Genomic DNA, 115,343 nt, shown 5'->3' on the forward strand with positions numbered 1-115,343 from the left:
CTTCCTGAACGACGTCCCGGGTGTCACAACCGGGATGATCGAAGGGTCGAGGCGGTACACGCTGAACGGCGTCGTACCGATTCTTGCGGTGATCTCGCTGGTGTATGCGATCCAGCTCATGGTGCGCAGTGTGCAGCGCCGGCGGCGGGAGCGGGTCGAGGCGGATCGCCTGCAGCGTGAGCAGGAGGCCGTGCAGGCGGAGCAAGAGGCGGACGCCGCGGCGGTGTACCCGGTTGCCGGGAGCACCTATCCGGCGTACGGCGAGTCGTTCGGCAACAGGAGCCGGTTCGACGACCTGTTCGACGACGAGCAGGAGCCGGTCCAGCCGCGTAACCAGGCGGAGGAGCAGACGGACCAGTACCCGACCGCTGGGGCTGAGCACACCGCGCAGTTCCGCGGCGCAGGGCCGGAAGACGATGCCTCAGGCAACTATCCGGGTGATGACACGGTCCTCGTCCCCACCGACCGCGACGAGACCGTCCAGGTCCCGGCCCAGCCGGAAGCAGCACCCGAGGCGCAGCAGCCCGAGGGTCGCGAGCGGACCGCAGGGGCGGCGCCGGCCGCAGCCGCTGGGGCGGCCGCAGTCGCTGGGGCGGCCGCGGTCGCTGGGGCGGCGGTGGCGCACGAATCGCAGCAGGAGAAGGCGGTCACTCCCGACGACGAGCCCACGGCGGTAGCCCAGCAGCAGCCGCCGGTGGCGGCGTCCAAGGTGGCGCCCGAGCAGCCTGCCGCCGCACCCGCAGTGAAGCAGCCGCAAGCGGAGCAAGCGCCCGCGCCGGACGCCGACGACGCGACACAAGTAGCTCCCAGCGCGGAGCCGCAGGGCGCGCAGGCTCCCGCTGTCGCGGGCGCGGCTGCGGCAGGGGTGCCGGTGCCGGACGCCGGTGGGGACGCGACGCAGGAGGCTCCCCGAGTCGAGCCGCAGGCGGTACAGACGCCTCCGGCACAAGCGCCAGTGGCGGACGCGGACGCGACGCAGGAGGCTCCCCGGGTAGAGCCGCAGGCGGCGCAGGCTCCCCCGGCGAAGGCGGAGGAAGCGCCGGCGCCGGTGGCGCCGCGGCCGGACACCGCCGACGACGCGACGCAGGAAGCTCCCAGGGTGGAGTCGCAGATCGCGCCTGCTCCCCCGGCCAAGGCGGAGCAGGCGCCGGTCGCGGACGAGGATGCGACGCGGGAGGCTCCCAAGGTAGAGCCGCAGGCGGCGCAGGCTCCCCCGGCGAAAGCGGAAGAAGCACCCGCGCCGGTGGCGCCGCGGCCGGACACCGCCGACGACGCGACGCAGGAAGCTCCCAGGGTGGAGTCGCAGGCCGTGCAGGCTCCCCCGGTCAAGGCGGAGCGCTCGCCGGCGAACGCCGATGAGGATGCGACGCAGGTGGCTCCTCGGGTGGAGCCGCCGACTGCTCGGCGTCAAGCGGAGCAGGTTCCTGGTCAGGAGCAGCAGGCTCCTCTGGGCAACGCGCCGCAGCAGGCTCCGGCGGGCAAGGCGGAGCAGATGGTGCAGGCTCCGGTGGGTAAGGCTGGGCAGGTGTCGCAGGGTGCTTCGGGCAGGCAGGAGCGGGTGGCTGGGGTGGTGCCGACTGTTCGGGAGCAGGTGGGGTCTCAGTATCGGGAGCGGATGGAGGATCCGGAGGACACCGGGGAGTTCCACATGACCGCGTTCGAGAACCCCGTGGTCAGGCCCGCGGGAGCTTGAGGGTTCAGGCGACGTGCATGCGTTGGTGCTGGTCGCGGCGGGCGTGTTCGGTGATGGCTTCGTCGTAGGCGGCGCTGGCCATGGCGAGCACGTCGCCGGCCATCTGTGCGCGCGGTGACTCGGTGCTCCAGGCAAGGACCAGCTTGCGGTGGATCGGGTCGCCGACCAGGGTGCGGGTGGTGACGTCGGACGAGAGCATCCGGTACGACGTCGGTGAGACCAGCGCGACGCCCTGACCACTCGTCACGAACCCCATCAGCACCGACGTGTCCACCGAGTGGTGCTCGACCTTCGGCTGGAACCCGGCCTGCTCGCACGCCGCCCGGAACAGCACGTGGAACCCGCTGTCATCCGGCGGCTCGCCGATCCACTCCTCCCCCGACAGCGTCGACAGCTCGATCTCCCCACGCGCCCGAGTCGCCACGGCCAACGGGTGGTCCGCGGCCATCACGACGTACGCCGATTCCGACTCGACGACCGTGGTCGACTCGACCCCGCTCGACAGCCGCAGCTCGAAGCCGGGGAACTCCCGTAGCAGCGCGAAGTCGAGCCGCCCGCTCTCCAGTTGCTGAAGCAGCACGCTGGTCGACCACTCGACCTCGATGCTGACCTGTTCGATCTCGCCGTGGTGGCGCAGCCGCGACGCGATCCCCGACATCGGAGCCGTCGGGAACCCGCCCAGCCGAACGGCCGAGGACTCCACCGCCGTCATCGCGGACACGGTCGCCGACAGGTGGTCGACGTCGACCAGGATCGCCCGGGCGCGATCGACGGCGTACCGGCCCAAGGGAGTGGGGGTCACGCCGGTGCGGGAGCGCTCGAACAGCTCACCGCCGAACGCCGCCTCGATCCGCTTGAGCTGCGCGGTCAGGCTCGGCTGGCTGACCTTGAGCCAGCGGGCGGCCCGTCCGACGGACCCCGCTTCTGCTACCAGGACGACCACCCGCAGGTGGCGCAGCTCGACGTTCATGCGTTGAGACCGTAGTCCAGGTGGAGGCACAGCACACAGGTACCCAACATTGCGGTTTCGTCACAGCCCACACAATTGCTGTAACGCCGGTCACCTCCCGGACGATAAGGTCACCCAGCCTTGAGCGCCATCGCCTCGCGGTAGCCGAGTCGGCGGCCGGTCTGCAGCAGCGTCCGCTCGTACAGGCGGGCGCCGAGGCGGACGATCAGCACGGTCGCGGCGAGCAGGATCGCGATCGCCAGCAGCGGCTGCCAGACCGGCACGTCCTCCGTCAGCATCCGCCCCGGCATCGCCATCGACGACGCGATCGGCACGAACGACGCGACCGTCTTGGCCGACGACCCGGCGAACACCGAGAAGAAGAACGGGATCATCAGGATCATCTGCCCCGGCAGCGTGGTCGACCCGAGGTCCTCCTGCCGGGTGGCCAGCGATCCGGCCACTGCCCACAGCCCGGCCAGCGCGACGAACCCGAGGACGAAGAATACCACGAACCAGCCTGCCACCGGCGCGACCACCTCGAGGATGTCCGCCTGGTCGGTAAGCAGCAGCCCGATCAGCGAAGCCCCCGCGATGACAACGATCTGCCCGAGTGCCAGCGCGGTGTTGCCGAGCACCTTGCCCCACAGCAGCGACCGGATCGGCACCGCGGCGGCGAGGATCTCGACGACCCGGCTCTCCTTCTCCTGGACGACGCTCTGCGCGATCATCATGCCGAACCCGAGCGCGGTCATGTAGAACACCAGCGCCAGCCCGATGTTGACGAAGTCGGACACGATGTCGGGCAGCGGACCGGGCTTCAGCAACACCAGATCGACCTTTGTCCCGGCGCGCAGTTCGGTGGGAGTGAGACCGGCCTGGGCCGCGTTCCGCTCCATTCCGACGCTGGACGCCGCCTCGCGCAGCGCGCTCTCCAGCCCCGAGTCGACCCGGTCCTTGCCGATGACGGCGTACCCGTCGGCGACCGGTACCAGCGCCGCCTTCACATCGCCGCTCGTGACGAGTTGCTTGGCCGCCGGCCGGTCCGCGGCCCGCGTCACCTCGAAACCGTCGCCGCCCTTGGTCGTCGACGCCTGCTGCACGACCTTGGCGCCGACGTCGTCGATCACGGCGATCTTGTCGGCGCTGCCGCGGCCGGCCAGGATCGCCGGGATGATCACCGCGGCGAGCACGATCAGCAGCATCACCGCGGTCGACCCGATGAAGGTCTTGTCCCGCAGCTTCGTGCTCACCTCACGTTGAGCGATCAGCATCCAGGGCCGATCGAGAGTACGGTCGTTCATCGGGTCGCCTCCCGGAAGACGTCGCTCAGTGCCACCCGCTCGGGTCCGAACTCGAGGACCGGCCCGCGGGAGACCGACTGCTGCAGGACCTGTTGCGCCACACCGTCGTCCTCCACGTCGAAGAGCGCCGTACCCCCGGCGACATCGCGCACCTGGATGCCGCGGACGTCGCGCAGCCAGCCCGCGTCGCCGTCCACCACCAGCCTGTAGGTCAGGGAAGGCCCGGCGGCCAGGTCCGCAACGGGGCCGGCGGCAACGACTTTGCCGCGGGAGAGTACGACGAGGTCGTCGCACAACCGCTCGACCAGGTCGAGCTGGTGGCTGGAGAACAGCACCGGCACCTCCGGCGTGACCTCTTCGCGGAGCAGATCCACCATCGCGTCGACGGCGAGCGGGTCGAGACCGCTGAACGGCTCGTCCAGCACCAGCGCGATCGGCTCGTGCACCAGCGCGGCCGCGATCTGCACCCGTTGCTGGTTGCCCAGCGACAGCGTCTCGAGTACGTCGGTCGCCCGCTCGGCCAGCCCGAGTCGTTCGAGCAGCTTGTCGGTCCGCTCGGCGGCGCGGTCCGGGTCGAGCCCGTGCAGCCGGCCGAAGAACACGAGCTGGTCGCGGATCTTCATCTTCGGGTACAGCCCACGCTCCTCGGGCATGTACCCGAAGTCACGCCGTACCTCGTGGGTCAGCAGCTCACCCTTCCACAGCACCTCGCCGGCCGTCGCGGCCAGCACGCCGAGGATGATCCGCATCGCGGTCGTCTTCCCGGCCCCGTTGGCCCCGACGAATCCGGTCATCCGGCCCGGTGCGACGTCGAAGTGGACGTCGTCCAGCGCCACCTGTTCCCCGAACCGCCGAGTGAGCCCAGCCACCCTCAGCATCCGTCACCGTTCCCCATCAGCTCAGCCCCCGGCCGGGTCCATCCCCGGCACCCTCAAAGCTAGTCAGGACAAGCGCCCCCGCACGTCGGCCGCCAGGGTGATCACCCGGGTCATCCGCGGGGTGGACGAATCAGGACGTGGGGTCGTCGCCGGGGGTGACGAGGCCGCATTCGTAGGCGAAGACGACGGCTTGGACGCGGTCGCGGAGGCCGAGTTTGAGCAGGACGCGGGAGACGTGGGTCTTGACGGTGGCCTCTCCGACGTAGAGCTGGTTCGCGATCTCGGTGTTGGTGAGGCCGCGGGCGATCAGGCCGAGGACCTCGCGCTCGCGGTCGGTCAGGTCGGCCAGCAGATCGGGGCGGTAGACGCGTTCGCCGCCGCCGGTGAACCGTTTGATCACCCGCCGGGTCACCTCGGGCGCGAGCAGAGCGTGGCCGGAGTGGACCACCTGGATGGCGTCGACCAGGTCCTCCGGCGCGGTGTTCTTCAGCAGGAACCCGCTGGCCCCGGCCCCGAGCGACTCGAACAGGTAGTCGTCGCGGTCGAACGTGGTCAGGATGACGACCTTGCCGGCGTCCGCCGCGACGATCTGCTGGGTCGCGGAGATCCCGTCCATGCCGGGCATCTGCACATCCATCAGTACGACGTCCGGCCGCAGAGCCAGCGCGAGTTCGATCGCCTTCTCGCCGTCGGCGGCCTCGCCGACCACCTGGATGTCCGGCTCGACCGACAGGATCATCCGGAACCCGGCCCGGACCAGGTCCTGGTCGTCCACCAGCAGCACCCGCATCGGCGCGGTGTCAGTCATCGTCGTCTCCGGTCAAGGGGCGGTTCTGCGGGTCGAGCGGGATCCGGACCCGGACCCGGAAGCCGCCGACCGGGCGCGGCCCGATCTCGCTCTCGCCGCCGAGCAGACCGACCCTCTCACGGATCCCGACGTGCCCGAGCCGGCTCCCGACCGGAGCGTGTTTCGGCCGGCCGTCGTCGATCACCTCGAGCTCGACCGAGTCGCCGAGGTAACGCAGGGTGATGTGCGCACTGCGGGCGGTCGAGTGACGGCGTACGTTGGTCAGCGCCTCCTGGGCGATCCGGTACACCGAGACCGAGACGGTCTTGGGCAGCTGGACCGGTGGGCCGATCTGGTGGAAACCGACCGACAGACCCTCGCCGTTCACGTCCGCGATCAGCGCAGGCAGCCGGTCGGCGCCGGCCTGCGGCTGCTTGACGGCCGGTGCTTCGAGGTCCAGATCCGGGTCGGCCGCGCGCAGCATGCCGAGCAGCTGGCGCATCTCGTTCACCGCGCTGCGGCTGGAGTTCTCGATCACGCTAAGGGCGCTCTTGGCGGCGTCCGGGTCGGTGTCCATCACGCGGCGAGCCCCGCCGGCCTGGACGCCGATGCTGCTGATGTGGTGCGCGACGACGTCATGCAACTCACGGGAGATCCGCAGTCGCTCGTCGATCACCGCGCGCTTGGCGTTGGACTCCTGCTGGGCGGCGAGCTCGGTGGCCTGCTGCTCGAGCTCGTGCCGCTGCCGCGCGATCCCCCATGCGGTCCGGCCCCAGAAGTAGGCGCCGAAGAAGTAGAGGGCGTTCAGCGCCAGGGTCAGGACGACGCTGGAGACGTACGGCGAGAGCAGCGCGTGGTTCGGCCCTTCGATCTCGTTGTTACGCAACGCCCTGACGAAGTTGATCGTGAGCCAGCCGAACATCGCGATGAAGACCAACGCCACCGAGGCCTTCATCAGCCGCCGGTCCCGCGCCCAGGCGACCGCGGCGTAGACCGCCATGAACATGGTCGCCTGGGTGATCAGGTTCCCGGCGAAGGCGAAGGTGGCCCGCTCGCCGTTGACCACGAACAACACCGCGACCGCCAGCAGCACGGTGATCGGGTACCGGCGGCGGAAGCACAGCGGCAGGGCGACCGCCGCACTCAGCACGTACGCCTCGACCCCGCCGATCCCCAGGTCGACGTGCGTCGGGGCGGCGCCGCGGGCCAGCTCGGTCCCGATCACCGCGGCGAGCGCCATCCCGAGACCCAGCAACACGTCCGTACGACGCTCCCGCGCGGTCGGACCGGGTCGCACCCACCCGCGCACCGTGGTCCCGGTAGCCGGTGGTGTCCCCGGTTCAGCGCCCGCGGGCGTCGTACCGAGCTCAAGCGTCGACATGGCTCATCAGCCTAGGGCCTGATGACGCCTGACTTGGGCCGCGTACCCTGGAGGGCGTGACGATCGCCCCAGAAGGACGGAAACTGCTCAGGCTCGAGGTGCGCAACGCGGAGACCCCGATCGAGCGCAAACCCGAGTGGATCAAGACCCGCGCCAAGATGGGCCCGGAGTACCAGGCGCTGCAGAAGCTTGTGAAGTCCGAGCAGCTGCACACGGTGTGCCAGGAAGCCGGCTGCCCGAACATCTTCGAGTGCTGGGAGGACCGCGAGGCCACCTTCCTCATCGGTGGCGACCAATGCACCCGGCGCTGCGACTTCTGCCAGATCGACACCGGCAAGCCGGAGGCGCTGGACCGCGACGAGCCGCGCCGTGTCGCCGAGTCGGTCCGGACCATGGGCCTGCGCTACGCGACCGTGACCGGCGTCGCCCGCGACGACCTGGACGACGGTGGCGCCTGGCTGTACGCCGAGACGATCCGCCAGATCCACGAGCTCAACCCGGGCACCGGCGTCGAGATGCTCGCGCCGGACTTCAACGCCGTACCGGAGCAGCTGGCCGAGGTGTTCTCGTCCCGGCCCGAGGTGTTCGCGCACAACGTCGAGACGGTGCCGCGGATCTTCCGCCGGATCCGCCCCGGGTTCCGCTACGAGCGGTCCCTGGACGTCATCACCCAGGCCCGCGACTACGGCTTGGTGACCAAGTCGAACCTGATCCTAGGCATGGGCGAGACCCGCGAGGAGGTCGGCCAGGCGCTGCGCGACCTGCACGCGGCCGGCTGCGAGATCATCACCATCACCCAGTACCTGCGCCCGTCGGTGCGGCACCACCCGGTCGAGCGGTGGGTCCGGCCGGAGGAGTTCGTCGAACTGCAGGCCGAAGCGGAGCAGATCGGCTTCGTCGGCGTCATGTCCGGTCCGCTCGTACGTTCGTCGTACCGGGCCGGTCGGCTGTACCGTCAGGCTGTGGAGTCGCGGATGACCGCCGCGACGCAGGACGCATAGAGATCACGGACAAAGGTAGAGATGGCCAAGAACGACGCGCCCGAAGAGAAGACCAGCCGGCTCAAGCAGATCCGGTCGGCGTACCAGCTGACCAAGAAGTCCGACCCGAAGATCGGTCTGGTACTCGCCGGGATCTTCCTCGGCATCGTCGCGGTGTTCGTCGTCGTCGGCCTGCTGGTCGGGCCGCTGCTGGTGTGGATCCCGCTGGGTGTCGCGCTCGGGTTCCTGGCCGCCACCATCATCTTCGGCCGCCGGGTCGAGAAGGCGGCGTACAGCCAGATCGAGGGCCAGACCGGTGCGGCCGCCTCCGCGCTGCAGACGCTGCGCCGCGGGTGGAACGTGACGCCCGCCGTCGCCGTCACCAAGAACGCCGACATCGTGCACCGCGTGGTCGGCCGGCCGGGCATCGTGCTGGTCGGCGAGGGGCAGCCGAGCCGGGTGAAGAACCTGCTCGCCGCCGAGGGCAAGAAGCACACCCGGGTGGCCGGTGGCGCGCCGGTGATCCAGATCGTCGCGGGCAAGGGCGAGGACGAGATCGACATCCGCAAGCTCACCAAGCACGTGATGAAGCTGCCGGCGGCGCTGCAGCCGTCCGAGATCACCGACCTGCTGCAGCGGCTGAAGGCGCTGGACGCCGTCCGCCCCCAGGTGCCGATGCCGAAGGGCCCGGTGCCGACGAGCCTCAAGGGCGCCCGGCAGGCCATGAAGGGGCGCTGAGGGGCGCTGAGCGTTCTCTCTGAGTGAGATGCCGGTAACCCGGCAGCCGCTCAGCAGTTGATCTGTCGTGACGTGGCACGAGAGTGCCTCCGTGTCGCGCTGTGGGGTGGCTGGTTGGCCTTAAGGTGCGACCAGGACGGATCGAAACAGGGGTGTAGATGACGGATCTGATGCCGAGGGTGCACCAGCCGGCGGCCGAGACCTGGCCGACGCTGGCGCGTCCCCGGTCCAACCCGGTACGCCGGGCCGGCGCGCTCGCCGCGATCCGTCTGATCGCCAGGGACCTCCCGGCGACGATCCACCTGGACAACAGGTCCTACGGACTGGGCGGCCCGACAATGCGGGTGCATCGCAGCTTGCCCTTCCTGGATCGGCTCGGGCACGACGCCGGGTCTGGCTTCGGCGACGCCTATCTGGCCGGTGACTGGGATCCGGAGCCGGGCACCGATCTGGCCGACCTGCTCGTTCCGTTCGCCGAGCGCTTCAGCAACGAGGAGACCCGGCATCTGCTGCCGAAGTGGGCCCAGTCGCTGCGCTGGTTGGTGACCCGGACGCAGCCCGGTGAGCAGGAGAACGACCGGGCCGGCGCCCGGGAGAACGTCAGCCGGCACTACGACCTCAGCAACGCGATGTTCTCCGAGTTCCTCGACCCGACGCTGACGTACTCGGCGGCCTACTTCGGTGGCGATCCCGTGGCCGGCCTCGCGACCGCGTCGTACGACGAACTCACGCAGGCGCAGCTGAACAAGCTGGACTCGATCCTCGACGCGGCCGGGATCGTGTCGGGGTCACGCGTCCTCGACATCGGCTGTGGCTGGGCGAGTCTGGCGATTCGCGCCGCCCAGCGTGGCGCCTGGGTCACCGCGATCACGATCGCCTCGCAGCAGGCGCTGCTTGCTCAGCGCCGGATCGCGGACGCGGGCGTGAGCGACCGGGTGCAGGTGGCGCTGCGCGACTACCGCGATCAGATCGGCGAGTTCGACGCCGTACTGAGTGTGGAGATGATCGAGGCGGTCGGCGAGAAGTACTGGCCGGTCTACTTCGATGCGATCGAGCGGCGGCTGGCCCCGGGCGGGGTGGGCGTCGTGCAGGCGATCGTGATGCCGCACGCGCGGATGCTGGCGACCCGGAACACGTTCACCTGGGTGCAGAAGTACATCTTCCCCGGCGGCCTGATCCCGTCGATCAAGGTGATCGACGACATCACCGCCCAGCACACCGGACTGCGCGCCGAGGTGATCCGCCACCTCGGCGCGGACTACGCCCGGACGCTGCGGATCTGGCGCAACCGCTTCATCGACCGGTGGCCGGCCATCGCCGACCTCGGCTTCGACCACACCTTCCGCCGCATGTGGGAGTTCTACCTGGCCTACTCCGAGGCCGGCTTCCGCACCGGCTACCTGGACGACGTCCAACTCCGCCTGACCCGCCGCTGACCACAAGGGGCGGATGCCGGAGATCGGTCGGTCGCTGTTGATGCGTCGGACGGCGGATCCTCGGCTGGGTTAGCGGCGTACGACGACTGTGTTGGCCGCGCGGTCGTGGAGGCCGCGGCGGTCGCGGTCGTAGACGACGGCGGGGATCAGGAGGCAGATCAGGAGGGCCCGGATGACGCCGCCGAGGAGGCCGACCTGGGCGGCGTAGCCGGTCTGGCCGCGGCCGTTGAGGTTGAGGACGCGGAGGCCGAGGACGCGGTGGCCGATCGTGCCGCCGGCCAGCCCGGTCAGGATCGCGGTCATGGCGAAGAAGGTGATCAGCTGCGCGGTGTTGAAGTCGTTCCCACCGGCCCAGATCGGTTTCGACGTGACCGCGGACGCGATCAGGCCGGCGATGAGCCAGTCCAGCAGCAGTGCGAGGATCCGCCGGCCCCAGCTCGCGACCGAGCCCGGTCCGTGCTCCGGCAGGCCGAGCCGGTTCCCCGGAAAGCGGAATTCTTCGGAGGGTCCTGTGCCCGGCCGTGCCGATGATGCCATGATGGCTAGCCTACGGAAGCTGCCACGCCCCGCTCACAGCGGACCTGGAGATCTCAGGGCGTAGCCGACGTACACCAGTGGGTCAGCGCGGACACGCTGGGCGTAACATCCGCGAAACACCAGGGTCACGACCGAGTAATCCCGAGGCCCTACGTTCAGATCAATCTCTGAGCCACCCTAGGAGTACGTATGTTTTCCAGCGCTGAGGAGCTGCTCGCCTACGTCAAGGACGAGGGCATCGAGATCATCGATGTCCGGTTCTCCGACCTGCCGGGCATCATGCAGCACTTCACCGTCCCGGTGTCGTCGTTCGGGCCCGAGGTCTTCGAAGAGGGCCTGATGTTCGACGGTTCGTCGGTCCGCGGGTTCCAGCAGATCCACGAATCGGACATGAAGCTGCTGCCCGACCCGACCACGGCCTTCCTCGACACGTTCCGCGGGACGAAGACGCTGGCCATCAACTTCTTCGTTCACGACCCGCTGACCGGCGAGGCCTACAGCCGCGACCCGCGCAACATCGCCCGGAAGGCGCAGGAGTACCTGAAGTCGACCGGCATCGCGGACACCGCGTTCTTCGCGCCGGAGGCCGAGTTCTACGTCTTCGACGACGTCCGGTTCGAGACCAAGCAGAACTCCGGCTACTACTCGATCGACTCGGTCGCCGGCGCCTGGAACACCGGTCGGGTCGAGGACGGCGGCAACCGTGGGTACAAGGTCCGCTACAAGGGCGGCTACTTCCCGGTCGCGCCGACCGACCACTTCGGCGACCTGCGGGACCAGATCACGCTGAACCTGGAGAAGTCCGGGCTGGTCGTCGAGCGCGCCCACCACGAGGTCGGCACCGCGGGCCAGGCGGAGATCAACTTCCGCTTCGACGAGCTGCTGAAGACCGCGGACAACCTGCAGAAGTTCAAGTACATCGTCAAGAACACCGCCTGGGCGGCCGGCAAGACCGCGACCTTCATGCCGAAGCCGATCTTCGGTGACAACGGTTCGGGTATGCACGTGCACCAGTCGCTGTTCTCCGGCGGCGACGCGCTGTTCTACGACGAGTCCGGGTACGGCGGCCTGTCCGACATCGCCCGTTGGTACATCGGCGGCCTGCTCAAGCACGCCCCTTCGCTGCTGGCCTTCACCAACCCGACGGTGAACTCCTACCACCGCCTGGTGCCGGGCTTCGAGGCGCCGGTCAACCTGGTCTACTCGCAGCGCAACCGCTCCGCCTGCATCCGGATCCCGATCACCGGCTCGAACCCGAAGGCGAAGCGGATCGAGTTCCGCTGCCCGGACCCGTCCGCCAACCCGTACCTGGCCTTCTCGGCCCAGCTGCTGGCCGGCCTGGACGGCATCCGCAACAAGATCGAGCCGGCCGACCCGGTCGACAAGGACCTCTACGAGCTGCCGCCGGAGGAGCACGCGGGCATCCCGCAGGTTCCCACCTCGCTGCCGGCCGTGATCGACTCGCTCGAGGCCGACCACGCCTTCCTGCTCGAGGGCGACGTCTTCACCTCCGACCTGATCGAGACCTGGGTCGACCTCAAGCGCGAGCAGGAGATCGCCCCGATCCAGCTCCGCCCCCACCCCCACGAGTTCGAGCTGTACTACGACGTGTGAGCCTGCTCACCTGATCGAGGCCCCCATCCGCTCCGGCGGGTGGGGGCCTCGGTCGTCAGGCGGGGTACACCTCCGGGAAGCCGAACAGCTCGACCAGTGCGGGCTGGTGGTGGAACGCGACCACTCGTGAGACGCCGGTGGCCGTGGTGGCCAGCACGACGGCACCGTTTGCCCGGAGCACGCCGTCGGCGGCGCGGTAGTACACGACGGCCGCGGGCTGGCCGTTGGCGGTGGTCGGGAGCATCCGCCAGTCGCCCGGGGTGCCCAGCACGTAGGCGTCGAGCACGTGGATGCACATCGCGCGGCCTGCTTGCCAGTCGCGGAACGGCGTCGCCTCCAGCGTGGCGTCCGTCCGCAGCACCTTTTCGAGCAGGGCAGCGTCGGACCGCTCGAAGGCGGCGATGTACCCGTCCAGTAGCGCGCGGGCCCGCTGGTCGGTCGGTTCGAGCAGTTCCGCGGGCTCCGGCTCCAGTTCGTTGAGCCGGGCACGGGCGCGCTGCAGGCCGCTCTTCACCGCGGCCGTGGTGGTGTCGAGGACTTCCGCGGTCTCGGCCGCGGAGAACGCCAGCACCTCGCGCAGGATGAGGATCGCGCGCTGACGGGCGGGCAGGTGCTGCAAGCTCGCGATGAGCGCCAGCCGCAGCGACTCCCGCGCGACCACCACCGCGGCCGGATCGTCGTGGGGCGGGGCGATCCACGCGTCCGGCAACGGTTCCAGCCATGAGACCTCGCCCGGCGCATCAGGACTCGGCACGCGGTCGGGTTCGTCGCACGGGCCGGCCAGTCCCGACGGCAGGACCCGGATCCGGCGCGGCTCCAAGGCTGTCAGACAGACGTTGGTGGCGATCTTGTAGAGCCAGGATCGGATCGACGCGCGGCCCTCGAATCCGGCGTACGACCGCCACGCCCGCAGGTAGGTCTCCTGCACCAGGTCTTCGGCGTCGTACGCCGAGCCCACCATGCGATAGCAGTGCGCCAGCAACTCCCGCCGGAACCGCTCGGTCTCGGCAGAGAACCGATCCTGATCCGGTGTCGCCCGCAACCGCGCCGTCATGCGGCGAGCTTAGGCCGACGACCTGCCGGCCGCTCGATGGCCCGAGTCACGGCAGTAAGGCCAGCTTGCCGATGGTGGCTCTGGCCTCCAGTTCCGCAAGCACCTTCGGGCCATCGGCCAAGTCGTACGTCGTGGGCCGGCCGGGCGTGAGCACGCCGGCCGCGATGAGCGCGGACAACTCGGCCATGAGCTCACCGAAGACCTGCGGTGCCGCCTGGATCAGTACGCCGATGTTGAGGCCGATGACGTGGATCTGATGTCTGTACACCAGTTCCCAGTTGGTGATGGTGGCTTCGCCGCCCGCCAGGCCGTAGACGATGACCCGCCCGGTCACCCGTTTGGCCGCGGCCAGGCTGGCCTCGAAGGTTGTGCCGCCTGCCGACTCCAGCACCAGATCGGCACCGGCGCCGCTGGTCAGCCGCAGGACCTCGGCGACGAGGTCGCCGCCGACGGAGTCGAGCACGTGGTCGGCACCCAGCGCGAGTACGGTTTCGTGCTTGCCCGCGGATGCGGTGGCGATGACCGTTGCGCCATAGTGCTTGGCCATTCTCACCGCAGCCTGACCCGTCGCGCCCGCCGCGGCGTGGATCAGCACTGTCTGCCCGGCAGCGATGCCGCCCAGAGGCTTGAGTGCGGCCAGTGCGGTCGGCCAGTTCACGACCAGGCCCAGCGTCTCCTGCTCTGTCCAGCCCGCGGGCACCGGCACCGCCGCGGCCACGGGCAACACCATGTACTCGGCGAAGGCACCGTCCCCTACGCCGATGACGCGAGTCCCTGGGCATGGGCCGGTCACCTCCTCGCCCACCGCGACGACCTCGCCGGCGCCCTCGAAACCGGCCAGGTACGGCGGCCTGGGGCCATCCCGGAATGTGCCGTGGGCCTTCGAGATGTCGGCGAAGTTGATCCCGGCGGCAGCGACCCGGATCAGAACCTCCCCGCGGCCAGGGACCGGCACCGGCGCGTCGGTGATCAGACGCATGTCCTGCAGACCCTCGAGGGACGTCTGCTGCAGGGCGCGCATAGTGGCGGGGATGCTCATGGCGATCACCGTTCCTTTTCCCGGCATGATCGAGACCGGTCCGTCCAGCGGGCCGGCCCTTCTACCAGGTAGACCCTCGCCACCGAGCAAAGGAATCGGCTGCCCCGGCTCGACCGCCGGGACAGCCGCACGTCCGACTGAGCTATTGCCGGGTGAGGATCGTTCTGACCTCGGCGAGTTGGTCGGCGGTGAGCGGGCCGTGCGCCAGGGCGCCGGCGTTCTCCTCGACCTGGGCGACGGTTTTGAAGCCGGGGATCGGGATGAAGGCTTCGCTGCGGGCCCAGAGCCACGCGAGGGCACCTTGGGCCAGGGTGCGGCCGTCGGACGTCAGTACGTCGCGGACGGCGTCGAGGCGACGGAGTGACTCGGCCTGGTCGCCGGTGCGGAAGTTCCAGCCGTGCCGTACGTCGTCCGCCGGGAGACTGCTGTCCTGGTCGAACTTCCCGGTCAGCAACCCCATCCCGAGCGGACCGCGGACGATGCTCGCGAGTCCGTTGCGTTCACACAGATCCAGCACCTCGTCGTTGCCGCCGAACACGTTGAAGTGCTGCTGGATCGCCTTGCAGTGCTCACTCTTCGCGAACACCGCCGCCCGCTCCGGGCTGTCCGTGCTCCACCCGATCGCCCGAACCTTGCCTGCGGCAACGAGTTTCTCGAGCACCGCGAGGACGTCGTCCGCCTTCGCCAGGTCGTAGCCGCCGAGGTGGAACTGGTACAGGTCGACGTGATCCGTCCCGAGCCGCCGTAGCGACTCGTCACACGCCCACCGGATGTAGTCGGGGTCGCCGTTCTCCCCCGGCGCCTCCCGTGTCTCCTCGACGTACGTGTAACCCGCCTTGGAGGCGATCACGATCTCGTCCCGGACGTCACCGAGCGCGGCCGCGATCAGCTTCTCGCTGTGCCCGCAACCGTAGACGTCGGCGGTGTCGAAGAACGTGACCCCGAGGTCCCACGCGCGCCGCAGCGCCCGCTTCGACTCCGTGTCGTCGATCACCCCCCAGCCGACCGGACTCCCCTGCCGCGCATGCGGGCCGCCGATCGCCCAGCACCCCATCCCGAGCGCGCTGACCACCGGTCCACCGTCGCCGAGCGAACGTTGTGCTGCCTTCGTCATCCGGTCCTCCGAACCGTAGCGGGAACGTTTCCAGCATCCTCATCACGATTCCCTGTGTCCGTCCAACACGGAAACAAACTGACCTTCACAACTCGCATAACTGAGTCAGACGCCGGGCTGGGCTTTCACGCGCCCGGTGGTGACGGCGTCGGCGAGGGCGGCGTGATCGCGGTCGTTCTGGCTGGCGTAGGTCTTGGCGAACTCGGCGACGGCACGGTCGAAGCGGTCGGACTTGCCCAGGTACGCCGCGATCGCGAAGCGGTCGCCGGAACGGGCGTGGGCGCGAGCCAGCGTGTAGCCGCAGAGCTGGGCGTAGAGCCGCATACCGTCGGGGTTCAGGTTGTCGATGTCGACGGAGAGCTTCCAGTCGCGGAGTTGCCGCACGTAGTAGTCCTGCGGCCCGTCGGCCGCCTCGGCGTGCAGCCAGCCGAGGAAGATGTCGCTCGCCGCCTGCATCAGGCGCTGGCCGACCACGACGCGCTCTCCCTGGTTCACGTACTCCGAGTGGCCGGCGTACTCGCTGAGCACCGAGGGGCCGGCCTGCTTGGCCTGCAGAAGGAGGGCATCGTCCTGGACGGTCGACTCCATCAGCAGGATCCACGCCCGGGTGCCGACGCTGCCGACACCGACCACCTTGTGCGCGACGTTCGTGAGGCGGAAGTGGTCGATCAGGTGCCGCCGATCCTGCGGCAGCGTGTCGCGATAGCTCGTGACGAGCTCCTGCAACTGACCGAGCACGGCGTCGGTGTCGACGCCCGCGAGGTCCTCGAGCGGCACGACCAAAGGCGGGTCGGAGACGATCCGCCGTTGGCCGTAGACCACGGTGGTCAGCTTGCCGATCGCCTGCAGATTGTCGCGGGTGTATGCCTTCGCGAGTGTCCGGTCGGCGGCCTTGAGCCCGGCCTTCCGCCGCTTGCGCTCGGCCGACGACAGCGTGGCCTTGTACTGCTTGGCCGCCTCCTCGACGTCGAGGCGCGCGTACCACACCGTGAGGATCGACTGCCCCGCGAACTCGCGCATGGTTTCGCGGTAGCTCCGTACGGCGGTCAGCGCGAGCTCGTTGCATTCCTTCGCACTGAACCCGTTGTCCCGGCCGGCCACCACGAAGCTCGCCGCCATCCGCTTGACGTCCCACTCGAACGGTCCCGGTAGTGTCTCGTCGAAGTCGTTGATGTCGAACACCAGTCGCCGCTCCGGCGAGGCGTAGGCACCGAAGTTCGACAGGTGCGCGTCGCCGCACAGCTGGACGGTCAGCCCGGTCGCGGTCGTCTGAGCCAGGTCGGCCGCCATGACCAGCGCCGCACCGCGATAGAAGGTGAACGGTGAGGCCAGCATCCGGCCGTGCCGGATCGGCATCAGCTCCGGGACCCGCCCTTCGGCCTGGGTGAGCAACAGCCCGATCGGGTCCCGCTCGTCGCCCGCCCGGAACTCGGCGTGCGACTCGAGCGGCACGTCCTTGCGCACTGCCTTCCCCCGCGCCGCCCGCTCGTCGGCGCTCAGGTCCGCCGTCATGACCCCAGCCTGGCCCACTGCGTCCGCCGTGACCAGACCGCGAGACGATCGAAAGTCGACTAATCAGGTAAACATAAACTGCTTTGCATGACTTTCCTCTGGTACATCCCGAACCAGGTCGCTCCCGGCCACCGCGGGGACGACACCGTCCAGGGACACAACAGCCTCGAGCGGTTGACCGAGCTGGCCCGGCTCGCCGAGGACCACGGCTGGGCCGGTGCGCTCCTCGGCACCGGGTGGGGCCGGCCGGACACGTTCACGGTCGCCACCGCGTTGGCCGCGCGTACGACGACCTTCCAGCCGCTGGTCGCGATCCGGCCTGGCTACTGGCAGCCCGCGCACTTCGCGTCGGCGGCGGGGACGCTCGACCAGCTGAGCGGCGGGCGGCTGCTGATCAACATCGTGTCCGGTCAGGACAATCTGGCCGCGTACGGCGACTCCGAGGGCGACCAGGCCCAGCGGTACGCGCGGACCCGTGAGTTCCTGCAGTTGGTACGGCGCTTGTGGACCGAGGAGGACGTCACGTTCACCGGCGACCACTTCTCGGTCACCGGGTCCACGGTCGCGACGCGTCCCGTCGTACGCGAAGGCAGGCCGCATCCGCGGCTGTACTTCGGCGGTGCGTCGGAGGCAGCGCAGCGGGTCGCAGCAACGGACGCCGACGTGCAGCTGTTCTGGGGCGAGCCGCTGGACGGGATCGCCGAGCGGATCAGTCGGCTGCGGGCGCTGGAGTCCGAGCTCGGTCGCGAACACCCACCGCTCGAGTTCGGGCTGCGGATCACCACGCTCGTCCGCGACACCACCGAGGAGGCCTGGGCGGACGCTGAGGTCAAGGTCGCGAAGATGGCCGAGGCCCAGGGTTCTCGCGATCGCCGGTGGTTCAAGGCGGTCGGCCAGCAGCGGCTGCTCGAACTCGCCGAGCGCGGCGAGGTCCTCGACGACAACCTCTACACCGCTCCCGGCAAGTACGGCGGAGGCGGCGCCGGTACGACGTGGCTCGTGGGGTCGGCCGACGACGTCGCCAAGTCCCTCCGCAAGTACCAGGACCTCGGACTCACCCACTTCATCCTGTCCGACACGCCGTACGCCGAGGAGACCGTCCGCGTCGGCGACCAGCTCCTGCCACTGCTGAAGAACGCCTAGACGGTATGAAGTGACCGCTCGGGGTTGCTGAGTGGTTGCGGGCCGGGGGCCTCACTCGCACAGATTCGTGGGTTGCCGAGTAGGGGCTGCCTGCTCGGCCTGTCCGACATGTGTGGGAGGCCCCGGTGTTTTCCGAGCGTACGAGTGTTGGGCTTGATGTGCACGCACGGTCGGTCGCGGCGGCGGCGATCGATGGTGTGACGGGCGAGCTGGTGCAGGCCAGGCTGAGTCCGTCGCACGATGAGATCGGGTCGTGGATCCGGGGCCTTGCGGGTCCGGTGGCGGTGACGTATGAGGCTGGTCCGACCGGGTTCGGGTTGTCGCGTGCGTTGAACGCGGCGGGGGTTCGGTGTGTGGTCGCGGCGCCGAGCAAGCTGCAACGTCCGGCGGGTGATCGGGTCAAGACCGACGCGAAGGACGCGATTCACCTGGCCCGGCTGCTGCGCCTGGACGAGGTCACGCCGGTGGTGGTGCCCACGGTCGAGCAGGAGACGGCGCGAGATCTGGTCCGGGCCCGCGAAGACTGCCGGGGTGACTTGATGCGCGCCAGGCACCGGCTGTCGAAACTGCTGCTGCGCCAGGGCATCGTCTACTCCGGCGGGCAGGCCTGGACCGGCGCGCACGATGCCTGGCTGCGTCGCCAGTCGTTCGGCTCCGCCCCGCTGCGGTTGGCGTTCGAGTCCGACTACGAGGCCATGGTGATGGTCAAGGCACGCCGGGTCCGGCTCGACGCCGCGATCGAACAACTGGCCGCCGGCAGCGAGTTCACCCCGATCGTGCGGCGACTGGGGTGCCTGCGCGGTGTCTCCACCTTGACCGGGTTCGCGCTGGCGGTCGAGATCGGCGACTGGCACCGGTTCACCGGCAACACCATCGCAGCGTTCGTCGGTCTGGTGCCCAGCGAGTACTCATCCGGGGCATCCCGCGTGCAAGGCTCGATCACCAAGACCGGCAACACCCACGCCCGAAGGCTGCTGGTCGAGGCTGCCTGGCACCACCGCGCCCGCTACCGGCCAGGCAAGACCATGCACGACCGGTGGGAGCTGACCGGACCCGCCGCCAGAGCTCGCGGTGACGCCGGCAACCGGCGGCTGCATGCCCGCTGGATCCGGTTCACCGAACGACGCAAACGCCCCGTCGTCGCAAACGTCGCCGTGGCCCGTGAACTGGCCGGCTGGTGCTGGTCCCTGGCCACCCTGCAGGAGTAACAACCCACCCCGACCCGGCTTCGTCGACCCCACCGGCACAAGCAGCGCGTGGAGCGACCCGCGAAACAGCTATGAGCAACCCGGCCACGGCACCAGGCAACGCTCGACCCTAGACACGCGAACCGCTCCTGCCGAACACCCCGTACTGCGGTAACCAACCCGCGCATATCAGCCTGACCGCGCGTCGCCAACGACACGCTCACCACCGGCCGGCCAACGAAGCCAACGAGGCGCCCGCCCCGAACAACCAGGACGGGCGCCTCACCCTGCCACTTGACAGGACGTCACTACATATCAGCTGTAGGCGGCGCTCACGTGGTAGACGCGGCCGCCCCAGCCGTCGGTCGGGAAGGAATCGGCGACTCGGATGTAGGCGGCCTTGTCCGGGCCGAGGTAGGGGGTCAGGTCGATGGTCTGGTCCGCCTTGTTCTCGCCGTCGTGGAGCTGGCGGGTCTCGGTCAGGACAGTGGTCCAGTTCTGACCGTCACCGCTGACCTGAACGACGTACTCGTTGTCGATCGTCAGCACCGCGTGCGCCGCGGCGGTGTCGGCCGGGAACGGGAAGCGGTAGACGAAGTAGGAGTTGCCGTCGGCGAACCGGTTCTGGACGCCGTTGCTCTGTGAGCCGTCGGCGTCCCACAACCAGGGCGTCTCGGCCGCCGTACCGGTGTCGAAGTCGACGGTGCGCGCGACCAGCATGTCGGCCTGCGCACTGAACGCCAGCCGGCTGCCGGACGTCGCCGTCGCGGTCACCGCGTAGTGCCCGTCGGTCGTGCCGGCGGGAATCGTCACGTCCAGCTGGACACTCGATCGTGCGGGTACGGCGTTCCCGTGCGGATGGAGCGTGGTCGTCGCACGCGCCGGCGTCACGGCCCATCCCGCGGGCGCTGCCGCCTTCACCTCGACCTTGAGCGCACCAGCCGGCGCAGTGGCCTGTAGATCGACCTTGAGCTTGACGTGGGTCGGACCACCGCTCGCCGGCATCACCACCGGCTGGGCCGGACTCAGCGTCGCGGACAGCGATTGATCAGGAGTCTGCTTCGGTACGGCGGCGATCAGGGCACTCAGCGCACTGGCCTGCGTGCGCCAGTCGAAGGCGTTCGGGTGATCGGCATTGGTCAGACCCGACCAGCGCTCACCCAGTCGTCCGGACGCATCGCGGTCGTGGTCCCACACACTATTGGCCTGCTGCTGGACGAAGGCGACGTACGTCGCGTCGTGGGTGGTGTCGGCGAGATCCATCCAGTACCGCTGGAAGATGCCCTTGAACTGCTTGCCATTGTCATCGCACTGCCGATCCGGAGCATCGCAGTACTCGGTCAGTACGCCGTCCGTCACCAGTCCGCCGGATCCGATCGATGCGTCGGCCAGCCGCCGTACGGTGGTCAGCAACCCTGGGTCCCGGGTCGCCCGCCGCAGCTCCAGGCCGGCGCCGATCGCCAGCCCCTGGTTGTAGCTCCACACCGTGCCGCCGTTGTTCTCGCAGCTGCTGTTCAGGCCGTCGTTGACCAGACCGTCGGAGTTGATCATGCCGCTGCTGTTGAGCCAGTTCCAGCCGTCCTGCGCCCGGCCGAGCCAGCGGTGGTCACCAGGCAGCCGGTTGTGCAACTCGGCCGTGAGCCGGATCCAGAGTCCATTGGTGACGGCGTTCTTGTACGTCCGCTCCCCGTCCCACCAGACGCCACCACCGCACGTGCTGGGATCCCAGTACCCCTCGACGTACTCAGCGATCGTGACCGCCATGTCGAGGTACTTGCGGTTCTTGGTGAGGTCGTAGGCCTGTATCCAGGTCAGACCCCACCACTCGGAATCGTCGATCGCGCGGCTGGTGAAGTTGCCGAGCAACGGATCGCCCGAGAGGTATCCGGCCGGGAACGCTCCCTTGTCCTTCTCGAACGTGTTGTCCAGCTGGGACAGATAGCGCCGGTCGCCGGTGCGCTGCATGTAGTCGCCGATCGTCTGCAGCGCGACCGCCGAGTTCCACCAGCTCGACGGGAACCACGCCTTCACCGGCTCGTACGAACTCATCAGCACGTCGGCCGCGACCCGGGCCCGCGCGACGGCGGTCGCGTCCTCGGTGTCCCGGCCCGGATCGGCTCCGGCCGGCTGTGCCGAGACCATCCCGAGGCCCAGCGCGACGGCTCCGGCCAGGACGGCGCGCAGGGCGCGCGCCGGACGATTCACGACCATGATCGATCTCCTCGAGTACCTCGGGCGGCGAGATTTGGAAACGTTTCACTGATTCCTGCGCGGAAGCTCATCAAGCCCGGACAACGATGTCAAGACCTCGACGCCACGCGCTCGACCAACTACCGCACCCCCGCACTGAAAGGATGGCGTCACCGCTTGACGACCGCGCGCCCAGTGTGATCGGTTGATTACCGAGCGCCAGCGTTGGGTATGCGGTGCCGTGAGGCATGTGAGGAGCACAGATGGTCGTATATCTGCCCCGGTCCGCCTGGAACGCGCGGCCGCCGAACGACGGTCCGGGCAACCTGACCGTGTCCCGGGTCGAGGGCGCGGTCATCCACTGGCCGGGCACCGGGTCGACGAGCGTCATCCATAGCAAGGCGGCGGTCGCGTCCGCGTTGCGCGGGTGGCAGGACTACCACATGGACACCCGTGGCTGGTCGGACATCGCGTACCAGGTCGCGGTCGACCAGGCCGGCCGGGCCTGGACGCTGCGCGGGTTGCGTACCCAGTCCGGCGCCAACGGCAACAACGATCTGAACGAGCGGTACGGCGCGATCCTGCTGGTGCTCGTCACCGGCGAGCAGCCGAGCGCCGCCCTCAAGGCGACCACCCGCGCGGTGATCGCCGACTTCCGCAAGCTCTACCCGCGCGGTACGGCGATCCGGCCGCACTCCGCGGTCCGGCCGGGCGGCACCGACTGCCCCGGGCCGGCAGCCCGGGCGGCGCTCGCCCGCGGTGAGTTCACCCCAGGCCAAGTGGAGGACGATTTGCCGTACACACAAGCTCAGCTCAGGGCCATGATGCAGGCCGAGATCGAGGAGTACATGAAGCGGTTCTGGGCTGCCCCCACCGGCACCGGCACCGCGCTCCGGCAACAGCTGAATCGCATCGAGGCCGCCGTCACCCGCGCGGCGATCAGCGAGGACGCCGGTCTCGACCAGCCCGTCGTCCCCGACGCTCCACCGACGCCCGATCCGGAGGAGGAGCCGGCACCCCAGCAATAGGCGGCCCAGCGCCCTGCGGCCCGCAGCATCCGCAGGGCGCCGACGACTGTCGGTGGGACGTGGTTGGGTGCTCGCGTGGATCTCACGGAGCTGTCCGAGCGGTTGGAGAAACTGTCGGTCCGGACTACCCCACGAGATCAACCAGACATGGCTAGCCCGCGAGGTCTGAGTCGCCGCGACCGGCGCGGGCATTGACGGACCGGCGTACGGGGCTCCGGCTTGTCGCCGGAGCCCCATCCGCCGTACGTCAGTTCTTCGCCGACGGTTCGAGCTCCCGGGCGTCGGAGTCGGCGGCCTCCGCGTCCGCGGTCGCCTTGCGGTCCTGGTGGCCCGGCCACCAGGCCGCACGCCCGATCAGCGCCGTCAGGCTCGGCGTGAAGAACATCGCCATCACGAACGCGGCGACGACGATGCCGAACGAGACGGCGAATCCCATCTCGGTCAGCAGCGAGTTGCCCGCCATCATCAAGGTGGCGAAGGTGGCCGCCAGGATGAACCCGGCCGCGGCCACGGTCGGACCGGCGTGCCGCACCGCCATACTGGCGGCCTCGCGTGGATCGCGGCCCTCCCGCGCCTCCTCACGCAGCCGGGAGATCATCAGGATGTTGTAGTCCGTGCCGATGGCGACCACGAACAGGTACATGATCACCGGGAGCATGAACATCAGCCCCGAGTGTCCCTGACCCTTCTGGAAGATGAGCACCGTCGCGCCGAGCGTGGCGCCGAAGCCCAGCCCCACCGAGGCCATCAGGTACCAGGGCGCCACCACGCTGCGCAGCAGCAGGCCGAGGATGATCATGATCAGCAGCGCGGCGAGCGGGAACACCGTGCGGTAGTCGTGGTTCACCGCGGCGTTGACGTCCTTGTAGATCGACGACATACCGCCGACGAGCGCCTTCGTGCCGGACGGTGCGTCGGCGTGTGCGACGTCGCGGACGTCGCCGACCGCGCTGATCGCCTGGTCGGTCGCCGACCCGTACTTCAGCGTGACCGTGATGTTGGCGGTCCGGCCGTCCTTGCTGATCGCGGCGGGCTGGACGTCGGCGACACCCGCGACCGTGCTGAGCTTGCGCTCGTACGCGGGCAGCGCAGCCGGGTCGAGCCGGCCGTCGCCGGTCGAGGTGACCAGGACCGAGGTCGGTTCGGCGGCACCTGCCGAATAGGCGTTCTGCATCTCGGTCTGGACGACCATCGATTCCTGGGTCTTCGGCATCGACCCGGACGCCAGGTCGAACGTGGCCTTGAAACCGAGCGTGCCCAGCGCCAGCGCGATCATCACCACGCCCGAGACGACCGCGAACAGGGCCGGGCGGCGCTGTACGCCGCGGCCGAGGGCCGCGAAGCGCGCGTTCGAGGGCTCCTTGCGCCACGCCTTCGACGGCCAGAACAGGACGCGCGGCGGGATCAGCGAGCAGATCGCCGGGAACAGCGTCAGCGCGGCCAGCAGCGTCACCGCGACGGTGATGGCCAGCGCCGGGCCCATCTGCTTGAGGAAGCCGAGCGTCGACAGGAGGAGCGCGAGGAACGAGATCATCACCGCACCGGCCGCCGAGGCGATCGCCTCACCGACCCTGCCGACGGCGTTGACCATCGCCGCCTTCGGCTCGTCGCCGGCCCGCAACCGTTCGCGATAGCGGAACGTCAAGAACAGGTAGTAGTCGGTGCCGACCCCGAGCAGTACGACGATCAGCAGCGCCGAGATCGAACTGTTCGCCTGCAGCCCGAAGAGCTTGGTGGCGTCGGCGATGAGCGAGTTGGCCGTGGCCGACACCAGTGTCATCAGGACGAGCAGCGGCAGCACCGCGAGGATCGGTGAGCGGAAGATGATCAGCAGCGTGATCAGGATGATCGCGAAGGTGCCGGCCAACGCCAGCGCGTTGGCACGGGTGGAGGAGTCCTGCTGGTCGAGCCCCTGCGCCGCCGAACCACCGAGCTTGGCGTCGAGTTGCGTGCCCTTGGTGAGCTCCTTGGCGTCCGCGCGCAGCGCCTTCGCGGCGTCCAGCTGTGTCGGCTGACCGGCGCTCTTGGTGTCCATCGAGACCAGACCAAGCACGTACCGGCCGTCCTTCGACGGCGGCCCGGGAACGACCTGCTGGACCTGGTCGATCTTCTTCGCGCCCAACTCGCCGGTGATCCGCGCCGCGTCCTTCAGATCGTCCGTCGTCAGCTTGCCGCCGTCCGAACGCTGGTACAGCACGATCGCGGACGGCGTGAAGGCACTCGGGAACGCACTCTGCTGCAGATCCGCAGCCTGGATCGACTCGTAACTCTTGGGCAAGAAGCTGGTCTCGTCGCTACTCGACGGGAGGCTCGGTGCGGTGGCGACAATGGCGACCGCGGCAACGATCCACGCCACGATCGTCCACACGGAATGACGGACGACAACGCGCCCGATGCGGTGAAACATCTCGATCTGCCTCCGGGCAGTGATTGGTAGAAGGTCAACCGCCACGCTGACCCACTCCCCTGACGCCGCCCAGTCACCCCCCTGACACCACCCCTGACACCAGGGGCGGTGGCCTTTCGGTTGTTACTCGGTTTTGGGGCGGACGGCGAACATGATCATCAGCACGATGGAGGGGATGATCAGGACCCAGGTCGAGCTGATTCCCAGGAGGACCGGGGCCAGACAGACCAGCAGCAGGTCGAAGCCGCGCATCGGTTGGGAGAAGAGACCCGGCGGGATGGCACCCATGGGCGAGGCGACCAGAGGTCCGGAGTACGACGGGGGCCGGGCAGAGGCCTGACGTACGGCGCCGGCGAGCATGCCGGCCGCAACCGCGAACGTGGCCGGCCCGTTCCCGATCGCCGGCGACGCCAGCAGGGACCACAGCGCCGCGAAGCCGGCCGGGACCACCGCCATGATGACGCGGAGATCGCGCAGGTCCATCCCCAACGCGCGCACCAACCCGGTCGACCGGCACACCGACCGCAACCCGTCCATCAACGGACGGACGGCGACAAACCCGGCAAACCCCGCAGCGATAGGCACGAGTACGTCGAAGCCCGCGCCCGAAACCGCATACGGTACGACGAGCAGTGCGAAGCCGATCACGAGTCGCCGCGGCCACCTGAGGATCCGCAAGAACTCCCGCTGTATCAGCGCCGACCCTCGCGACCCACGACCGCGCCGCGAATGCACCCGCCCCTTCAACCGCCAGTGCCGACCGGACACCACGTCGGCCAGCATGCTGATATCCAGACTGCTCGCCGCTCCGGCGAGACCGGCCAGCAACTCCCCGCCCGCGATCACACTCGTCCGGCTGAGCTTGTCGAGCGTCTGCGAGGTGACGACGACGAGCGCCACACACAGCACCAGCGCGACCGCACAGATCACCAGCAGCCACGTCTGAGCCGAGCCGAGCAACAGCGCCGGCCCGGAGGACGTATAGCTGGAACCGGTGAAGGTCGAGACGATGACGAGGTTCTCGAAGGTGTCCTGTTGTGAGCGAGGTTGGAGCGCGAGCAACACCGCCGGAACCACCGCAGCGACGAGCAACAGATCCGCAATCCGCAGCGCCCAGCGTGACCGCGGGGCCGTCTGCTGCGCCCAGACCGTCACCGTCCCGACGCAGACGAGCAGGGCCGCCATCAGCACCGACACCTCGGTCACATCGGCCAACCTCGACCCCAGCAGCGCCCAGATGATCGCCGACGCAACGAACCCAACCACCGCCACAACGCCCATCACCAGCCGGTACGTCGGCCGCAGCAAAGACGCCCGATTCACGGGAGTGGCAAGCAGCCAGAAGCCGGTCGCCTGCGACGCGGACACGGGACCCACGCTCAGCAGCACCCGGAGCGTGGTTGCCAGGAGCAACGGCACCACGATCCACGGCGTCCAGTGCGACAACTCACCACAGGTGAACGACCGGCAACTGGCGGCGTTGGAGTTGAGGTGGTGGACCACGTTGCCGCCGGTCGCACCGAGCATAGCCAGGGTGAAGATGACCAGGTAGGCGTCTTCGAACACCTGCCAGAACGACCGGTCCGCGTGCCGCCGCCGGGTGGTGCGCATCCATTGGCGCAGTGCGCGGGACGTCGGGATCGCGCCGAAGTCGTTCGGGTCGAAGACGACCGGGCCTTCTGCTGAGCTCATGGCAGCGGGGTGAGGGTGACGACGGAGTCGGCGACGGCCTCCACCAGGGCCGGGTCGTGGCTGGCGAACAGGATCGAGGTGCCGGACTTCTTCTCCTCGATCAGGCGGTCCGACAGCCACTGGACGCCGTCGGTGTCGAGGCGCGCCTCGGGCTCGTCGAGGACCATCAGCTTCCGGGGGCGGACCAGCGCCGTCGCCAAGGCGAGGCGGCGGCGCTGACCGGAGGACAACGAGCCGGGCAGCTGGTCGGCGGCGGGGAGCAGGCCGATGTCGTCGAGGAGCGTGTCGACCAGGTCTTCCGGCTCCGGGTTGCCGTGCGCGCGGGCGAGCAGGTCCAGGTGTTCGGCCGCGGTCAGGTCCGGGAAGAAGTCCAGGTCGTCGAGCAGCGTGGCGACATCACGCCGTACCGTCTCGGCTCGTTCGTCGATCGGCAGGCCGTCGAGCAGGATCTTGCCGGCCGCGGGCTCGGCCGAGCCGACGATGCACTTGAGCACGGTCGTCTTGCCCGCGCCGTTCGGCCCGACCAGCGCGATCGCCTGGCCCGCGGACAGGGTGAACGTGAGTCCCTCGATCACCGGACGGTCGCCGTACTTGTGCTGCAGGTCCGTCACTGCCAGTCGCGCCGCGGCCCTGCTCCCCGCCTTGCTCACTTCTTGCGGACCAGGGTGAGTCCGTCGCCGATGCCGAGCATGACCACGTCGACCCGGTCGTCCGCGGCGATGTGCGCGTTGAACTCCTTGCGGTCCGCCGGGCCGTCCGGGTCGGCCACCCGGCCACCGGCCAGCGTGTTGTCGAACAGCAGCAACCCGTTCGGCCGGACCAGCGGCAGCACGGCCTCGAAGTACTGGATGTACCAGTCCTTGTCGGCGTCCACGAAGGCCAGGTCGAACTCGCCGTCCAGCTTGGTGACCGACTCGTGCGCGTCACCGATGCGCAGGTCGATCTTGTCCGCCACGCCGGCCCGCTCCCAGTACCTGCGGCCGATCGCGGTCCAGTCCGCGTCCACGTCCAGGCAGATCAGCTCGCCGTCGGCCGGCAGACCGCGCGAGATCGCGAGCGCGGAGAAACCGGTGAAGGTCCCGATCTCGACCGCCCGGCGGGCCGAGATCAGCCGCGTCAGCGTGGTCAGGAGCGCGGCCTGGTCAGGGGTGGTCAGCATCCGGGCGGGGCCGCCGAGCGCCTCGGTCTCGGCCACGAGTTCGGTCGCGATCTCGTCCAGCGGCATCCCGTGCGCGACCATGTAGTCGTGCAGTTCCTCGGTCACAGGTACCTGATGGCCCATGAATTCCCGCCTCCCATGTATTAGATCGGTCGCCTGTAGTCTCTATGGGTTGTCCGCACGTCGCACACCCACCCCACCTGAGGGAGCACCCCGTATGCGCATCGCCGTCGCCGGATCGATCGCGACCGATATCCTGATGACGTTCCCGGGCCGGTTCAAGGACCAGTTCCTCGAGGAACAGATGCACAAGGTCTCCCTGTCGTTCCTGGTCGACGAGCTGGTCGTCCACCGCGGCGGCGTCGCGGCGAACATCTGCTACGGGATGGCCCAGCTCGGGCAGCCGTCGCTGCTGGTCGGGTCGGTCGGTGCCGACTTCGCCGAGTACGGCGCGGCGCTGACGACCGCCGGCGTGGACGTGTCGCACGTGCGCGTCTGTGAGAACGTACACACGGCCCGGTTCACCTGTACGACGGACCTCGACGCCAACCAGATCGCCTCGTTCTACACCGGCGCGATGGCGCAGGCGCGGGAGCTCGACCTGGGCGCGATCCACGCGAAGTCCGGCGGGATCGACCTGGTGCTGATCGGTGCGGACGACCCCGACGGCATGCTCAAGCACACCGAACTGGCCAAGCAGCACGGGATCGCGGTGGCGGCGGACCCGTCGCAGCAGATGGCGCGGATGGACGGCGCCGATATCCGCACGCTCATCGACGGGGCGGCGTACCTGTTCAGCAACGAGTACGAAGCCGGCCTGATGGTGCAGAAGACCGGCTGGAGCCACGGCGAGATCCTGGAGCGCGTGGGCGTCCGGATCACCACCCACGGCGGCGACGGCGTCGTGATCGAGGACGCCAGCGGGATCCTGGCCAAGGTTCCGGCCGTCCCGGCGCCGGGTCTGGTGGACCCGACCGGCGGCGGCGACGCCTTCCGGGCCGGCTACCTGACCGGCCGCGCGGCCGGCCTCGACCACGAGGCGTCCGCCCACCTCGGCTGCACGCTGGCGACCACGGTCCTGGAGACGGTCGGCACCCAGGAGTACACGCTCGACCACCCCACCTTCCTGGATCGCCTGACCGCCACCTACGGCTCCCCCGCCGCCGCCACCGCCGCCGGAGCGCTTACGACGACGTAAGGCGGGCAAGCCCACCCGTCTGGGCGAGCAGGGCGAACCGGTCCGGACTGCCCCAGTGCTCGACGATGCGACCGTCGACGACGCGCGCCAGCTCGAAGATGGCGATGTCGATCGGCGCGTTGCTGGGCGGCCCGAAAAATCCGCCCGTCGCGGTGCCGCGTGCTCGTCCGCGCGCCCAGACCAGGTCGCCGACGACGACCGAGTCCTCCAGCGTGTAGACGATGTCCGGCATCATCGCGTGCACGTCCCGGATCGCCGCCCTCACCTGCTCGCGCGCCTGCTCACCGGTCCCCGCCAGCCCGAACTGATGCTCGACCAGGTCCGGCGCGCACAGCTCGTCCACAATGCCGTCGTCCCCCGTCGCGAACCCCTCGTGCAGGATCCGCTCCAGCACCGCGAGCGGCCCGGCCTTCGTCGTACCGGCCGGCGTTTCGGAAGTAGCCATGGTCCATCCCCCTCAGATAATGCATTAGCAGTGCACTCGATGCAGTGTCACTGCACTGAACACAGTGATAGTGTGCCCACATGCCCGAGGCTGTCAAGTCCTATCGCCAGGTCCAGGCGGAGGAGACCCGGATCCGGATCGCGCAGGCCGGTCGCCGGCTCTTCGCCGCGCAGGGGTACGGCGCGACCAGCATCGACGCGATCGCGAAGGACGCCGGCGTGGCCACCCGGACCGTCTACTCGGCCTTCGGCACCAAACGGGAAATCCTGTCGCTGATCTGCGACCTGTGGTTGACCGAGGCCGGGGCGATCGAGCGGGCGCAGCAGGTGCTCGCGATCGAGGACCCGGTCGAGCGGCTGCACGGCGCCGCGGCCTGGCTGACGAACCTGTACTCGGCGGGCTTCGACGTCGTGCTGATCTTCGAGGCCGCCACCGACGAGAGCGCCGAGACCAAGGCGTTGCTGCGCTCCAAACTCCAAGGCCGCAACGAGGTGATGGACGCGATCATCGCGTCACTCGAGACCGGGCTACGCATCCCGCTGAAGCAGGCGCAGGCCGTCTACCGCGCGCTGGCCGCGCCCGGTGTCTACCAGGAACTGGTCGACGAGTCGGGCTGGACGCCGGCGGAGTTCGAGCAGTTCGTTGCCGACTCGCTCCGGCGTCAGCTGCTTTGAGACCCCGCCCACAGGCCCCGGACGTGGCCGATGTGGCGGCGCATCAACTGCTCGGCGCCGTCGCCGTCGCGCGCCTCGACCAGGTCCATCAGCTCGTGGTGCTCGGCCGCCGACTGTCCCAGCCGCCCGCTCTCGACCAGCGGTGTGAGCCCGAGCAGCCGCGTCTGCGACCGCAGGTCCGACACCAGGTCGACCAGCCTCTGGTTGCCGGAGTACGTGAGCAGCGTGACGTGGAAGACCCGGTCCGCCTCGATGTACGCGATCAGGTCACCCGCCTCCGCCGCCACCACGATGTCCTCCGCCAGCGCCCGCAGCCGCGGGAAGTCCGCGGCGGGAATCGCCGGTACGACGACCCGGATCGTCGGCGGCTCGATCAGCTGCCGCAGCGAGGCCAGGTCGTCCAGGTCCGCATCGGACACCTCGGTGACCCGGAAGCCCTTGTTCCGCAGCGAGATCACCAGGCCCTCGCGGACCAGGTCGAGCATCGCCTCCCGCACCGGGGTCGCGGACACCCCGAACCGAGCGCCCAGCATCGGCGCCGAGTACACCTCCCCCGGCTCCAGCTCGCCGGAGATCACCGCCGCCCGCAGCGCGTTGGCGACGCTGTCGCGCAGGTTCTCCCGCTGCTTCAGCCGCCGCACGCTCGGCAGCGGCCCGGTCGAGCCGTCTACGGCGTGATGAGCCGCCGAAGTCCCCTGAACCATCCGTTCACCTCCCTGGTCACCGCTCGCCGCCCATTGTGATGCACTCCACCCCTCAACTCGCGGGTACGCCACCCCCGACGGCTCGCACCAGCTCGGTCAGCCGGGCGAACACCCGCTCCACGCCGAGCCCATCGTGCTCGTACTCGTTCGTCACCCACGCCTGTAGGTTGCCGACCCGGCTCGCGGTGTCCAGCTGCAGCCCGGAGTCGACGTACATGTCGTCGTAGTAGACCGCGGCGGCCACCGGTACGTCGTTCGCCGCGAGCCGCTCGAGGTCGTACAGCTCCGACCACCGCGGCCGGCCGGCCAGCACCTCGACGGCTCCCCGGAACGGGCGCAGTCCGCGGATCTCCTCGAACATCCAGGGGTACATCATCTCGCCGGTGAACAGCAGCGGCCGCGCCTCCTCGGCGAACTCCGGCCGCAGCTTCCGCTCCGCCTCGGCCGCCCAGCCCGTGGCGCCCTCGCCGGACCCGTAGATGCTCTCCTGCAGCGCCGCGAACAACGGGTTCGAGCTGTACGACGACGACGCCATCGCCTGATCGAGGAACGTGTCCGACAACGAGTCGCCGTCGAAGGCCTCGTCGAGCAGCCAATGGATCCGCTCGTACCCGGGTTTCATCCCGAAGTCGATCCCGAGCGACTGGAACCGCCGTACCGTCAGCCGATCACCATCCGGCAGCCGTACGTCGGAATCCGCCAGCCGGTCTGCTATCCCGCCGACCCGCTCCACGTTGTGGGGATACCGCTGGTAGAACTCACGGTTCTTCGCCGCCACCCGCGGATACGTCCGTCGATAGACCTCGGCCGCCGACGGATCGATCGAGGCCAGCCCGCCAGTCACGTAGCAGGCCGTCAGTCCGTCCGGGGCCTTCGACAGGTAGGTGAGCGTGAGGAATCCGCCGTAGCTCTGGCCCAGCGTCGACCACTTGCGCCCGCCGAAGACCGTCGTCCGCAGGTGCTCGGCATCGGCGATGATCGAGTCCGCCCGGAAGCAGGCGAGGTAGTCGGCCCCTTCCTCGGCGGACAGCGACTCCATCCGCCGCCCGGAGATCGGCGTACTGCGACCGGTCCCCCGCTGGTCGAACAGGATCACGCGGTAGCTGTTCAGGGCCTGGTCGATCCACCCCGTCCGCCCGGGCGGCCGCGGCGCCTTTCCGCCTGGACCGCCCTGCAGGAACAGCAGGCACGGCAGGTCCTCGTCCTTACGCACCGGGTCGACGAGCTCCCGGGCGAAGACCGTGATGGTCTCCGAAGGATTCGCCCAGTCCAGCGGCACCTCGACGGTGTGCTCCCGAACATGCATTCCAGGAATCGTGTAGCTGGTCATGAAGCCTCCTTCGCCCGGCGTCTGGCATCCCACTCCGGATTGATCCGCGGTACGGCGGCCAGCAGCGTCCTCGTGTAATCGTCCTGGGGATCCCCGAACACCTGGTCGCGTGACCCCAGCTCCACGATTCTGCCCTGGTTCATCACCGCGACCCGCTGCGAGATCTGCCGGACCACGGCCAGGTCGTGCGCGATGAAGATGTAGCTGAACCCGCTCTCCCGCTGCAATCGCATCAACAGCTCCAGCACCTGCGCCTGGATCGACACGTCGAGCGCGGACACCGCCTCGTCGCAGATCACCAGCTTCGGGTTCACCGCGAGGGCCCGGGCGATGCCGATCCGCTGCGCCTGCCCGCCGGAGAACTGCGCCGGATACCGCTGGCAGTGGTCCGGGTTCAGCCCGACCCGTGCCATCAGCTCCTGCGCGAACGCGCGCCGCCCACCGGCCGGCGTGATCCCTTGATAGGTCAGCGGCGCGGTGACGATCCGCTCGACCGTGTACCGCGGGTTCAGCGACGAGAACGGATCCTGGAACACCACCTGCACGTTGTTCCGGAACGACGCCAACTCGTTCCCGGTCGCCCGCGTCACGTCCTGCCCATCGAACTCGACCGACCCGCTCGTCGGCTCCAGCAACCGCGCGGCGATCCGCGCAGTCGTCGACTTCCCGCTGCCCGACTCCCCCACGATCGCCAGCGTCTCACCGAGCTCAACCTCGAAGCTGACGTCGTCGACCGCGGTGAACGTGGACTTCCGGGCCATCGCGCCTTCGCCGCGGGTGAGGAATTGCTTCGTCACCCCACGCACCTTCAGCAACGTCATGACGCCACCACCTCGTCATCGATGCGCGGTACGGCGTCCAGCAGCGTGCGGGTGTACTCGTGCCGAGGATCCGAGAACACCTGCTCGGCCGTGCCGTACTCGACCGGCTCACCCGCACACATCACCAGCACCCGTTGAGCGATCGAGCTGATCACCGCCAGGTCGTGGGTGATGAAGACCATCCCGGTCCCGGTGGTCGACTGCAGCTCGGCCATCAGCTCCAGGATCTGCGCCTGCACGGTGACGTCGAGCGCGGTCGTCGGCTCGTCCGCGATCAGCAGCGCCGGTGAGCAGCACAACGCCATCGCGATCATGACTCGTTGCCGCTGGCCACCGGAGAACTGATGCGGATAGTGGTCGACCCGCCGGCCCGGATCGGGGATCCCGACCTGGTCCAGCGCCTCGATCGCCACCTGCCGGGCCGCCCGCCGCGACCCACCACGGTGTGCCCGGTACATCTCCTCGATCTGCAAACCCACGGTGTAGTAGGGATTCAGCGACGACAACGGATCCTGGAACACCATCGAGATCGCGTTCCCGCGCACCGACTGCAGCTCCCGCTCCGACCGGCCGAGCAACTCGGCGCCATCCAGCCGGATGCTCCCTTTCGTTTCCGCACCGCGTGGCAGCAGCCCGAGTACGGCGAGAGCCGTCATCGACTTGCCCGATCCGGACTCGCCGACGATCCCGAGCGTGTCGTCGCGGCCGACGGTGAACGACACGTTCTTCACCACATCCACCGGACCACGACTAGTCGGCAACGTGACAGTCAGGTCCTCCACCACGAACAGTTCATCCGTCATGCCGACGTCACTCTCACTCGAGGATCCAGCGCGGTGTAGACAAGGTCCACCACGACGTTGCCGATGACAACGAAGAACGCGGCGAGCAGGGTGACCGCCATGATCACCGGCTGGTCGTTCTTCGCGATCGAGTCGGCCGCCATCTTGCCGATCCCGTTCAGCCCGAACACGGTCTCGGTGATCAGCGCGCCGCCGAGCAGGCCGGCGAAGTCCATCCCGAAGATCGTGGTGATCGGGGTCAACGCCGGTCGCAGTGCGTGCCGGCGCAGGATCAGCGGGCGACTCAGTCCCTTGGCCCGCGCGGTCCGGAAGTAGTTCTCCGACAACGTGTCGATCACGTTGCTCCGGGTCAACCGCGCGTACAGACAGGCGTAGCCGACGGCCAGCACGGTCCACGGCATCAAGTACGACTCGAACCACAGCACCGGGTCGTCCGCGAAGGCCGGCGCCGACGGGAACGGCAGCACCTGCAGCTTCACGACCAGGACGAATTGCAGCACGAGCGCGAGGACGTAGTTCGGCACGCTCACGCCGCCGAGGGCGAGTGCCATCGCCGTACGGTCCCACCATGTTCCTTGCTTGATCGCGCTGATCAGACCACCGATCACACCGGCGAGCAGCCACAGTACGGCGGCGCCGACCGCAACCGTCACGCTGACCGGGAGCCGGGTGGTGATCATGCTCCACACCGACTCGTTGGTCTGGAAGCTGTACCCCAGACACGGCGCCGGGCAGTGCACCGAGCCGTAGTCGCGGCCGGCGAAGATGCCCCGGAGGAACTCCCAGAACTGGGTGAAGAGCGGCTGGTTCAGCCCCAGCACGTCGCGGATCGAGTTGATCCGGTCCGGCGTACAGGTCTTGCCGCAGATCATCACCGCGGGATCCGGCGACAGCTTGAAGAAGATCAGATAGGTGAACAGGCAAACGGCCAGCAAGATCACCACGACCCCGCCCAGGCGCCCGAGCACGTAGCGGGTCATGTCGCTTCTCCCTGGTCGATGACCGAGCGGATCTTGTCGCCCAGGACTGTCAAGGACAGCACGGTGAGGAACAGGAAGGCGCCCGGGATCGCGAAGAACATCGGGTCCACCGAGTACCAACTGACCGAGCTCGCGATCATCTGGCCCCAGGACGCGGTCGGCGGCGAGACGCCGACGCCGAGGAACGACAGGCCGGCCTCGGTGCCGATGTAGCCCGGGATCGCCAGCGTCGTCATCACGATGATCGAGCCGCGCAGGTTCGGCAGGATCTCCCGGAACACGACCTGCACGTCCTTCGCCCCGGACGCCCGCGCCGCCTCGACGAACTCACGGTTGGCCAGCGTCATCGTCTGACCGCGGATCACCCGGGCCAGGTACGGCCAGCCGAACGCGCTGATCACCACGACCAGCAGGACCGGGCGGTTCCCGGCCGGCAGCGAGGACAGGATCGCGATCATGAAGATCAGCGCCGGGAACGCCATCAGGAAGTCCATCAGTCGCGAGATCACCTGGTCGACCCAGCCGCGGTAGAACCCGGCCAGCATGCCGAGGACGACGCCGAGGATCCCGGTCAGCAGCGTCGCCGACAACGAGATCGTGATCGACACCCGCGCGCCGTACACGATCCGGGCGAACAGGTCGCGGCCGTTCTGCGGCTCGACGCCGAACCAGTGCTCGCGGCTGATCCCGCCGAGCGCGCCGTTCGGTACGCCGCCCAGCGCGGAGTTGATCGCCGCCGAGTCGAACTCGTACGGCCCCCAGCCGCTGAGCTTGGTGATCAGCGGCGCGGCCACCGCCATCAGGACCACGATCGCCAGGAACATCACGCACAGTACGGCGCCCTTGTCCCTGGCCAGCGTGGTGAGGATCCGCCGGGTCGAGGTCGGGGGACCCTCGGCCGGTGCCTGGGTCCCCACCTCCTCGACCTCGATCAGTGCCGGGGTCGTTGTCATCGGCTACTTCCCGGCGTCGGCGAGGCCGACCGAGACCAGGTCGATCCCACCGGAGAACCCGTCGTGCAGGTACGCGCCGGCGATGTTGCTGCCGACCAGCATCAGCACCTTCTCGTACAGCAGCGGGACGACCGGCGCGAGTTCCATGATCTGCTTGTCGAGGTCGCCGTACGCCGCGTTCGCCGCGGTGACGTCGGTCAGCTTGGCGATCTCGTCGATCTTCGCGTTCACGCCCGGGTCGTTCAGCTGGGCCAGGTTCGAGTTGCCCTTGGTGGTGATGTTGCGGCCGTCGAACAGCGGCGGCAGGAAGGTCGCACCGGACGGCCAGTCCGGGCACCAGCCGGTGATCGCGGCGTCGTGCTGCTGCGACGTCGTCCCGATCACCTCGTAGTACGTCGCGGTGTCGATGGTGTTGATCTTCACGGTGATCTTCAGCGGCTCCAGCGCCTGCTGGATCGCGACCGCCATCGCCTGCATCTTCGGTTGCGCCCGGGTGTCGAGCGTCATCGTGAAGCCGTTCGCCAGACCTGCCTCCGTCAGTAGCTTGCGGGCCGCCTCGACGTCACCCTTGTGGTCCGCGCTCGGGTACGGGTCGTAGTCCACCCGGCCGGCTACCGTCGGCGGCTGGATGCTGGTCGCGATGTCGGCGAGCGCCGATCCGCCGTCCGCGTCCCGCACGGTCTGCTTGTTCACCGCGAGGTTGATCGCCTGCCGGACCTTGACGTCGTTCAGTGGCTTCTTCGTCGTGTTCAGGCCCATGTACGTCGTACAGCCGCCGAGGCCGGTCATCGTGCGCTGCTTGAGCTGCGGGGTCTGGATCCGGGCCACGGAGGCGGCCTGGACCGTGCCGGCGATCGCGTCGGCATCGGCGCCCTGGCCGGCGATCATCCGCTCGTCGATGGTCGCGCCGTCGAGCCCGAACGTCCACTGGAACGCGTCCGGGTTCGCCGTCCGGACGTCGTCGCTCTTCTTGTCCCACTTGTCGTTGCGGACCAGCTTGAGCGCGGCGCCGGGCTTGTACTCGGACACCTTGTACGGGCCGGACGAGATCGGCTTGCTGTCCAGCTGGTTGCCCGCTCCCTGGCCCTTCGGCACCGGGGTGAAGGTGTTCTGCGCGACCACGCTGCCGAAGTCGGCGTACGGCTTCTTCAGGTGGAACACGATCGTCTTCGCATCCGGCGTGGCGATTGTCGGCAGGTCACCCGACTTGTACGGGCCCTGGTACGACGCCGGCGCCTCGATCAACTGCTTCGCGTACGGCGAGCCGATGCCGATCTCGGGATCCCACGCCCGGGACACGCCCCACTTCACGTCCGCGCTGGTGATCGGCGCACCGGTCTCGAAGAACAGGCCGTCCTTCAGCGTGAAGGTCCAGGTCTTCCCGCCGTCGGAGGGCTTGCCGGTGTCGGTCGCCAGGTCGGGGAGGATCTTGGTGCCTTCGGCACCGGGCGCGGCGCCCTGAGTCGTGAGCGTTCGGTAGATCAGCCGGTAGAAGTTGTTGACACCACCGTCGAAACCGCGGGCCGGATCGAGGTGGGAGTAGGCCGCGTTCTGGAGCACCTGCAGCGTGCCGCCCTGCACCGCCTTGCCGCCGGGCCCGCCCGACTCACCCTTGGCTCCGGTCGTGCCACCGCCGCAAGCGCTCACCGCCAGCACCCCGGACAGCACGAGCCCCACCAGCATTGTTCTCTTCATCTGTTCTACTTTCGGTTCGCGGCGCGGAGCCATACACGCATGGCCAGGGCCTGACGGTTTCCCCAGAGGAAGTACGGGACGAACGTCGCCGGCACCTCGCTGATGGCGGTCTGGGGCTGTTGATCGGTGATCACCGGATAGAGCTCTTCGGCCGGTGTTCGGGCGACACCCGCGGTCAGCTCGAGCACGACGCCGTCGTCCTGTCGGCGCGCTGCCGCCGACGCGACTGCGGCTGGCGTCAGCAACAGGTCGTCCACGGACGCTTCGACATCCTGTTGCTCAACGCAATAGACAAGCGGGCCCCGGGCAACGGCAAGGGCGTCCCGAGTCGCATCGAGATACGGATGCGATCCGTGGGCGCGCGGGGACATCGGCAGGTTCAGCCGAACGATGTCGCCGGCAACAAACCGCCGCCGCACCACGACCCACCCGTCGTCCGCCACCGCCGGGCTTTCCACTCCACCGGGTGCGGTGAGCTTGGCGTTGGCGGCCCACGACGGGATGCGCAGGGCGAGCGCTTGCTCCTCGTCAGGTGCGCGCTCCACCGTGATCGTCACCTCGCCGTCCCACGGGTAGTCGGTGGTGATCGTCAGGGCGAGGTCGCCGGTGCTGATGTGGGCGTCGGCGTACAGGCCGACGTAGAGGGTGTCGTCGCGGACGGTGGCGACATGGTCCTGGAGTTCGGACATCCAGCGGATGATGTTCGGCGGGCAGCACGGGCAGCCGAACCACGGACGACGCAGCGGATCGCCACCGGCCTCCGCGCCGGAGCGCTGCTCGTGATCCGGCCGCCGCTGCAACGGATTGTCGTAGAAGAACGCCGTTCCGTCGGCCGAAAGCCCAACAGCGTAAGCGTTGTAGAGCACCGTCTCGAACACATCGACGTACGACGATTTGCCGGTGGCAAGGAACATCCGCCACGCCCACTGCATCACCGCGATCGCCGCACACGTCTCGGCGTACGCGCGCTCGGACGGCAACTCGTACCGGTCGCCGATCGCCTCGTCCGAGTGCCGGCTGCCCAGTCCACCGGTGAGGTAGAGCTTCGTCGCGACCATGTCGTCCCACAGCCGCTCCAACGCCTCCAGCAGCGTCGGATCGCCGGTCTCCATGTGCACATCCGCGGCCCCGGCCGCGGAGTACGCCATCCGTACGGCGTGTCCGGTGACGGACGGCAGCTCCCGGAACGGCGCGTTGTCCTGGAAGTACTCGGCCGGGAAGATCGTGTGCTTCAGCTTCCCCTGCCCACGGCGGTCGACGAACAGCCGTGCCTGCGCCAGATAGTCCGCGTTCCCGGTTTCTCGATAAAGCTCGACCAGCGCCATCTCCACCTCGGGATGCCCGTCGACGACCTCCTCGCCGTCCACCCCGAACTTCCGGACGACGAGATCCGCGAACCGGCAGGCGATGGTCAACAATCGACCGTCGTCCAGCCGGCGGTTCGCGGCGACGGCGGCCTGGATCAGGTGGCCGAGGTTGTAGAGCTCATGCCCCCAGCCGAGGTCCGACCACGGCTGCTTGGGCTGATCCGGGTCCTGGAAGTACGAGTTCAGGTAGCCGTCCCCGGCCTGCGCCTGCTCGAGCAGTCCGACGACCTCGTCGAAGAACTCCCGTGCCCCGGCCGGCGCATCCTCCCGGCCGACCTCGTACGCGAGCCCTTCGAGCGTCTTGTACAGATCCGTGTCGAGGAACGGGTACCGCCCGCGGTACGGCCCGACCGAAGGATCCGCCAGCCGGCGCAGGTTCTCCAGGTTGCCGGCCTTCCGCAGCTCGCCGATCGAGTGCGGGATCGTCGCCACCCGATTGCGCCGCTGCCAGGCAAGCAGCAGGCCTCCGGTCAGCTCCACCTCCCCCACCGGAACCACCGCTCCGGCGCTCGTCCGCACCGCTCCACTCATCCGTGCACTCCAGTACCGTGTGACATTGCACTGACCCTAAGGTGCTCCCCCACGCCTTGCCAAGCGATTCCGAAAGACGTTTACCTACCGGAGACAACTCGGCCTGGCAGTCGGCGTCCGCCGCCTGTGGGGACTGGTCGCGTCAGAGCCGTGGATCGACGGGCTCCGACTCGAGTGCGAGGACTGCGAAGACGCACTCGTGGATGCGCCACAGCGGTTCGCCGCGGGCGGCGCGCTCGAGCGACTCCAGGCCGAGGGCGTACTCGCGGAGGGCCAAGGATCGCTTGTGACCGAGGTTCCGGTCGCGGAGCCGCTCGAAGTTGGCCGGCTCGGTGTAGTCGGGACCGTAGATCAGGCGCAGGTACTCTTGCCCGCGCACCTTAAGCCCCGGCTGGGCGAGTCCCTTCGCCGTCCGCGTCAGGTTGGCGGCCGGCTTCACCACCATGCCCTCGCCGCCGGCACCCGTGAGCTCTTGCCACCAAGAGATCCCGGCGTCCCAATTGTCGGCGTCGACGAACAGCCGCCGGGTCGGCGTGATCAGTTCCGCCCCTGCCGCAACCATCCGGTCCGCGATCCCGAGATGCCAGGCGTGCGGCCTGTCCTGGTACGTCGCGCCCTCCGAGGCCAGCACCTGGAACGGCGCGATCCGGACCCCGTCGAGCCCATCCGTCGGCCAGCAGTACCGCCGGTACGCCTCCGTGAACTTCGCGGCGTTCGCCGTACGCCGTTCCGTCGCGGCCAGCAGCCCACCCACGTCGAGACCGGCCGCGACGGCCGACCGCAGCGCTTCGGTTGCCGCTGGCAACGACGTACGCGCGGCCGCGCCGACGGCGGCGTACTGGTTGCGCAGCAGGTCCTCGGCCTTCGCGCTCCACGGCAGCAGTTCCGCGTCGAGCAGCAGCCACGACGTGTCCAGCTCCGCGAAGACGCCGGCCTCCTCGGCGACGGCGCGAAGACGGAGCAGCAGCTCGTCGGTCAGCGCGGCGTCGAAGAAGGACCGCCCGGTGCGGGTGTGGATCGCGCCGCGACCAGCCAGGCCGAAGCGTTTCTCGGCCACATCGTCGTCGCGGGTCAGCAGGACGATGGCGCGCGAGCCCATGTGCTTCTCCTCGCAGACCACCTCGGTCACGCCCTGCGCCCGATACGTCTCGAAGGCCTGCCGCGGGTGCTCCAGCAAGCCTGGCTCCGGAGAGGTCGCCACCGGGCTCATCGTCGGCGGCAGGTACAGCAGGAAGCGCGGGTCGATCGCGAACCGGCTCATCACCTCGAGCGCCGCACCGGCCTGCTCGGCCCGGATGCTGAGCCGGCCGTGGGTCGACGTCTCGATCACCCGGCGACCGGTCACGTCGGTCAGCTCGAGTACGTCGGGCTCGCGCGCCGGTGCGGTTGCCACATGCAACGGCTTCGCGGGCGCGTAGTACTCCTGGGCGGCCTGGACCGCGACCAGCTCCCGCTCCGGGTAGCGCAGCGAGGTGAGTGCGCCGCCGAACACGCAGCCGGTGTCGAGGCAGATCGTGTTGTTGATCCACTCCGGTTCGGGGGTCGGGGTGTGGCCGTAGACGACCGTCGCGCGACCGCGGTACTCGTTCGCCCACGGATAGCGGACCGGGAGGCCGAACTCGTCGGTCTCGCCGGTCGTCTCGCCGTACAGGCAGAAAGACCGGACGCGGCCGGACGCGCGGCCGTGCATCCGCTCGACCAGGCCGGCGTGCGAGACCACCAGCTTGCCACCGTCGAAGACGTAGTGCGAGATCAGGCCGTCGATGAACCGCTCCACGGCGTCGCGGAACTCGGGCGGCTCCGCGGCGAGCTGCTCCAAGGTGGTTTCGAGACCGTGGCTGATCTTCACGTTGCGGCCTCTGAGTGCCTTGAGCAACTTGTCCTCATGGTTGCCGGGGACACAGAAAGCGTGGCCGTTGGCAACCATTCCCATGACGAGGCGCAGCACGCCGGGCGTATCCGGGCCGCGGTCGACCAGGTCACCGACGAAGACGGCCCGACGGTCCGGGTGTACGGCGTCGACCGGGCGGCCGGCGTCGTCGCGAGTCACCGTGTAGCCGAGGTCGGTGAGCAGCCGCTCGAGCTCGGCCCGGCAGCCGTGCACGTCGCCGACGATGTCGAACGGGCCGGTCTGATCGGTCAGGTCGTTGAACAGCTTCGTGCGTTCGATGCTGACGGCATCGATCTCGTCGACGGAGGTCAGCACGTGAACGGTCCGGAAGCCTTCACGTTTGAGGCTCCGCAGCCCACGCTTCAGCTGCGAGCGCTGCCGGGCGATCACCTTCGCCCCGAACTGCCGATCAGCTCGCTGCTCGTTGCGCTCGACACACACCCGCTCCGGCGGGTCCAGCACGATCGCCACGGGCAGGACGTCGTACTCCCGCGCGAGGTTCACCAATTCCTTCCGCGCCTCCGGCTGCACGTTGGTCGCGTCGATCACCGTCAACCGTCCCGCGGCCAGGCGCTTCCCGGCAATGAAGTTCAGTACGTCGAACGCGTCTTTGGTGGCCGCCTGATCATTCTCGTCATCAGAAACCAGCCCTCGGCAGAAGTCGCTCGAAATCACCTCGGTCCCGAGAAAATGCCGCCGGACGAACGTCGACTTCCCCGACCCACTGGCCCCCACCAGAACCACCAAACACAGCGCTGGTACGTCGATGGTCGTCATCGAGCGCTCACCTCCTCACGCACGCGGAAGAGGGCGAGCTGGGTCGGCGACCCTACGTCCGGATCGTCGGGGCCGACGGGCCGAAACTCCACGGTGTAGCCGTGCAGGTCCGCGACGTGTGCCGACCACGTCTGGAACTCCGCGCGGGTCCACTCGAAGCGGTGGTCGGGGTGGCGGTAGCGGCCTGCTGAGAGGGCGGGGTAGCGGATGTTGTACTCGCTGTTGGGGGTGGTGACGATGACGGCTCCGGGGTGTGCGGTGTGGAAGACGGAGTGGGCGAGGGCGGGCAGGCGGGGCGGGTCGACGTGCTCGATGACCTCCATCAGGACAACGGCATCCAGGCCGGCCAGGCGCTGGTCGGCGTACGTCACCGACGACTGCAGGAAACGGAGACGTTCGCGTTGACGGTCCGGGAGGTCCTTGTAATGAAGGCGTCGTTCGGCGGCGGTGAGGGCGCGCGCGGACACGTCCGTCGCGATCAGCTCGCCGATCATCGGGTCCTTGAGGAGTTCGCCGACGAGCGCGCCCTCACCACAGCCGAGGTCGGCGATCCGCCGCGCCCCGAGCTCCCGCAGTACGCCGGCAACCGCCGTACGACGCTCGACCGCGAGTGAGACCGAGCCTTCGTCGGAGTTCTCCTCGACGAGATCCACACCGTCGGCCTCGGCCAGCCGCTCCAGTGCGTCGTCGGCGAGGTAGCGGCGGTGGGCCAGGTAGCGATGGGAGATCAGGTCCTTCTCGGGGTGCGCGCCGAGCCAGCCCTCGCCGGCGCGGACCAGTTTGTCGACCTCGTCCGAGCCGACCCAGTAGTGCTTGGCGTCGTCCAGCACGGGCAGCATCACGTACAGGTGATTGAGTGCGTCCGCCAGCCGCAGTACGCCGCTCAGCCGCAGGTCGACGTACCGCGACGAACCCCACGCCGGGATCTCGGGATCGAGCGGTACCGGGCGGGCGTCGACGGTCCAGCCGAGTGGGCCGAACAGGCGCTCGGCCAGCTCGGCGCCGCCGCTGCACGGCAGCGCAGGAACGTGGACGTCGAGTGGGATCGGGCGGGCCGCCAGTTCGGGGCGGGCGTCGCAGCGGCCGTTCATCGCGGTCCGGAACAGCTTGCCGATCGCAACCGCAAGCAGGCTGGAGGCGGCGTACGGGCGGTCGTTCACGTACTGCCCGAGGGTGAATCCTTCGGCCGCCCTGCCCCGCCCGGAGCGGACCAGCCCGATCGGGTCGATCTCGAGCAGGACGGCGGCCGTACAGCGCTCGTCCGTCGCCTCCGGATAGAAGACGTGGGCCGAGCCGCCGGTGACCTCGATCGCCTGCGGTCGCGACGGATTCTTGTGCAGCAGGAACCCGAAATCGCTCGCGGGTGCGTCGATTCCGGCCAGGTCGGTGCCAAACGTGAGGAACACCGCTGTATTCGATCACGCCCCGCGGCCGGATCGGCACTGGATTTGCCGCGGTTTGTCAGGAGTTTCAGGCTCAAGAGGAGTCCAGGAATGAGACACGCTGCGGGAGCTCTGGCGCGTCAGGCCATTTTGGATCTAGCTTGTCTTGAGAAGAAGAGTCGCTACAGACCGTCCTTCCCCGCTGACAGTCGGTAATGTCCCCGGTTTGTGGCGAGCGCCCAACCACGCCGACTATGGGGAAAGGACCATGGCAGCTCTCACAGGCCACACCGGCCACGACGACCCGATAAGACCCGGCGAGGTCCGCCGGTGAAACCCCAGACCTTCGAACTAGTGCGCTACTCCGACATCAGCGGAGTCTCCGGGACCGGCGTCGTCGCCGAAGGGTGTGTCTTCACCGACGGCTCGGTCGCGCTCCGCTGGCACGGCGCCAACCCGTCCACGGCCGTCTGGCCGGACCTCGACTCCATCCTCGCCGTCCACGGCCACGGCGGCGCGACCGTCGTCCGCTGGCTCGACGTCTCCGAGATGGAGCCGGTTCCCGGCACCGACCTGCTCCCCGGCGAGGTGGCCCACATCCTGGCCACCGGCCGGCACACCCATCGCCGACCGTCGGCGGCGGTCGCCTCGGCCTAGCCGGTCACGCTTCGCCTGACCGCCGTACCTACGGGGTGAGGCCGGTCAGGGCGAAGAACTCCTGGCGGGAGCTCTGGTTGTCGCGGAGGATGCCCTGCAGCGACGACGTGACCGTCCGGGAGCCCACCGCGCGGACGCCGCGCAACGACATGCACTGGTGCTCGGCCTCGATCACCACGCCGACGCCCTTCGGGTCGAGGTGGTCCTGGAGCCAGTCGGCGACCTGCTTGGTCAGCCGCTCCTGCACCTGGAAGTCGCGGGCGAACAACTCGACCACGCGGGCCAGCTTCGACAGCCCGAGGATCCGCCGGCCCGGCAGGTACCCGACGTGGGCGACACCCTGGAACGGCAGCAGATGGTGCTCACACAGCGACTGCACCGGGATGTCCTTGGCCAGGACGAGTTCGTCGTACCCCTCGTCGTTCGGGAACGTGGTCAGCTCGAACTCGCGGGGCGTGAGCATCTCCGCGTACGCGTGCGCGACCCGGCGCGGGGTGTCCGCGAGATGCGCGCTGTGTGGATCCCGTCCGAGCGCGGTCAGCAGATCCGCGACAGCGCGCTGGGCGGCGGGCAGATCGATCTCCGCGCGGCCGGCGACGATGTGAAGGGGGACGGACTCGAGGTCGGCCGAGATCGCCATCTGCACACTCCCTGAGAGTTCAACGAACTGCCATCATAGCTGTTACATCAACCGATGTTGTCGATAGAATCATTCCGTGGACACTTCCTGGGACGCGCGCGTGCAGGCGGTCGCCGCTCTGGAGGAACCGACCCGGCGCCGCCTCTACGAGTACGTCGTCGGCCGGCCGGAGCCGGTGAGTCGTGACGACGCGGCCAACGCGCTGGGGCTCCCGCGCACGACCGCGGCGTTCCACCTGGACAAGCTGACCGACGAAGGCTTGCTCGCGACGTGCTACGAGCGCCGGACCGGCCGCACCGGCCCCGGCGCCGGACGGCCCGCCAAGCTCTACCACCGCTCCGACCGCGAGATCGAGATCTCCCTGCCCGAACGCCAGTACGCCGTCGCGGGTCGCCTGCTGGCCGCTGCGGTCGAGGACGCCGAGACAACCGGCAGCTCGCCGCGTGACGCGGTCAACCGCCGGGCCCGCGAGTACGGCGAGGCCCTCGGCCACGAGGCGGGCGGCGCTCCCCTGACCGAGATCCTGGCCGCGCACGGCTTCGAGCCCCGCCCGGACAAGGACGGCATCGCGCTGGCGAACTGCCCGTTCCAGCGCATCGCCCAGGAGCAGCCTCACCTCGTCTGCGGCATGAACCTGCACCTTCTCGCGGGCCTCGTCAGCACCCTCGACATCCCGTACGAAGCCCGCCTCGTCCCGACTCCCGGCCACTGCTGCGTCCGGCTCGTCCCGGCCGGATTAAGCTCGGCTGGTGGCTAAGGGCAAGCAGAGTCAGGGAACGCCGGCGACGGTGGCGTTGACGAAGGCGAAGGTCGCGTTCACGACGCATGCGTACGAACACGACGCGGCGGCGAAGTCCTACGGGCTGGAGGCGGCCGAGGCGTTGGGGCTCGCGCCGGAGCAGGTGTTCAAGACGTTGCTGGTCGAGGTCGACGGCAAGCTCGCGGTCGGCGTCGTACCGGTGGACAAGCAGCTCGACCTGAAGGCGATCGCGGCCGCGGCCGGCGGGAAGAAGGCGGTGATGGCCGACCCGGCCGCCGCCGAACGCACGACCGGGTACGTCGTCGGCGGGATCAGCCCGATCGGCCAGAAGCGCGCCCTGCCCACGGTCGTCGACAGCACCGCCAGCGACCACCCGACGGTCTATGTCTCGGGCGGTCGCCGCGGCCTCGACATCGGCCTGTCCCCCGCCGACCTGATCACCGTCACCAACGCACGTACGGCGGCCATCGCCCGCTGACCGCCGTACGCGTCGAAGCTGCTGTCAGCCGGTGATGCTCGGCTTGCCGGTTTCCAGGTGGCCGGTCAGGCGGCGCCGGTACGACGTGTCGTCGACTGTGGTGACCTCGACGTCGTACCAGCCGTGGTCGGTCGGCCAGGACAACGAGCGGGTCTGCTTGCCGCGCAGCTCGATCGTCACCGTCTTGCTGCCGTACCCGAGGGCGTTCACCTTGACGGTCAGCGGCTTGCGCGACGTGTTCACCAACTCCAGCTCCAGGGAGTCGCCGTGCCGGTCGGCGCGAGCGTCGAGTCCGGCGGCCGCGCCGTCGACCGAGCCGGCCAGCTCGACCCAGAACCGGTTCGGCCCCTGCACGGCCACCTCGAACGGCCCGTCCACCGCGATCTTCTCGACGTGGGACCGCTTGACGTCGACATGCGCCGGCGCCGGCAGCTCACCGCCGTACGGATAGATCGCGAAGTGTGCGGGCTCGGCGCCATCGTTGCCGAGGGCCAACATCAGCTTGCCATCAGCAACCAGGCCGGAAGCCGACGGCTGGTAAGGGATCGCACGGGCCGGACGGCGGCCGGGCTCCTGCTGCGGCACCGCCTGGTCGGCCGGCGGCGTCGGCTTCCAGCGCGCGATCGGCGCCGGCACCGGGCCGGGCTTGTCGACCGACGGCTGCCGATAGGAGCGGTCGAAGTCGAACGCCGTCGTGAGGTCGCCACACGCGGTCCGCCGCCAGTTGCTGATGTTCGGCTCCCGTACGCCGGTCCACAGCTCGAGGAAACGGATCACCGAGGTGTGGTCGAACACCTGCGAGTCCACGTGCCCGCCGACCGACCACGGCGACACCACCGTCATCGGTACTCGCGGGCCGAGCCCGATCGGCTGACCGGCGTACCAGTCGTCGCCCTCGCCCGTGGCAGGCCGCGGCGCGACCGGCGGCGGGACGTGGTCGAAGTACCCGTCGTTCTCGTCGAAGTTGATCAGCAGCACGGTCTTCGACCAGGTCTCCGGGTCGGACGCGATCGCGTCGAGCAGGTCGTAGACGAGGTTCGCGCTGCCCACCGGCGTGGACGACCCGGGGTGCTCGGAGTCGACCGCGGACGGCACCAGCCAGCTGACCTGCGGCAGCGTCCCGGCCTTGATGTCGGCCCGGAGCCGCGGAATCAGCGACTCCGGCTCGGTCCGGTACATCGCCTTGCGGAACAGCTTCTGGTCTTTGATCGGCAGCTTCTCGACCGCCGCCGTCAACTGCTGCAGCGCCTCGGCCCGCTCGGCCGGCGTCTTCGCGAAGAGCTTGTCGTAGAACTCCTCGGTGGTCCGGTAACCACCCGGCACTCCTGCCAGGATCCGGTGCCCGAGCTCCTTGAAGGTCTTGAAGTACTCGACCGCGTTGTCGGTGAAGTTGTCCCACTCCTGGTAGATCTGCCAGGAGACCCCGGCCTTCTCCAGCCGTTCCGGGTACGACGTCCAGTCGTAGCCGGCGTGGTCGTAGGAGTACGCCGCGTTCGTGACCGCGCGCTGCGTCGTACCGGGCTCGTAGCCGGTGGTGCCGGACCACAGGTAGTTGCGGTTCGGGTTCGTCGAGCCGTTGACGGAGCAGTGGTAGGCGTCGCAGATCGTGAAGGTCTCGGCGAGCTCGTACTGCAACGGGATGTCGCGGCGCTCGTAGTGGGTCATCGTGGCCGGCGTCTTGGCCTGGACCCAGTCGTCGTGCCAGCCGTTGGCCCAGGCCTGGGTGGCGTCGCTGTAGCCGTGGGCCAGCGCGCCCAGGTACTGGATGTCGTCGGGGTTGCGGCCCGCGTCCGCGGCGGCCTTGCGGATCGAGAACGGCAGCACCTCGCCGCCACCGGTCACCGGCTGGTGGAACACGCTCTTGCCGTCGCGCAGTCGCAGTGGCTGCCGGTCGCCGTACCCGCGGACTCCGCGGAGCGTCCCGTAGTAGTGGTCGAACGAGCGGTTCTCCTGCATCAGCACGATGACGTGCTCGATCGCGCGCAGACCACCGCGCCGCACAGGTTGCGCCATCGCGGTGTGCAGCGAGGGTGGGAGCAGCGAGACCGCTGCCCCACCCACCGCCGAACCGAGCACCAGGCGCCGGGAGATCTCAGTCATGGTCCGGACCCTAGGGTCGTCCTGTAGCCGCTGTGAGACCTCCAGATGAACAGCTATCCCCGCCGGGCGACCGCCGCGTCGCGCAACTTCTCGAGCACGGACCCGGTGGTTTCCCAGCCCATGCAGGCGTCGGTGATCGACTGCCCGTAGGTCAGTTCGCGGGTCGGGTCGAGGTCTTGCCGGCCCTCTTGGAGGAACGACTCCAGCATCACGCCGACGATCGCGCGGTTGCCCGCCGCGACCTGCGCGCCGATCTCCTCGGCTACCACCGGCTGCCGGCGGTGGTCCTTGCGGCTGTTGCCATGGCTCGCGTCGATGACCACCCGCTCCGGCAGACCGGCCGTGCGGAGGAGTTCCTGCGCACCCGCGACGGAGTCCGCGTCGTAGTTCGGTCCACTGTCCGATCCGCGCAGTACCAGGTGGCAGTCCGGGTTGCCGCGGGTGTGCAGGATGGCCGGCGCGCCGTCATGGTCGATACCGGTGAAGACGTGCGGTACGGCGGCGGCCTTGATCGCGTCGACCGCCGTGGCGATCGAGCCGTCGGGGCGGTTCTTCATCCCGATCGGCATCGACAGGCCGGACGACAACTGGCGGTGCACCTGGCTCTCGACGGTCCGCGCGCCGATCGCACCCCATCCGACGGTGTCGGCGATGTACTGCGGCGTGATCGGGTCGAGGAACTCACAGCCGACCGGGAGGCCGAGCTCGAGCACCTGCACGAGCAGCTGACGAGCGGTCCGCAGACCACGGTTCACGTCGCCGGAGCCGTCCAGGCCCGGGTCGTTGATCAGCCCCTTCCAGCCCAGGGTCGAGCGCGGCTTCTCGAAGTACACGCGCATCACCACGAGCAGACCGTCGGAGAGGCGCTCGGCGACCGGTCGGAGGCGTTCGGCGTACTCGTGGGCCGCCTTCGCGTCGTGCACCGAGCACGGACCGACGACGACCAGCAGGCGGTCGTCGACGCCGTTCAGTACGTCGGCGACCGCCTGGCGACCGTCGACCACGGTGCGGACCAGTGCGTCGCTCAGGGGCAGTTCGTCGTGCAGCGCCTGCGGCGTGATCAGCGGGACAGTCTTCTCGATCCGTCGATCGACGACCGCCGCCTGATCGGCCTGCTGCGGGAGGGTGTTCATGAGTGGGGACCTTTCCGCCGGATGACCGCGGAAGGTCGCAGGCAGCCGGCTGGGAACGAGAAAAGGCAAGGACGGATGTCCTTGCCTTCGGGCCGGCTCTGGTGTCTGCGGTTGGGCGTCAGCGATCGGCTGAGTCGCCCGGCACCAAGGCCGGCCACTCAAAAAATCGCCAATAGCTGCGCTTCACGTGACAGAGGTTACCACTGCCGGAAACTCCGTGGCGTCCGCTCCTCGGTCGTGGTTGTCTCGTCCGGTGACCATCCGTTCCGCGCGCCAGGACGAGCTCGAGCTCCTGCGCACCCTGGAGTCCGCCGCCGGCGTGCTCTTCCGCGGCATCGGGATGACCGACATCGCCGAGCACCCGCCGCCACCGCTCCAGCTCTTCGAGCAGGCCCGTCAGGCTGGCCGCCTCTGGGTGTCGGTCGACGCCGACGATCACCCGACCGGCTTCGTCCTCGTCACGCTCGTGGACGGCGCGGCGCACATCGAGCAGATCAGCGTCCACCCGGATCACCAGGGTCAGGGACTCGGCCGGCGGATGATCGGCCACGTCGACGCCTGGGCTGCCGAGCAGGGGTTGCCGGCCCTCACCCTCAGCACATTCCGCAGCGTGCCGTGGAACGGGCCGTACTACGCCCGCCTCGGCTTCCAGGAGCTGTCGCCGCAGGATCTCACCTCCGGACTGTCCGACCTGCTGGCGGCGGAGACGGCGTTCGGACTCGACCCCGCACAGCGGATCTTCATGCGTCGTCCGGTCGCCGGTCAGTAACCGCGAGCGGTGTGGACTCGTTGAGGGCTGCAAGACGGGTCGAGACAACGGGGAGTGCAGCAGGTGGTGAGGCCACGGACCTTCGAGCTGGTGCGGTACCGGGATCCAAGTGGGGTGTCAGGCACGGGTGTGGTCGCCGAGGGCTGTGAGTTCACCGACGGCTCGGTGGCGCTGCGCTGGCGGGGTGAGAACCCCGCGACGGCGGTCTGGCCGGACCTCGACTCGGTTCTCGCGGTGCACGGACATCAGGGTGCGACCGAGGTCCGCTGGATCGAGTCGCCGGCCGAGCCGGCCGGCCTCGACCACCTCTTCGACGAGCTGCACCAGGTTCGGCCACCCGCCGCGCTGACCGATCCGGTCCAGCCCGGCCACGCCCGGGGATGGGCAGGCGCCCGCCATCTCAGGTAGAACATGCCCGTGACGCAGATCTACCTGGTCCGGCACGGTGAGCCGGACTACGCGCCGATCGATTCCCGGGGCTGGCCCGGGATGGCGGCCGACTCCGCCCCGCTCACCGCCCTCGGCGTCAAGCAGGCCGAGGAGCTCGCCGACCTGCTCAGCGGCATCCAGGCGACGTACCTGGTCAGCTCCCCGTTCACGCGGGCGCTGCACAGCGCCGCGATCATCGGTCACCGGCTGGCTCTCGGCGTCCGGGTCGACTACGACCTGCGCGACTGGCTCCCGGACCACACCGGGTCCTGGCGCGGTGTGGCCGACGTACGGGCGGCCCACGCCGAGTTCGAGGCGTACGACGGCGAGTGGCCGGAAGGCCTCCAGCGACCCTGGGAGCCACTCTCCCGGGTCCGGGAGCGAGCCCGGGCGGCACTGGCCCGTCACACGGCCAGCACGGACGGACCGGTGCTCGCGATCACGCACACGATGGTGATCCGTGCGCTGACCGGCGAGACGGGTACGCCGTACGGCGGGCACGAGTACTACCGGTACGACCCGGCCGACGACGGCCCGCTCTGAACTTGCTTGAAGCAACCGAGTGACCCATGTCACACCCGGTGATGACGTGAACACCGGCTCCGCGTGAAAACCCCTGATCACGGCCCGCGACGGCCTCGCGCGGCCACTTCGCGATAACAAATGGACCGAAGTTCGAGACAACGAGGGTTGAACTCGGTGTGAGTTGAGCATAGTTTTCACCGAGCGCCCGTCCGCGCTCACGGTGAGTCAAGGAGGTTGCCATGTCGAGAGGGATGCCTCGCCTACCCCGCCCGCTCATGGATCTGTGGGACTGGCAGTCGCAGGCCGCGTGCCGCGATGTCAACCCAGAGCTGTTCTTCTCGCCCGAATCGGAGCGTGGCGTCCGCAAACGTGCCCGCGAGATGGTGGCCAAGTCGCTCTGCGGCACCTGCCCGGTCCAGCCCGAATGCCGTCAGCACGCGCTCTCCGTCGGGGAGCCGTACGGCGTCTGGGGCGGCACCACGGAGTCCGAACGCGACAACACCCTCCTGCCCGAACACCGAAAGTCCGCGTAACCCGCGGGAGCTGCTTCTCCACCACCCACAGCCGCAGATCGTCCGGCCAGGTGAGGCCTGCGCGAAAGCTCAGGCCTTACCGTCGTCGGGCTCTGCCGTGGTCTCCTCCGGCGCGGCCGGCGGCTTCTTGTCCTTGGGTCTCTTCTTGTCCTCGGGCTTGTCCTGCTTCGGCAGCTTGTCCTGCTTCGGCGGCTCGGGCGGCTTGGTGTCCTCCGGCGGCTTCACCGTCGTCCGCGGGTCCCGGTAGCGATCCAGTGACTTGAGGAAGTCCGGATCGTCATCGGGCGCGACCGGGCGCCGGCCCGGCTTCGACGGCCGGACGCCGGCATCGCGACGGCCGGTCGCGGTGCGCGACATGAGCAGCCAGACGATCGGCCCGACGAACGGGACGAACACGATCAGGACGATCCACACCAGCTTGGGCAGATGCGGCACGTCCTCATCGGGTGTCTGGATGCAGGAGAACAGCGCGTAGACGCTGAGCACCAGGCTGATCAGGAACGGCAGAAATCGGACCACGGTCCAACAGTACGGCGATTGGGGCAACACGCCCGCGCCACGACGGCCAAGTCGCCAACCCGTAACCCAGCCGGGCCGCGAAGCTCAACGGGCCGAGGCGGTCAGCCCCCGCGCGCGCAGCACCGAGTTCTCCAGCGGCCGGAACACCAGCAGCTCGATGCCGACCCCGACCACGAAGATCAGCAGGATGCCGGCGAACACCATCGAGATGTCCGACAGCGACATCCCGTTGTGCAGGAACTGCCCCAGGCCTTCGCCGAGCTCGGGCGAGGCGGCGATCAGTTCGGCCGCCATCAGCGACCGCCAGGAGAACGCCCAGCCCTGCTTGAGTCCGCCGAGGAACCCGGGCAACGCGGCCGGCAGCAGGATGTACCGGATCCCGCCCAGCCGCCCGGCGCCGAGCGCCTTGCCGACCCGCGGCAGGATCGGCGGCACCTGGTCGAGCCCGGACACCAGCCCGTTCGCGATCGACGGCACCGCGCCGAGCAGCACGACCCAGTAGATGGCCCGGTCGTTCAACCCGAACCACAGGATCGCGGCCGGCACCCAGGCCACCGACGGCAGGCTCTGCAACCCCGAGACGAGTGGCCCGATCCCCCGCCGTACGACGGTGATGTTGGCGATCGCCAGCCCGAGCGGTACGGCGATCAGCAGCGACAGCGCGAAGCCGATCACGGCCCGGTGGACCGACACCCAGAACAGCTCGACGATCTTGCCGGTCGTCACCAACTGCCAGATCTGACTCCAGACATCGGCCGGCGCGGGCAGCTTGAACTCGGGCCAGAACGCGGCCGCCCACAACACCTGCCACACCACGACCAGCACCACGATCGCACCTACCGGCGGCAGCACCCGGGCCGCGATCCGCCGGGCGCGCGAGCCCTCCGGCGCGTTGACCGGTGTGGTCAGCGCATCCAGGCCGGCTTCGACCGACCCCGCTTCCAGAAGCTCAGGCTGCGGCATGGCTACTGATCACCTTGCGCAGCGCGGCGTTGATCTCGTCCACCGCGTCAGCCTCGGGCAGATTGCCGGCGTCCCATTCGCGGACGACGCGACCCGGCCGCGACGACAGCAGGACGACACGCTGACCGAGCCGGACGGCTTCGCGGACGTCGTGCGTCACGAACAGGATCGCCGTACCGGTCGCGCGCCAGATCCGCAGCAGCTCGCCCTGCAGGACGTCACGCGTGATCGCGTCGAGCGCCGAGAACGGCTCGTCCATCAGCAGCAGCGACGGCTTGCCCGCGCCGCTACCGGTGTTGTCCGTCGTCGAGGCCAGAGCGCGCGCCAACGCGACGCGCTGCCGCATGCCACCTGACAGCTCATGCGGCCGCTTGTCACCCAGTCCGGCCAGCCTGACCAGCTCCAGCAGTTCGGCGGCCTTCGCGCGCCGCTGCGACTTCGGTACGCCGGCCATCCGCAGCGGGAGCTCGACATTCCCGGCGGCCGTCAGCCACGGCATCAGCGCGGCCTCCTGGAACACGACAGCCGGCCGCGACGAGTTGAGTTCGATCCGCCCGCTGGTCGGCTCGTCCAGGCCGGCGACCAGGTTGAGCAGCGTGGTCTTCCCGCAGCCCGAGGCGCCGAGCAGGCAGACGAACTCACCCGCCCCGACCTCGAGATCCACGCCGTCCAGCGCCACGACCGCCTTCCGGCCGGTCCCGAACGCCTTGCCGACCTGGTGGAACCGCACCGGACTGATCACGCTGTCCGACACGGTCTGATCGAGCTCGACTGTCGCAGTCATGGCTGTGCCTCCTACTTGGTGTCGAGACCGGCGGCGTCGACGGCCGGCTTGCCTGCCTTGCTCAGTACGTCGTTCAGCGGGCCGAGGTCGGCGAACCCGGCCACCGCCGGTGCCGTCTTGGCGATCCCCGCGGTGACCTGGTCCTTGGCCAGCTGCGGGAACGTGGACGCAATCGGGTCCGCGGTGATCTCGATGTGCTCGAACGCCCGGTCGATGACGGCCGGCTTCAGCGCCTTGCCGGTCGCCTCCTTCAACTGCTCGTTCACCACAGTCTTGGCGGCCGCCTTGTCGGTGTTCGCGAAGTCGATCGACGCGACCAGGCCGGTGAGCAGTGCCTTCACCGTCTCCGGGTGCTCCTGCAGGAACTGGGTCCGGACGATCAGCACGGTGGTCGGGAACTTGCCGTCCGGCCACAGCGACGCCTCGTCCAGCAACACCTTCGCGCCGGCATCGAGGACGAGCCGCGACGACCAGGGTTCCGGCAGCCAGGCGGCGTCGATGTCACCCTTCTTGAACGAGTCCAGGGTCTGGGCGTTCTCCAGGTTGGTCACCTTGACCTTGCCGGTCAGATTCTTCTCGGCCAGCCACTTCTTCAGCGAGACGTCCTGGGTGTTGCCGAGCTGCGGGGTGACGACGGTCTTGCCGACCAGGTCCTCCGGCTTGGTGATCGTCGACCGGACCACGAGCTGTGCGCCGCCGGACGTCGTACCGGCGATCAGGCGGACCGCCTCGCCGTTGGACTTCGCGTAGGCGTTGATCGCGGGGCCGGAGCCGATGAAGGACGCGTCCAGCGAGCCGCCGAGCAGCGCGCCGACGGCCTCCGGGCCGGCGTTGAACTTGGTCGGCACCAGCTTGGTGCTGCCGAGCTCCTTGGTGAACAGGCCCTTGCCCACGCCGACCAGCGCGGCGGCGTGGGTGACGTTCGGGAAGTAGCCGAGCCGGAGCTCGGTGGCCGGGCCCTTGTCGGACGAGGCGGCCGGGGCGGCGTCGCGGTCGGGCCGCGAGCAACCGGCGGCGGCGATCGTGAGGGCCAGGGCGGCGGCGAGCAGACGGACAGGACGGATGGCGGAGATACTCACAGGAAAGACCTTCTGGTGTGTGCGGAGGAAGGCGTTGATCAGGAGGCGGGCTCGAGCTCACGCTCGTCGAGAAGCCGCTCGGCTTCTGTCACCGCGCGGCGTCCGGCGATACGGACGCCGTACGCGACGATCGCGGCCCAGCCGAGGACGAGTGCGGCGTACACGGCGTAGCGCGGGCCTGCGGCTACGTCCAGGCCGTTCAGCAACGTGCGGGCGTTGGTCAGGATCAGCACCAGGCCGACACCGACACCGAGCCACCGCGTCGCCAGCCGGGACACCAGCCAGGCGGCCAGCGGCGCGACCAGTACGCCGCCGATGAGCAGCGCGGCGACGATGCCGAGCGGCAGGTTCTGCCGGCCGAGCCCGAACAGGAATCCGATGCTGGCCGCGACCGAGACCAGGAACTCGGCGGCGTTCACCGAGCCGACCGCGCGCCGCGGTGCCAGCTTGCCGCTGCTCAGCAGCGCCGAGTTGGCGACCGGGCCCCAGCCACCGCCGCCGGTGGCGTCGATGAAGCCGGCCACCAGACCGAGCGGGCCGAGGAACCTGCCGGCCGGACGCCCCTCGATCACGGCCCGCACCCTCCCGGTGCCGAAGCGGACCAGGATGTAGACACCGAGCAGGAGCAGCAGCGCGGCGACCCACACCGAGGCCGACTCGGTCGACAGGCTGGACAGGAAGGTCGCGCCGGCGAACGCGCCGACAGCACCCGGCACGCCGATCAGCGCGACCACGCGCCAGTCGACGTTGCCGAACCGCCAGTGCGACAGACCCGAGGCGAGGGTAGTGCCGACCTCGGCGAGATGGACGGAGGCAGAGGCGACGGCCGGGGTGATCCCGGTGATCAGCAGGGCTGTGCTGGCGGTGACGCCGTAGGCCATGCCGAGGGTGCCGTCGACGAGCTGGGCGATCGAGCCCAGCAACGCGATCAGGATGAGACGACGCACGGAACTGCTCCTACGGTCGGGAGGAGACGCGGACGGACGGCGGGAAGAACTACGCCGAAGGTCGACAACCCGAGGAGTTCACGCGCAGCAGGTCGACGTGCCGGCGGCGCGTCAGCGCATCGCCGGGAGCGTTCGAGGTGACCTGCATGAGTCCATGAAAGCGGACAAAGTCGAGTAACATGCTCAGGTTTCGCGATGTGAGACGACAAATCGCGAAGTGAGACAAACGATCATTTTCGATCACCCACGGCCGGATCTGGTCACAGTGTTGAAAGCTCGCCGCCCGGCCGCCTACGGTCCTCGAGGTGCCTAGCCGAGCCTGAGGAGCCGCCTGATGCCAGATCTGCCGGACGGTTGGACGCCTGGTGGGCCACTGACCGCCCGATCCCTCAAGACCGAGTACGCCGTCCGGCCGCTGGGGACCGAGGTGACCAGGCCGCGGCTGAGCTGGATCGCGACCGCTCCCGGGTACGGCGCGACCCAGACGGCGTACCAGATCCTCGTCGCCACCGCGCCGGAGCTGTTGACACCGGAGAGCGCCGACGTCTGGGACTCGGGCAAGGTGAGCTCGGCGCGGACCTTCGGCGTCGAGCACGAGGGCCCGGTGGCGCCGCGCACGCGCTATCACTGGACCGTGCGCCTGTGGGACGGACTCGACCGGGCCGGCGAGTGGGCCGCGCCCGAGTGGTTCGAGACCGCTCTCCTCGACGAGGGGTTCGCCGCCGCGCGCTGGATCGGTGGCGAGGTGGACAGCGCTCCGCTCCTGCGCCGGGGCTTTGCGGTCGACGGGACCGTACGCCGAGCGCGGCTGTATGCGAGCGGCCTCGGGTACGCCGATCTCCGGCTCAACGGTCAAGCGGTGAGTGACGCCGTCCTCGACCCCGGCTTCACGGCGTACGACCACACCGTCCTCTATGTGACCCACGACGTCACCGACCTCCTGCAGTCCGGTGACAACGTGGTCGGCGCGGAGCTCGGCCGTGGGTTCTTCGGTCTCACCAGCCCGAACGTCTGGCGCTGGCACCAGACACCATGGACCGCCGAGCCACGCCTGATCGCGCGCCTGGTGATCGAGTACGACGACGGCCGCGCGACCGAGGTGGTCACGGACGAGTCGTGGCGCATCACCGGCGGCCCGACCCTTTCCGACTCCCTCTACACCGGCGAGACGTACGACGCCCGCCGCGCGCTGCCGGGCTGGGACGCGCCCGGCTTCGACGACTCGACCTGGTCGACCGCCGCGCAGGTGGACGCACCGAAGGGACAGGTGCGAGCCCAGGAGCACGAGCCGATCCGCGTCATCGAGACCGTCCCCCCGACGGACGTGACCGAGACCCGGCCCGGTGTGTGGATCGTCGACTTCGGCCGGACCGCGGCCGGCTGGACCAAGCTCCGGGTCACCGCCGATGCCGGCACCACCATCAGCCTCACCCATGGCGAGACGGTTGCTGACGGCAACGTGGTGGCGGTCAACGGGCATGTCGAGGGCGACCGCATCCAGCGCGACGAATACATTGCCGCTGGCAACGGCGTCGAGGAGTGGGAACCCCGCTTCTCCTACAAAGGCTTCCGTTACGTCCAGGTCGAGGGCGTCACCGAGCGTCCCGACGTGCTGATGCGGGTCGTCCACTCCGACGTTCGCCCGGTGACCCGGTTCACGTCGACCCAACCGTCGTACGAACAGTTCGACCAGGCGATGCGCCGGACGATCCTGAGCAATCTGCACGGGATCCCGACCGATACGCCGTTCTTCGAGAAGAACGGGTGGACGGGTGACGCGCAGGTGGGCGGGCCGACGATGCTGGCCACGCTCGACTTGGCGCGGTTCTTCACCAAGTGGCTCGGCGACATCCGGGACAGCCAGGCGGAGTCCGGGCAGTTGCCCGTGATCGTCCCGTCCAGCGGCTGGGGTTTCACCGACCTCTCCCTCGCGACCGAGTGGCCCACGGTCTATCCGTTCCTACTGCGCGAGCTGTACCGCTGGTACGGCGACGAGCGGCTGCTGCGTGAGCACTGGGAGTCGCTCACCCGCTACCTCGCCTGGGAGCTCGATCGGGTCGAGGACGGCCTGTCCGTCAGCGTGCTCGGCGACTGGCTCCCGCCGGGCTTCGGCAGCGGTCCGGCGCCGGAGGACCGGCGGCTCACAGGTACGGCGTACCTGTACCGGGCCGTGGTCGCGGCCGCCGAGATCGGCGACATCATTGGCCAGCCCAACGACTATCGCAAGGCGGCGGCCGAGCTCGCCGACGGCCTGAACCGCGCGTTCCTGGATCGCGCGGCCGGGCGCTACCGCTCGGCCGACGACCCGGACTACCGGCAGACGTCCAACGCCGTACCGCTCGCGTTCGGCATGGTCCCCGGCGAGCTGGTCGAGCGGGTCGCCGGCAACCTGGCCGCGGATGTGGAGGCGCGCGGCTTCCATCTCAACACCGGCTGCCTCGGCGTCGGCGTACTGCTGCCGGTGCTCACCGCGCACGGGTACGGCGACGCGGCGACGAAGGTCGCGTTGCAGCGGACGTACCCGAGCTGGGGCTACTGGTTCGACCTCGGCGCGGACACGATGTGGGAGAAGTGGGAGGACGACTCGCGGTCACGGAACCACTATTTCCAGGGCACGGTCGTGGAGTGGATCTTCGAGAACGTGGCCGGCCTCCGCAACGTCGACGCGGGCTGGGAGCGGATCGTGGTCCGGCCGGACGCGCGCGGCGAGGTGGACTCCGCGAGCATCCGGACCGAGACGATCCGCGGCCGGGTGTCGGTGGTGTGGAAGAAGACGAGCCGGGTGCTGTCACTGGACGTGCAGGTCCCGGTCGGTACGACGGCCGAGGTCCACGTACCGTCCGCGGCCGCATCGGACGTCACCGCCGTACCGGCTCCGCTGGCGGGCGAGGCGTCCTACCAGGACGGGTTCACGATCTACACAGTGCCGGCCGGGCAGTGGAGCTTCACGAGCCGGTCGGCGTGACCTTGGTGTAGAGGAGGTCGCGGCACTCGCGGCCCTCGGCCTGGGCGCGGGACTCGAACTTGGTGACCGGCCGCCACTCGGGTCGCGGGGCCCAGCCGTCGTACTGGTTGCGCAGGGCCGGCTCCGCCTCGCAGACGTCGCGCATCTGCTCCGCGTAGTCCGCCCAGTCGGTTGCCAGATGCAACGTCCCGCCGGGCTGCAACCGGGACGCCACCAGCCGCACGAACGGCGGCGTCACCAGGCGGCGCTTGTGGTGCCGCTTCTTCGGCCACGGATCCGGGAAGTAGATCCGTACGCCGGCCAGCGCGCCGGGGGCCACGTGGTCACGGAGGAAGTCGAGCGCGTCACCGTGCAGCAGCCGGACGTTGTCGAGGTCGTACTTCTCCATCCACAGCATCAGCTGGCCGAGGCCGGCCGGATACACCTCGGCGGCCAGGTGGTTGACCTCCGGCGCCGCGACCGCGAGCTGGGCGGTCGCGTCGCCCATTCCCGTCCCGATCTCCAGCACGGTCGGCGCGTCGCGCCCGAACCACTCGGGCAGATCGACCGGTCCCGGCGGCAGGTCCTCGAGCCTGTGGCCCAGCTCGGACCAGCGCGTCTCCCACACGCGCCGCTGCCCAACCGTCATCCGCACACTCCGCCGGACGTGGCTGAATACACCTTCCTGCCTGACCTGATCCACCGCATCCACCAGCACGAGTCTATTAGTCGTCCCAGAACAGACGAGCGACGGTGTTGTGGGCGTGGCGGGTCAGGCGGAGGTAGTCGTCGGAGAAACGGCTGGATTCGCCGGGTGAGTAGCCGCAGATCTGGGCGACCGCGGCCAGGTCGCGGGGGTCGCGCGGGAGGGAGTCGCTGGGACGGCCGCGGACCAGCATGATCGCGTTACGGATCCGGGAGGCCATCTTCCACGCGGCTCGCAGCGTGTTCGCCTCGGCCGGTTCCACCAGGCCCGCCTCGACGGCCGCGTCCAGTGCACCGAGCGTGCGCGTCGTCCGGAGGCCAGGGACCCGGTGCGCCTCGCGGAGCTGGAGGAGCTGGACCGTCCACTCGATGTCGGCCAGACCGCCGCGACCGAGCTTGGTGTGCGTGCTCGGGTCCGCGCCGCGCGGCAGGCGTTCGGCGTCCACGCGCGCCTTGATCCGGCGGATCTCCATCACGTCGCGCTCACTGACGCCGTTCGCCGGGTAGCGCAGCGGGTCGATCAGCTCCCGGAAAGACTGGCACAGCTCGGCGTCACCACAGAGCGGATCGGCGCGCAGCAACGCCTGCGCCTCCCACACCGCGGACCAGCGCGCGTAGTAGGACGCGTACGACGCCAACGTCCGGACCAAGGCGCCCTGCCGGCCCTCGGGACGCAGATCGGCATCGACCGCGACGGCCGGGTCCGCGCCCGGCAACGCGAGCAACCGGCGGAACTCCGTCGCCGCCTGGGTGGCGAAGTCGGTGGCCGCCTTCTCGTCCGCACCCGGCTTCGGGTCGTGGACGAACATCACGTCCGCGTCGCTGCCGTACCCGAGCTCGTGCCCGCCGAACCGGCCCATCGCGACGATCGCCATCCGGGTCGGCTCGGGCTCACCCTCGGCAATCAAGCGCTGTGCGACAGCCCGCCGCGCGACGTCCAGGGCGGTGGTCAGCGTCCCGACCGAGATCACGGTGAGCGCCTCCCCGACCGCCTCGATGTCGAGCATGCCGGACAGATCCGCCGCGGCCACCCGGAACAGCTCGCGCCGCCGGACCGCCCGGATCGCGGCGACCGCGGCCTCGGGCTCGTCCTGCCGGCGGGCGGCGGCGGACATCTCGCTCAGCAGCGCTTCCCGCGTTCGCGGCACGAGTTCGCGTTCGTCGGCGAGCATCGCGGTCGCTTCGGGCGCGCGCTGTAGCAGGTCCACGGCGTACCGGCCGCTCGCGAGCAGGTGGGCGAGCCGCTCGGCCGACGCGCCCTCGTCGCGAAGCTGGCGCAGGTACCACGGCGTGGACCCGAGCGCGTCGGAGATGGTCCGGAAGGCGAGCAGCCCCGCGTCCGGATCCGGCGACTCCGCGAACCATCCGAGCATCGCGGGCAGCAACGCCTTCTGGATCGACGATCGCCTCGACACACCCTCGGACAGGGCCTCGATGTGCCGCAACGCCGAGGCGGGGTCCGCGTACCCAAGCGCAGTGAGGCGCTGCTTGGCGGCCTCCGGGGTCAGCCGCACCTCGCCGCCGGGGATCCGGGCGACGGCCGCGAGCAGTGGCCGGTAGAACAGCTTCTCGTGCAGCCGTCGTACCTCGAGCGCGTGCTTCTTCCAGGCGGCGGTCAGGTCGCCGACCGGGTTCTTCGTGAAACCGAGCGAACGGCCGAGCCGGCGCAGGTCGGCCTCGTCGTCCGGCACCTGATGCGTACGGCGCAGCCGGTACAGCTGGATGCGGTGCTCCATCGACCGGAGGAAGCGATACGCGTCGGCGAGGACGGCGCCGTCCGTGCGGCCGACGTACCCGGTCTTGGTGAGCGACTCCAGCGCGACGAGCGTCGTACCGCTGCGGACCGCGTCGTCGCTGCGGCCGTGGACGAGCTGCAGGAGTTGTACGGCGAACTCCACGTCACGCAGACCGCCGGGGCCGAGCTTGAGCTGGCGATCGACGTCGGCCGCGGGGAGGTGGTCGACGACCCGACGCCGCATCGCCTGGACGTCGTCGACGAACCCCTCGCGATCGGCCGCCGACCACACCAGCTCCGCGGTCTTCTCGGCGTACTGCTGACCGAGCTTGGCGTCGCCCGCGACCGGGCGAGCTTTGAGCAGCGCCTGGAACTCCCAGGTCTTGGCCCAGCGCTGGTAGTACGCGAGGTGGCTGTCGAGGGTGCGGACGAGCGGGCCGGACTTGCCTTCCGGGCGCAGCGCGGCGTCGACCGGCCAGAGCGTGCCCTCGCCGGTGTGGGCCGAGCAGATCCGCATCGCGGCGGCGGCCAACTGGGTCGCGGTCTTCAGCGCGGGCGCCTCCGGCTCACCGTCGAGCGGCTCGGCGACGAACAGTACGTCCACATCGCTGACGTAGTTGAGTTCGCGGCCACCACACTTGCCCATGGCAATGATCGCGAGCCGGCAGTCGGCCGCGCCGGGGTGCGCGGCGAAGTACTCGTTGCGGGCGATGTGCAGGGCGGTCTCCAAGGCTCCCCCGGCCAGGTCGGCCAGTACGGCGGCCACCTCGTCGACCAGCAAGCCCTCGGCGAGGTCACGTGCGGCCAGCCTCAGCAGCAACCGCCGATACTCGATGCGCAGCGCATCGACCGGGTTGTCGGCGTCGACCGCGGTCACGAGCTTGGCCGCGACGTCCTCGACCGACGGGCGCGCGCCGGCCAGCGCGGGGTCGGCCAGGTCGTACCAGTGCCGCGGATGGACGCCGAGATGCCGCCCGAGAGCCTCGCTCGCGCCGAGGACGTACACCAACCGGCGCCGGAAGCCGTCGTCCATCTCAAGCGTGCGCGTGAAGGCGGCGACGTCGTACTGATGCCGCTGCAGCGCCTCGACCATCCCGCACAGCCCGTGCAGTGCGAGGTCCGGATCCGCCGACTCCGACAGAGTGGTGATCAGCTGCTCGGTGGCCATCGGGCTACGGGTGTCCAGCGCGTGCAACTGCTCCAGCATCACCCCGGCCCGATGCGGATCCCCGAAGCCCAGCCGGGCCAGCCGGCCTTCCCACGAACCCCTCCGAGCCTCAGCCACCTCTGCAGGCTACCCAAGCGCACCCACGCGCCAACCCCCGGGCGTCAGCTCTACCAGGCCCCTCACACCTGCCGCGCGGGCTCCCGCGTGACACAATCTCGATGAGTGCGCGACCTGATTGCGAGGGGATTGCGATCAACACACGGAGTTGCCTGGCATATTCGGGCTGTAATCGGCATGATGGCTTCTCATGGTCATGATGACGGGGTCGCTCGCTGTTCGGGGCACGGTGGTCTGGTTGACGCCCCAGCAGGGCGGGCGAGTGTCCGGGCCGCCTGAGCCGGATTACGACTACGACTACACAGCCACCGCGTACCTGCCACCACGGACGGCGGAGGACGGTCAGGCAGGGATTGCGCTGCGCCGGTTCGCGCCGGGCGCCTGGCGGACGCAGGCCGAGGGCATTCTCGTGCCGGCCAAGGGGAATCGGGCCCAGCAGGTGATCCCCGGCTGCCTCGTGGTGATCACCGAGGGAGTCCGCCCGGTCGGCCTGCTCACGGTCGAGGAAGTACACGCCCTCGCCCCCGACGGAACGCCGGTGATCCCGGCCGTGGAAGAGCCGCCGATCCAGACGCTCACGCAGCCGTCTGCGGACGAGCCGCCGTACCGGCACTCCACGGCCGCGTCCCGGTGGACGTCGCAACACGCCTCGGACGACGTGCCACCACAGCCCGCCGAAGTCTGAACGCCCTCTGTCAGCAACGGGCTGCCGGTGCTCGACCGGATCGCGGCCTCGCCCCGGCAGCCCGTCAGGCTGCTCGAAGTGCGGATCGGGAGATCAGAAAGCGAACTGGTTCAGCACTGCGAACTTGTCCGTCGCGCCCTCGTTGGAGATCGCGACGACTCGCCGGGTGATGGTGTGTGAACCACCTGCCGGCAGGTCCAGCTTGAACTTGCTCATCGTCCAGATCGCCTGCGAGTACCCGGTGAAGTCCCCGCTGCCGGCGCCGTACACCAGCCCGTAGGTCTGGTTGTCCGCACTGGTCCCGGACTGCCCGATCCAGCGCTTCGCGTCCGGAGTCTGCGCGAACGGGCCGCCGCTGGTGACCGGCGCGTTGCCCGATACCGCCGAGCGCGACCCCGGACCGTCGTGATCCAGCGCATCACCGGCCCACACCGTCAGCGGCGTACCCGTCGCGTTGGTGAAGGTCGTCGCCGCGGTGACGAACTGCTCGTCGGCCGTCGCGGTGTACGTCGTGACGACCTTGAGGTTCGCATTCTCCGCCGAGGCCCCGGTGACCTGGACGACCGCCTTCTCGCCGGTGTTCTCGACGATCCGGACGTCGGTCGACCGCACCTGCAGTTGCTGCCAGGCGCTGCCGCCGCTCGGCTCGGTGGTGCTGACGTACGGCAGGTTGATCCAGTCGAGCTGGTCCGGCTGCCCGGTGATCGCCATGTCGACGACCTTGCCCGGAGTGGACGGGCTCATCTGCGGGTCCTGGAAGACCTTCGCGATCGCCATCGCCAGGTGCTTGTTCTCGATCACGATGTCGCCGACACCGCCCTCGACCAGACCGCTCGGCAGCCGCTTGCCGATACTCGCGTCGACGTTCACCGGCGCGACTTCCAGGTCCACTGTCACGGTCCCGCTGTCGCCGGCCTCGATCTCCTTGGCCGCCGTCGCGTACCCGAGCTGGGCGACCTGGACGCTGTACTTGCCCGCGCCCTGCGACAGCCCGACCTGGTAGTTGCCAGCGGCATCGGTCGTGGTGCGGCCGACCGCCGTGCCGCCGTCCTGCATGATCAGGACGGTGCTGTTCGCGGCGGGGGCACCGGTGGCCTTGTTGGTCACCTTGCCGGCCACGAGCGGCCACGGCTTGGCCGTCGTGCCGCCCGGCGTGAAGGCATACAGGTTGCCGTCGAGGGCTCCCGCGACCACGGTGTTGCCGCTGACCGCCGGACCCGCCGACACCCAGGTGCCGATGTCCTGCGACCACAGCGGCTGGCCGGTCCGCGCGTCGAGCGCGTAGAACCCACCGCTGTTGGCGCCGACGAACAGCGTGTTCCCGGACAGCGCCGGCGAGGTGAAGGAGCCTCCCCGGTACTGCGAACCCGGCAGCAACTGATCCCAGATCACGGCACCCGTCGTCGCGTTCAACGCGGTGACCGCGCCACTCGGGAAGGACATGTAGACCGTGTTGCCCTCGATCGCGGCGGCGGACGGGGTCGCGCCACTGCTCACCAGCGACGAGTGCGAGCTGGTGTAGGTCCACAACGTGGCTCCGGTCGCGCCGTCGCGGGCGACGATGCCGTTGTTCGAGCCGATGAAGACCTTGTCGTCGGCCGCGGACGGGATGCCGTCCTGCCAGCCGCCGAGGGACTCGGTGCCCTGCCAGAGCTTCGCGCCGGTCTTCAGGTCGTACGCGATCACCCGGTCGGCGGTCTCGTTGCCGACGTACACACGCCCGTCGGAGACCGCCGGCGTGCCGTCGCTCATCGTGGCGCCGGTCATCGGAGCGGCCCAGACCCGCTGACCCGTCTTGGCGTCGAGGGCCAGCAGCAGACCGGTCGCGGCCTCACCGAACCGGGTCTGGTACGGGAACAACACCTTGCCATCGGCAACGGTCACCCCGTAGTAGCCGTAGGTGCGCTGGTTGTTCCCCTCCGGCGCGGCCTCGGGGTCGTGCCGCCACTTCAGCTTGCCGGTCTTGGCGTCCACCGCGAACAGCGTGCCGCGCAGGGTCGGCACGTAGACGAGACCGTCCGACACCGCCACGCTGCCGTGCACCGACGACGGCACGGTGTAGCTCCACAGCTTCTTGCCGGTAGCCAGCGAGACCGCGTGGACCGCGCTGTTGCCGTCGCCGTTCTCGTCCCGCGTCCCGGCGTACACGACGCCGTCGACGATGGCGGGTGAGCCGGTCAGGAAGGTGCCCTCGGTCCGGTATGACCAGGCCAGCCGCTGACCGGCGGCGATCGCGTCCTGGGCGACGCCGCTGTGCGACGCGTCGCCGTGGTGCTGCGACCAGTCCGCCCCGGCGACCGGCTGGATCGCCTTCTCCGCGGTCAAGGTGAAGTCCGACGTTCGTGTCCAGGTCGCGCCGGTCTTGTCCGCGGCCTCGACGACGATCCCGTGCTTGCCGGTCCGCACGCCGCGCGGAAGGTCGGCGTACCAGGTGAACTCGCCGGTCGGCTGGAGTGACCGCCACGAGCCGTTGTCGAGCTTGTAGCGGACCCGGACCGGTGCGTCGCTGGTGTCGTACGCGTTCACCTGGATCCCCGGGAACTTGTCCAGCGGGACCGTGGTGCCCGGCGCCGGTGAGACGACGGTGAGGTCCTTCTCCGCGCCGTAGATCCGGAACGGGTTGTCGAAGGTCTTGTTGTCCATGTGCACGAACCGGAACCCGCGGGGCGAGTTGTCGATCGTGTACGAGCTCGACACCGTCTGGATGTGCTTCGCGGTGCCGGCGAAGTCGCTCTTCGGCTCCACGTCGTTGGAGTGCTCGTGGCCGACCAGGATCAGCTCGGCGCCGTACTGCTCCAGGACCTTGCCGTACTCGTCGTACACCGACGGCGAACCGAACGGTACGTTCATCGGCTGGTGGGTCAGCACGACCAGGTGCTTGCCACGCTTCATGTTGCGGGCGAGGTCGGCCTTGACCCACTCAAGTTGCTCGGCGAACGGCGCGGCCCCGTTGTTCTCCAGCACCAGGAAATGCCGGTCGCTGTAATCGAACGAGTACCACTCCGGTCCGACGTGCTTGCGGTAGTTGTTGATCCGGGCCGCGTACGTCGCTCCCGCGGCGTACTCGTGGTTGCCGACGGCCGGCCAGACCGGGACCTTCGACTTCGCCGTACCGGCCTGGTAGAACTCGAACTCCGCGTCGGTGGCGTTGTTCGTCAGGTCACCGCTGACCTGGATGAAGGCGAGGTCCTGCTTGGTCGAGTTGATCTCGGTGATCTGCTCGGGCAGCTGGGCGTTCACATGCGGGTCGGCGACGTTGCCGAAGGTGAAGCCGCCACTCGCGGACTTCTTGTCCTTGCGGAGGCCGAAGTCGACCTGCTTGCTGTCGCCGTCGGCGAGCTGACCGAGGTTCCGGAAGAACTTCGGAGTCATGGTGTCGTCGGTGCCGACGGTGTAGCCGGCGGGCTGGGTGACGAACACGAGGTCGACGTTTCGGCGCTCGACGTCGGTGGTGAACGTGTAGTGGCCCTGGGCATCGGTGACCGCGAACTGCTGACCGTCCGACACGCTGACGCCGGGGATGCCGACCTCACCGTTGTCGATCCGGTTGTCGGCATCGCGATCCTCGAAGACCGTGCCGGTGATGGTGGCGCTGGGCCCGTCAACGGCGTCCGCGACCACGCCGGTGAGGGGTACCGCGACGACCAGCACGGCCAGGCCGGCGGTGACCCCGTACAGAAGCTTGTGCCACCTCGTTGTGGCGGGTTGATGATCGTTCGACCTGTGTGACAGGCGGATCATGTCAGGAAGAACCTTTCTGCGAACCAGTAGAGGCCGAAGGCGGCGACGACCCCGGTCGCCGAACGCACCGCCGGGACCGCGACGCGGGTCCGGCGGATCAACAGGACCAGTGGGAACACGGCGAGCAGCAGCAGCGCCTGACCCGTCTCGATGCCGACGTTGAAGCTCAGCAGCGAGACGAGCAGTTCGGGACTGACCTGATCGGTGATCCGCAGCGACCCGGCGAAGCCGAGACCGTGCAGAAGACCGAAACCGAAGACCACCGGGAGCCGGTGGCGGGTGGAGCCGAGCAGGTTCTCCACCGCGACGAAGGCGATCGACAGCGCGATCAGCGGTTCGACGATCACCGCCGGCACGGACAACCCGCCCAGCAGGGTGGAGACCAGCGTGACGCTGTGCGCCACGGTGAACATCGAGATGACCTGCAGCAGACTTCGCAGGCTGGCGGCGCCGAGAATCAGCGCGACCACGAAGAGCACGTGATCGAGCCCGAGCAGGATGTGCTCCACACCCATCTTCCCGAACTGCACACTCGAGCTGGCCATCGTGTTGTCGCCGACGCCGAAGTCGTGATGCGAGCGATCGAACACGGTCCGGCCGGATCCACCGGCGAAGGCGTATTCGGCCAGGTTGGTGTGATCGTCGGCGACGGCCTCAGCCGTGTCGAAGACGTCGTACCGCAGGCTGAACGCTCCGGTCGATCCCGGGCAGTCGAACACCAGCCCGAGGTCGGCGTATGCCTTGGTGGCCCGCTGCCCCACGGAGGTCGTCTCGAGCGCCGACTCACATGCGGCCCCGTCAACCGAGACGACCACGCGGTCGTGCAGGTACCCGGCGATCCGCTCCTTGGCGTTGTCCAGCGCCTGCGCCCGCTGACCGTCGTCGGTCACCGGCCCGCCGAGATCCACGGCCCGCCCGAGTACGTCGTACTCCAGGCTGAGCAACCAGGTCACGCGACTGCCGTCCTGGTGCACGGTCGAGTAGCCAGTCGACGCGATCACATGCGCCGAGGCCGACGACGCTCCGCCAACGAACAGCAGACCCACTAACCCGAAGACCACCAACAGGCGCCGCATGAGACCCGATCCCACGCGACGCCGGCGACCACTGGGTGACGCCGCAGGAAACTATTTGCCGCCATGACGCGGCAAACAGTCACTAGAGCACGGGCAACAGCTTGTTCAGCTCGAAGGGGGTGACCTGGCGGCGGTAGTCCTGCCATTCGGCCCGCTTGTTGCGGAGGAAGAAGTCGAAGACGTGCTCGCCGAGCGTCTCGGCGACCAGTTCGCTGTCCTCCATCGCCTGGATGGCTTCGGCGAGACTGCTCGGGAGCGGCTTGATGCCGAGGGCCTTGCGTTCGCGGGCGGTCAGCGACCAGACGTCGTCCTCCGCCTCGCGCGGCAGCTCGTACCCCTCCTCGATGCCCTTGAGCCCAGCCGCCAGCATCAGCGCGAAGGCGAGGTACGGGTTCGCCGCGGAGTCGAGCGAGCGGAACTCGACCCGGCTCGACTGTCCCTTGTGCGGCTTGTACATCGGCACCCGGACCAGCGCGGACCGGTTGTTGTGCCCCCAGGAGATGAACGACGGCGCCTCGTCACCGACCGCGAGCCGCTTGTACGAGTTCACCCACTGGTTCGTCACCGCGGTGATCTCGGCCGCGTGGTGCAACAGGCCGGCGATGAACGCGCGCCCGGTCTTGGACAACTGGTACTGCGCGCCGCCCTCGAAGAACGCATTCCGATCGCCCTCGAACAGCGACATGTGGGTATGCATGCCGGACCCGGGCTGGTCACTCAGCGGCTTCGGCATGAAGGACGCGTAGATGCCCTGCGACAGCGCGACCTCCTTCACCACCACCCGGAAGGTCATGATGTTGTCCGCGGTCGACAGCGCGTCGGCGTACCGCAGGTCGATCTCCTGCTGGCCCGGCCCACCCTCGTGGTGACTGAACTCGACCGAGATCCCCATCGACTCGAGCATCGTGATCGCCTCACGGCGGAAGTCGTTCCCGATCCCCTGCGGCGTGTGGTCGAAGTACCCCGACGAGTCGACCGGCTCCGGCGTCGTACCGGGCGCGCCGACGAGCGACTTGAACAGGTAGAACTCGATCTCGGGGTGCGTGTAGAAGGTGAACCCGAGGTCGGCCGCCTTCGACAGCGTCCGCTTCAGCACGTGCCGCGGGTCGGCGAACGACGCGGACCCGTCCGGCATGTTGATGTCGCAGAACATCCGCGCGGTGCCCATCGTCTCGCCCCGCCAGGGCAGGATCTGGAACGTCGACGGGTCCGGCTTGGCCAGCATGTCCGCCTCGGTCACCCGGGCGAACCCCTCGATCGCGGACCCGTCGAAGCCGATCCCCTCGGCGAACGCGCCCTCCAGCTCGGCCGGCGCCACCGCCACCGACTTCAGGAACCCGAGCACGTCGGTGAACCAGAGCCGCACGAAGCGTACGTCGCGCTCCTCCAGCGCGCGCAGCACGAACTCCTGCTGCTTGTCCATCAGTCCACCTCCAGATGTGAAGCCCGCACACAGTGTGCCCCGGCTCTGTTAAGCAGACGTTACGTGCTGCGGGCGACATCCACCCCTTCAGGGCCTAGCGTGTTCCCTTGTGCAGACCATCTTCGGCGCCGGGTACCAGGTGGCGCTGATCGTGGCCGCACTGCTGTGCCTGAGTGACCTGCTGCTCAGCACCGCCCGGTTCGTCCAGTCGATCCGGAAGAAGCGGCCCGCCGAGCGGGACGTCCTCGGCCGGCGCTGGCTGCCGGTCCCGGAGCTCGGGTTCGGCATGTTCGCGTTCTGCTGCCCCGGGCTGGTCACGCTCGGGCTGACCCACCACGACGCCGACAACCTGCCGACCAAGCAGATCCTGCTCGCCGCCCTGGTCTTCGGGTACGCCGGGGCCGTGCTGTCCCGGGTCGTGCGGACACCGGGTCCCGGCGGCCGCCGGTTCCGGCTACGCGCCGGCCTGCTCCTTGGCCTCCCGGCTCTCTTCGGCCTGGTCTTCGGGCTCTCCGCCTTCTGACCCCCGCCGCCGCTGGAACCACGGCACCACCCGCTCGAGCGGCGCGAACGCGAGCCAGCAGACCACGGTCGGCAGGAAGTGGATCAGCAGGATCGCCGTGTTCGCCGCGTGGAACCCGAGGAAGAACAGGGCCCCGAGCAACTGCCACCGGCCCTTCAGGAACAGGATCACCGGCGAGAGGAACTCCGCGATGATGCCGACCCACTGCATCACGTGCAGCATCCACGGGTGATGCAGCAACCACTCCCCGACCGGGTGCGGCCGCCGTACGATCGCCCAGGTCAGGATCGCGCTGTTCGGCCACGCGAGCGTCCACCCGGCGCCACGGAGCTTGGCGATCGAGGACAGGAAGTACGTCGCGATCACCGAGATCTGGATGCACCGGACCGCCCAGCCGGCGGCCTCGGACCTGGTCTGATCGCCGTACGACGCCCGGCCGCGGCGGCCGGCCTTCACGGTCGGGAGGACCCAGAGGGCGACCACCAAGGCGAGGTGGTCGTGGTCGACCTTGCCGTCGCTCATCCCGATCAGGACCCACCAGGTGAACGCGGGCGCCACGATCCAGCCCGCGATCCGCGGGAAGTAGTTGGTCGCGCCGACCAGGCAGGCCACGATCAGGACGACGTACAGGGCAGTCGTGTTGGCCACCGACGGCTTGGGCAGATCGAGCATGCGCGCCAGCAGCAACGGCTGGTACAGGCCGGGGTGCTCGCCCTTGTCGCGGGTGTCGCGGACGAACGCGTGCATGTCGAGGATGACGAAGAGATAGAAGATCGTCCGCAGCCACGCGACCCGGGCGAGGGCGATCTTCGGCGTGAACCAGTCGGCGAACCGGCCGGCGGTGGTCCGGCCGACGGCTGCCGTCTCGGGGGCGCTCACTTGCGCACCTCCCAGGTGGCCAGGACCTCGGACGTCGGCGGGCCTTCGACCCGGCCCTTGACCAACTGGGTGGTGTCCCGGATCAGTTCGAGCTTCACGTACCTCGGCTTGTCCGGATGCTTGCGCGCCCACCCGTCCGCGACCTGCTGCAGCAGCGACGGGTCCTTGACGATCTCGCCGGTCCGGGCTTCGATCTCGGCCCGGGCGACGCCGGCGCCCTCGATGTTCAGCGGTACGTCGACCGTCGTACTGGCATCGGTGAGCGCGCTGATCCGGGTGAACGTGATCGCGGCGTCGTCGGCGACCGATCCGGCGTACTGCGACATCGGGCCGAACGGCCAGGCGTCGTCGGAGGCCCGCACCGAACCGTTGATCAGCAGGCCGATGCCGGCCAGGGCGACCGCCACCCGTACGCCCTTGCCGATCCGGCCCAGCCGGACGTCCCCCGCCCGTACACCATCTGTCACGCCCGTCATTAGACCATCCTCGGTTTCGACGGGTCACCGGTAGGGAATTTTCTGAAGTATGACCGCCCCAGAAAATTTCCAACGTGCCCGGATGTCCCGGCGTACCCTGCTGCGCGGCGCTGCCGCCGGCGGCGTACTGATCGGCGGCGTCGCCCTCCCGACCACAGCAGCCCAGGCGGCTCCCGCGCCGCGCTGCTACACGCGCCTGGTTGTGCACGAAGTACGGCCTCGATCCGCACGCGGCGATCGTCGGGCACCGGGACTACAACACCACCCAGTGCCCCGGTGACGTCTTCTACGCCAGGCTGCCCGAACTGCGCGACCGGGTAGCGGCCGTTGTCCTCGGCTGATAGGTGATCCGTCTGATCAGAAGTTCGAACGGTCCGCGGTAGCCGACGCGTCGCATCCGGTCGGCCATCACCACGGTCGCCAGCCAGGTCGCGACGGCGAGCAATGCCGTCGTGGTTGGGGTGAGCGTGCGCGACAGGTCGAGTAGGTACGGCGTGAAGACGACAGCCCACACCACGGACTGGAACAGATAACAGGTCAGCGAACGCTGGCCGACGGCGGCGATCGCCCGGGTGATCGGACCTTGGCGATCGTTCAGCCGCAGCGCGATCAGGACGATCAGGGCGGCGTACCCGAAACCGCCGAAGACACCGGACGCGTCGTGCAGCGGACCGAGAATACTCAGCGCGTGGTCGCTCGGCTGGTCGACCACTCCGCCGACGACCAGCGACACCGGCAGGGCCCCGGCCACCGCGATGGTGAGGCCGACGACCGCGGTCGTGGTCAGCAGGGTGAGGTGCTCGGCCGGACGCTCGAGGATGCGCCGCCGGCCGGCCCAGAGCCCGATCAGGAACGGGGTGACGAACCCGATCCATCCGAGTCCGGCGATGAACGGCTGCACGACGATCCGGTCGCCGAACTGGCCGAGGAAGTCCGGCGGCAGCATCGAGGGATCCGCCGCGTCGGAGGCGGTCGCCATCGAGTCGTCGCTCGGCAGTGCGGTGAGCACGAGCACGAACGCGGCCACGACGAGCAGCCAGCGGTCCTTCCAGCGCAGCGCCCAGACGCCGAGGAAGAGGAGTACGCCGTACGCCGCGAGGATGTCGCCGATGTAGAGCAGCATCGCGTGCAGGAACCCGAGCACCACCAGCACCAGACTCCGCCGCCACAGCAACTTGCGGATCCCCCACCACTCGGTCCCCGCCTCCCGCTACCGCCGCACGATCTGCGCCACGCCGTACCCGAACAACACCCCGAACATCGGGAACGCCCGCCCATCCACGAACGTCGAGATCCCCATCCCCACGACCCCGGCATCGACCGGAAACCCCCCGAACACCCGCTCGCCGTAGATGAAGTAGTGCGAGTTGGCCAACGCAATGAACAACAACATGAACCCGCGAGCCAGGTCCGGCCCCAACGCCCGCTCACCCAACCCGGTCGGCCCAGCCTGAAGACTCATCCCTCCAGTCAATCCGCACCAGACCACACCGGCATCCACCCAAAGTCCCGCACTGCGTAAACCTTCGTACCTCTGCGTGGGTAAGAGCCGGGGGAACCAGTAATGTGCTCCCGTGCCTCAGCTTCGGGTAGCTCTTGCTCAGCTCAATGTGACCGTGGGTGACATTGGCGGGAACGCGGACAAGATCGTCGCGTGGACCCGTAACGCTGTCGAGCGCGGTGCCCACGTCGTGGCCTTCCCGGAGCTCGGGCTGACCGGGTATCCGGTGGAAGACCTGGCGCTGCGGGCGTCGTTCGTGGACGCGTCGCAGGCGCGGATCCACGACCTCGCCCGGCGGCTGGCCGACGAAGGGCTCGGCGAGATCGTGGTGGTCTGCGGCTACCTCGACCGCGCCGGCGGTACGGCGATGGGCATCGACCGGCTCGGCCGCCCCAAGGGCTCCCCGACGAACTCGGCCGCGGTGATCCACCAGGGCCGGGTCGTCACCAGCGCGGTCAAGCACCACCTGCCGAACTACGGCGTCTTCGACGAGTTCCGGCACTTCGTCCCCGGCAACACCCTGCAGGTGATCCGGATCCACGGCATCGACGTCGCCCTGGTCATCTGCGAGGACCTCTGGCAGGACGGCGGCCCGGTCGCCGTCACCAAGGCCGCCGGCGCCGGTCTGCTGCTCGTCGTCAACAGCTCGCCGTACGAGGCGAACAAGGACGACGTCCGCGGTGACCTGGTCCGCCGCCGCGCCCGCGAGGCCGGCTGCTCGCTCGCCTATGTCAATCTGGTCGGCGGCCAGGACGAACTCGTCTTCGACGGCGACTCGCTGATCGCCGACGCCGAGGGCAAAGTCTTCGCCCGCGCCCCGCAGTTCGAGCAGGGCAGCATGGTCGTCGACCTCGACCTCCCTGCCGCATCAGGTACACCGTCCGGCACGCACGAAGGCATCGAGATCGTCCACACCGTCCTGCACGACGACGCCCTCGAGCCGTACGAGCCGATGGACTCGGCCGTCGCGCCGCGGCTGTCCGACGAGGCCGAAATGTACGGCGCGATCGTCACCGGCCTGCGCGACTACGTCCAGAAGAACGGGTTCAAGTCCGTCCTGCTCGGGCTCTCGGGCGGCATCGACTCGTCGCTGGTCGCGGCGATCGCCTGTGATGCGATCGGTCCCGAGCACGTGTTCGGCATCTCCAACCCGAGCGTCTACTCCAGCGACCACTCCAAGGACGACGCCGCCGATCTCGCGGCCCGCACCGGCTTGAACTACCGCGTCGTACCGATCCAGCCGATGGTGCAGCCGTTCCTCGACACGCTCGGCCTGACCGGGCTGGCCGAGGAGAACCTGCAGGCCCGGGTCCGCGCGGTCGTCTGGATGGGCCTGTCGAACGCCGACGGCCACCTTGTGCTTGCCTGCGGCAACAAATCCGAGCTGTCCGTCGGCTACTCCACCATCTACGGCGACGCGGTCGGCGGCTACGCACCGCTGAAGGACGTCCCGAAGACGCTGGTCTGGCGGCTGGCCAAGTGGCGGAACCAGGACGCGAAGGACCGCGGCCAGCAGCCGCCGATCCCGGCGAACTCGATCGCCAAGCCGCCGTCGGCCGAGTTGCGCCCGGGACAACAGGACACCGACTCACTGCCGCCGTACGATCTGCTCGACGACATGCTGGACGACTACGTCGAGCAGGACCGCGGCAGTGCCGAGTTGGTCGCCGCCGGGTTCGACACCGAGCTGGTCACGAAGGTGATCCAGCTGGTCGACCGAGCGGAGTACAAGCGCCGGCAGTACCCGCCGGGCCCGAAGATCACCCACAAGGCTTTCGGCCGGGACCGGCGACTGCCGATCACGAACGCGTGGCGTGAGGACGCACGGAAGGCAGCCGAGCACTGAGCGACTCCTGGCGGTACCGCCCATCCACCGACACCCCGTGGGGCACTCCCGAGGAGCCCACCGGCCGTTCCGGCCTGCCTGCTGACGACCGGCGCGGTCGGGCGGGCAAGGAATTCAACGATGTGAGCGATCGCTCACCTACAGGCGGTGGCGCTCACCCTCCGCAACGGTGGGACGATGAAGGCATGGTTGACAACTTCCTGTCGGCCGGTACCCCGGGTGACGACGAGGAGCTGCCGTCGCCGTACGGGACCGGACCGAAGAACCGGACAACCGAGGAGCACCGCCGCTCGGACTACGACAACGACACCTGGCGGGACCGGCCCAACGGGCTCGGCCTCGACCCGTCACCGTCCCTGCCGAACGCACCACGGTCGTACGAGCGCGGCCCGGTGCCGCAGCAGCCGTACGTCCCCAAGCCGCCGTACCTGCCCGCGGCACCGCCGCCACCGTCGCAGCAACCCCAGCAGCGGCAGTACGGCGACCACCCGCCGAGCCGGCCGTACGGCGATCAGCCGCAGAGCCGACCGCACGCCGACCAGCCGCACCGGCCCGAGTACTACGCCGAGCGAGAGCAGTCGGCCGCTGACGAGCCGACGTTCGGACAGCCGGCGTACCCGGAGCAGAACCCGTTCCGGCCGCAGCAGTCACCGGCTCAACCGACGCCGCCGCCATCACAGGGCCGGCCGAGTCCGTTCGGACCGGGCAGCAACGGCACCACACCGCCGAGCCGCCAGCCGCAGCCGCCGGCCGGACCGCCGGCGCAGCAGCGTCCGCTGGCACCGCCGCAGTCGAGCAATGGCGTGACGCAGCGGCCCGCCGCACCGCACAGCTCGAACGGCAGCACCAACTGGAGCAGTCCGGCCCCGACGCCGAGTCCTGCTCCGCCACAGATCCCTGCCCAGAGCAACGGACACGCCAACGGGCCGAGCAGCAACGGGGTGACCCCGCAGCCGGCGCCGCAGCCGCAGACACCACCAGCTGCGCCGGCTCAGAACCAGGCGCCGCAGCCGCAGCAACCACGACCTGCCGCGCCCGCCACTCCCCCGCCGAACTACCCGGTGGACACTCCGACGATCACGGCGTACATGCCGGACGCGATCGAGTCCTACCAGCAGGAGCCGGGACAGAAGCAGGACAACGGCTACCTGTCGGATCCGAGCGCGGAGTACGAGAGCAACACGCCGGTCAGCGAGGAGCCCAAGCGGCTCGGCGCCCGGCGGCGTGCGGACGTCCAGCAGGACGCTCCGAGCCAGGTCGCCAACGAGCCCGGCGCATCACACCGGGCGGGTCGTCGGGCCCAGGCGACGGCGAGCAGTTCGCCATCCGAGCTCGGCGGTTCGCCCACGCTCGGCGGTTCACCCACGCTCGGCGGTTCACCCACGCTCGGCGGTTCACCCACGCTCGGCGGTTCGCCCACGCTCGGCGGTTCGCCCGCGCTCGGCGGTTCGCCCGCGTCGGCGGAGAACAAGCCGGCTGGTGGCAATGGTCCGGGTGAGGGCAGCAAGCGGCCGCGGCGCTACCGCGTCCACCACCTGCGCGACATGAAGAACCATGGCGAGAAGTGGGCCATGTTGACGGCGTACGACCAGTACACCGCCGAGATCTTCGACCAGGCAGGCATTCCGGTGCTGCTGGTCGGTGACTCCGCCGCGAACAACGTCTTCGGGTACGACACCACGCTGCGCGTCACCGTCGACGAGCTGATCCCGCTGGCGCGGGCCGTCGCGGGTGCGGTCGAGCGGGCGCTCGTCGTCGCCGACCTGCCGTTCGGCTCGTACCAGGCGTCACCCGAGCAGGCCTTCCACACCGCCGTCCGGTTCATGAAGGAAGCCGGCGTGCATGCGGTGAAGCTCGAAGGCGGCCGGAACATGGTGCCGATGGTGGAGAAGCTGACGCAGTCCGGCATCCCCGTGATGGCGCACATCGGCTTCACGCCGCAAAGCGAGCACAGCATCGGCGGCTACCGGGTCCAGGGTCGTGGCGACCAGGCCGCCGGGCTGATCGACGACGCGGTCGCGCTGGCCGAGGCGGGCGCGTTCTCCGTCGTCCTGGAGATGGTGCCGGGCGACGTCGCCGCGGAGATCACCAAGCGCGTCTCGATCCCGACCATCGGCATCGGCGCCGGCCGCGACACCGACGCCCAGGTCCTGGTCTGGCAAGACATGGCCGGCCTCCGCTCAGGCACGATGCCCCGCTTCGTCAAGCGGTACGCCGACTTACGCGGCATCCTCACCTCCGCAGCCACCACCTACGCCGCCGACGTAGCCTCCGGCACCTTCCCCGCCGACGAACACACCTTCTAGCCGAGCCGGCAGACGCGCACCGATCTCCTCAGCTGTCCAGGGCGAGGGCTTTGAGGGCGGCGAGGGCCTGGGCCTTCGCTCGGGGGCGGGAGGGGGCGGGGTCGAGGCCGAGGAGGCGGCGGCGGTGCGGTTCGCCGAGCAGTAGGCCGAAGAGGTGCTCGGCGGTGACCGCGTCACCGTCGAGCAATTCCGTGAGTACGTCGAGGTAGCGGCGCGGGCCGTTCGCGTAAAACGCCGACGCGAGTTCGGGGAACTGCCGGGCCTCCGCGATCACCAGTCGGTGCAGGTCGATCGCCTCGTCCGAGTGCAGTGTCGTCACCAGCCGGATCGCGACCTGCTCGAGACTGTCGGGTTCCGCCGACGGCAGGACCTGGGTGTTCAACCTGGCCACCACCGCGGCGAAGACCTCCGCCTTGTCACCGACATAGGTGTAGATGGTGCGCTTGGTCACCTGGGCTTCGGTGGCCAAGCGGTCCAGCGGCACCCCGCCGTACCCGTGCGCGAGGAACAGCCGGACCGCGGCGTCGAGGATGTCCTCGCGCCGCCGCTCCCGCTCCGCACCCGTCGGCCGGCCGAGCTTGCGCCGTTCCTGCTGGCTCACGTGATCTCTCACCTCATAAGAATGATACTATTCAGTGTCATTATCCGTCGTTCCGCCTGAAGGACAGACGATGTCCCCTGACGTTGCCACATCCCGGAGTCGCTCCCGGCGCCGCACCACGCCGTCGGACGTCCTGCTCGAGTACTACCGGGAGATGTTGTTCATCCGCCGCTTCGAGGAGCGCGCCGCCCGCGCGTACACCGAGGCCGAGATCGGCGGCTACTGCCATCTCAACCTGGGCGAGGAGGCGACCGTCGTCGGGCTGATGCGCGCGCTCGCCCCGGACGACTACTTGTTCACCAACTACCGCGAGCACGGCTACGCACTGGGCCGCGGGATCGAGCCCGGCCGGGTGATGGCCGAGCTCTACGGCCGCAGCGACGGCGTCTCCAAGGGCTGGGGCGGGTCGATGCACCTGTTCGACCTGGAGACGCGATTGCTCGGCGGCTACGGCATCGTCGGCGGCCAGTTGCCGCTCGCCACCGGCGCCGCGCTCGCGATCGCCTACCGCGGCGGCCCCGAGGTGGTCCTGTGCCACATGGGCGACGGTACGACGAACACCGGCGCCTTCCACGAGGCACTCAACCTCGCCGCTTTGTGGCAGCTGCCGATCGTCTACGTGGTCGTGAACAACCAGCTCGGGATGGGTACGACGGTGGAGAAGTCGTCGGGCGAACCCGAGTTGTACAAGCGCGGATCGTCGTACCGGATCAAGGGCGAGCGGGTCGACGGCAACGACGTGGTCGCGGTCCGGGCCGCGGCCGAGCGGGCGATCGCGGCGGCCCGGAAGGGGCGGCCGATGCTGCTCGAGACGGTCAGCTCGCGGTTGCGCGGTCACTCTGTGGTGGACCCGGCGGCGTACCGGACGAAGGAGGAGACGGCTGCTCTCCGGGCGGCGGATCCGCTGTTCGCACTGGCGGACGACCTGCGGGCGTCCGGCGTACTGACGGAGGTCCTGGCCAAGGAGATCGAGGAGGAGGTGGTGGCGCGGGTGGCGGCTGCGGTCCGGTTCGCCGAGGCGAGCCCGCCGCCGGACATCGGGACGCTGTTCGACTACAACTACGCGACGCCGGTCGCCAACGACTCTCGCCGGCTGCCTGCTCAGCCGCTGTTCACGGCGGTGAACGCGTGACCGAGATGACGTACCGGCAGGCGCTGCGGGACACGTTGCGGTCGGAGATGCTGCGCGACGAGAACGTGTTCCTGATCGGTGAGGAGATCGGGATCTTCGAGGGTTCTTACAAGATCACCGCGGGACTGCTGGCCGAGTTCGGCGAGCAGCGGGTGCGCGACACCCCGATCTCGGAGGAGGGTTTCACCGGGGCGGCGATCGGCGCGGCGATGCTCGGGCTGCGGCCGGTGGTCGAGCTGATGACGATCAACTTCTCGCTGCTCGCACTGGATCAGATCGTCAATCACGCGGCGAAGATCCACGGCATGTTCGGCGGCCAGTGCCGGGTGCCGCTGGTGATCCGCACCCCGGGTGGCGGCGGCCAGCAGCTCGGCGCCACGCACTCGCAGAACATCGAGCTGTACTACGCGTTCGTCCCCGGACTCAAGGTCGTTGCCCCGAGCAACCCTGCGGACGCGAAGGCGTTGCTGCTGGCCGCGATCCGCGACGACGACCCGGTCCTCTTCCTGGAGAACCTCGCGCTCTACAACACCCGCGGCGAGGTGCCGGACCACGACGAGCCGGCCGAGATCGGCCGCGCCGCGATCACCCGGCCCGGGACGGACATCACCGTGATCGGGTACTCGCGGATGGCCGCGGTCGGATTGCAGGTCGCCGAGGAACTCGCCCGGACCGAGGGCATCGACTGCGAGGTGATCGACCTGCGCAGCCTGCGGCCGCTCGACCGTCCGACGGTGGTGGAGTCGGTACGACGTACGCACGCGGCGGTCGTGTTGGAGGACGACTGGCTGACGTACGGCATCGGCGCCGAGATCGCGGCGACGATCTCCGACGGGGCGTTCGATCAGTTGGATGCGCCGGTCCGGCGAGTGGCGATGGCGGAGGTGCCGCTGCCCTACGCGAAGAGTCTGGAGACCGCGGCGTTGCCGTCCGCGGACGACGCCGCGACGGCGATCCGGGAGACGTTGTCGGCCGTCGGCCGATTGCGCCGAGAGGAAGCACGATGAGCGAGATCCTGATGCCGCGACTGTCGGACACGATGGAGTCCGGGGTGATCGCGACCTGGCACAAGCACCCGGGCGACGAGGTCCAGCCGGGCGACATCCTGGCCGAGATCGAGACCGACAAGGCGGTGATGGAGTACGAGGCGTACGAGCCCGGCACCCTCACTTCTGTCCTCATCGAGGAGGGCGCCGAGGCCGCGATCGGTACGCCCATCGCCATCCTCACCACGGCGGACGACGCGACAGCTACTGTGCCTTCGGAACAGGAAGACGGCGCAGGTACCGCTGATCGGCCGCTGGCGTCGCCGTTGGCTCGGCGCGACGCGAGCGAGCACGGTGTCGACCTGCGGCACGTAACCGGCACCGGCCCCGGCGGCCGCATCATCCGCGCCGACGTCCTCGCAGCCGTCACACCAACCCCGACCGCAGCACCACCCGCCCCGACACCCACCGCACCCGTGCCACCGCCCCCAGCAGCAAGCCCCGCGGCGCCCACTGCACCGACCCCGGGACCTGCTGCGGCCTCCGCCTCGCCACTCCCTGCAGCCTCATCCGCGGTCTCCGGGGTGGTTGAGCCGTTGGGGTTGTTGCGGCGGACCAGTGGCAGGCGGTTGGCGGAGAGTGCTCGGGAGATCCCGCACTTCACGTTGACCGCGGTGGCCGACGTCGAGGACCTGGTGGTACTGCGAGGCGAGCTCAACGAGCGCCTGCAACAGGCAGACCGGCCGAAGATCAGTGTCAACGATCTCATCATCCGCGCCTGTGCGTTGACGCTCCGGGACCACCCGGACGTGAACTCGTCCCTCGTGGACGACGGACTGCTCAGGCACCCCGACATCAACATCGGCGTCGCGGTCGCCACCGCCGAAGGTCTGCTGGTCCCGGTGATCCGGAACGCGGACCGGCGGAGCGTGAGCGACATCGCCGCGGCGAGCACGGATCTCGCCGTACGGGCGCGGGAGCGACGGCTCCGGCCGGAGGAGATGACCGGCGGTACGTTCACCGTCAGCAATCTCGGCATGCTCGGGATCGAGGAGTTCACCGCGATCATCAACCCGCCCGAGGCCGCGATCCTCGCCGTCGGCGCGGTCCGCCGCGAACCGGTCGTCCTCGACGACGACACGATCGGTCCGCGGACCCGCGTCCGGTACACCCTGTCGGCCGACCACCGGATCCTCGACGGCGCGACCGGCGCCCGCTACCTCGCCGACCTCACCACGCTGCTGCAGAACCCGTGGCTCATCACCATCTGAGCACGGCTTAGATCCAGGGCAAGGCGGAGCGTTCGGTCCAGTACTCCTCGGGTTGCTGGACGAACTCGGCCAGAGGGCCGTCGGTCCGGTAGGCGAGGTTGCTTTCGAGCTGTTCGGCGGTGATCGCACCGCTGAGCACGATGTCGGCCCACGGCTGCTGTACGGCGGCTCCGATGGCCAGCGCATCAGGCGCGATGCCGTGCTGACGGGCGAACTCGTTGAACGGCGTCTCGCCGGCCCTCGCCGTCAGGCGGCCGTTGGCAACAGCTTCCTTCACCACCACGAACCAGCCGACGTCGTGCGCCTCGGCCAGCGCTTTCCCCGCTGAGGTCTCCAGCACGTTCCAGGTCGCCTGCACTGCCGTGAACGGTCCCCCGAGGTCGATCGCCTTGCGCAGCGTCTCGGCCTGCTGCGGTCCACTCGTCGACAATCCGACGCGTACGCCGTCGTCCGCGAGCTGCCGCAGTCGACCAAGCAACTGTTTGTCGCCGAGTGCCGGGCTGTCCGCCGTGAGGCTGTGCACGAGGTAGTAGTCGGGCGGTCCACCGAGCGCTCGAAGTGTCTCCGGCCACTGCCGCTCGAAGGTCGCGAGAGTGTGGTCCTTCACCTCGTGGGTGTCGACGTCGCTCCGCCAGTCGGCGACGTACGTGTAGCCCCACTTCGAGCCGATGGTCAGCTCCGGACGGCGCTCCCGCGTCAGCCACTCACCGAGGAACTTCTCGGCAAGACCGTACGAACGCGCGGCGTCGAAGTACCGAACACCTGCCTGCCAGGCCTGCTCGAGCAACTGATGCGTACGCTGCCGGAGATCCTCGACCGCCCGCCCCGGCGGGAGATCCTCGTCGTGTCCGAGGTTGATGTACCCAGGTCGCCCGAGTGCCGCCAGTCCGAGGCCGATACGTGCCATGCTCCGATCGTAGATGTCCGCGGCAACCAGTGTGAGACGCGCCGCACTGGACGACGCGGAACGGCCTTTGTCGTCTAGCGTTTTGTTGTGTGAGCGAATCCCGATTGCCACCGCCCGGCACCGTCGTACGGCGTACGACGGCGCGCGTGCTGCCCGTCCGGCCGGACGGCAAGGTGTTGCTGCTGCACGGCTGGGATCCGCTGAAGCCACAGACGCCGTACTGGTTCACCATCGGTGGTGGCGTCGAAACCGGCGAGACGATCGCACAGGCGGCCAGCCGCGAACTGCTCGAAGAGGTCGGCATCCGGTTGCCGGTCGACGCGCTCGGCGCACCGGTGGCGACGAACACGATCGAGTTCGAGTGGGGCGGGTGCCCGATCATCCAGCACCAGACGTTCTTCGCGGTCGCGGTGGACGGCGTCGACGTGACGTTCGCCAACCAGGAGGAGCTCGAGCTGCAGACGATCAGCGCACACGGCTGGTGGTACGGCGACGACCTCGAGGCGACCGGTCAGGCCGCGCACGTCACCATCCCCGGTCTGCTCCGCCAGGCCGCCGACGCGATCACCCTGCGCCGCGCGTCCTGAGTCAGCCCTCTCCCGATCAACGCTGCCGGGCTTGTTTCAGCACCTTCTTCGGGATCTTCTTGTCGACGTCGTAGTGCACGCGATCGAGGCGCTCGGCGCAGCCGGCCTTGGCCAGCCGCGTCAGGACGACCGGGCACTTCTTGCACCTCGGCTTGTCCTTGCAGCACTTCTTCTTCGCGGTCATCGACGGCACGCAGCGAGTGTAGGTGAGGCATACCTAACCGTCTAGCTGAGACAGCAGCGATCGTGGCGCACGTCACCGCAGCTGGGCGCTGAGCAGCGACCGCGCCTCGACCAGCGACGGCCCGTACCAGGTGAGATGGCGCCCGGACACACACTTCGCGGGCCGCGTGAATGCCTCCGGTCCATCGGTCGGTGAAAAGGCATAAGGCTCATCCGGCAACACCACGATGTCGTAGTCGGTTAACACGTCCGGGTCGATCCGCGGATAACGTTCACCGGCATCTCGCAGCGCGTTGTCGACGCCGATCCGGGACAACAGATCACCCGCGAACGTGTCCCGTCCCAACGCCATCCACGGCCGCCGCCAGATCGGTATCACGGCCGTTCGGCGCATTCCGTCGTACGGCGAACTCCACACCGTCCGCGCATCACGTAGCCAGGCCGGCACCTCGCCGATGATCGCGGACAGCATGCGGTCGAGTGAGTCGAGTGATTCGGCGACCGTTGTCGGTGCAGTCACCCAGACCGCGATTCCACTCGCGCGCAACGCGTCGAGATCGACAGCGCGATTCTCTTCGGCGTTCGCGAGTACGACGTCGGGTGCGAGCTCGCGGATGCGTTCGAGATCGGGATTCTTGGTGCCGCGAACACGCGGTACGTCGAGGTGCGCGGGATGGGTGCAGTAGTCGGTCGCACCAACGATCAGCGACGCGTGCGTGACCGCGATCGACTCGGTCAACGACGGCACGATACTCACCACGCGCGTCACGTCGACGGGCAGTGTGACGGTGTCTTCGAGGTCGTCTCGAGCACTCCGCATCGGTCTGTACCACCTCACGTTCGCAGGACGTTGCCGACGACAACACTCGCCGATTGCACCGTTCGGCACGCAGTTTGTGCGCGTGTCGCCAAGAAATTCTTGAGCACCTCAGGCATGCTCGGACCGCGACGGAATCCCTTCTGCACAAGGATTTTCGGCATTTGCGCACCGCTTTGCGGCTCACACGCCTTAACCTGCGGACGTTTCGGGTGCTTTACGTAGGCACCAAGTGTTGTCATCATCATGACGACGAGGAATCCACCGTGGTTTTCCTCAGCCGCACCAAGGAGGCAGAGTGCCAGCCAAGAAGGCAGCCGCAGGGAAGGCGACAGCCAAAAAGGCTTCTCCCGCCAAGAAGACTGTCGCGAAGAAGACCACTGCAGCGAGGACGACGTCCACGCGCAAGGTCAGCGCAGCGAAGAAGACAGTGACGAAGAAGGTGAGTGCGGCAAAGACGACCGCCGCCAGGAAGACGGTGGCGAAGAAGGCCCCGGCCAAGAAGGCCACCGCGAAGAAGACTGTCGCGAAGAAGGCCCCGGCCAAGAAGGCTCCGGCCCGCAAGACCGTCGCGAAGAAGGCGCCTGCGAAGAAGACCACCGCCAAGAAGACGACGACGGCGAAGCGGACGGTGGCCAAGAAGGCGCCCGCGAAGAAGACGGTCGCGAAGAAGGCCCCGGCCAAGAAGGTCGCGGCGAAGAAGGCCCCGGTCAGGAAGACCGCCGCCAAGAAGGCGCCCGCGCGCAAGGTCGCGGCGAAGAAGGCGCCGGTGCGGAAGGCCGCCGCGAAGAAGGCCCCGGCCCGCAAGGCCCCGGCCCGGCGGGTCACCCGCTGAAGCGGACGTCCGCGCGACGTCAACTGACACCAAACACCAAGGGGCACCACCGGCCATCGGTGGTGCCCCTTGCTGCATAACCAACCACAACCATGCCGCGCAGCCGGGTGTGGCGTGCTGCTCTGTCAGTCGTCGTTCCACCACCCCAACCATCCCGCGCAGCGGGATGTGGTGTGATGCATCTTCAGTCGTCGTTCCACTTGGGGTCGTTGTCCCAGGCCTCGTTGCGTTCTTCGACCTTCTCCAGTGCCCGCGCGGCTTCTTCCGGGGAGCTGTACGGGCCGAGCCGGTCGCCCGACTTCGCCCCCGAGTACGGCTCGACCTTGCCGGTCTTGGTGTTGTAGTACCACTCGTTGCTGTGATCGTCGCTCATCTGGATGACCACCTCCTGGGAGTCTTGTCGCAGCTCACTAGAATGATCTCACCATGTCGACTCTCACTCCCGGCATCATCTCGCCGCGCCGCGAAGTACCCGCCTCCATCCCGCGCCCCGAATACGTCGGCAAGCCGGCCCCAACGCCGTACGACGGTTCGTACGTCACGGCGCCCGAGGTGGTGGACAGGATGCGGGTCGCGAGCAAGCTGGCCGCGCAAGCGCTGCAGGCGGTCGGTGCGGCGGCGAAGCCGGGCGTCACCACCGACGAGCTCGACAGGGTCGGCCACGAGTACCTGATCGAGCGCGGCGCGTACCCGTCGACCCTCGGCTACCGCGGCTACCCGAAGTCGCTGTGCACCTCGGTGAACGAGGTGATCTGCCACGGCATCCCCGACGACCGCCAGCTCGAGGACGGCGACATCGTCAACGTCGACATCACGGCGTTCCTGGACGGCGTGCACGGCGACACGAACGCGACGTTCCTGGTCGGCGATGTGGACGAGGAGAGCCGGCTGCTGGTCGAGCGTACGCAGGAGGCGCTGAACCGCGGCATCAAGGCGGTCAAGCCCGGACGCCAGGTCAGCATCATCGGGCGCGTGATCGAGTCCTACGCCAAGCGCTTCGGGTACGGCGTCGTCCGCGACTTCACCGGCCACGGCATCGCGACGTCGTTCCACTCCGGCCTGATCATCCCGCACTACGACGACGAGCGCTTCGACGACGTGATCGAGCCCGGCATGACGTTCACCATCGAGCCGATGCTCACCCTGGGCACGTACGACTACGACCTGTGGGACGACGGCTGGACCGCCACCACCAAGGACAAGTCCCGCACCGCCCAGTTCGAACACACCCTGGTGGTCACCGACACCGGCGCCGAGGTCCTCACACTGCCGTGACAATCACGCAGTACTCACACGTCCTGGACCCCAGCGCGCGGTAGGTCAGCGGTTGGAGGCTGACTGGATGAAGGCGGCCAGGTCTTCGGATTGCTGGGTGCGGGACTCGTCGTGGACGTACATCATGTGGCCGGCCGCGTAGTACTTCGTTTCGATGTTCGCGACCAGTTCGGCGGGGAGCTGCAGGCGGGCCAGGGTGTTCTCGGTCGCGAAGTACGGCGTGGCGCCGTCGTAGTGACCCGATGCGACGTGGAGCTTCAGATGCGGGTTGGCGCGCATCGCTTCCGCGAGCTTCTCGGCGACGGTGATCTGCTGGCCCTCGAACTCCTTGAACGACCAGTTCTTCGCGGCCTCGAAGTTGAGGATCTCGTAGGGCAGGTCGTTCTGGTAGCCGAGCTCCATCCGCACGTAGTGGTTCAGCGCCGCCGTGTACGGCCCGATGATCGCGGCGAACGACGGGTCGTTGCCCTGCTTCTCACCACCGGAGTCCGCGTCCCAACCGACGAAGCGGCCGTCCAGCCGGCCGACCACCTGGCGGCGTGACCGCAACAGCTCGGCGAAGAAGCGCATGTGCTCGATCCGCAGGTTGACCCGATCGATGTAGTCCTCGCTCAGCCCGGTCAGCGCGGCCAGCCGGGTGACCACCTCGGCCCGGTAGTCGGCCGGGATCCGATTGCCCTGGGCAAGCGCATTCGGATACCGCCCGGCCGCGAACCGCTCGGCGTCGGCGAGCACTTCATCCAGAGAACGGTCCGGGATGAGACCGTGGTAGTGCGCGATCGCGGCGTACGACGGCAGGAACAGCGTGTACGGCAGATCGTTGCCCGGTGTGAAGTCGAGGGTGCCGAACTCGAGCACCGCGGAGATCAGCATCACCCCGTTCAGGTACATGCCGTACCGCTGCTGCAGGTGCGACGCCAGCCCGGCGGCGCGCGTCGTACCGTACGACTCGCCGGCCAGGAACTTCGGCGACATCCACCGCCCGTTGCGCGAGGTCCACAGGCGGATCACCTCGCCGACCGACTCCAGGTCGCGGGTGAACCCGTGGTACTCCCCCGGCTTCTCCCCTTCGACCGCCCGCGAGTATCCGGTCGACACCGGGTCGATGAAGACCAGGTCGCTGTGCCGCAGCAGTGTCTCGGCGTTGTCGACCAGCCCGTACGGCGGTGGCGCGAGCTGACCCGCATCACCCGACACGACCCGGCGCGGACCGAGCAGGCCGAGATGCAACCAGATGCTCGACGAGCCCGGTCCACCGTTGAACGCGAACGTCACCGGCCGGTCGGCGGCGTCCGCGTCGTCCAGCGTGTAGGCGGTCAGGAACACCTCGGCCTTCGGCTGATGCCCGTCGAACTTGCCGTCGGTGAGCACCTCCTGCCGCAGCACGATCCGCCCGGTACTCGCGGTGTACTTCAGTTCGCGCCCGTCGATCGTCAGCGAGTGCTGCGTCGTCACCAGGTCGTCCACCGGCTTCTTCGGCGGCTCCGCCGTACCGGAGGTGGACGTGGGTTCAGCGCTCTCATCCTTGGCCATGCCGAGCACCTTAATCCAAGCGTTCAACCGATCGTTGGGGCTTATGCCGACATTCACGCCGACTGCGCAAGGCCGCGCGTACGCTCGGCCGACACTTGATGCCGTATCCGCGCCCTGGGCAGCGGCCGCCGCTAGCCTTTGGGGATGGCGACGATTCTGCATATCGCGTTCGTGGAGCAGTGGGAGGCGGCTCGGGATGCCGGTTGTTATCGGTGGTCGACGCGTGCGAAGAGCCTCGACGACGGTGCGACGTTCATCCACGCGTCCCGGCCGGAGCAGGTGGCCATGGTGGCGAACTTCGTGTACGCCGACGTGACTGAGCCGCTGTGCCTGCTCGTGATCGACACCGAGCGCCTGGTGTCCGCCTTGTGTGAAGAGCCGGTGGGGGACCAGTTGTTCCCGCACATCTACGGACCGCTCAACCTGGACGCGGTGGTCGACGTACGGCGCTATGAGCGGGGCGCCGACGGCCGCTGGCCGGCTGTGACCGCGCAGGCCGTATCCTGAGAGCGGGAACGGGTCGGTCGGGCGATCGCGTCGTCCGCGACAGCGGGCGCCGAGGAAAGTCCGGACTCCACAGGGCAGCGTGGTGGGCAACACCCACCCGGGGCAACCCGCGGGACAGTGCCACAGAGAACAGACCGCCAGCGGCTCCGATGAACCCCGTGGTTCATGGGAGTGCGGGTGAGGGTGAAACGGTGGTGTAAGAGACCACCAGCTCCGCAGGTGACTGCGGAGGCTCGGTAAACCCCACGTGGAGCAAGGCCAAGAAGGACGGTGGGCAACCACCGCCCGCGCGAGCGTTCGAGGGCTGCCCGCCCGAGCTCGCGGGTAGGCCGCTGGAGGTGCCCGGCAACGGCCACCGTAGATGGATGATCGCCACCACAGAATCCGGCTTACAGACCGACCCGTTCCTCCAACACCCGTGGTCGCGGCAGTTGGTCTAGTGGCAGTGGGCTTCGGGGGTTGGTTGGGGGATGCGGCCGGTGGGTTTTTCCCAGGGTTCTTGGCGGCCGAGGGCGGTGAGGTCGAGGGCGGTGGGGGTGAAGGTCATGGCGTCGGGGCCGCGGCCGTAGGTGGAGTAGGTGTGGTGGATGGCTTCGTCGACGCGGAGGAAGCAGCTGAGGCCGTGGAGGTCGAAGGGCTGTTGGGTCTGGGTGTGACCGTTGGCGGGGTGGACGTCCCACTCGGCTTTGGTTCGGTAGTTGTACTCGAACGGCAGGACCGACTCGTCCAGCGTGACGTGGTAGTCGTAGTTGAAGTCGCTGCCGGACGACGAGTACCAGGGGAAGTTCCAGCCGCGCTCGGCCCGGTAGGCGGCCAGTTTCTCGTACGGCGCCCGAGACACCAGGGCGAACGTCGTGTTGGTGCCGTGGAGGTACTCCAGCGACCCGATCTCGTCCACGAAGCCGGTGCAGTTCGGGCAGCCGGCGTCCCACTCGGGCTGGAACATGAAGTGGTAGACGACCAACTGCAGCCGGCCTTCGAACAGGTCCGCCAGACTCACCGAGCCCTCCGGTCCGGTGAAGACATACGGCTTGTCCACCAGGACCATCGGCAGTTCGCGACGCCGCGTGTTCAACGCGTCCCGCCGTTTGGTGAACTCCTTCTCCTCGGCGAGCAGCGCCTTACGCGCGACCAGCCACTCGTCCCGGGACACGACATCCGGAAGGTTCATCCCAACTCCTCCATCGATCAGCACTGATACCGGGGACGTCGGAGCCAATCTCCCGACTTCGACACCTCCCTGGTGAGACGCTTGGGGTATGGCGCGCAGAGGACTTCGGCGGATGCGCACGGGGATCGTGATCCTGGTGCTCGTCGCCCTGCTCGCGGGCGCCGGGTACGCCGGCTGGATCATGGTGAAACGGTCTGAGCCGGTATCGCTGCCCGAGCCGACGGGGAACTTCCAGGTCGGGCGGCGTGGGTTCGAGTGGACCGACACACCGCGCCGCGATCCGTTCGCCGACGGTCCGCGGAAGCTCTCCGTCTGGCTCTGGTACCCGGTCGCCAAGGGCACGACCGGACGCAAGGTCGAGTACGCCCCGGACCTCTGGAGCGGACTACACCTGAAAGCGCCGCTGTCGTTGTTCCAGGGACCGTTCGTCACGCTGGAGGATCGCGCCCTGGATCGCGTCGCCATCGCGCCTGGCCGCTTCCCCGTCGTCGTGCTGATGCCCGGCATGGGTCTGTCCGCGCCGATGTACGCGAGCCTCGCCGAGGATCTCGCCAGTCACGGCTACCTGGTCGCCGGCGTGACACCGACGTACAGCGCGAACCTCACCGTGCTCGGTGGGCAGCCGATCGGGAGCAAGAAGGCGGCCAACCCGCCGAACCTCGGCGACAGCAGCGAGCAGGCGCAGAACGTCGGCGATCATCTCGTCGGCACCTGGGCCGCCGACGCACGTTTCGCGGCCGGCATGCTGGCCAAGCAGTTGCCGACCAGCGTCGAGACAGGTCTCGGCACGTCGTACGTCGGCCACTCGTTCGGCGGCGCGGCGTCACTCGAGGCGTGCCGGCTCGACCCGCGCTGTGCGGCGGCGGTCGATCTGGACGGCAGCCAGTTCGGTGACGTGGTGACCAAGGGCGTACGGGCGCCGATCATGCTGCTCGGCGCGGACGACTCGTGCATCACCAGCGTGTGCGGCCCGGACGCCAAGAACGACGCGGACCGCAACCGCGCCCTCTCGTTGCTCAAGGCAAGCACCGGTACGTCGTGGTGCGCGACCATTCCCGGGAGCCGGCACTTCAACTTCACCGACTACGGCGCCTACTACCTGGCGTACCCGCTGCGGAAGTTCCTGCCGCTGGGCAGTGTCGGTCCCCGCCACGCCCTCACCGTGCAGAACGGCTACGTCACCACCTTCCTGTCCCACGCCCTCTACAACACTCCGGCTCCCGGCGCCCCCGCCTGCGCGACCTAACTTTCCGGCCGTCGGCTGCATCGAGTGGGGTAACCGACCCACCTGACAGGAGTGCTGATGGTCAAGACGTTGTCAGCCGCCGTACTTTCCGTCGTCCTCGCGGCGATGGTCCACACCCCCGCGCAGGCCGCGGCCCCGAACAGTTGCTCGATCGACGTCGGCTCGTTCACCGCGGCCGGCAACCAGCGCTTGCAGAGCTTGTCCGCCACGTCGCCGCCGCGGCGGTTCCTGGACCAGACGCTGGCCGAGAAGGTCCTCCCGATGGCGCAGGTCCGGATGAGCGGGCCGATCTTCGTGGACACCGACGCGGTCCCGCCGATGAACGCCTCCGGCAACCTCGTGATCGGATCAGCGTTGTACCGCTTCACCTACAAGCTCCCGCAGGATGGGACTCCGACGCCGTACGACGTGAAGCTCAGCCGGATCGGTGGCGGCTGGGACCGCTTCGTGGCGTACGAGAGCGCGAAGTCGCCGAACGGCACGCGGCACTACGAGTACGCGCTCCGCAACGACGGCACGCTGTTCCGCTGGTCCACGAACAGCACCGGCCTGGCGTGGACCGCGCTGGGCACCACCCCCGGGTTCGGCGCCGTCAAGGCGATGACGGTGATCAGCGAGACGAGCAGCTACGACACGCTCCTGATGAACACCCGCGGTGGCGCGCTCTACACAGTCCGCATCCCGGTGGCCAAGACCATGCGACCCGTCGTGACGAAGGTACGCGCGTCGACCTGGCAGGGCTTCGAGACACTGCTCACGGCCCGCTGCGGTCAGTACGGCACGCTGCTGGTCGGGATCGACAAGGACACCGGTAACGCCTACGAGTACGCCGTCGGCCACGCGGCGGGGACCAGCACCGTCATCCAGAGCCACTACCGCGTGCCGTCGCCGTTCACCGACCCGATCCACTTCCGTTCGCTGACCACGGACACGCCGCCGCTGAACGGCGAGTAGCTCAGAGGTCGAGCTCGTACGTCTGCCCGACCAGGCTCTGGCCCCACATTTCGTGGGGTTCGGAGCCGGTCAGGCGGAACCCGCGGGACAGGTAGATATGCCGGGCCGCGACCAACGGATCGTTGGTCCAGAGGACCATCCGCTTGTAGCCGGCCGCGCGGGCGAATGCGAGACAGGTGTCGACCAACTCCGCACCGAGGCCGCGACCGCGGGCGGCCGGCGTCACCAGGAGCAGCCGCAACTGGGCCGTCGTCTCATCCGGACCGTGCACGCAGAAGATGCTCCCGGCCCGCTTCCCGTCCACCTCGGCGATCCAGGCGGCCTCACGCTCGTCGTCATGCTCGGACGCGTACGCCGAGACGATCTGCGCGATCAGCACCTCGTACGACGGACCCCACCCGTACTCGGCTCCGTAGATCTCGGCGTGTGATTGCACCACCCACCCGAGGTCGCCCGGCGTCCCCAGCTTCCTGATCAGTTTCGTCATCACCCTGCCCGTTCTACTGACACGACTGTTTCAGTGAGCGATACTAGCCCCGTGCCGACCGCGAAGCCAACCCCTTCCGCGCGCCAGCTGGAACTGCTGGAGCGCGCGTACGCCTACTCGCTCACGCACGGGCTGGCCGACCTGTCGCTGCGTCCGCTCGCCACCGCGATCGGCTCGAGCCCGCGGGTGCTGCTGTTCCTGTTCGGCAGCAAGGACGGCCTGATCCGCGCCCTGCTCGCCCGCGCTCGCGTCGACGAGCTCGAACTGCTCCGCCGGCTCGACGAGCGGTACGACGAACCCCCCGGGCTGACCGTGGTCGCGCGGGAGCTGTGGACCTGGCTGGCGGCGCCGGAGCGGCGGCCGCTGATGACGTTCTGGGTCGAGGCGTACGGGCGATCGCTGGTCGCGCCGGACGGCCCGTGGGCGGATTTCGGTCGCTCGACCGTCGACGACTGGCTCGAGCTACTCAAGGCCAGTCAGCCGGATCCAGGATCCGCTGCGGCCGAGGCACGGCGTACCGGCGTGCTCGCGATGCTGCGGGGCGCGCTGATCGACCTGCTCGCGACCGGCGACCTGGATCGCACGACCGCGGCGGTCGAGGACTACCTACGGGACTAGCTCGAACGCGATCGTGCGCTTGGCGATGTCGGCCTCGACGAGCTTGACGCGAACCGCCTGACCGAGCGGCAACGGCGCCGTACCGGTGATGCGGCCCTCGACGGCAAGCGTGGTCAGCGCGACGATGCCGCGGGTGTTCTCACGCTCGTCGACGTCGGTGATGACGCCGTCGAATTCGGACCCGATCTTCTCGGCCACCAGGCCGGCCTCGACCATGCTGACGATCGAGCGCTCGTAGGCGTGCGCCCGCCGGTCGGCCTCGTCCATCACCTTCGGGATCTCGTCCATCGACTCGCGGACCCAGGCCGGCACCTCGGCGCTGGCGGACAGCGCGAGGCAGATCTCGCCGGTCCACCGATCCACCAGCCGCCGCAGCGGCGCGGTGACGTGCGCGTACTCCGCCTTCATCGCGGCGTGCTCGGGTTTCGCCGGCACACTCCCCGAGAACGCCGTGTACCCGGCGCCGCGGAACAGCACCGTGCACGCCGCCAGCATCGCCGCATGCGCCGGCACCTTCGGATCCAGCGCGTGGATGAACGCGGCGTACGACGTCTCGTCCGGCCAGGCGAGCCCAAGGGCCTTGGCGGTGTTCCCCAGCTTGCGCCGCAGGTCGTCGTGCGACTCGGGCAGCGTGCGCAGGATGCCGATCCGGCCCTTCATCATCAGCTCCGCGGCGGCCATCCCGGTGAGCAAGGAGATCTGCGCATTCCAGCCCTCGACCGGCAGTGGCGCGCGGAACTCCAGACCCCACCCGTGGTTCGAGGTGACGACCTCCTGGTCCGGGATGGGCAGGTTGACGCCGCCGCGGTCGAGCTCACGCTGCTCGCGGAGCTTGCCGACCTCGCGGAGCAACTGCAGGGATTCCGACGCGTTGCCGGCGTCGAGGTCCTTCTGCACGCCCGCGTAGTTCAGCTTGGCCCGCGACTTCACCAGCGCTCGCTCGCACACCACGCCAGTGCCATCGCCGGACGCGTCGACCGTGATCGTCCACAGCACGGCGGGACGCACCTGGTCGGGCAACAGCGACGCCGCACCCTCGGACAGCTCCGGCGGGTGCAGCGGGGTCCGCTTGTCCGGCGCGTAGAGCGTCTCGCCGCGGCGGCGCGCCTCGGCGTCGATCGGGTCACCGGGCTGGACGAAGGCGGCGACGTCGGCGATCGCGTAGTACACGGTGTAGCCGTCGCCGGTCCGCTCGATGTGCAGCGCCTGGTCGAGGTCCATCGAGTCCGGAGGATCGATGGTCACGAACTCGATGTCGGTCCGGTCGAGCTCCGGCAGCCGCGGACTCTTCACCGCCTGCAGCGCCGCCGCGACCACCTCGGCCGGGAACTCCGCCGGCACCTCGAGCTCACGCCGGATGTCCTGCAACGACGCGTGGAACACCTCGGGAACGTCCTCGGCGAAATGCACCCTCTGCAGCGGCACGTGAGCTCTCCGTCCTTCTCAGCGTTGTGCTGAGGTCAGACTAGCGAGGGTTGCACATTGAAGGAGCGGAGTGACGCGAGGCCGTCGGCGTACCAGTGGATCTCGGTCAGCGTTGCCGGGCGCAACTCCATCCGGAACAACGAGGACATCGGGGCCTGCAGCACCGACCGGACCATCAGCTTGATCGGCGTGACATGGGTGACCACGACCACGGTCTTGCCCGGATACCTGGCCAGGATCGCGTCCCGGGCGGACCGGGCCCGCCGCGCGCAGCTGTCGAACGACTCGCCGCCGGGCGGCGCGACCGCGGTCGACTCCAGCCACGCGTTCATGGCGTCCGGCCACTTCTGCTGGATCTCGGCGAACGTGTGCCCGTCCCAGTCGCCGAACGAGACCTCACGCCAGCCGTCGTCCACGACCGCGTCGAGCCCGAGCCGCTCGGCCGCCACGGCCGCCGTCTCCCGGGTCCGCCGCATCGGCGACACCACGAGCGCGTCGACGCCACCGATCCGGGACAGGTACTCCGCGGCCGCCGCGGCCTGCAACCGGCCGGTCTCACTCAGCCCGGGGTCGTCACCGCCGGACCCCGAGAACCGCTTCTCGGCGGTGTGCGGCGTCTCGCCGTGCCGCAGGAAGATCAGCTGGGTCGGCGGCTCGGCCTGCGCACCCCAGCCCTGCAACGCCTTCTGCAGGTCCGACGGCTCCTGGGTCACCGCCGGTCCCGGTCCGGGGGCCTCCGGCTTCAGCGGGATCGGCACGCCGTCGAGCGCCATATTCGCGAGTGCGTCGGCCGCGGCGTTCTGCGCCCGCGGCACCCAGGTCCACTCGGTCCCGAACGGCGCCAGGCTCTGCGCTTTGATCGCGAGCGGCTGCAGGTCCGGGTGCTTGATCTTCCATCGGCCGGCCATCTGCTCGATGACCAGCTTGGAGTCCATCCGCACCTCGATCGAGGCGTTCGGCGCGTACTCCGCGGCCAGTTCGAGTCCCGCGATCAGACCGGAGTACTCGGCGACGTTGTTGGTCGCGATCCCGAGTGTCTTCCCCTCCTGCGCGATCACCTCGCCGGTCGCGGGGTCGCGAACGAGAGCGCCGTACGCCGCCGGTCCCGGGTTCCCGCGCGAGCCACCGTCAGCCTCGACGATGACATGACTCAGATCGGTCATACCGCGCTCTCCGACGTCCGCACCAGGATCCGTCCGCACTCCTCACAGCGCAGTACGGCGTCCGGCGCGGCCGCCTTGATCCGGTTCAGGTCGGACGGCGCGAGCTCCATCCGGCAGCCCATGCAGCGCTTGCCGACCAGCGGAGCGGCGCCGATGCCGCCGTTGTGCTCGCGCAGCCGCTGGTACTGCGTGACGAGGGCGTCCGGGAGCTCGGCGGCGATCGTGGCGCGCTTGTCCCCGAGCTCGGCGCGCTGCTCGTCCAGCTCCTTCAGCGCGGCGTCGCGGGTGGTCTCCAGCTCGGTCTGCCGGCCGGCGAACGCCTCGGCGCGGGTGCGCAGGTCGGCCTGGACCGCCTCGGCGGCCTCCAGCTTCTCCATCACCTCGAGCTCGGCGTCCTCCAGGTCGGAGATCCGCCGGTCCAGCGACCCGATTTCGTGCTGCAGGTTCTCCAGATCCTTCGGCGAGCTGATCTGACCGGAGTCGATCCGCTGCTGGTTGCGCGCCTTCCGCTGCCGAACCTGCTCGACGTCGGTGTCGGCCTTCTTCTGCTCCCGCTGCAGGTCGCTGACCTCGGTGTCGGCGGTGACCAGGTCGTGATCCACGACGGTCTTCTCGGCGACCAGTTCGGTCAGGGCCTGGTGCTCGGGCAGCGATTTGCGCTTGTGCGCGACCTGATCCAGCTGCAGGTCGACATCCTGCAGGTCCAGCAACCGGCGTTGGACGGCGGGCTCGGCGTTCAGGATCGGCTCCTTAGGTCGTGTCTGGTGGTTCAACGCCGTAGCGAGCAGGTGCTCGGTGCGGTGCATCGGTGTGCTGGAGCGAAGGTCTCGATGCGGAGCATCGTGGCCTTTGCTCCAGTGCAGCGAGGTGCCGTGCCGGGTGCCGCGCAGTAGGCGTTGAACCACCAGACACGACCTCCACTCGTTCAGTTGTCTGTGCCGCGGAATCAGAGCCGCAGGTTCCACGCATCCGTGCGGAGCGTCGAGATGTGAGTGTCCACGGTACTGCCTTGCGCTGCCAAGCTTTCGACCAGGAGGCGCTCGGCGTCCCGCAGCCACGGCCATTCACTGGCCCAATGCGCGACATCGATCAGCGCCGGGCCCTCGTCGTACGCCCGGGCCTCGGTCGCGGGGTGATGGCGGAGGTCGGCGGTGAGGTACGCGTCGACACCGGCGGCACGGACTCGCTCGAACTCCGAGTCCCCCGCTCCCCCGACCACGGCGACGGTCTCGATCGTCCGCTCCGGATCCCCGGATACCCGGACGCCCTGCTCCGTCCGCGGCAAGCTGTCGGCGACCAGTTGTGCGAAGTCCTTCAGCGGCAGCGGCTCCGGGAGTACGCCGATCCGGCCGCCGCCCCGCTCACTCGGCAACTGCACCAGCTCGTAGAGGTCGAAGGCCGGCTCTTCGTAGGAGTGCGCGGTGATCAGCGCCTCGACGACACCTCGGCGCTTGCGGCGCGGCAGGATCATCTCCAGGCGCTTCTCCGGTACGACCTCGATGTCCCCGACCTGACCGAGCGCCGGGTTCGCGCCCTCGAGTGGCCGGAAGGTGCCTTCGCCGACGCCGCTCCAGGCGGCCCGGTCGTAGTCGCCGATCTGTCCGGCGCCGGCCTTCGCCAGCGCGTCGATCATCGCCTGCGTCTCGTCGACCGGCACGAACACCACGAGCTTGTCCATCGGCTCGGACGGCATCGCCTTGAGCGGCCGGGTGTCCCGCAGGCCGAGGGCCGCGGCGAGCGCGTCGCTCACGCCCGGGTTCGCGTTGTCGGCGTTGGTGTGGCAGACATGCAGCGCGGTGTTGCTCCGGATCAGGTCGTGCACGACCCGGCCCTTCGGGGTCGTCGCGGCCACGCTGTTGACCCCGCGCAGCAGGAGCGGGTGGTGGGTGACGAGGAGATCGAAGTCGCCCTCGATCGCCTCGTCCACCACGGTCCGCATCGGGTCGACGGCGAACAGGATCCGTCGTACCTGCTGCTCCGGATCGCCGGTGACCAGCCCGACCGCATCCCAGGACTCCGCCCAGGCAGGGTTGTAGAGCCGGTCGAGAACGGCGATCACATCAGCAAGCGTGGGGGTCACGACCCCCATCCTGCCGCATCAGATCAGCCAGGCAGTGGTGTCACTCGGGAGCTTGTCGCCCTCCAGCGGACCGCTCGACAGGACCACCGCGGCGTCGGGCAGTTCGACCGGCGCGGCGCCGAAGTTCGTGACGGACTGCCAGCCGCCGGGCCGGGTGAAGTGCAGGACCCAGTCGGTGCCGTCGACCCAGCTCAGTGAGTTGCTGGCCTGAAGACCCCGGCGTACGGCGAGAGCCTTGCGGTACAGGCTCAGCGTCGAGTCCGGATCGCCCACCTGCGCCTCGACGGAGTACGCACCGAACCACTTCGGCTGCACCAGGTGCGAGCCACCGGAGCCGAAGCCGAAGGACAGTCCACCGATGGTCCACGGGATCGGCACCCGGCACCCGTCGCGGCCCTTCTCGGCGCCCTTGGAGCGGAAGTACGCCGGGTCCTGCAGATTCGCCGCCGGCAGTTCGCCGACCTCCTGCAGACCGAGCTCCTCGCCTTGGTACAGGTACGCCGATCCCGGCAACGCCAGCATCAGCAGGACCGCGGCCCGGGCCCGGCGCAGTCCGAGCGCGACGTCGTTCGTCGGGTCGGTTCCGTCGCTCAGCAGCCAGTCCTTGCCGTCCTGCCAGCCGCCCTTCGGGTTCTTCGGCAGGCCGTACCGGGTCGCGTGCCGGACCACGTCGTGGTTCGAGAACACCCAGGTCGAGGACGATCCGTTCTGCTCGGCCAGCGCGAGGTTCGCCTCGATCACCCGACGGAACTTCTCGTACTCCCAGTCAGCCTGGAGCAGGTCGAAGTTGAAGGCCTGCCCGAGCCCGTCCGCACTCGCGTACCGGGCCCGGCGGGCCGCCGGCACGAACGCCTCGGCGACGGCCGATCGGGGCGGGTCGTACTCGTTCAGCACGTTCCGCCAGTCGCGGTAGATCTCGTGGACGCCGTCCTGGTCCCACAGCGGGTGCTTGCCGTTCGACTCCGACTGCCGGGGGAACGTCGTCTTCGACGGGAACGGCTCGGTCAGGTCCTTCACCAGCGCGTGCGCGACGTCGACGCGGAAGCCGTCGACACCGCGGTCCGACCAGAACCGCAGGGTCTGCAGGAAGTCCGCCCGGACCTCCGGGTGCGCCCAGTTCAGGTCGGGCTGCTCGGCCGCGAACAGGTGCAGGTACCACTGCCCGTCGTCGGTCTGCGCCCAGGCGGATCCACCGAACACCGAGTCCCAGTCCGACGGCGGCTGGTCGCCCTCGCCGTCGCGGAAGATGTACCGCTCCCGGGCGGGCGTGCCCTTGGCGGCCGCGAGCGCCTCGGTGAACCACTCGTGCCGGTCGGAGGTGTGGTTCGGGACGATGTCGACGATCAGCTTGATGTTCGCGGCATGCAGCGCCTCGACCAGATGGTCGAAGTCCGCCAGGGTGCCGAGCCGCGGGTCCACGTTGCGGTAGTCGTCGACGTCGTACCCGCCGTCGGCCAGGGCGGACGGGTAGAAGGGGCTCAGCCAGACGGCGTCGATGCCGAGCTCGACCATGTACGGCACGCGGCTGATGATGCCCGGCAGGTCACCGACGCCGTCGCCGTTGGAGTCGGCGAAGCTGCGCGGGTAGATCTGGTAGACGACGGCCTGCCGCCACCAGTCGGGGTCGGTCGTCTGCGGACTGGTCACGTTCGCCTCACTCGAGTGTCAGTCTTGCGCGGTTGTTTATATAGGCTCTAAATTTAGATTCTGCAGTATTCTGCGCGCGGACTCACGATCAGGTCAAGGGGCTTCTTTTTCATGGCGAAACCACCGGCTACACCGCCCACGGCCACGCCGCCGATGCTGCGCCGGGTGAACGCGGGGAAGGTGCTCGGCGTGCTGACCCGCGCCCGGGTGATGACCGGGACCGGCCTGATCGAGGCGACCGGCCTGACCCGGGCGACCGTGCACGCGGTCTGCAACGACCTGATCTCGATGGGCTGGGTGGTCGAGCACGATCCGGGCCGCAACGACGCCGCCGTGGGCCGGCCGTCGCGGCGGTTCGAGTTCAACAGCCGCGCGGGCTACGTGCTCGGCATCGACATCGGCGCGGCCAGGACCACGGTCCTGGTCAGCGATCTCCGCGGCGAGACGATCGCCAAGGCCGGGCGGTCGGTGGCCGGAGCGCAGAGTCCCGGTGAGCGGACCGAGATCGTGCACGAGACGATCGTCGAGGCGCTCGCCGGCGCGGAGATCGCCAATGACCAGGTGCTCGCGGCCGGTGTCGGGGTCGCGGCGCCGGTCGACCGGGACGGGAACATCCTGGTCGACGACGAGTTCTGGCGGCGTTTCGACGCAGGGTTGGCCAAGCGGCTGACCGACCTGCACGGCTGGCCGGTCCTGCTGGAGAACGACGCCAACCTGGCCGCGCTCGGCGAGCACTGGCTCGGCGTCGGGCGGAATGTCGGCGATCTCGCCGTACTGCTGGCCGGTGAGCGGTTCGGGTCCGGGCTGATGGACTCCGGCCGGCTGCTGCACGGTAGTCGCGGCGGAGCCGGCGAGATGGTCTACCTCAAGCTCGTCGAGGGCGTCGGCGACACCCACGGCATCGCCCGGATCGCCCGCGAACAGGGCGCCGCGGCGGTCGCCGACCCGTCCGTCGGGACCGCTCTGCGCGAGCTCGCCGGGGACCGGCCGGTCACCGCGGAGCTGGTGTTCGCCGCCGCCGAGGCCGGCGATGCGGTTGCCCTAGGCATCCTTCAGCACGTGGCCGCGCGGACCGCCCGGGTGGTGGCGACGCTCGGCATCCTGTTCAATCCCGAACTGGTCGTCCTCGGCGGCGCGGTCGCCGAGGCGGCCCAGGCGCTCCTCCCGGACATCGAGAAGCACCTGGCCGGCTTCACCAGTACGCCGCCGCGCGTCGCCGTTTCGTCTCTCGGCGAGGCGATCGTCTCGGTCGGCGCGGTCCGCCACGCCCTCAACTACGTCGAGCACCAGGCCCTGGACCTGCAGCTCAGCTGTCGTCGCGAGTGAGCGCCTTCGCGACCGCCTCCAGCACGATCACGTTGCGACCCGACGTGGTGGCCGTGGGACCACCGTCCGGAACGAGTGCCCGGTCCTCGGGGATCCCAGTGCAGAGCACGAAGGTGTCGCCGCCGCGGCCCTGCAGCAAGTGCGTGAGTGCCTCGCGCATCCACGGCGTACGCACGGCGTCCTGCACCGCGATCACCAACGGCCGGCCGGTGGCTGCCTTCGCCGCCTCCGCGATCGCGTTGCCGGCCGGTGAATGGGTATCCGTGAGGCGATGCTCGCCGCGCAGGACCACGCCGTCCGAGCCGGGCGCGACCCGGGCGAAGATCTCCGGAAGCCCACTGAAATAAGGGTTCCAGGCCGGGTGCAGGCCTTGGGTCAGATCGATCACGTACGTCGACGCGCCCAGGGCCGGAAACGTCTGGCCGGCCACGACACGGGCGGCGACCTCGCGGATCGGTGCACCGTCGAGACCGGGCTGACGGGTGCGCCGGGCGAGCGTGGCGGCGAGCGCGCGGACCCGGGTGGCGGCGTCGGCGACCCGCTCGGCGGCGAGCGTACCGTTGCCGACGGCATCGACCACGCGGGCGATCAGCGCCTGCGGATCGGCGGATCCGACCGCGATCATGGCGAGGTCGGCCCCGGCCCCGATCGAGGCGACCGCCGCGTCCTCGATCGAACGGGTCCTGGTGATCGCCTGCATCTCCAGGGCGTCCGTGGTGATCACACCGGTGAAGCCGAGTTCTTCGCGGAGCAGCCCGGTCAGCAGGCGATGCGAGAGGGTGGCCGGCTGATCGTCGTACGCCGAGAACACGATGTGAGCGCTCATCACCACGTCGGCGCCGGCGGCGATCGTCGCCCGGAACGGTGCGAGCTCGACCGCCGAGACCTCCTCGATCGAGCGGTCGACCCGGGGCAGGCCGACGTGGGAGTCGACGGCGACGTCGCCGTGGCCGGGGAAGTGCTTCGGGCAGGCGGCGATGCCGGCCTCGTGCACGCCTTCGACGAACGCGACGCCGTGGCGGGAGACGAGTTCGGCGGTGGCGCCGAACGAGCGGGTCGAGATCACCGGGTTGGCCGGGTTGCTGTTCACGTCGACCGACGGCGCGAGCATCAGGTCGATGCCGAGACTCGCGAGCGTCGCGGCGGCGTCCCGGGCGGACGCGCGGGTCAGGTCGACGTCGTCCAGATCGCCGAGCAGCCGCGGCGAGGCCAGCGGCCACCGGTTCGCCGGCGCGAGATGGCTGAACTCGCCACCCTCGTGGTCGATCGCGATGATCAGATCGGGCCGCTCGGCCCGCAGCGACGCGGTCAGCGCGGTGACCTGGTCGGCGTCGACGACGTTCCGGGTGAACAGGATGACCCCGCCGAGTCCGCCGGCGACGGCGCGGCGCAGCTCGTCGGTGGCGGTCGTCCCGGGAAGACCGACGATCAGGGCGCCGGCGGCATCACGATCTGGTTGATCACTCATCCCCCTACCCTCTCGTGGCACGCGGTGCCGGCGCCACCCCATCACCCAGAGCTAACGATGAGCAGCTGACAACGCGAGTCAGGGCGATCGTTGTCAGGCGTTGTCAAGGCGTTTCCCGAGCGTATTCCTGCGGGTTTGCGGGGATTCCTGAGATTGACCCCTCGCTGTCCGGGCCGACTACGGATAACGTTGTCTCTCGACCTTGACCGCTCTCGACGGAGCCCGACATCGTGACCGTACTGATCACCCACGTCTCCTCGCCCGAGTTGTTCGCCGGCAGCGACGACGATCCGCGCCAGTTGCTGCGGGTCGAGCTGACGCGTGCACGCGGCGATGGCGCCCTGTCGGTGCGGGTGAGCGGCGACGGCCTGTCGGGTACGGCGGACCTGCCGCCGGGCGACGGGCCGGCCCGGGTCGAGGTGCCGCTCGAGATCGCGGAGCCGCTGCGCTCGTCGTACGGCGCGAGTGTCCCGGCGACCGTGACCGTGTCGGCCGAGGACGGTGACGTCGCGTCGGACAGCGGCACGGTAGTGATCGCCGAGCCGGGCTGGACGATGGTGATGGTCTCGCACTTCCACTACGACCCGGTCTGGTGGAACACGCAGGCGGCGTACACGACCAGCTGGGACCTGCAAGGGCCTGACGGCACCACGCGACCGGTCTACACGCACAACGCGTTCAGTCTGGTCGACGCGCATCTCAAGCTGGCGCTGCGCGATCCGGCGTACTGCTTCGTGCTGGCCGAGCTCGACTACCTCAAGCCGTACTTCGACACCTTCCCGGAGAACCGCGCGGTCCTGCGCCGGCTGATCGCGGAGGGCCGGGTCGAGATCATCGGCGGCACCTACAACGAGCCGAACACGAACCTGACCGGCGCCGAGACCACCATCCGCAACATCGTGTACGGCGTCGGCTACCAGCGCGACATCCTCGGCGGCGACCCGCAGAACGCCTGGCAGCTGGACGTGTTCGGGCACGACCCGCAGTTCCCCGGCTACCTCGCCAAGGCGGGGCTGACCGGGTCCGCGTGGGCACGTGGACCGTTCCATCAGTGGGGACCGCTGCGGCAGGCGTGGAGTGAGCCGAAGGCGGGCACGGCCGCGGTGATGCAGTTCCACAGTGAGTTCGAGTGGATCAGCCCGAGCGGGGACGGCGTACTGACGCACTACATGCCGGACCACTACGGCCCGGGCTGGGAGCTGCAGAACACGCCGAGTGTCGAGGCTGCGGGTGACACGGCGTACCAGCTCTTCGCGACGCTCAAGACGGTCGCGGCGACGCGCAACACGCTACTGCCGGTCGGCGGTGACTACACCCCGCCGAACAACTGGATCACCGCGCTGCACCACGACTGGAACGCACGCTACGCGTGGCCGAAGTTCGTCTGCGGTACGACGAAGCACTTCATGGACCGGGTCCGCGCCGAACTGGCCGCCGAGGGCCGCCGGCCGTCACCGCAGTCGCGGGACATGAACCCGATCTACACCGGCAAGGACGTCTCGTACATCGACACCAAGCAGGCCCAGCGCGCGGCTGAGGTCGCGGCGCTCGACGCGGAGAAGCTCGGCACGTACGCCGACCTGCTCGGGCTCGGCCGGTTCGCGGAAGCCTCGCTGGACAAGGTGTGGCGGCAGCTCGCGTACGGCGCTCACCACGACGCGATCACCGGATCGGAGTCGGACCAGGTCTACATCGACCTGGTCACCGGGTGGCGTGAGGCGCATGACTTGTCGGATGCCGCGCGTACCGCGTCGTTGTCGGCTTTCGCGGCGCGGATCGACACGTCGGCCTTCGGTTCTTCTGCAGTGGTCGTCACGAACACGCTGTCGTTCACGCGGACCGATCTGGCTCGCGTTGCGGTGCCGGGTGAGGGGCCGTGGCGGATCGTCGATGCCGACGGTGCCGAGGTGCCGTCGGTGGTCGAGGGCGGCAAGCTGACGTTCCTCGCGCGGGACCTGCCGTCGCTGGGGTGGCGGAGCTACGGCCTGGTCGCTGGTACGGCGGCCGCGGTCTGGGGACCGGGGTCCGGCGAGACCGTCGAGAACTCGTTCTTCAGCGTGACTGTGGATCCGTCGCGGGGCGGCGGGGTCAGCTCGATCGTCGAGAAGGCTTCGGGGCGCGAGGTTCTCAAGGGGCTCGGCAACGAACTGCGGGTGTACGAGGAGTACCCGGATCACCCGCGCTTCGGCGAGGGACCGTGGCATCTGATCCCGTCGGGTCCGGTCGTGGGGTCGGGTGCGGCGCCGGCGAAGGTGTTCACGCAGGTTGGGCCGCTCGGCAGCCGGGTCATCAGCCGCGGCGAGGTCGACGGGATCTCCTACGAGGCGGTCGTCACGCTGTACGACGGTCTGGACCGGGTCGAGTTCACCACGCGGATCCTGGACCACGCGCAGTCGGACCGCCTGGTCCGCGTCAAGTTCCCCGCCGACGTACCGGGCGCGCTGCCGCTGAGCGAGGTAGCCGGCGCGGTCGTCGGCCGCGGCTTCGGCCTGATCGACGTCGACAGCGCCGCCGCGCCCTGGACCCTCGACAACCCCGCCAACACGTGGTTCGGCCTCGGCACCACCGCACGGGTGGAGCTGCTGGATGCCGACGGCAACCAGGTGGGAACCCGCCCCCTCGCCATCGCCGAGATCGTCGTCCCCGACGACTCCGAGCCCGCCGACGTCCGCGACCTGGTAGTCGCCCTGGCCCGAATCGGCGTAACCGCCACCACGTCATTGGCCGGCGGCTCCCGCTACGGCCACCTCAAGGTCGACTCCAACCTCCCCGACCTCCGAATCCTGATCGGCACAGCAGCTTCACTACTCCAGGAAGCAGACGAAGAGCAACCGACCACCGCCGCAGGCGGCGCGGTGTTTGTTCCGCCGCGGACTGCGTTGGCGGAGGTGTGGCAGCCGAATGCGGATGTGCGGGATGTGCGGGCTGTTCCGGCGGTGGTGCTGCCTACGGCGGAGGCTGTTGCGGCTGCTGTGGTGGAGTTGGGACAGGCTCGGATCAGCGCGACTGTGGTTGGTGACGGCGTGGTCGAGGAGTTCGAGGATCGGACCGTCGCACTGCTCACCTACGGTCTGCCGGGATTCGCGGTCGACGCGACCGGCGCTCTGCACGCATCACTGCTGCGGTCGTGCACCGGCTGGCCGTCGGGGATCTGGATCGACCCGCCACGGCGTACGGCGCCGGACGGGTCGGCGTTCCAGTTGCAGCACTGGACGCACGAGTTCCGGTACGCGTTGACCAGCGGTGAGGGCGACTGGCGCAAGCAGCAACTGCCGAGCCGCGGCCAGGAGTTCTCCTCACCGTTGCTAGCGGCAACCACCACCGCGCACGACGGGACCCTGCCACCCACCCACAGCTTGCTCCAGGTCACGCCCGAGCGAGACGTGCTGGTTTCCACCGTGAAGCTGGCCGGCAATCCCATCGCCCGCGGGTCGGGTGTCCCGGCCGACCCGCGGGACGGTGTCACCGTACGGTTGATCGAAGCAACAGGTCTGGGTTCGACGGCAACGATCACCTCCGCACTGCCGATCACCGCCGCCCACCACGCCGACCTGCTGGAGAACCGCGGCGCCCCGATCGACGTTGCCGATGGCAACCTCACGATCGACCTGCCCGGCTCCGCCGTCGACACCTTCGTCCTCGGCCTCGACCACACCGAGCCCGCCAACCCCGCCGTACTCGGTCAACCGGCCGAGCTGGCCCAGCCGTCGTACGCGCGCTACTGGCTGCACAACCGTGGACCCGCCCAGCTGGGCTTCCTCCCGGTCAGCCTGTCCGTCTCCCCCACGGTCGCGCGGACCGCCCGCAAGACGGTCGAGCTCTCGATGGTGATCGCCAACCAGTACGCCGACAGCCCGGCCGCAGGATTGTTGACAATCCAGCTCCCGGACGGTTGGACAACGGATCACTCCGATCGTGAACTGCACCTCGAGCCCGGCGGCTACGTCCGCCATCTGGCGAACGTCACCCCACCGGAGAACTGCGCACCAGGCCAGTACTTCGTCGCCGCCCGCGTACTCACCCACACCGACGACCTCGCCGGCGGCGCAGGTGTGACAGCAGTCGAGGACGTCGTCACGGTCTTCGTCGGCGAGAGCCCGGAGCTCACCGCCACCCTCGGCTTCGGCATGCCGCCGTCCGAGGCGCCGGATCACGGCTCAGGTGCACCCGACAACGAGCCCGGCCGCCCCACCGGCCTCACCGTGGCCCCATCCACCCAGGACATCCGGCTGACACCCGGTACGTCGGAGACGCTCGACTTGGTCTTCACCAACAACACGTCCGCCGAGATCCGCGCCGAGCTTCAACTGGCATCGCCGTACGGGACCTGGTCCTGGTTGCCTGACCCCGTCCGCCCGGTCGTCGTACCTCCGAAGTCGTCCGTCACCGTCGCCGTGCCGATCCACGCACCCGCCGACGCGACGCCGGCGCACGCGTGGGTGCTGCCGAAAGTGATGTGGTTCGGCCGCGCGCAGTACGCACCCACCGTCCGCCTGGAGATCCGATGACGGCGGCTCTGACGGTGGGCCACGGTCATGGGCACAGTCACGCGCCGGTGGCGCCGCCGGAGGTGATGGCGTACCTCAACGGGGAACCTGTGCTCCGCGAGCTGCTCGACGATCGGCTCGCGGTTCTGCGTGCGGGTGACGCCGCCTGCGTGCTCCCCCGGCCCGACAGTCGTGAGGGTCGCCAGCTCACCCGATGGGTCGCGCAGGTCGTGCTCACCGAGCAACTCTGCCTCGACGAGCTCCACCGCCGCGCGGACACCGTACGTACGACTCCACTCGACCCAGCCGGCGACGCCGGACCCGGGACTCCACCCGACCCGGCCGGCGGGGTCGGGCCTGGGACTCCACTCGAGGCGGCCGGCGGGGTGGGGCCTGGGACTCCACTCGAGGCGGCCGGCGGGGTCGGCGAGCCGGATCCGATCGACGTGTCGACAGCGATCGCCGTCGGGTCCATCACGGCAGCGGCGCTGGCTGGTTCTGCGGCGGTACGTCGGGTCGCCGCGCTGGTGACCGCGGACGTCCGGATCCCGGCGGAGCAGTTGGCGTACGCGGCCGACGTCCTCGGGCAGGAGCCGCCGGCCGATCCCGCCGTACCGGTGGCGGACTGGCATCGCGAGCTTCTGCAGAGTGCCCGGCTGGAAGCGTTCGCCCGCTGGCTGAACGCTGCCATGCACGACCGGGTCCAGCTGGTCCACGGGCTCGAGCACCCGGGCGACAGCAGCCAACCTGACAACCTGCACCGGCACTGACTGGGGGACCATGAGCGACGAGGCAGAGATGAATCAGGGCACGGTCCTCGGGATCGACATCGGCGGCACGAAAATGGCCGCCGCTCTGGTGTCCGCGGACGGCACGATCCGCACCGGCGACCGGATCCTCACGCCGCCGGGCGGTGCGGACGAGGTGTTCGCCGCGCTCGCCGAGTTGATCGAACGCGTCCGGGGCGACGCCACTCCGCTGGCGGTCGGGATCGGTTCGGCCGGGCCGCTGGACCAGGACCACGGGCTGGTCTCGCCGGTGAACATCACCGGCTGGCGGAACTTCCCTCTGGTCGAGCGGGTACGGGCGCTGGCCGGCGACGTACCGGTGACGCTCGGAGTGGACGGGCACTGCTTCGCGCTCGGCGAGTACTGGACCGGAGCCGGGCGGGACGTCGACACGCTGCTCGGCATCGTGGTGTCGACCGGGGTCGGCGGTGGGCTGGTCGTCGACGGCAAGCCGATGATCGGGCAGTCCGGCAACGCCGCGCACATCGGCCACATGGTGGTCGACCAGGACGGCGAGGCGTGTGCCTGCGGGTCGTACGGGTGCGTCGAGGCGTACGCGAGCGGGCCCCGGATGGTTGCCCGGGCCAAGCGCCGCGGCTGGCGGGCGGACGAGGACGTGGACGCCGCCGTACTGGCCGCCGACGCGGCGTCCGGCGATGAGCTGGCACTCGCGATCTTCGACGACGGCGCCCAGGCACTGGCCGCCGGCATCGTCGCCACCGCGGTCACGGTCGACCTCACCACAGTCGTCATCGGCGGCGGCGTGGCAAAGGCCGGCCCGGTCCTCTTCGACCCGGTCCAAGCCTGGGTGAAGCGCCTGGCCCAGCTCCCCTTCGTCACCGACCTGACCGTAGAACCCGCCCAACTAGCCAACGCCGGCCTCCTAGGCGCCGCCCACCAAGCCTGGTCCACCCTCCCCTAACCCCGCCCCACTCCACCGCCCCCTCCCCTAACCCCGCCCCACTCCACCGCCCCCTCCCCTAACCCCGCCCCACTCCACCGCCCCCTCCCCGGCACCACCGCCCCACTCCACCGCCCCCTCCCCGGCACCACCGCCCCCTCCTCGGCACCACCAGCCGCTCCGGCAAACCCGGCCGACCCTCACCCCACGCCGCCCCCGCCCCTCCCCGGCACCACCAGCCGCCCCGGCAAACCCGGCCGACCCTCACCCCGCACCATCCCCCGCCGCCCCCCGCCGCGCGCCCCCGGCTATCCCTCTCCTGGGCCGCCTCCACCCGCGAGCCGGGGTTCTCAGACTTGGCACACAGTGATTGCGTTCAGAAAAGGTTGTCTCGCGCACCTTTGCGCAATTTTTACCGAATCACCCGAAACCGTGTAACGAGGACCCCGTCCCATCCGATGCAACGGATGGATGGGGTGGGGGCACGTCATCCACGGTCGGTCAAGGGGGCCTTGGATCGGCCGGAAGCGGTTGGTGAGGGGGGTCTGACCAACCGAACGCGTGAGCGGCGGGCGAGGAAACTCGCCCGCCGCCCTCGCAGCACCACCGAGTACAGCAGATGTGGCACCGTCCGCCAGCGTTGTCCGGGGCAACGCTCGACCAGAGAGACTCGGTCCCGATGGACGTCGCGGTACTCCCCCTCTTCGCGCTCTTTTTCACCGCTCTGGTCGTCACGACAACGTCGAAGTACGACGTCCTGCGCGTCTCGATCCGGCGACCCCGGGCGTTCCAGCTCGCCGCCATCGGCGCCGCCGCGGTCACCGTCCCGGTCGACCTGTACGCGCTCGGGTACGACGCAACCGGCCCAGCTGGCGCGTCGCTCCAGGACGTCGCCGCCCGCCTGCTGCTGCTGAACGTTGCCGTCGCCTGCGGTCTCGCCTCGTTGCACGGCGCCCTGCGGGTACCGAGTGACGACGGGCACGGGATGGGTGTGCTCGGGTGGAGCGGCCCGTTGATCGCGCTGGTCGTGGTCACTGCGGTGGTAGCACTCGGATCCGGTGGGAACGGATCCAGTCCGGACGGCGTCGGATCCACGGCTGGCAGTGCCGGGGCGGCGCTTGCGATCTACTCCTTGCTCGTCTGCGTGATCAGTGCCTCATCACTGTTCCGCCGACGGGTGCGGAGTGCGATCGATCCTCAGGAGGGATGAGGATCGTCGCGGGTTCTGCACCGTGGACGGTGGGCGGTGGTTGCGGGAGGGCCTCCACCGCCACAACCCCGTCCACGGTGCAGAACAGATCTGCCCGCCGTACGGCGAGGGCCTGAAGCACGCCGCACCGCGGGAGCTCGAGTCGCCGCGTACCGCCACGGCTCAGATCACGGAGGCCTGAGTCGCCGCCGTACTGCGACGGCTCGAGGCACGCCGTACTGCTACGGCTTGAGCCACTCCGGCTCGGGGAGGAGACCGCGGTCCAGCCGGCCGTTGTCGTCGAGCGGGAGCTCCTCGATCGGGATCAGATCCGCCGGGACCAGGTAGATCGGGAGTTCCTTGCCTAGGTCAAGCATCAACCGGGCCAGGACCGCCGGGTCGCTGTCCTCCAGGACGACGTACCCGATCAAGCAGGTGTCTCCCCCGGGGTCCGCACAGGCGACCACAACCGCGTCGACCACACCAGGCTGGTCGGCCAGCACGTGTTCGGTCTCGCCCGGTTCGACCCGGTGACCGCGGATCTTCACCTGGTCGTCCGCGCGGCCGAGGTACTCCAGCGTGCCGTCCACGCGCCAACGACCCAGATCACGGCTGCGGTAGAGCCGCCCACCCGGATGACCCGGGTCCGCCACGAACGCGCGCTCGGTCTCCTCCGGCCGCCCGATGTAGCCCTGGGCAACGGCCGAACCACCGAGGTGGATCTCGCCGACCGCACCAACCGGCACCGGCCGCAGCGCCTCGTCCAGCAGGCGTACGACGACGCCCTCGACGGGACGCCCGATCGACGGCCGGTCCTCGGCCGGGTCGACCGCGTGGATCGTGGTCACGATCGACGCCTCCGCCGGCCCGTACTCGTTGAACAGCCGGCACCCCGGATGCGCCTCGAGGAAGTCCCGCACCTTGTGCGTGAGCACCATCGCCTCACCACCGGCGACGATCTCGCGCAACGCGGGCAGTTCGGGCAGCCGGCGCATCGTCGCGAGCAGCGCGGTCAACGGGCTGAACGCCATGAACAGCCGCTCGACCTGGTGATCCCGCAGCGCCGCGATCACCGCGTCCGGGTCGTACCGGTCGTCCTCGCCGATCAGCACCAGCGCGGCGCCTGACGCCAGCGTCGTGAACATCTCCTGCACATGCACGTCGAACCCGAACGACGTCCACTGCAACGTCCGCAGCGACCGCCGGGTCCGCAGGTAGTGCCGGACCAGGTTGACCGGGCCGCGGTGCGGGACCACGACGCCCTTCGGATTCCCCGTCGAGCCGGACGTGTAGATGCAGTAGGCAACGTCATCCGCCGCGGCCCGCACCGGCGGCGCCTGTCGCGCCCGCGGGTCACCGTCCGTCGCGGCGACCGGAACCAGCCGCAGCCCGAGCCGATCGGCCAACGCCGCATCGTCACCGACCAACGCCACCGCGGACGCGTCCTGGATCATGAACGCCCAGCGCGACTCCGGTACGCCGGGGTCCAGCGGCAGGTACGCCGCACCGGACTTCAGTACGGCGAGAACCGCGACAACCAACTCGGTGCCTCGGGCAACGCGTACGGCGACCAGCTGCCCGGGCTTCACGCCGAGGTCGGTCAGCTGCCACGCGACCGCGTTGGACCGGCGGTCCAGTTCGGCGTACGTGAGTTCGCGTTCGCCTTGGATCAGCGCGATCGCGTCGGGGGTGCGGGCGACCTGCTGCTCGAAGAGGGTGTGCAATCCGCTGAGTTCGCCGGCGACTACGGCGTCGCGTCGTACCCGGCCGACTGGGCCGGTGGGCTCGAGGTCGCCTTCCAGCTCGCGGAGCGCTTCCAGATCGGATTCGATCGGGAGCATGAGCTCGGGCAGGCGCAGGTGTGGCTGGGTCGTTGCCCGGCGCAACACTGCTTCGAGGTAGGCGAGCAGGCGGTCGATGGTGGTCTGGTCGAACAGCCCGGACCGGTAGTCCGCCGTACACGTGATGCCGGCGCCGTGGTGGGTCAGCCGCAGCCGCAGGTCGATGGAGTCCGGGAGTTCGTCGTCGCCGTCCTCGAACTCGACCAGGATCTGGAAGAGCGGGTCGCGCTGCAGTAGGGCGAGATCGGTGCCGGCGTGGTCGAACGCGCCGGTGGTCACGTCGCGCACCCGCTGCGCGAGCTCGCCGAGGTCGGGTTCCCCGGACAGATCGATCCGCAGCGGCAGCGGCCGCCGGATCGTCGTCGAGGTGTCCCCCTGCGGCCGGATCAACGCCGACCCGATCGTGACGTCGTCCTGCGCCGCGAACCGACCGAGCACAGTCCCGACCGCCGCCAGCATCGTCATCAGCGGGCTGACCTTCCGCTCCCGGCTGAACACGAACACCGCGTCCCCGAGCTCGTCCGCCAACTCCTTCTTGACCGAGGCAACCGCCCCCTCACCCGCCGGCCGCCCCCGATCCGACGGCAGAACCAAGGGCTCACCCCCCACCAACGCCAAACTCCAATACCCAAAATCCCGCCGCCACACCTCCCCCGCAACCGCCCCCTCGTCAACACCCCGATTCACCCGACCGCCAGCCCCGTCCCCACCCGCCGCAACAACGGACTCGTCGGCGGTCAGCCCACCCTCGGGCCCTACCCCACCCTCGTCGACGCCGACCGCACCTTCGCCCACCTCCTCGGCGATCGCAGACGACTCGTCACCACTCGCCTCACCCGCCGCCAAGACAGACTCGTCCGCGGTCGGCTCACCCTCGGGCGCTACGCCACGCTCGTCGGCACCGGCCGCAGCCTCGCCGGTCGGCGACGACTCGTCACCACTCGGCTCAAACTCCCGCCGTACGCCGGACCCGGCGGCCGACGCAGCTTCACCGGCCCCTGCGACGGACACACCTTCGCCAGACTCCTGGACGGCCTGCTCGCTAGCAGCTACAACGGACTCATCGCCGCCCACCCCGGCCGACGTCACGACCGGCTCACCGCCACCCAGCTCCGTCGACTGCCCAACCACCCCATCACCGCTCAGCTCGGCGGCCCGTACAGCGGACTCATCGCCGCCGACCACGGCAGACGCCACCGCAGGCTCACCGCCGGCCAGCTTGCTCGACTGCGCAGCGGCCTCATCACCGCTCAGCTCGATGACCGCTACGACGGACTCATCGCCGCCGACCGTGGCGGAGGCAACGGCGGCCCTACCGCCGGCAAGCTCCGTCGACTGCGCAGCGGCCTCATCACCGCTCAGCTCGGGGGTCGGCACGGCGGTCTCATCGACCGCCGGATCGGATTCCGGCGATACGCCGGCCTCGTCTGCGGCCGCGCCGTCACCGGTCCGGCCGGCGGCGGACGTGTCTTCGCCCGGCTCCTGTGCGGTGGAGCCGGCATCGCCGGGCTTATCCGCAGTGGAGGCGGCATCACCGGAGTTGTTTGCGGCGGATGCGGCATCGCCGGCCTCGACCAATCGTGCGACGGGCTCTGTTGAGGTCACATCCGTGTCGATGTCCTCGGTGACCTCTGGTGTGAGGAGTGCGAGTTGTTCGCGCATCAGCTTGGTGACGCCGTCGACCAGTTGACCTGCGACCCGAAGCTGCTGCGACATGAGCGCGGCCATCCCGCTCCCCGGCAACTCGGCTGCACTCGTCGCGGCCGCAGCCTCGTCCACCTTCGCCGCCAGCTCAGCCAGCCCCGACCCCAGCACCGCCAACGCAGCCCGCGGATCCCGCGCAGCCCCACCGCCCACTGCCGCATCGGCAACTGCCCCCGCCGCCCCAGCCCTCGCCATCGAACCAACCGCCGCCGTGTCAGCCGCCGCCTCCGCCACCGAACCGGCCGCCGCCTCCGCGTCAGCTTCCGCCGGCGCTTCAGCCTCGGTCACCGGACCATTGGTGGTCCGCGCAGCAGCTTCCGCTCTCGACAGAGCCTGCTCCGCCGGCTCCGCGGGCGTCTGCAAACCAGCTTCCGCGGCCGTCCCGGCGTCTACCTCGCCGCCTCCCTCGCCGGCCGCAGCAGCGTCCTCTGCCTGCGAGCCAGCGCGATCCCCGGCGCCGTCCTCGACCCGCGCGGCAGCCGCTTCCGCGCCACCATCCACGACCTGCACAGCGCGCTGTCCCACGACACCACCGGCAGCCCGTACGACGGTCTCCGCCGCAGCACCACCCTCGACCCGCGCAGCAACCGCTTCCGCAGCACCATCGTCGGACTGAGCGGCAGCCTCCCAGGTCGCACGGTCTTCGGCCTCCGCAGCGACGCCTGTGGACTCGGCAGAAACACTCACCGACTCGGTGTCCTCGGTCTGCGTGGTGGGAGGGTCGGCTGTCGCAGCACGCGCGTCGGTCGCGGCACGGTCGCCCCGGGCGGCGGCGTCGTCCTGCGCTCGTACGGCGGTCGCGAGACGACCCTCGACCTGCGCAGCGGCCGCAGCCTTGTCGTCGGACTGCGCGGCGGCGTCCGACGTCGCACCGTCCTCGGCCTGCGTGGTGGGACGGCCGCCTGTCGGAGGACCTGCCTCGGCTGCGGCGCGGTCGGCCCCGGCGGCGGGGTCGTCCTGCGCGCGTGCGGCGGTCGCAGGACGACCCTCGAGCTGCGCTGCGGCCGCGGCCTTGATGTCGGACTGCGTGGCAGCCTCCGACGGCGTACCGTCCTCGGCCTCTGCAGCGACGTCTGTCGGCTCGGCGGAAGCACTCGCCGACTCGGTGCCTTCGACCTGCGTGGATTCGGTGCTCTCGGCCGCGTTTGCGGTGTGGATGGCTACGGCGGTGGCTAGTTTGTGGGGGGTGGTGTAGGTGGCGAAGAGTTCGTCGGGGGTTAGTTCCACGGTGAAGCGGGTGTTGATCTGGGTGATCACGGGCGCCATGGAGGCGGGGGTTGCTCCCAGTTCGGCGAAGGTGTGGTCGACGGTTAGGTCGTACGGGTCGAGCCTGAGTTCGGCGCAGGTCAGGTCGAGGACTGCGTTGAGCGCATCGCGGTAGCGTTCGGCTGATACCTCGTCGCCGGACAGAGAGCCGGCTTGGGCGAGGTAGTCCGCGTCGATCTGATGTGTCTCTGCTGGTAGCGCGAACGGCGAACGCTCGGCGACCTCATCCACCGGCTCGACCTCGGCGGGAGCCGATTCGTCCGGCGGGTCCAGCGGGATCCGCTTCACCGCGGCGCTCGACGGCGGGGCGAACACCATCTGCGCGCGAGCCGCACGCTCGAAAGCATTCGGCTGCCGCGCCCCACCAGTGCTCGTGTCCCCGGCAGACGTCGTACTAGCGACGACAGTCACCGAGGCGTCGACCGGATGGTGCACGCGGCGGAAGGGGTACGTCGGCAGCGGCACGCGGCCGCCATCCGGGTACACCTTCGACCAGGCGATCTCCGTGCCCTGCTCGTACAGCTCGGCGAGGCCGTTCATCGTCGCGAGTACGGCGTCCTGGCCCAGCCGCTGCGCCGGGATCCACGTGCTGTTCGGCGCAATCCGGCGTCCGGCCGGGCTGAGCACCGCATCCGGCCCGAGCTCCAGGAAGCGCCGGCAACCGGCCGCAGTGACCGCTTCGACCGCGTCGCCGAACAGAACCGGCTGCCGCAACTGCCCGACCAGATAGTCGCCGTCCAGCACAGTCCCGGATTCGAGCAGATCACCGGACCAGCTCGACACCATCGGCGTACGCAAGGGCTTGAGCGTGATCTCCCGGACGATCTCCGCGAAGTCGGCCAGGATTGGATCCACCAACGAACTGTGGAACGCCCGATCCACATCCAGCCGCTGCCACGCGACCTCCAACCGATCCAGCTGCGCCGCGAGCTGCCCGACGATTACCTCGGACCCGGTCAGCACGAACGACTGCGGACCGTTGCCCGCAGCAACTTCCACGCCGGTCGTCTGCGCGAGTTCGCGAACCCGGTCGGCATCCGCGCGTACGGCGACCATCGCACCCGGAACCGTGCCACGCTGCATGAGCTGGCCGCGCTTCGCGGTCAGGCGTACGCCGTCCGCCAACGACAACGCGCCCGCCACACACAACGCGGCGTACTCCCCCACGCTGTGACCGACGACCAACGCCGGCTGCACGCCGAACGACTGCCACAACCGCGCCAACGCCAGCTCGAACGCGAACAGCGCCGGCTGCGCGGTCTCCGTCGGCCAAACGCCTTCCGACGTACCAGCAGGCGTCAGCAACAGCTCTAGCAGGCTTCCGCCGGTCTCCTCGTGGTAGACGCGGTCACACTCGTCCAGCACCGACCGGAACGCCGGGAAGCGCGCAGCGAGCCCAGCAGCCATCCCACGACGCGCAGCGCCCTGTCCGGTGAACGCGTAGCCCAGTGGGCCAGGTCCACCCCGCGGCACCTCGGCTGCCTGGGCTGAGCCGAGTGCGTCGACCAGTTCGGCCTCGGACGAGCCCGCGACCGCGATCCGGTGCCGATGCGCGGGGCGGCCGAGTGCCGCCGTACCAGCGAGGTCGATCAGGCGGTGACCGGTGCCATGGCCGAGGTCCGTGCGGTACAGCTCGACAAGGTCGGCCAGTGCGTCCGGGTCGGGGGCGGAGAGCGGCAGTACGACGGGACCGTCGTCGCCACGGCGGATCTGCCGTGGGGCCTCCTCCAGGATGACGTGTGCGTGGGTGCCGCCGACGTCGAGGGCGCTGACGCCCGCGCGCAACGTCGTACCGACCTCCCAGTCGCGTACGTCGGTGCCGATCACGAACGGGCTGCCGTCCAGGGCGAGCTCCGGGTTCGGCGCGGTGTAGTTGATCGTCGGGACCAGCATCCGGTGCTGCAGCATCAGGATGGTCTTGATCAGGCCGGCCATGCCCGCAGCGCTGTCGAGGTGGCCGATGTTCGGCTTCACCGAGCCGATCGTGCAGAAGCCGACCTTGTCGGTGTGCCGGCGCAGCGCGGTCGTGAGGGCCTTGACCTCGGCGGAGTCGCCGGTGGTGCTGCCGATCGCGTTGGCCTCGATGTAGCTGAGCGAGTCCGCGGCGAAGCCGGCCCGCTCCAGGGCGCGCTCG

The 115,343-nt window shown here is 69.3% G+C and carries 95 protein-coding genes and 1 other RNA gene (2 of these 96 running past the window's edge); 38 read left to right on the forward strand and 58 right to left on the reverse strand.

What is annotated here, in order from left to right; translation table 11 throughout:
- Positions 1–1,693: the 3' portion of a hypothetical protein gene (locus OG876_RS40420; protein ID WP_328522022.1), read on the forward strand. The gene continues 248 nt to the left of window position 1, outside the view; the window shows 1,693 of its 1,941 coding nt (coding positions 249–1,941); the start codon falls outside the window, past its left edge; it ends in the stop codon at positions 1,691–1,693.
- 4 nt (positions 1,694–1,697) lie between these two features.
- Here OG876_RS40420 and OG876_RS40425 read toward each other — a convergent pair whose 3' ends face one another.
- From OG876_RS40425 to OG876_RS40445, 5 genes are all read right to left on the reverse strand, one after another.
- A complete protein-coding gene (locus tag OG876_RS40425) occupies positions 1,698–2,663 on the reverse strand; it encodes a LysR family transcriptional regulator (protein ID WP_328522023.1) in 966 nt (321 codons plus the stop codon).
- 110 nt (positions 2,664–2,773) lie between these two features.
- Positions 2,774–3,946: an ABC transporter permease gene (locus OG876_RS40430; protein ID WP_328522024.1), complete on the reverse strand. Its 1,173-nt coding sequence runs from the start codon at positions 3,944–3,946 to the stop codon at positions 2,774–2,776.
- Complete coding sequence (locus OG876_RS40435; RefSeq protein ID WP_328522025.1) at positions 3,943–4,824, reverse strand: ABC transporter ATP-binding protein; 882 nt, start codon at positions 4,822–4,824, stop codon at positions 3,943–3,945. The genes OG876_RS40430 and OG876_RS40435 overlap by 4 nt, the downstream gene beginning before the upstream one ends.
- Positions 4,825–4,954: 130 nt before the next feature.
- A complete protein-coding gene (locus OG876_RS40440; protein ID WP_328522026.1) occupies positions 4,955–5,632 on the reverse strand; it encodes a response regulator transcription factor in 678 nt (225 codons plus the stop codon).
- Entirely contained in the window at positions 5,625–6,992 is a 1,368-nt protein-coding gene (locus tag OG876_RS40445) for a sensor histidine kinase (RefSeq protein WP_328522027.1), read from the reverse strand. The genes OG876_RS40440 and OG876_RS40445 overlap by 8 nt, the downstream gene beginning before the upstream one ends.
- A 56-nt stretch (positions 6,993–7,048) precedes the next feature.
- Here OG876_RS40445 and lipA point away from each other — a divergent pair, with 56 nt between their 5' ends.
- The 3 genes from lipA (at position 7,049) to OG876_RS40460 (ending at position 10,146) form a co-directional block, all read left to right on the forward strand.
- On the forward strand, positions 7,049–7,993 hold the full coding sequence (lipA, locus tag OG876_RS40450) for a lipoyl synthase (RefSeq protein ID WP_328522028.1): 945 nt from the start codon (positions 7,049–7,051) through the stop codon (positions 7,991–7,993).
- 21 nt (positions 7,994–8,014) lie between these two features.
- Positions 8,015–8,710: a DUF4191 domain-containing protein gene (locus OG876_RS40455; RefSeq protein ID WP_328522029.1), complete on the forward strand. Its 696-nt coding sequence runs from the start codon at positions 8,015–8,017 to the stop codon at positions 8,708–8,710.
- Positions 8,711–8,868: 158 nt separating this feature from the next.
- Positions 8,869–10,146 carry a cyclopropane-fatty-acyl-phospholipid synthase family protein gene (locus OG876_RS40460; RefSeq protein WP_328522030.1) on the forward strand — a complete coding sequence of 426 codons (1,278 nt, stop codon included), beginning with the start codon at positions 8,869–8,871 and terminating at the stop codon, positions 10,144–10,146.
- Between the two features lie 69 nt (positions 10,147–10,215).
- Here OG876_RS40460 and OG876_RS40465 read toward each other — a convergent pair whose 3' ends face one another.
- The gene (locus OG876_RS40465; RefSeq protein ID WP_328522031.1) at positions 10,216–10,683 is read right to left on the reverse strand and encodes an RDD family protein; all 468 of its coding nucleotides are present in this window, start codon (positions 10,681–10,683) and stop codon (positions 10,216–10,218) included.
- Between the two features lie 189 nt (positions 10,684–10,872).
- Here OG876_RS40465 and glnA (OG876_RS40470) point away from each other — a divergent pair, with 189 nt between their 5' ends.
- Entirely contained in the window at positions 10,873–12,297 is a 1,425-nt protein-coding gene (gene glnA / locus OG876_RS40470) for a type I glutamate--ammonia ligase (protein WP_328522032.1), read from the forward strand.
- Positions 12,298–12,352: 55 nt separating this feature from the next.
- Here the strand turns inward: glnA (OG876_RS40470) and OG876_RS40475 are convergent, their stop codons facing one another.
- From OG876_RS40475 to OG876_RS40490, 4 genes are all read right to left on the reverse strand, one after another.
- Entirely contained in the window at positions 12,353–13,351 is a 999-nt protein-coding gene (locus tag OG876_RS40475; protein ID WP_328522033.1) for an RNA polymerase subunit sigma-70, read from the reverse strand.
- A 46-nt stretch (positions 13,352–13,397) separates the two neighbouring features.
- Positions 13,398–14,390 (reverse strand): zinc-binding dehydrogenase, encoded by a 993-nt coding sequence (locus tag OG876_RS40480; protein WP_328522034.1) that lies wholly within the window; start codon positions 14,388–14,390, stop codon positions 13,398–13,400.
- A 142-nt stretch (positions 14,391–14,532) separates the two neighbouring features.
- Complete coding sequence (locus tag OG876_RS40485; protein WP_328522035.1) at positions 14,533–15,504, reverse strand: aldo/keto reductase; 972 nt, start codon at positions 15,502–15,504, stop codon at positions 14,533–14,535.
- Between the two features lie 105 nt (positions 15,505–15,609).
- Positions 15,610–17,016: a DUF2252 domain-containing protein gene (locus OG876_RS40490; RefSeq protein WP_328522036.1), complete on the reverse strand. Its 1,407-nt coding sequence runs from the start codon at positions 17,014–17,016 to the stop codon at positions 15,610–15,612.
- Positions 17,017–17,103: 87 nt separating this feature from the next.
- Between OG876_RS40490 and OG876_RS40495 the strand changes: the two genes are divergently transcribed.
- Both OG876_RS40495 and OG876_RS40500 read left to right on the forward strand, forming a co-directional pair.
- Entirely contained in the window at positions 17,104–18,159 is a 1,056-nt protein-coding gene (locus OG876_RS40495; protein ID WP_328522037.1) for an LLM class flavin-dependent oxidoreductase, read from the forward strand.
- 125 nt (positions 18,160–18,284) lie between these two features.
- Entirely contained in the window at positions 18,285–19,367 is a 1,083-nt protein-coding gene (locus tag OG876_RS40500) for an IS110 family transposase (RefSeq protein WP_328522038.1), read from the forward strand.
- A gap of 294 nt (positions 19,368–19,661) precedes the next feature.
- On the opposite strand, the gene OG876_RS40505 is transcribed toward OG876_RS40500, so the two are convergent.
- Complete coding sequence (locus OG876_RS40505) at positions 19,662–21,557, reverse strand: glycoside hydrolase family 76 protein (RefSeq protein WP_328522039.1); 1,896 nt, start codon at positions 21,555–21,557, stop codon at positions 19,662–19,664.
- A 242-nt stretch (positions 21,558–21,799) separates the two neighbouring features.
- On the opposite strand from OG876_RS40505, the gene OG876_RS40510 reads away from it, so the two are divergent.
- The gene (locus tag OG876_RS40510) at positions 21,800–22,564 is read left to right on the forward strand and encodes a peptidoglycan recognition protein family protein (protein WP_328522040.1); all 765 of its coding nucleotides are present in this window, start codon (positions 21,800–21,802) and stop codon (positions 22,562–22,564) included.
- Between the two features lie 247 nt (positions 22,565–22,811).
- Here the strand turns inward: OG876_RS40510 and OG876_RS40515 are convergent, their stop codons facing one another.
- From OG876_RS40515 to OG876_RS40530, 4 genes are all read right to left on the reverse strand, one after another.
- Positions 22,812–24,932 carry an MMPL family transporter gene (locus tag OG876_RS40515; RefSeq protein WP_328522041.1) on the reverse strand — a complete coding sequence of 707 codons (2,121 nt, stop codon included), beginning with the start codon at positions 24,930–24,932 and terminating at the stop codon, positions 22,812–22,814.
- Positions 24,933–25,094: 162 nt separating this feature from the next.
- Positions 25,095–26,663 (reverse strand): DUF6297 family protein, encoded by a 1,569-nt coding sequence (locus OG876_RS40520; RefSeq protein WP_328522042.1) that lies wholly within the window; start codon positions 26,661–26,663, stop codon positions 25,095–25,097.
- Positions 26,660–27,313 carry an ABC transporter ATP-binding protein gene (locus tag OG876_RS40525; protein ID WP_328522043.1) on the reverse strand — a complete coding sequence of 218 codons (654 nt, stop codon included), beginning with the start codon at positions 27,311–27,313 and terminating at the stop codon, positions 26,660–26,662. Before OG876_RS40525 ends, OG876_RS40520 begins: the two co-directional genes overlap by 4 nt.
- Positions 27,310–27,927: an O-methyltransferase gene (locus tag OG876_RS40530; protein ID WP_328522044.1), complete on the reverse strand. Its 618-nt coding sequence runs from the start codon at positions 27,925–27,927 to the stop codon at positions 27,310–27,312. Before OG876_RS40530 ends, OG876_RS40525 begins: the two co-directional genes overlap by 4 nt.
- A 112-nt stretch (positions 27,928–28,039) precedes the next feature.
- Here OG876_RS40530 and OG876_RS40535 point away from each other — a divergent pair, with 112 nt between their 5' ends.
- Positions 28,040–29,020 (forward strand): carbohydrate kinase family protein, encoded by a 981-nt coding sequence (locus OG876_RS40535; RefSeq protein WP_328522045.1) that lies wholly within the window; start codon positions 28,040–28,042, stop codon positions 29,018–29,020.
- Here the strand turns inward: OG876_RS40535 and OG876_RS40540 are convergent.
- On the reverse strand, positions 29,007–29,465 hold the full coding sequence (locus OG876_RS40540; RefSeq protein ID WP_328522046.1) for an ester cyclase: 459 nt from the start codon (positions 29,463–29,465) through the stop codon (positions 29,007–29,009). The two genes, OG876_RS40535 and OG876_RS40540, sit on opposite strands and share 14 nt — an antisense overlap.
- Before the next feature lie 80 nt (positions 29,466–29,545).
- Here OG876_RS40540 and OG876_RS40545 point away from each other — a divergent pair, with 80 nt between their 5' ends.
- Positions 29,546–30,139, forward strand: coding sequence for a TetR/AcrR family transcriptional regulator (locus tag OG876_RS40545; RefSeq protein WP_328522047.1), 594 nt, complete (start codon positions 29,546–29,548; stop codon positions 30,137–30,139).
- On the opposite strand, the gene OG876_RS40550 is transcribed toward OG876_RS40545, so the two are convergent.
- The 10 genes from OG876_RS40550 to OG876_RS40595 all read right to left on the reverse strand — a co-directional run bounded on the left by OG876_RS40550 (position 30,127) and on the right by OG876_RS40595 (position 43,397).
- Positions 30,127–30,843 carry a GntR family transcriptional regulator gene (locus OG876_RS40550; protein ID WP_328522048.1) on the reverse strand — a complete coding sequence of 239 codons (717 nt, stop codon included), beginning with the start codon at positions 30,841–30,843 and terminating at the stop codon, positions 30,127–30,129. The two genes, OG876_RS40545 and OG876_RS40550, sit on opposite strands and share 13 nt — an antisense overlap.
- Before the next feature lie 52 nt (positions 30,844–30,895).
- Positions 30,896–32,173 carry an alpha/beta fold hydrolase gene (locus tag OG876_RS40555; protein WP_328522049.1) on the reverse strand — a complete coding sequence of 426 codons (1,278 nt, stop codon included), beginning with the start codon at positions 32,171–32,173 and terminating at the stop codon, positions 30,896–30,898.
- Positions 32,170–32,970: an ATP-binding cassette domain-containing protein gene (locus OG876_RS40560; protein WP_328522050.1), complete on the reverse strand. Its 801-nt coding sequence runs from the start codon at positions 32,968–32,970 to the stop codon at positions 32,170–32,172. The genes OG876_RS40555 and OG876_RS40560 overlap by 4 nt, the downstream gene beginning before the upstream one ends.
- Before the next feature lie 20 nt (positions 32,971–32,990).
- On the reverse strand, positions 32,991–33,797 hold the full coding sequence (locus OG876_RS40565; RefSeq protein WP_328522051.1) for an ABC transporter ATP-binding protein: 807 nt from the start codon (positions 33,795–33,797) through the stop codon (positions 32,991–32,993).
- Positions 33,794–34,777, reverse strand: a complete 984-nt coding sequence (locus tag OG876_RS40570; protein ID WP_328522052.1) for an ABC transporter permease — start codon at positions 34,775–34,777, stop codon at positions 33,794–33,796. The genes OG876_RS40565 and OG876_RS40570 overlap by 4 nt, the downstream gene beginning before the upstream one ends.
- Positions 34,774–35,730, reverse strand: coding sequence for an ABC transporter permease (locus OG876_RS40575; protein WP_328522053.1), 957 nt, complete (start codon positions 35,728–35,730; stop codon positions 34,774–34,776). The genes OG876_RS40570 and OG876_RS40575 overlap by 4 nt, the downstream gene beginning before the upstream one ends.
- A 3-nt stretch (positions 35,731–35,733) precedes the next feature.
- Positions 35,734–37,425 (reverse strand): ABC transporter substrate-binding protein, encoded by a 1,692-nt coding sequence (locus OG876_RS40580; RefSeq protein ID WP_328522054.1) that lies wholly within the window; start codon positions 37,423–37,425, stop codon positions 35,734–35,736.
- Between the two features lie 5 nt (positions 37,426–37,430).
- Entirely contained in the window at positions 37,431–39,323 is a 1,893-nt protein-coding gene (locus OG876_RS40585) for a glycoside hydrolase family 127 protein (RefSeq protein ID WP_328522055.1), read from the reverse strand.
- A 142-nt stretch (positions 39,324–39,465) separates the two neighbouring features.
- On the reverse strand, positions 39,466–41,991 hold the full coding sequence (locus OG876_RS40590) for a polynucleotide kinase-phosphatase (protein ID WP_328522056.1): 2,526 nt from the start codon (positions 41,989–41,991) through the stop codon (positions 39,466–39,468).
- A complete protein-coding gene (locus OG876_RS40595; protein WP_328522057.1) occupies positions 41,988–43,397 on the reverse strand; it encodes a 3' terminal RNA ribose 2'-O-methyltransferase Hen1 in 1,410 nt (469 codons plus the stop codon). Before OG876_RS40595 ends, OG876_RS40590 begins: the two co-directional genes overlap by 4 nt.
- 306 nt (positions 43,398–43,703) lie before the next feature.
- Between OG876_RS40595 and OG876_RS40600 the strand changes: the two genes are divergently transcribed.
- On the forward strand, positions 43,704–44,030 hold the full coding sequence (locus tag OG876_RS40600; protein WP_328522058.1) for a hypothetical protein: 327 nt from the start codon (positions 43,704–43,706) through the stop codon (positions 44,028–44,030).
- 28 nt (positions 44,031–44,058) lie between these two features.
- Here the strand turns inward: OG876_RS40600 and folE are convergent, their stop codons facing one another.
- Entirely contained in the window at positions 44,059–44,670 is a 612-nt protein-coding gene (gene folE, locus OG876_RS40605; RefSeq protein WP_328522059.1) for a GTP cyclohydrolase I FolE, read from the reverse strand.
- Positions 44,671–44,746: 76 nt separating this feature from the next.
- On the opposite strand from folE, the gene OG876_RS40610 reads away from it, so the two are divergent.
- Positions 44,747–45,427, forward strand: a complete 681-nt coding sequence (locus OG876_RS40610) for a helix-turn-helix transcriptional regulator (RefSeq protein WP_328522060.1) — start codon at positions 44,747–44,749, stop codon at positions 45,425–45,427.
- Positions 45,420–45,908 (forward strand): Cys-tRNA(Pro) deacylase, encoded by a 489-nt coding sequence (gene ybaK / locus OG876_RS40615; RefSeq protein ID WP_328522061.1) that lies wholly within the window; start codon positions 45,420–45,422, stop codon positions 45,906–45,908. The genes OG876_RS40610 and ybaK overlap by 8 nt, the downstream gene beginning before the upstream one ends.
- 24 nt (positions 45,909–45,932) lie before the next feature.
- On the opposite strand, the gene OG876_RS40620 is transcribed toward ybaK, so the two are convergent.
- Both OG876_RS40620 and OG876_RS40625 read right to left on the reverse strand, forming a co-directional pair.
- On the reverse strand, positions 45,933–48,008 hold the full coding sequence (locus OG876_RS40620) for a phosphocholine-specific phospholipase C (RefSeq protein ID WP_328522062.1): 2,076 nt from the start codon (positions 48,006–48,008) through the stop codon (positions 45,933–45,935).
- 53 nt (positions 48,009–48,061) lie between these two features.
- Positions 48,062–49,141 carry a 3-deoxy-7-phosphoheptulonate synthase gene (locus OG876_RS40625; RefSeq protein ID WP_328522063.1) on the reverse strand — a complete coding sequence of 360 codons (1,080 nt, stop codon included), beginning with the start codon at positions 49,139–49,141 and terminating at the stop codon, positions 48,062–48,064.
- Positions 49,142–49,394: 253 nt separating this feature from the next.
- Between OG876_RS40625 and OG876_RS40630 the strand changes: the two genes are divergently transcribed.
- The 4 genes from OG876_RS40630 to OG876_RS40645 all read left to right on the forward strand — a co-directional run bounded on the left by OG876_RS40630 (position 49,395) and on the right by OG876_RS40645 (position 51,397).
- Positions 49,395–49,910, forward strand: coding sequence for a GNAT family N-acetyltransferase (locus OG876_RS40630; protein ID WP_328522064.1), 516 nt, complete (start codon positions 49,395–49,397; stop codon positions 49,908–49,910).
- A 66-nt stretch (positions 49,911–49,976) separates the two neighbouring features.
- Positions 49,977–50,318: a hypothetical protein gene (locus tag OG876_RS40635; RefSeq protein ID WP_442914206.1), complete on the forward strand. Its 342-nt coding sequence runs from the start codon at positions 49,977–49,979 to the stop codon at positions 50,316–50,318.
- Between the two features lie 9 nt (positions 50,319–50,327).
- Positions 50,328–50,882 (forward strand): histidine phosphatase family protein, encoded by a 555-nt coding sequence (locus OG876_RS40640; protein ID WP_328522066.1) that lies wholly within the window; start codon positions 50,328–50,330, stop codon positions 50,880–50,882.
- A gap of 221 nt (positions 50,883–51,103) precedes the next feature.
- The gene (locus OG876_RS40645) at positions 51,104–51,397 is read left to right on the forward strand and encodes a WhiB family transcriptional regulator (protein ID WP_131350551.1); all 294 of its coding nucleotides are present in this window, start codon (positions 51,104–51,106) and stop codon (positions 51,395–51,397) included.
- 69 nt (positions 51,398–51,466) lie between these two features.
- Here OG876_RS40645 and OG876_RS40650 read toward each other — a convergent pair whose 3' ends face one another.
- The 5 genes from OG876_RS40650 to OG876_RS40670 all read right to left on the reverse strand — a co-directional run bounded on the left by OG876_RS40650 (position 51,467) and on the right by OG876_RS40670 (position 55,689).
- A complete protein-coding gene (locus OG876_RS40650) occupies positions 51,467–51,916 on the reverse strand; it encodes a PLD nuclease N-terminal domain-containing protein (protein ID WP_328522067.1) in 450 nt (149 codons plus the stop codon).
- Positions 51,917–52,000: 84 nt separating this feature from the next.
- On the reverse strand, positions 52,001–52,879 hold the full coding sequence (locus tag OG876_RS40655; RefSeq protein ID WP_328522068.1) for an ABC transporter permease: 879 nt from the start codon (positions 52,877–52,879) through the stop codon (positions 52,001–52,003).
- A complete protein-coding gene (locus OG876_RS40660; protein ID WP_328522069.1) occupies positions 52,866–53,663 on the reverse strand; it encodes an ABC transporter ATP-binding protein in 798 nt (265 codons plus the stop codon). The genes OG876_RS40655 and OG876_RS40660 overlap by 14 nt, the downstream gene beginning before the upstream one ends.
- Positions 53,664–53,674: 11 nt before the next feature.
- The gene (locus tag OG876_RS40665) at positions 53,675–54,742 is read right to left on the reverse strand and encodes an ABC transporter substrate-binding protein (RefSeq protein ID WP_328522070.1); all 1,068 of its coding nucleotides are present in this window, start codon (positions 54,740–54,742) and stop codon (positions 53,675–53,677) included.
- Between the two features lie 38 nt (positions 54,743–54,780).
- Complete coding sequence (locus tag OG876_RS40670; protein ID WP_328522071.1) at positions 54,781–55,689, reverse strand: sulfite exporter TauE/SafE family protein; 909 nt, start codon at positions 55,687–55,689, stop codon at positions 54,781–54,783.
- Between the two features lie 334 nt (positions 55,690–56,023).
- On the opposite strand from OG876_RS40670, the gene OG876_RS40675 reads away from it, so the two are divergent.
- A complete protein-coding gene (locus tag OG876_RS40675) occupies positions 56,024–58,654 on the forward strand; it encodes a family 78 glycoside hydrolase catalytic domain (protein ID WP_328522072.1) in 2,631 nt (876 codons plus the stop codon).
- On the opposite strand, the gene trmB is transcribed toward OG876_RS40675, so the two are convergent.
- The gene (gene trmB / locus OG876_RS40680) at positions 58,635–59,282 is read right to left on the reverse strand and encodes a tRNA (guanosine(46)-N7)-methyltransferase TrmB (RefSeq protein WP_328522073.1); all 648 of its coding nucleotides are present in this window, start codon (positions 59,280–59,282) and stop codon (positions 58,635–58,637) included. The genes OG876_RS40675 and trmB overlap by 20 nt on opposite strands.
- A gap of 76 nt (positions 59,283–59,358) precedes the next feature.
- Positions 59,359–62,358, reverse strand: coding sequence for a bifunctional [glutamine synthetase] adenylyltransferase/[glutamine synthetase]-adenylyl-L-tyrosine phosphorylase (locus tag OG876_RS40685; protein ID WP_328522074.1), 3,000 nt, complete (start codon positions 62,356–62,358; stop codon positions 59,359–59,361).
- A gap of 190 nt (positions 62,359–62,548) precedes the next feature.
- On the opposite strand from OG876_RS40685, the gene OG876_RS40690 reads away from it, so the two are divergent.
- Positions 62,549–63,043 (forward strand): hypothetical protein, encoded by a 495-nt coding sequence (locus OG876_RS40690; protein WP_328522075.1) that lies wholly within the window; start codon positions 62,549–62,551, stop codon positions 63,041–63,043.
- Positions 63,044–63,136: 93 nt separating this feature from the next.
- Here the strand turns inward: OG876_RS40690 and OG876_RS40695 are convergent, their stop codons facing one another.
- The 3 genes from OG876_RS40695 to glnA (OG876_RS40705) all read right to left on the reverse strand — a co-directional run bounded on the left by OG876_RS40695 (position 63,137) and on the right by glnA (OG876_RS40705) (position 69,283).
- Entirely contained in the window at positions 63,137–66,784 is a 3,648-nt protein-coding gene (locus OG876_RS40695) for an outer membrane protein assembly factor BamB family protein (RefSeq protein WP_328522076.1), read from the reverse strand.
- Positions 66,781–67,860, reverse strand: a complete 1,080-nt coding sequence (locus tag OG876_RS40700; RefSeq protein WP_328522077.1) for a HupE/UreJ family protein — start codon at positions 67,858–67,860, stop codon at positions 66,781–66,783. The genes OG876_RS40695 and OG876_RS40700 overlap by 4 nt, the downstream gene beginning before the upstream one ends.
- 82 nt (positions 67,861–67,942) lie before the next feature.
- On the reverse strand, positions 67,943–69,283 hold the full coding sequence (gene glnA / locus OG876_RS40705) for a type I glutamate--ammonia ligase (RefSeq protein WP_328522078.1): 1,341 nt from the start codon (positions 69,281–69,283) through the stop codon (positions 67,943–67,945).
- 109 nt (positions 69,284–69,392) lie between these two features.
- Here glnA (OG876_RS40705) and OG876_RS40710 point away from each other — a divergent pair, with 109 nt between their 5' ends.
- The gene (locus tag OG876_RS40710) at positions 69,393–69,806 is read left to right on the forward strand and encodes a hypothetical protein (protein ID WP_328522079.1); all 414 of its coding nucleotides are present in this window, start codon (positions 69,393–69,395) and stop codon (positions 69,804–69,806) included.
- On the opposite strand, the gene OG876_RS40715 is transcribed toward OG876_RS40710, so the two are convergent.
- From OG876_RS40715 to OG876_RS40730, 4 genes are all read right to left on the reverse strand, one after another.
- Positions 69,738–70,685, reverse strand: coding sequence for an HTTM domain-containing protein (locus tag OG876_RS40715; RefSeq protein ID WP_328522080.1), 948 nt, complete (start codon positions 70,683–70,685; stop codon positions 69,738–69,740). The genes OG876_RS40710 and OG876_RS40715 overlap by 69 nt on opposite strands.
- A complete protein-coding gene (locus OG876_RS40720; RefSeq protein ID WP_328522081.1) occupies positions 70,682–71,152 on the reverse strand; it encodes a hypothetical protein in 471 nt (156 codons plus the stop codon). The genes OG876_RS40715 and OG876_RS40720 overlap by 4 nt, the downstream gene beginning before the upstream one ends.
- Positions 71,153–71,447: 295 nt before the next feature.
- Positions 71,448–72,335: a DUF418 domain-containing protein gene (locus OG876_RS40725; protein WP_328522082.1), complete on the reverse strand. Its 888-nt coding sequence runs from the start codon at positions 72,333–72,335 to the stop codon at positions 71,448–71,450.
- Positions 72,336–72,371: 36 nt separating this feature from the next.
- Positions 72,372–72,623, reverse strand: coding sequence for a hypothetical protein (locus tag OG876_RS40730; RefSeq protein ID WP_328522083.1), 252 nt, complete (start codon positions 72,621–72,623; stop codon positions 72,372–72,374).
- 112 nt (positions 72,624–72,735) lie between these two features.
- Here OG876_RS40730 and OG876_RS40735 point away from each other — a divergent pair, with 112 nt between their 5' ends.
- Together OG876_RS40735 and panB are read left to right on the forward strand one after the other, a co-directional pair.
- Entirely contained in the window at positions 72,736–74,508 is a 1,773-nt protein-coding gene (locus OG876_RS40735) for an NAD+ synthase (RefSeq protein ID WP_442914062.1), read from the forward strand.
- A gap of 185 nt (positions 74,509–74,693) precedes the next feature.
- Positions 74,694–76,814: a 3-methyl-2-oxobutanoate hydroxymethyltransferase gene (panB, locus tag OG876_RS40740; protein WP_328522085.1), complete on the forward strand. Its 2,121-nt coding sequence runs from the start codon at positions 74,694–74,696 to the stop codon at positions 76,812–76,814.
- Positions 76,815–76,842: 28 nt separating this feature from the next.
- Here panB and OG876_RS40745 read toward each other — a convergent pair whose 3' ends face one another.
- Positions 76,843–77,427, reverse strand: coding sequence for a TetR/AcrR family transcriptional regulator (locus OG876_RS40745; protein WP_328522086.1), 585 nt, complete (start codon positions 77,425–77,427; stop codon positions 76,843–76,845).
- A gap of 58 nt (positions 77,428–77,485) precedes the next feature.
- Here OG876_RS40745 and pdhA point away from each other — a divergent pair, with 58 nt between their 5' ends.
- The 3 genes from pdhA to OG876_RS40760 are packed head-to-tail and all read left to right on the forward strand — an operon-like array spanning position 77,486 to position 80,804.
- A complete protein-coding gene (gene pdhA, locus OG876_RS40750; protein ID WP_328522087.1) occupies positions 77,486–78,547 on the forward strand; it encodes a pyruvate dehydrogenase (acetyl-transferring) E1 component subunit alpha in 1,062 nt (353 codons plus the stop codon).
- 5 nt (positions 78,548–78,552) lie between these two features.
- Entirely contained in the window at positions 78,553–79,554 is a 1,002-nt protein-coding gene (locus OG876_RS40755; RefSeq protein WP_328527015.1) for an alpha-ketoacid dehydrogenase subunit beta, read from the forward strand.
- Entirely contained in the window at positions 79,551–80,804 is a 1,254-nt protein-coding gene (locus OG876_RS40760) for a dihydrolipoamide acetyltransferase family protein (protein WP_328522088.1), read from the forward strand. Before OG876_RS40755 ends, OG876_RS40760 begins: the two co-directional genes overlap by 4 nt.
- A gap of 7 nt (positions 80,805–80,811) precedes the next feature.
- Here OG876_RS40760 and OG876_RS40765 read toward each other — a convergent pair whose 3' ends face one another.
- Entirely contained in the window at positions 80,812–81,711 is a 900-nt protein-coding gene (locus OG876_RS40765) for an aldo/keto reductase (protein ID WP_328522089.1), read from the reverse strand.
- An 89-nt stretch (positions 81,712–81,800) separates the two neighbouring features.
- Here OG876_RS40765 and OG876_RS40770 point away from each other — a divergent pair, with 89 nt between their 5' ends.
- A complete protein-coding gene (locus OG876_RS40770) occupies positions 81,801–82,298 on the forward strand; it encodes an NUDIX hydrolase (RefSeq protein WP_328522090.1) in 498 nt (165 codons plus the stop codon).
- A gap of 16 nt (positions 82,299–82,314) precedes the next feature.
- Here the strand turns inward: OG876_RS40770 and OG876_RS40775 are convergent, their stop codons facing one another.
- Both OG876_RS40775 and OG876_RS40780 read right to left on the reverse strand, forming a co-directional pair.
- Positions 82,315–82,491, reverse strand: a complete 177-nt coding sequence (locus OG876_RS40775) for a hypothetical protein (RefSeq protein ID WP_328527039.1) — start codon at positions 82,489–82,491, stop codon at positions 82,315–82,317.
- Between the two features lie 63 nt (positions 82,492–82,554).
- Complete coding sequence (locus OG876_RS40780) at positions 82,555–83,301, reverse strand: helical backbone metal receptor (RefSeq protein ID WP_328522091.1); 747 nt, start codon at positions 83,299–83,301, stop codon at positions 82,555–82,557.
- 295 nt (positions 83,302–83,596) lie between these two features.
- Between OG876_RS40780 and OG876_RS40785 the strand changes: the two genes are divergently transcribed.
- Positions 83,597–84,133, forward strand: coding sequence for a histone H1-like repetitive region-containing protein (locus OG876_RS40785; RefSeq protein ID WP_328522092.1), 537 nt, complete (start codon positions 83,597–83,599; stop codon positions 84,131–84,133).
- 184 nt (positions 84,134–84,317) lie between these two features.
- On the opposite strand, the gene OG876_RS40790 is transcribed toward OG876_RS40785, so the two are convergent.
- The gene (locus tag OG876_RS40790; protein WP_328522093.1) at positions 84,318–84,506 is read right to left on the reverse strand and encodes a hypothetical protein; all 189 of its coding nucleotides are present in this window, start codon (positions 84,504–84,506) and stop codon (positions 84,318–84,320) included.
- Between the two features lie 53 nt (positions 84,507–84,559).
- On the opposite strand from OG876_RS40790, the gene map reads away from it, so the two are divergent.
- Positions 84,560–85,408, forward strand: coding sequence for a type I methionyl aminopeptidase (map, locus tag OG876_RS40795; protein WP_328522094.1), 849 nt, complete (start codon positions 84,560–84,562; stop codon positions 85,406–85,408).
- A gap of 45 nt (positions 85,409–85,453) precedes the next feature.
- Here map and OG876_RS40800 read toward each other — a convergent pair whose 3' ends face one another.
- Positions 85,454–86,941: a S10 family peptidase gene (locus tag OG876_RS40800; protein WP_328522095.1), complete on the reverse strand. Its 1,488-nt coding sequence runs from the start codon at positions 86,939–86,941 to the stop codon at positions 85,454–85,456.
- Positions 86,942–87,085: 144 nt separating this feature from the next.
- Between OG876_RS40800 and OG876_RS40805 the strand changes: the two genes are divergently transcribed.
- Positions 87,086–87,448, forward strand: a complete 363-nt coding sequence (locus OG876_RS40805; RefSeq protein WP_328522096.1) for a DUF952 domain-containing protein — start codon at positions 87,086–87,088, stop codon at positions 87,446–87,448.
- 9 nt (positions 87,449–87,457) lie between these two features.
- An RNA gene (rnpB, locus tag OG876_RS40810) (RNase P RNA component class A) lies at positions 87,458–87,856 on the forward strand.
- Positions 87,857–87,884: 28 nt separating this feature from the next.
- Here rnpB and OG876_RS40815 read toward each other — a convergent pair.
- Entirely contained in the window at positions 87,885–88,619 is a 735-nt protein-coding gene (locus OG876_RS40815; RefSeq protein WP_328522097.1) for a DUF899 domain-containing protein, read from the reverse strand.
- A gap of 112 nt (positions 88,620–88,731) precedes the next feature.
- Here OG876_RS40815 and OG876_RS40820 point away from each other — a divergent pair, with 112 nt between their 5' ends.
- Positions 88,732–89,865, forward strand: coding sequence for an alpha/beta hydrolase family protein (locus tag OG876_RS40820; protein ID WP_328522098.1), 1,134 nt, complete (start codon positions 88,732–88,734; stop codon positions 89,863–89,865).
- 57 nt (positions 89,866–89,922) lie between these two features.
- Positions 89,923–90,819: a hypothetical protein gene (locus OG876_RS40825; protein WP_328522099.1), complete on the forward strand. Its 897-nt coding sequence runs from the start codon at positions 89,923–89,925 to the stop codon at positions 90,817–90,819.
- Between the two features lies 1 nt (position 90,820).
- Here the strand turns inward: OG876_RS40825 and OG876_RS40830 are convergent, their stop codons facing one another.
- Positions 90,821–91,306, reverse strand: coding sequence for a GNAT family N-acetyltransferase (locus OG876_RS40830; protein ID WP_328522100.1), 486 nt, complete (start codon positions 91,304–91,306; stop codon positions 90,821–90,823).
- A 51-nt stretch (positions 91,307–91,357) separates the two neighbouring features.
- Between OG876_RS40830 and OG876_RS40835 the strand changes: the two genes are divergently transcribed.
- Entirely contained in the window at positions 91,358–91,924 is a 567-nt protein-coding gene (locus OG876_RS40835; RefSeq protein WP_328522101.1) for a TetR/AcrR family transcriptional regulator, read from the forward strand.
- Here the strand turns inward: OG876_RS40835 and OG876_RS40840 are convergent.
- The 5 genes from OG876_RS40840 to OG876_RS40860 are packed head-to-tail and all read right to left on the reverse strand — an operon-like array spanning position 91,913 to position 98,239.
- On the reverse strand, positions 91,913–93,349 hold the full coding sequence (locus OG876_RS40840; protein ID WP_328522102.1) for an RNB domain-containing ribonuclease: 1,437 nt from the start codon (positions 93,347–93,349) through the stop codon (positions 91,913–91,915). The two genes, OG876_RS40835 and OG876_RS40840, sit on opposite strands and share 12 nt — an antisense overlap.
- Before the next feature lie 35 nt (positions 93,350–93,384).
- Positions 93,385–94,512 carry a bifunctional RNase H/acid phosphatase gene (locus OG876_RS40845; protein ID WP_328522103.1) on the reverse strand — a complete coding sequence of 376 codons (1,128 nt, stop codon included), beginning with the start codon at positions 94,510–94,512 and terminating at the stop codon, positions 93,385–93,387.
- Positions 94,509–95,417 (reverse strand): zinc ribbon domain-containing protein, encoded by a 909-nt coding sequence (locus OG876_RS40850; RefSeq protein ID WP_328522104.1) that lies wholly within the window; start codon positions 95,415–95,417, stop codon positions 94,509–94,511. Before OG876_RS40850 ends, OG876_RS40845 begins: the two co-directional genes overlap by 4 nt.
- A gap of 41 nt (positions 95,418–95,458) precedes the next feature.
- Complete coding sequence (locus OG876_RS40855; protein ID WP_328522105.1) at positions 95,459–96,592, reverse strand: Nif3-like dinuclear metal center hexameric protein; 1,134 nt, start codon at positions 96,590–96,592, stop codon at positions 95,459–95,461.
- Between the two features lie 18 nt (positions 96,593–96,610).
- On the reverse strand, positions 96,611–98,239 hold the full coding sequence (locus OG876_RS40860; RefSeq protein ID WP_328522106.1) for a glycoside hydrolase family 13 protein: 1,629 nt from the start codon (positions 98,237–98,239) through the stop codon (positions 96,611–96,613).
- A gap of 111 nt (positions 98,240–98,350) precedes the next feature.
- On the opposite strand from OG876_RS40860, the gene OG876_RS40865 reads away from it, so the two are divergent.
- The gene (locus OG876_RS40865; protein ID WP_328522107.1) at positions 98,351–99,565 is read left to right on the forward strand and encodes an ROK family protein; all 1,215 of its coding nucleotides are present in this window, start codon (positions 98,351–98,353) and stop codon (positions 99,563–99,565) included.
- Here OG876_RS40865 and nagZ read toward each other — a convergent pair.
- Complete coding sequence (nagZ, locus tag OG876_RS40870; RefSeq protein ID WP_328522108.1) at positions 99,546–101,033, reverse strand: beta-N-acetylhexosaminidase; 1,488 nt, start codon at positions 101,031–101,033, stop codon at positions 99,546–99,548. The genes OG876_RS40865 and nagZ overlap by 20 nt on opposite strands.
- Before the next feature lie 230 nt (positions 101,034–101,263).
- Between nagZ and OG876_RS40875 the strand changes: the two genes are divergently transcribed.
- From OG876_RS40875 to OG876_RS40890, 4 genes are all read left to right on the forward strand, one after another.
- Positions 101,264–105,541, forward strand: a complete 4,278-nt coding sequence (locus OG876_RS40875) for an NEW3 domain-containing protein (RefSeq protein WP_328522109.1) — start codon at positions 101,264–101,266, stop codon at positions 105,539–105,541.
- Positions 105,538–106,290 carry a DUF7158 domain-containing protein gene (locus tag OG876_RS40880; protein WP_328522110.1) on the forward strand — a complete coding sequence of 251 codons (753 nt, stop codon included), beginning with the start codon at positions 105,538–105,540 and terminating at the stop codon, positions 106,288–106,290. Before OG876_RS40875 ends, OG876_RS40880 begins: the two co-directional genes overlap by 4 nt.
- A 10-nt stretch (positions 106,291–106,300) precedes the next feature.
- On the forward strand, positions 106,301–107,230 hold the full coding sequence (locus tag OG876_RS40885) for an ROK family protein (RefSeq protein WP_328522111.1): 930 nt from the start codon (positions 106,301–106,303) through the stop codon (positions 107,228–107,230).
- 658 nt (positions 107,231–107,888) lie between these two features.
- Positions 107,889–108,419: a hypothetical protein gene (locus tag OG876_RS40890; protein ID WP_328522112.1), complete on the forward strand. Its 531-nt coding sequence runs from the start codon at positions 107,889–107,891 to the stop codon at positions 108,417–108,419.
- Positions 108,420–108,640: 221 nt separating this feature from the next.
- On the opposite strand, the gene OG876_RS40895 is transcribed toward OG876_RS40890, so the two are convergent.
- Positions 108,641–115,343 carry the 3' portion of a non-ribosomal peptide synthetase/type I polyketide synthase gene (locus tag OG876_RS40895; protein ID WP_328522113.1) on the reverse strand. 4,916 nt of this gene lie beyond the right edge of the window, so 6,703 of the gene's 11,619 nt are visible here — the last part of the coding sequence; its start codon lies beyond the right edge, outside the window — the gene reads right to left on this strand; it ends in the stop codon at positions 108,641–108,643.

The sequence above is a fragment of the Kribbella sp. NBC_00359 genome, from assembly GCF_036097425.1.
GTDB lineage: Bacteria > Actinomycetota > Actinomycetes > Propionibacteriales > Kribbellaceae > Kribbella.

Coding starts and splice junctions, on each gene's coding strand:
- OG876_RS40425 (WP_328522023.1), bottom strand. CDS start 2,663: ATGAACGTCGAGCTGCGCCACCTGCGGGTGGTCGTCCTGGTAGCAGAA.
- OG876_RS40430 (WP_328522024.1), bottom strand. CDS start 3,946: ATGAACGACCGTACTCTCGATCGGCCCTGGATGCTGATCGCTCAACGT.
- OG876_RS40435 (WP_328522025.1), bottom strand. CDS start 4,824: ATGCTGAGGGTGGCTGGGCTCACTCGGCGGTTCGGGGAACAGGTGGCG.
- OG876_RS40440 (WP_328522026.1), bottom strand. CDS start 5,632: ATGACTGACACCGCGCCGATGCGGGTGCTGCTGGTGGACGACCAGGAC.
- OG876_RS40445 (WP_328522027.1), bottom strand. CDS start 6,992: ATGTCGACGCTTGAGCTCGGTACGACGCCCGCGGGCGCTGAACCGGGG.
- OG876_RS40455 (WP_328522029.1), top strand. CDS start 8,015: ATGGCCAAGAACGACGCGCCCGAAGAGAAGACCAGCCGGCTCAAGCAG.
- OG876_RS40460 (WP_328522030.1), top strand. CDS start 8,869: ATGACGGATCTGATGCCGAGGGTGCACCAGCCGGCGGCCGAGACCTGG.
- OG876_RS40465 (WP_328522031.1), bottom strand. CDS start 10,683: ATGGCATCATCGGCACGGCCGGGCACAGGACCCTCCGAAGAATTCCGC.
- glnA (WP_328522032.1), top strand. CDS start 10,873: ATGTTTTCCAGCGCTGAGGAGCTGCTCGCCTACGTCAAGGACGAGGGC.
- OG876_RS40475 (WP_328522033.1), bottom strand. CDS start 13,351: ATGACGGCGCGGTTGCGGGCGACACCGGATCAGGATCGGTTCTCTGCC.
- OG876_RS40480 (WP_328522034.1), bottom strand. CDS start 14,390: ATGAGCATCCCCGCCACTATGCGCGCCCTGCAGCAGACGTCCCTCGAG.
- OG876_RS40485 (WP_328522035.1), bottom strand. CDS start 15,504: ATGACGAAGGCAGCACAACGTTCGCTCGGCGACGGTGGACCGGTGGTC.
- OG876_RS40490 (WP_328522036.1), bottom strand. CDS start 17,016: ATGACGGCGGACCTGAGCGCCGACGAGCGGGCGGCGCGGGGGAAGGCA.
- OG876_RS40495 (WP_328522037.1), top strand. CDS start 17,104: ATGACTTTCCTCTGGTACATCCCGAACCAGGTCGCTCCCGGCCACCGC.
- OG876_RS40505 (WP_328522039.1), bottom strand. CDS start 21,557: ATGGTCGTGAATCGTCCGGCGCGCGCCCTGCGCGCCGTCCTGGCCGGA.
- OG876_RS40510 (WP_328522040.1), top strand. CDS start 21,800: ATGGTCGTATATCTGCCCCGGTCCGCCTGGAACGCGCGGCCGCCGAAC.
- OG876_RS40520 (WP_328522042.1), bottom strand. CDS start 26,663: ATGAGCTCAGCAGAAGGCCCGGTCGTCTTCGACCCGAACGACTTCGGC.
- OG876_RS40535 (WP_328522045.1), top strand. CDS start 28,040: ATGCGCATCGCCGTCGCCGGATCGATCGCGACCGATATCCTGATGACG.
- OG876_RS40540 (WP_328522046.1), bottom strand. CDS start 29,465: ATGGCTACTTCCGAAACGCCGGCCGGTACGACGAAGGCCGGGCCGCTC.
- OG876_RS40545 (WP_328522047.1), top strand. CDS start 29,546: ATGCCCGAGGCTGTCAAGTCCTATCGCCAGGTCCAGGCGGAGGAGACC.
- OG876_RS40550 (WP_328522048.1), bottom strand. CDS start 30,843: ATGGTTCAGGGGACTTCGGCGGCTCATCACGCCGTAGACGGCTCGACC.
- OG876_RS40555 (WP_328522049.1), bottom strand. CDS start 32,173: ATGACCAGCTACACGATTCCTGGAATGCATGTTCGGGAGCACACCGTC.
- OG876_RS40565 (WP_328522051.1), bottom strand. CDS start 33,797: ATGACGGATGAACTGTTCGTGGTGGAGGACCTGACTGTCACGTTGCCG.
- OG876_RS40570 (WP_328522052.1), bottom strand. CDS start 34,777: ATGACCCGCTACGTGCTCGGGCGCCTGGGCGGGGTCGTGGTGATCTTG.
- OG876_RS40575 (WP_328522053.1), bottom strand. CDS start 35,730: ATGACAACGACCCCGGCACTGATCGAGGTCGAGGAGGTGGGGACCCAG.
- OG876_RS40580 (WP_328522054.1), bottom strand. CDS start 37,425: ATGAAGAGAACAATGCTGGTGGGGCTCGTGCTGTCCGGGGTGCTGGCG.
- OG876_RS40585 (WP_328522055.1), bottom strand. CDS start 39,323: ATGAGTGGAGCGGTGCGGACGAGCGCCGGAGCGGTGGTTCCGGTGGGG.
- OG876_RS40590 (WP_328522056.1), bottom strand. CDS start 41,991: ATGACGACCATCGACGTACCAGCGCTGTGTTTGGTGGTTCTGGTGGGG.
- folE (WP_328522059.1), bottom strand. CDS start 44,670: ATGGCGATCTCGGCCGACCTCGAGTCCGTCCCCCTTCACATCGTCGCC.
- OG876_RS40620 (WP_328522062.1), bottom strand. CDS start 48,008: ATGACTGAGATCTCCCGGCGCCTGGTGCTCGGTTCGGCGGTGGGTGGG.
- OG876_RS40625 (WP_328522063.1), bottom strand. CDS start 49,141: ATGAACACCCTCCCGCAGCAGGCCGATCAGGCGGCGGTCGTCGATCGA.
- OG876_RS40645 (WP_131350551.1), top strand. CDS start 51,104: ATGTCGAGAGGGATGCCTCGCCTACCCCGCCCGCTCATGGATCTGTGG.
- OG876_RS40655 (WP_328522068.1), bottom strand. CDS start 52,879: ATGCCGCAGCCTGAGCTTCTGGAAGCGGGGTCGGTCGAAGCCGGCCTG.
- OG876_RS40660 (WP_328522069.1), bottom strand. CDS start 53,663: ATGACTGCGACAGTCGAGCTCGATCAGACCGTGTCGGACAGCGTGATC.
- OG876_RS40675 (WP_328522072.1), top strand. CDS start 56,024: ATGCCAGATCTGCCGGACGGTTGGACGCCTGGTGGGCCACTGACCGCC.
- trmB (WP_328522073.1), bottom strand. CDS start 59,282: ATGACGGTTGGGCAGCGGCGCGTGTGGGAGACGCGCTGGTCCGAGCTG.
- OG876_RS40690 (WP_328522075.1), top strand. CDS start 62,549: ATGGTCATGATGACGGGGTCGCTCGCTGTTCGGGGCACGGTGGTCTGG.
- OG876_RS40695 (WP_328522076.1), bottom strand. CDS start 66,784: ATGATCCGCCTGTCACACAGGTCGAACGATCATCAACCCGCCACAACG.
- OG876_RS40700 (WP_328522077.1), bottom strand. CDS start 67,860: ATGCGGCGCCTGTTGGTGGTCTTCGGGTTAGTGGGTCTGCTGTTCGTT.
- glnA (WP_328522078.1), bottom strand. CDS start 69,283: ATGGACAAGCAGCAGGAGTTCGTGCTGCGCGCGCTGGAGGAGCGCGAC.
- OG876_RS40730 (WP_328522083.1), bottom strand. CDS start 72,623: ATGAGTCTTCAGGCTGGGCCGACCGGGTTGGGTGAGCGGGCGTTGGGG.
- panB (WP_328522085.1), top strand. CDS start 74,694: ATGGTTGACAACTTCCTGTCGGCCGGTACCCCGGGTGACGACGAGGAG.
- pdhA (WP_328522087.1), top strand. CDS start 77,486: ATGTCCCCTGACGTTGCCACATCCCGGAGTCGCTCCCGGCGCCGCACC.
- OG876_RS40755 (WP_328527015.1), top strand. CDS start 78,553: ATGACGTACCGGCAGGCGCTGCGGGACACGTTGCGGTCGGAGATGCTG.
- OG876_RS40760 (WP_328522088.1), top strand. CDS start 79,551: ATGAGCGAGATCCTGATGCCGCGACTGTCGGACACGATGGAGTCCGGG.
- OG876_RS40765 (WP_328522089.1), bottom strand. CDS start 81,711: ATGGCACGTATCGGCCTCGGACTGGCGGCACTCGGGCGACCTGGGTAC.
- OG876_RS40780 (WP_328522091.1), bottom strand. CDS start 83,301: ATGCGGAGTGCTCGAGACGACCTCGAAGACACCGTCACACTGCCCGTC.
- OG876_RS40790 (WP_328522093.1), bottom strand. CDS start 84,506: ATGAGCGACGATCACAGCAACGAGTGGTACTACAACACCAAGACCGGC.
- map (WP_328522094.1), top strand. CDS start 84,560: ATGTCGACTCTCACTCCCGGCATCATCTCGCCGCGCCGCGAAGTACCC.
- OG876_RS40800 (WP_328522095.1), bottom strand. CDS start 86,941: ATGGCCAAGGATGAGAGCGCTGAACCCACGTCCACCTCCGGTACGGCG.
- OG876_RS40805 (WP_328522096.1), top strand. CDS start 87,086: ATGGCGACGATTCTGCATATCGCGTTCGTGGAGCAGTGGGAGGCGGCT.
- OG876_RS40815 (WP_328522097.1), bottom strand. CDS start 88,619: ATGAACCTTCCGGATGTCGTGTCCCGGGACGAGTGGCTGGTCGCGCGT.
- OG876_RS40820 (WP_328522098.1), top strand. CDS start 88,732: ATGCGCACGGGGATCGTGATCCTGGTGCTCGTCGCCCTGCTCGCGGGC.
- OG876_RS40825 (WP_328522099.1), top strand. CDS start 89,923: ATGGTCAAGACGTTGTCAGCCGCCGTACTTTCCGTCGTCCTCGCGGCG.
- OG876_RS40830 (WP_328522100.1), bottom strand. CDS start 91,306: ATGACGAAACTGATCAGGAAGCTGGGGACGCCGGGCGACCTCGGGTGG.
- OG876_RS40845 (WP_328522103.1), bottom strand. CDS start 94,512: ATGACCGATCTGAGTCATGTCATCGTCGAGGCTGACGGTGGCTCGCGC.
- OG876_RS40865 (WP_328522107.1), top strand. CDS start 98,351: ATGGCGAAACCACCGGCTACACCGCCCACGGCCACGCCGCCGATGCTG.
- nagZ (WP_328522108.1), bottom strand. CDS start 101,033: ATGAGTGATCAACCAGATCGTGATGCCGCCGGCGCCCTGATCGTCGGT.
- OG876_RS40880 (WP_328522110.1), top strand. CDS start 105,538: ATGACGGCGGCTCTGACGGTGGGCCACGGTCATGGGCACAGTCACGCG.
- OG876_RS40885 (WP_328522111.1), top strand. CDS start 106,301: ATGAGCGACGAGGCAGAGATGAATCAGGGCACGGTCCTCGGGATCGAC.
- OG876_RS40890 (WP_328522112.1), top strand. CDS start 107,889: ATGGACGTCGCGGTACTCCCCCTCTTCGCGCTCTTTTTCACCGCTCTG.